This window comes from Streptomyces sp. NPDC034099 (genome assembly GCF_055575415.1).
In genome coordinates, this window is the sequence record NZ_JBVISR010000020.1 from 1 (window position 1) to 114,237 (window position 114,237).

General features: G+C 73.0%; 95 protein-coding genes and 3 pseudogenes (1 of these 98 only partly in view). 51 read left to right on the forward strand and 47 right to left on the reverse strand.

The genetic code is table 11. From position 1 onward, the window contains the following. The 5 genes and pseudogenes from ACZ56V_RS36055 to tkt form a co-directional block, all read right to left on the reverse strand. Window positions 1-386: pseudogene (locus ACZ56V_RS36055) on the reverse strand (glucose-6-phosphate isomerase); the annotation flags it as partial. Next, the gene (opcA, locus tag ACZ56V_RS36060; RefSeq protein WP_398918211.1) at window positions 379-1,314 is read right to left on the reverse strand and encodes a glucose-6-phosphate dehydrogenase assembly protein OpcA; all 936 of its coding nucleotides are present in this window, start codon (window positions 1,312-1,314) and stop codon (window positions 379-381) included. The pseudogene ACZ56V_RS36055 and the gene opcA, both read right to left, overlap by 8 nt. Beyond that, complete coding sequence (gene zwf / locus ACZ56V_RS36065; RefSeq protein ID WP_468947833.1) at window positions 1,311-3,089, reverse strand: glucose-6-phosphate dehydrogenase; 1,779 nt, start codon at window positions 3,087-3,089, stop codon at window positions 1,311-1,313. The genes opcA and zwf overlap by 4 nt, the downstream gene beginning before the upstream one ends. Continuing rightward, a complete protein-coding gene (tal, locus tag ACZ56V_RS36070; RefSeq protein ID WP_467384126.1) occupies window positions 3,086-4,231 on the reverse strand; it encodes a transaldolase in 1,146 nt (381 codons plus the stop codon). Before tal ends, zwf begins: the two co-directional genes overlap by 4 nt. 41 nt (window positions 4,232-4,272) lie before the next feature. Continuing rightward, window positions 4,273-6,369 carry a transketolase gene (tkt, locus tag ACZ56V_RS36075; RefSeq protein WP_467384128.1) on the reverse strand — a complete coding sequence of 699 codons (2,097 nt, stop codon included), beginning with the start codon at window positions 6,367-6,369 and terminating at the stop codon, window positions 4,273-4,275. A 157-nt stretch (window positions 6,370-6,526) separates the two neighbouring features. Between tkt and ACZ56V_RS36080 the strand changes: the two genes are divergently transcribed. Continuing rightward, window positions 6,527-7,432 carry a helix-turn-helix transcriptional regulator gene (locus ACZ56V_RS36080; protein WP_356371658.1) on the forward strand — a complete coding sequence of 302 codons (906 nt, stop codon included), beginning with the start codon at window positions 6,527-6,529 and terminating at the stop codon, window positions 7,430-7,432. A gap of 78 nt (window positions 7,433-7,510) precedes the next feature. Here ACZ56V_RS36080 and ACZ56V_RS36085 read toward each other — a convergent pair whose 3' ends face one another. Beyond that, entirely contained in the window at window positions 7,511-8,911 is a 1,401-nt protein-coding gene (locus ACZ56V_RS36085) for a glycoside hydrolase family 16 protein (RefSeq protein WP_398918217.1), read from the reverse strand. 247 nt (window positions 8,912-9,158) lie between these two features. Beyond that, window positions 9,159-9,950 carry an IclR family transcriptional regulator gene (locus tag ACZ56V_RS36090; RefSeq protein ID WP_468947836.1) on the reverse strand — a complete coding sequence of 264 codons (792 nt, stop codon included), beginning with the start codon at window positions 9,948-9,950 and terminating at the stop codon, window positions 9,159-9,161. Window positions 9,951-10,078: 128 nt separating this feature from the next. Here ACZ56V_RS36090 and ACZ56V_RS36095 point away from each other — a divergent pair, with 128 nt between their 5' ends. Then, the gene (locus tag ACZ56V_RS36095; protein WP_468947838.1) at window positions 10,079-11,416 is read left to right on the forward strand and encodes a 6-phospho-beta-glucosidase; all 1,338 of its coding nucleotides are present in this window, start codon (window positions 10,079-10,081) and stop codon (window positions 11,414-11,416) included. On the opposite strand, the gene ACZ56V_RS36100 is transcribed toward ACZ56V_RS36095, so the two are convergent. After that, window positions 11,409-12,560 carry an ATP-grasp domain-containing protein gene (locus ACZ56V_RS36100; RefSeq protein WP_398918222.1) on the reverse strand — a complete coding sequence of 384 codons (1,152 nt, stop codon included), beginning with the start codon at window positions 12,558-12,560 and terminating at the stop codon, window positions 11,409-11,411. The genes ACZ56V_RS36095 and ACZ56V_RS36100 overlap by 8 nt on opposite strands. A gap of 284 nt (window positions 12,561-12,844) precedes the next feature. Between ACZ56V_RS36100 and ACZ56V_RS36105 the strand changes: the two genes are divergently transcribed. Beyond that, on the forward strand, window positions 12,845-13,729 hold the full coding sequence (locus ACZ56V_RS36105; RefSeq protein ID WP_398918224.1) for a metallophosphoesterase family protein: 885 nt from the start codon (window positions 12,845-12,847) through the stop codon (window positions 13,727-13,729). Further along, window positions 13,726-14,406, forward strand: a complete 681-nt coding sequence (locus ACZ56V_RS36110) for a 4'-phosphopantetheinyl transferase (RefSeq protein ID WP_398918227.1) — start codon at window positions 13,726-13,728, stop codon at window positions 14,404-14,406. The genes ACZ56V_RS36105 and ACZ56V_RS36110 overlap by 4 nt, the downstream gene beginning before the upstream one ends. 25 nt (window positions 14,407-14,431) lie before the next feature. On the opposite strand, the gene ACZ56V_RS36115 is transcribed toward ACZ56V_RS36110, so the two are convergent. Together ACZ56V_RS36115 and ACZ56V_RS36120 are read right to left on the reverse strand one after the other, a co-directional pair. Next, window positions 14,432-14,668 carry a hypothetical protein gene (locus ACZ56V_RS36115; protein WP_468947841.1) on the reverse strand — a complete coding sequence of 79 codons (237 nt, stop codon included), beginning with the start codon at window positions 14,666-14,668 and terminating at the stop codon, window positions 14,432-14,434. Window positions 14,669-14,857: 189 nt separating this feature from the next. Beyond that, complete coding sequence (locus ACZ56V_RS36120) at window positions 14,858-15,514, reverse strand: helix-turn-helix domain-containing protein (protein WP_398918230.1); 657 nt, start codon at window positions 15,512-15,514, stop codon at window positions 14,858-14,860. Window positions 15,515-15,747: 233 nt separating this feature from the next. Between ACZ56V_RS36120 and ACZ56V_RS36125 the strand changes: the two genes are divergently transcribed. Continuing rightward, window positions 15,748-16,404 (forward strand): MmyB family transcriptional regulator, encoded by a 657-nt coding sequence (locus ACZ56V_RS36125; protein WP_467384136.1) that lies wholly within the window; start codon window positions 15,748-15,750, stop codon window positions 16,402-16,404. Between the two features lie 79 nt (window positions 16,405-16,483). Here the strand turns inward: ACZ56V_RS36125 and ACZ56V_RS36130 are convergent, their stop codons facing one another. The 3 genes from ACZ56V_RS36130 to ACZ56V_RS36140 are packed head-to-tail and all read right to left on the reverse strand — an operon-like array spanning window position 16,484 to window position 18,662. Beyond that, on the reverse strand, window positions 16,484-17,425 hold the full coding sequence (locus ACZ56V_RS36130) for a PDR/VanB family oxidoreductase (protein ID WP_398918234.1): 942 nt from the start codon (window positions 17,423-17,425) through the stop codon (window positions 16,484-16,486). Then, on the reverse strand, window positions 17,422-17,592 hold the full coding sequence (locus tag ACZ56V_RS36135) for a hypothetical protein (RefSeq protein WP_356371669.1): 171 nt from the start codon (window positions 17,590-17,592) through the stop codon (window positions 17,422-17,424). The genes ACZ56V_RS36130 and ACZ56V_RS36135 overlap by 4 nt, the downstream gene beginning before the upstream one ends. Continuing rightward, window positions 17,589-18,662, reverse strand: a complete 1,074-nt coding sequence (locus ACZ56V_RS36140; RefSeq protein WP_468947843.1) for a Rieske 2Fe-2S domain-containing protein — start codon at window positions 18,660-18,662, stop codon at window positions 17,589-17,591. Before ACZ56V_RS36140 ends, ACZ56V_RS36135 begins: the two co-directional genes overlap by 4 nt. 224 nt (window positions 18,663-18,886) lie before the next feature. Between ACZ56V_RS36140 and lanKC the strand changes: the two genes are divergently transcribed. The 4 genes from lanKC to ACZ56V_RS36160 all read left to right on the forward strand — a co-directional run bounded on the left by lanKC (window position 18,887) and on the right by ACZ56V_RS36160 (window position 25,415). Further along, on the forward strand, window positions 18,887-21,508 hold the full coding sequence (gene lanKC, locus ACZ56V_RS36145) for a class III lanthionine synthetase LanKC (protein ID WP_398918238.1): 2,622 nt from the start codon (window positions 18,887-18,889) through the stop codon (window positions 21,506-21,508). 58 nt (window positions 21,509-21,566) lie between these two features. Next, complete coding sequence (gene ramS / locus ACZ56V_RS36150; RefSeq protein ID WP_003972313.1) at window positions 21,567-21,695, forward strand: mycelium formation morphogenetic lantipeptide SapB; 129 nt, start codon at window positions 21,567-21,569, stop codon at window positions 21,693-21,695. 115 nt (window positions 21,696-21,810) lie between these two features. Beyond that, window positions 21,811-23,589, forward strand: a complete 1,779-nt coding sequence (locus ACZ56V_RS36155; RefSeq protein ID WP_468947846.1) for an ABC transporter ATP-binding protein — start codon at window positions 21,811-21,813, stop codon at window positions 23,587-23,589. Between the two features lie 44 nt (window positions 23,590-23,633). Beyond that, window positions 23,634-25,415, forward strand: a complete 1,782-nt coding sequence (locus ACZ56V_RS36160; protein ID WP_468947897.1) for an ATP-binding cassette domain-containing protein — start codon at window positions 23,634-23,636, stop codon at window positions 25,413-25,415. Between the two features lie 43 nt (window positions 25,416-25,458). Here the strand turns inward: ACZ56V_RS36160 and ACZ56V_RS36165 are convergent, their stop codons facing one another. Beyond that, window positions 25,459-26,061 (reverse strand): LuxR C-terminal-related transcriptional regulator, encoded by a 603-nt coding sequence (locus ACZ56V_RS36165; protein ID WP_398918243.1) that lies wholly within the window; start codon window positions 26,059-26,061, stop codon window positions 25,459-25,461. Between the two features lie 531 nt (window positions 26,062-26,592). Here ACZ56V_RS36165 and ACZ56V_RS36170 point away from each other — a divergent pair. Then, a complete protein-coding gene (locus ACZ56V_RS36170) occupies window positions 26,593-27,471 on the forward strand; it encodes a DUF4132 domain-containing protein (RefSeq protein ID WP_467384146.1) in 879 nt (292 codons plus the stop codon). A gap of 40 nt (window positions 27,472-27,511) precedes the next feature. Continuing rightward, window positions 27,512-32,554, forward strand: a complete 5,043-nt coding sequence (locus ACZ56V_RS36175) for a DNA-binding protein (protein WP_468947849.1) — start codon at window positions 27,512-27,514, stop codon at window positions 32,552-32,554. A 70-nt stretch (window positions 32,555-32,624) separates the two neighbouring features. Here the strand turns inward: ACZ56V_RS36175 and ACZ56V_RS36180 are convergent, their stop codons facing one another. After that, window positions 32,625-33,926 carry an MFS transporter gene (locus ACZ56V_RS36180; protein ID WP_468947850.1) on the reverse strand — a complete coding sequence of 434 codons (1,302 nt, stop codon included), beginning with the start codon at window positions 33,924-33,926 and terminating at the stop codon, window positions 32,625-32,627. A gap of 172 nt (window positions 33,927-34,098) precedes the next feature. Between ACZ56V_RS36180 and ACZ56V_RS36185 the strand changes: the two genes are divergently transcribed. Further along, entirely contained in the window at window positions 34,099-36,162 is a 2,064-nt protein-coding gene (locus tag ACZ56V_RS36185) for a phosphocholine-specific phospholipase C (protein WP_468947852.1), read from the forward strand. Window positions 36,163-36,181: 19 nt separating this feature from the next. Here the strand turns inward: ACZ56V_RS36185 and ACZ56V_RS36190 are convergent, their stop codons facing one another. Together ACZ56V_RS36190 and ACZ56V_RS36195 are read right to left on the reverse strand one after the other, a co-directional pair. Beyond that, on the reverse strand, window positions 36,182-37,135 hold the full coding sequence (locus tag ACZ56V_RS36190; protein ID WP_467384152.1) for a DMT family protein: 954 nt from the start codon (window positions 37,133-37,135) through the stop codon (window positions 36,182-36,184). Further along, a complete protein-coding gene (locus ACZ56V_RS36195; protein ID WP_467384153.1) occupies window positions 37,132-37,947 on the reverse strand; it encodes a phosphatase PAP2 family protein in 816 nt (271 codons plus the stop codon). Before ACZ56V_RS36195 ends, ACZ56V_RS36190 begins: the two co-directional genes overlap by 4 nt. Window positions 37,948-38,153: 206 nt before the next feature. Between ACZ56V_RS36195 and ACZ56V_RS36200 the strand changes: the two genes are divergently transcribed. Beyond that, window positions 38,154-38,768, forward strand: coding sequence for a TetR/AcrR family transcriptional regulator (locus ACZ56V_RS36200; RefSeq protein WP_398918256.1), 615 nt, complete (start codon window positions 38,154-38,156; stop codon window positions 38,766-38,768). A gap of 168 nt (window positions 38,769-38,936) precedes the next feature. Here the strand turns inward: ACZ56V_RS36200 and ACZ56V_RS36205 are convergent, their stop codons facing one another. Beyond that, window positions 38,937-39,974, reverse strand: a complete 1,038-nt coding sequence (locus ACZ56V_RS36205; protein WP_398918257.1) for a DUF2510 domain-containing protein — start codon at window positions 39,972-39,974, stop codon at window positions 38,937-38,939. 263 nt (window positions 39,975-40,237) lie between these two features. Here ACZ56V_RS36205 and ACZ56V_RS36210 point away from each other — a divergent pair, with 263 nt between their 5' ends. Beyond that, window positions 40,238-42,916: an ATP-binding protein gene (locus ACZ56V_RS36210; protein ID WP_467384157.1), complete on the forward strand. Its 2,679-nt coding sequence runs from the start codon at window positions 40,238-40,240 to the stop codon at window positions 42,914-42,916. A 26-nt stretch (window positions 42,917-42,942) separates the two neighbouring features. Here the strand turns inward: ACZ56V_RS36210 and pcaDC are convergent, their stop codons facing one another. From pcaDC to ACZ56V_RS36245, 7 genes are read right to left on the reverse strand one after another with little or no spacing between them, the layout of a single operon-like run. Then, entirely contained in the window at window positions 42,943-44,070 is a 1,128-nt protein-coding gene (pcaDC, locus tag ACZ56V_RS36215; protein ID WP_398917698.1) for a bifunctional 3-oxoadipate enol-lactonase/4-carboxymuconolactone decarboxylase PcaDC, read from the reverse strand. Next, on the reverse strand, window positions 44,067-45,425 hold the full coding sequence (gene pcaB / locus ACZ56V_RS36220; protein ID WP_468947854.1) for a 3-carboxy-cis,cis-muconate cycloisomerase: 1,359 nt from the start codon (window positions 45,423-45,425) through the stop codon (window positions 44,067-44,069). The genes pcaDC and pcaB overlap by 4 nt, the downstream gene beginning before the upstream one ends. Further along, the gene (pcaG, locus tag ACZ56V_RS36225) at window positions 45,422-46,027 is read right to left on the reverse strand and encodes a protocatechuate 3,4-dioxygenase subunit alpha (RefSeq protein ID WP_398917702.1); all 606 of its coding nucleotides are present in this window, start codon (window positions 46,025-46,027) and stop codon (window positions 45,422-45,424) included. The genes pcaB and pcaG overlap by 4 nt, the downstream gene beginning before the upstream one ends. Before the next feature lie 6 nt (window positions 46,028-46,033). After that, window positions 46,034-46,807 (reverse strand): protocatechuate 3,4-dioxygenase subunit beta, encoded by a 774-nt coding sequence (gene pcaH / locus ACZ56V_RS36230; RefSeq protein ID WP_467384160.1) that lies wholly within the window; start codon window positions 46,805-46,807, stop codon window positions 46,034-46,036. An 18-nt stretch (window positions 46,808-46,825) separates the two neighbouring features. Then, window positions 46,826-48,028: a thiolase family protein gene (locus tag ACZ56V_RS36235; RefSeq protein ID WP_467384162.1), complete on the reverse strand. Its 1,203-nt coding sequence runs from the start codon at window positions 48,026-48,028 to the stop codon at window positions 46,826-46,828. Continuing rightward, complete coding sequence (locus ACZ56V_RS36240) at window positions 48,025-48,669, reverse strand: CoA transferase subunit B (protein ID WP_468947857.1); 645 nt, start codon at window positions 48,667-48,669, stop codon at window positions 48,025-48,027. The genes ACZ56V_RS36235 and ACZ56V_RS36240 overlap by 4 nt, the downstream gene beginning before the upstream one ends. Then, the gene (locus ACZ56V_RS36245) at window positions 48,669-49,451 is read right to left on the reverse strand and encodes a CoA transferase subunit A (RefSeq protein ID WP_468947859.1); all 783 of its coding nucleotides are present in this window, start codon (window positions 49,449-49,451) and stop codon (window positions 48,669-48,671) included. The genes ACZ56V_RS36240 and ACZ56V_RS36245 overlap by 1 nt, the downstream gene beginning before the upstream one ends. A gap of 209 nt (window positions 49,452-49,660) precedes the next feature. On the opposite strand from ACZ56V_RS36245, the gene ACZ56V_RS36250 reads away from it, so the two are divergent. After that, window positions 49,661-50,125, forward strand: a complete 465-nt coding sequence (locus tag ACZ56V_RS36250) for a MarR family winged helix-turn-helix transcriptional regulator (protein ID WP_398917712.1) — start codon at window positions 49,661-49,663, stop codon at window positions 50,123-50,125. A 31-nt stretch (window positions 50,126-50,156) separates the two neighbouring features. Here ACZ56V_RS36250 and ACZ56V_RS36255 read toward each other — a convergent pair whose 3' ends face one another. Further along, entirely contained in the window at window positions 50,157-51,125 is a 969-nt protein-coding gene (locus tag ACZ56V_RS36255; protein WP_398917714.1) for a DUF3048 domain-containing protein, read from the reverse strand. A 211-nt stretch (window positions 51,126-51,336) separates the two neighbouring features. Between ACZ56V_RS36255 and ACZ56V_RS36260 the strand changes: the two genes are divergently transcribed. Then, entirely contained in the window at window positions 51,337-52,527 is a 1,191-nt protein-coding gene (locus ACZ56V_RS36260) for a zinc-dependent alcohol dehydrogenase (protein ID WP_398917716.1), read from the forward strand. Window positions 52,528-52,546: 19 nt separating this feature from the next. Here the strand turns inward: ACZ56V_RS36260 and ACZ56V_RS36265 are convergent, their stop codons facing one another. Continuing rightward, on the reverse strand, window positions 52,547-53,614 hold the full coding sequence (locus ACZ56V_RS36265) for an ATP-dependent DNA ligase (protein ID WP_356371692.1): 1,068 nt from the start codon (window positions 53,612-53,614) through the stop codon (window positions 52,547-52,549). Between the two features lie 74 nt (window positions 53,615-53,688). Between ACZ56V_RS36265 and ligD the strand changes: the two genes are divergently transcribed. Beyond that, window positions 53,689-54,714, forward strand: coding sequence for a non-homologous end-joining DNA ligase (gene ligD / locus ACZ56V_RS36270; RefSeq protein WP_398917720.1), 1,026 nt, complete (start codon window positions 53,689-53,691; stop codon window positions 54,712-54,714). 28 nt (window positions 54,715-54,742) lie between these two features. Here the strand turns inward: ligD and ACZ56V_RS36275 are convergent, their stop codons facing one another. Then, window positions 54,743-56,932 (reverse strand): OmpL47-type beta-barrel domain-containing protein, encoded by a 2,190-nt coding sequence (locus tag ACZ56V_RS36275; protein ID WP_468947862.1) that lies wholly within the window; start codon window positions 56,930-56,932, stop codon window positions 54,743-54,745. A 14-nt stretch (window positions 56,933-56,946) separates the two neighbouring features. Then, window positions 56,947-59,424, reverse strand: coding sequence for a ThuA domain-containing protein (locus ACZ56V_RS36280; RefSeq protein WP_468947864.1), 2,478 nt, complete (start codon window positions 59,422-59,424; stop codon window positions 56,947-56,949). A gap of 200 nt (window positions 59,425-59,624) precedes the next feature. Here ACZ56V_RS36280 and ACZ56V_RS36285 point away from each other — a divergent pair, with 200 nt between their 5' ends. After that, a complete protein-coding gene (locus ACZ56V_RS36285; RefSeq protein ID WP_398917724.1) occupies window positions 59,625-60,671 on the forward strand; it encodes a multicopper oxidase domain-containing protein in 1,047 nt (348 codons plus the stop codon). Between the two features lie 119 nt (window positions 60,672-60,790). Next, window positions 60,791-61,834 carry a LacI family DNA-binding transcriptional regulator gene (locus tag ACZ56V_RS36290; RefSeq protein WP_468947866.1) on the forward strand — a complete coding sequence of 348 codons (1,044 nt, stop codon included), beginning with the start codon at window positions 60,791-60,793 and terminating at the stop codon, window positions 61,832-61,834. Window positions 61,835-61,972: 138 nt separating this feature from the next. On the opposite strand, the gene ACZ56V_RS36295 is transcribed toward ACZ56V_RS36290, so the two are convergent. Next, window positions 61,973-62,758 (reverse strand): VOC family protein, encoded by a 786-nt coding sequence (locus ACZ56V_RS36295; RefSeq protein ID WP_467384173.1) that lies wholly within the window; start codon window positions 62,756-62,758, stop codon window positions 61,973-61,975. Window positions 62,759-62,949: 191 nt separating this feature from the next. On the opposite strand from ACZ56V_RS36295, the gene ACZ56V_RS36300 reads away from it, so the two are divergent. Further along, entirely contained in the window at window positions 62,950-63,195 is a 246-nt protein-coding gene (locus ACZ56V_RS36300; protein WP_356371707.1) for a WhiB family transcriptional regulator, read from the forward strand. 145 nt (window positions 63,196-63,340) lie between these two features. On the opposite strand, the gene ACZ56V_RS36305 is transcribed toward ACZ56V_RS36300, so the two are convergent. The 4 genes from ACZ56V_RS36305 to ACZ56V_RS36320 all read right to left on the reverse strand — a co-directional run bounded on the left by ACZ56V_RS36305 (window position 63,341) and on the right by ACZ56V_RS36320 (window position 69,317). Continuing rightward, window positions 63,341-64,315: an acyl-ACP desaturase gene (locus ACZ56V_RS36305; RefSeq protein ID WP_356371684.1), complete on the reverse strand. Its 975-nt coding sequence runs from the start codon at window positions 64,313-64,315 to the stop codon at window positions 63,341-63,343. Window positions 64,316-64,522: 207 nt separating this feature from the next. Continuing rightward, window positions 64,523-65,299 (reverse strand): dimethylargininase, encoded by a 777-nt coding sequence (gene ddaH / locus ACZ56V_RS36310; protein WP_398917730.1) that lies wholly within the window; start codon window positions 65,297-65,299, stop codon window positions 64,523-64,525. Window positions 65,300-65,413: 114 nt separating this feature from the next. Beyond that, entirely contained in the window at window positions 65,414-67,672 is a 2,259-nt protein-coding gene (locus ACZ56V_RS36315; RefSeq protein ID WP_468947867.1) for an ATP-binding cassette domain-containing protein, read from the reverse strand. 10 nt (window positions 67,673-67,682) lie between these two features. After that, on the reverse strand, window positions 67,683-69,317 hold the full coding sequence (locus ACZ56V_RS36320) for an ABC-F family ATP-binding cassette domain-containing protein (RefSeq protein WP_398917734.1): 1,635 nt from the start codon (window positions 69,315-69,317) through the stop codon (window positions 67,683-67,685). 300 nt (window positions 69,318-69,617) lie between these two features. Here ACZ56V_RS36320 and ACZ56V_RS36325 point away from each other — a divergent pair, with 300 nt between their 5' ends. Further along, window positions 69,618-70,289: a GOLPH3/VPS74 family protein gene (locus ACZ56V_RS36325; protein WP_468947870.1), complete on the forward strand. Its 672-nt coding sequence runs from the start codon at window positions 69,618-69,620 to the stop codon at window positions 70,287-70,289. A 33-nt stretch (window positions 70,290-70,322) separates the two neighbouring features. On the opposite strand, the gene ssgD is transcribed toward ACZ56V_RS36325, so the two are convergent. Beyond that, window positions 70,323-70,739, reverse strand: a complete 417-nt coding sequence (ssgD, locus tag ACZ56V_RS36330) for a spore wall synthesis regulator SsgD (protein ID WP_127895932.1) — start codon at window positions 70,737-70,739, stop codon at window positions 70,323-70,325. Between the two features lie 259 nt (window positions 70,740-70,998). Here ssgD and ACZ56V_RS36335 point away from each other — a divergent pair, with 259 nt between their 5' ends. Further along, window positions 70,999-72,111, forward strand: a complete 1,113-nt coding sequence (locus tag ACZ56V_RS36335) for a WD40/YVTN/BNR-like repeat-containing protein (RefSeq protein ID WP_468947872.1) — start codon at window positions 70,999-71,001, stop codon at window positions 72,109-72,111. A gap of 72 nt (window positions 72,112-72,183) precedes the next feature. Next, the gene (locus ACZ56V_RS36340) at window positions 72,184-72,513 is read left to right on the forward strand and encodes a plasmid stabilization protein (protein WP_398917740.1); all 330 of its coding nucleotides are present in this window, start codon (window positions 72,184-72,186) and stop codon (window positions 72,511-72,513) included. A 10-nt stretch (window positions 72,514-72,523) separates the two neighbouring features. Here the strand turns inward: ACZ56V_RS36340 and ACZ56V_RS36345 are convergent, their stop codons facing one another. Continuing rightward, window positions 72,524-72,820 carry a YciI family protein gene (locus ACZ56V_RS36345; protein WP_398917741.1) on the reverse strand — a complete coding sequence of 99 codons (297 nt, stop codon included), beginning with the start codon at window positions 72,818-72,820 and terminating at the stop codon, window positions 72,524-72,526. 43 nt (window positions 72,821-72,863) lie between these two features. Between ACZ56V_RS36345 and ACZ56V_RS36350 the strand changes: the two genes are divergently transcribed. Then, the gene (locus ACZ56V_RS36350; protein ID WP_398917743.1) at window positions 72,864-73,565 is read left to right on the forward strand and encodes an endonuclease V; all 702 of its coding nucleotides are present in this window, start codon (window positions 72,864-72,866) and stop codon (window positions 73,563-73,565) included. On the opposite strand, the gene ACZ56V_RS36355 is transcribed toward ACZ56V_RS36350, so the two are convergent. Next, window positions 73,553-73,747, reverse strand: a complete 195-nt coding sequence (locus ACZ56V_RS36355; protein ID WP_356371419.1) for a hypothetical protein — start codon at window positions 73,745-73,747, stop codon at window positions 73,553-73,555. The two genes, ACZ56V_RS36350 and ACZ56V_RS36355, sit on opposite strands and share 13 nt — an antisense overlap. Window positions 73,748-73,915: 168 nt before the next feature. On the opposite strand from ACZ56V_RS36355, the gene mmpA reads away from it, so the two are divergent. Further along, complete coding sequence (mmpA, locus tag ACZ56V_RS36360; RefSeq protein ID WP_467384181.1) at window positions 73,916-74,062, forward strand: morphogenic membrane protein MmpA; 147 nt, start codon at window positions 73,916-73,918, stop codon at window positions 74,060-74,062. 45 nt (window positions 74,063-74,107) lie between these two features. Here the strand turns inward: mmpA and ACZ56V_RS36365 are convergent, their stop codons facing one another. After that, the gene (locus ACZ56V_RS36365) at window positions 74,108-75,298 is read right to left on the reverse strand and encodes a saccharopine dehydrogenase family protein (protein ID WP_398917747.1); all 1,191 of its coding nucleotides are present in this window, start codon (window positions 75,296-75,298) and stop codon (window positions 74,108-74,110) included. A gap of 207 nt (window positions 75,299-75,505) precedes the next feature. Between ACZ56V_RS36365 and ACZ56V_RS36370 the strand changes: the two genes are divergently transcribed. Genes ACZ56V_RS36370 through ACZ56V_RS36380 form a run of 3 tightly spaced genes read left to right on the forward strand, consistent with a single transcriptional unit; the run spans window position 75,506 to window position 80,137 of the window. After that, complete coding sequence (locus ACZ56V_RS36370; RefSeq protein ID WP_467384184.1) at window positions 75,506-76,687, forward strand: CaiB/BaiF CoA transferase family protein; 1,182 nt, start codon at window positions 75,506-75,508, stop codon at window positions 76,685-76,687. Between the two features lie 11 nt (window positions 76,688-76,698). Continuing rightward, window positions 76,699-77,913: an acetyl-CoA C-acetyltransferase gene (locus ACZ56V_RS36375; RefSeq protein WP_356371423.1), complete on the forward strand. Its 1,215-nt coding sequence runs from the start codon at window positions 76,699-76,701 to the stop codon at window positions 77,911-77,913. Between the two features lie 43 nt (window positions 77,914-77,956). Then, on the forward strand, window positions 77,957-80,137 hold the full coding sequence (locus tag ACZ56V_RS36380) for a 3-hydroxyacyl-CoA dehydrogenase NAD-binding domain-containing protein (RefSeq protein ID WP_398917751.1): 2,181 nt from the start codon (window positions 77,957-77,959) through the stop codon (window positions 80,135-80,137). 6 nt (window positions 80,138-80,143) lie between these two features. Here the strand turns inward: ACZ56V_RS36380 and ACZ56V_RS36385 are convergent, their stop codons facing one another. Next, a complete protein-coding gene (locus ACZ56V_RS36385; RefSeq protein ID WP_467384186.1) occupies window positions 80,144-80,866 on the reverse strand; it encodes a MerR family transcriptional regulator in 723 nt (240 codons plus the stop codon). A gap of 231 nt (window positions 80,867-81,097) precedes the next feature. Here ACZ56V_RS36385 and ACZ56V_RS36390 point away from each other — a divergent pair, with 231 nt between their 5' ends. Continuing rightward, window positions 81,098-82,564, forward strand: a complete 1,467-nt coding sequence (locus tag ACZ56V_RS36390) for an amino acid permease (RefSeq protein ID WP_398917755.1) — start codon at window positions 81,098-81,100, stop codon at window positions 82,562-82,564. A 42-nt stretch (window positions 82,565-82,606) separates the two neighbouring features. Next, complete coding sequence (locus ACZ56V_RS36395) at window positions 82,607-83,092, forward strand: macro domain-containing protein (protein ID WP_468947878.1); 486 nt, start codon at window positions 82,607-82,609, stop codon at window positions 83,090-83,092. Window positions 83,093-83,105: 13 nt separating this feature from the next. Here the strand turns inward: ACZ56V_RS36395 and ACZ56V_RS36400 are convergent, their stop codons facing one another. Beyond that, on the reverse strand, window positions 83,106-84,599 hold the full coding sequence (locus tag ACZ56V_RS36400; protein ID WP_398917759.1) for a M1 family metallopeptidase: 1,494 nt from the start codon (window positions 84,597-84,599) through the stop codon (window positions 83,106-83,108). 173 nt (window positions 84,600-84,772) lie between these two features. Here ACZ56V_RS36400 and ACZ56V_RS36405 point away from each other — a divergent pair, with 173 nt between their 5' ends. From ACZ56V_RS36405 to ACZ56V_RS36415, 3 genes and pseudogenes are all read left to right on the forward strand, one after another. Then, window positions 84,773-85,036 carry a hypothetical protein gene (locus ACZ56V_RS36405; protein WP_468947880.1) on the forward strand — a complete coding sequence of 88 codons (264 nt, stop codon included), beginning with the start codon at window positions 84,773-84,775 and terminating at the stop codon, window positions 85,034-85,036. Next, window positions 85,033-86,331: pseudogene (locus ACZ56V_RS36410) on the forward strand (M14 family zinc carboxypeptidase). The gene ACZ56V_RS36405 and the pseudogene ACZ56V_RS36410 overlap by 4 nt, the downstream one beginning before the upstream one ends. A gap of 80 nt (window positions 86,332-86,411) precedes the next feature. Then, window positions 86,412-88,148 (forward strand): BCCT family transporter, encoded by a 1,737-nt coding sequence (locus tag ACZ56V_RS36415; protein WP_398917764.1) that lies wholly within the window; start codon window positions 86,412-86,414, stop codon window positions 88,146-88,148. A 31-nt stretch (window positions 88,149-88,179) separates the two neighbouring features. Here the strand turns inward: ACZ56V_RS36415 and ACZ56V_RS36420 are convergent, their stop codons facing one another. Beyond that, the gene (locus ACZ56V_RS36420) at window positions 88,180-89,130 is read right to left on the reverse strand and encodes an FAD-dependent oxidoreductase (protein WP_398917766.1); all 951 of its coding nucleotides are present in this window, start codon (window positions 89,128-89,130) and stop codon (window positions 88,180-88,182) included. 66 nt (window positions 89,131-89,196) lie between these two features. Between ACZ56V_RS36420 and ACZ56V_RS36425 the strand changes: the two are divergent. Continuing rightward, window positions 89,197-90,247, forward strand: a pseudogene (locus ACZ56V_RS36425) (oxidoreductase). 35 nt (window positions 90,248-90,282) lie between these two features. Continuing rightward, window positions 90,283-91,926, forward strand: coding sequence for an ABC-F family ATP-binding cassette domain-containing protein (locus tag ACZ56V_RS36430; protein ID WP_468947882.1), 1,644 nt, complete (start codon window positions 90,283-90,285; stop codon window positions 91,924-91,926). A 100-nt stretch (window positions 91,927-92,026) separates the two neighbouring features. Here ACZ56V_RS36430 and ACZ56V_RS36435 read toward each other — a convergent pair whose 3' ends face one another. The 3 genes from ACZ56V_RS36435 to ACZ56V_RS36445 all read right to left on the reverse strand — a co-directional run bounded on the left by ACZ56V_RS36435 (window position 92,027) and on the right by ACZ56V_RS36445 (window position 95,575). Next, window positions 92,027-94,363: a Tex family protein gene (locus ACZ56V_RS36435; RefSeq protein WP_468947884.1), complete on the reverse strand. Its 2,337-nt coding sequence runs from the start codon at window positions 94,361-94,363 to the stop codon at window positions 92,027-92,029. 112 nt (window positions 94,364-94,475) lie between these two features. Continuing rightward, window positions 94,476-94,607 carry an LPFR motif small protein gene (locus tag ACZ56V_RS36440; RefSeq protein ID WP_010042827.1) on the reverse strand — a complete coding sequence of 44 codons (132 nt, stop codon included), beginning with the start codon at window positions 94,605-94,607 and terminating at the stop codon, window positions 94,476-94,478. A 98-nt stretch (window positions 94,608-94,705) separates the two neighbouring features. Next, the gene (locus tag ACZ56V_RS36445; protein WP_467384196.1) at window positions 94,706-95,575 is read right to left on the reverse strand and encodes an SCO6745 family protein; all 870 of its coding nucleotides are present in this window, start codon (window positions 95,573-95,575) and stop codon (window positions 94,706-94,708) included. A gap of 114 nt (window positions 95,576-95,689) precedes the next feature. Between ACZ56V_RS36445 and ACZ56V_RS36450 the strand changes: the two genes are divergently transcribed. Together ACZ56V_RS36450 and ACZ56V_RS36455 are read left to right on the forward strand one after the other, a co-directional pair. Then, entirely contained in the window at window positions 95,690-96,658 is a 969-nt protein-coding gene (locus ACZ56V_RS36450; RefSeq protein WP_398917776.1) for a GlxA family transcriptional regulator, read from the forward strand. 52 nt (window positions 96,659-96,710) lie between these two features. Continuing rightward, on the forward strand, window positions 96,711-97,346 hold the full coding sequence (locus ACZ56V_RS36455) for a DJ-1/PfpI family protein (protein WP_398917778.1): 636 nt from the start codon (window positions 96,711-96,713) through the stop codon (window positions 97,344-97,346). Here ACZ56V_RS36455 and ACZ56V_RS36460 read toward each other — a convergent pair. Further along, window positions 97,339-98,088 (reverse strand): enoyl-CoA hydratase/isomerase family protein, encoded by a 750-nt coding sequence (locus ACZ56V_RS36460; RefSeq protein ID WP_468947886.1) that lies wholly within the window; start codon window positions 98,086-98,088, stop codon window positions 97,339-97,341. The genes ACZ56V_RS36455 and ACZ56V_RS36460 overlap by 8 nt on opposite strands. A gap of 195 nt (window positions 98,089-98,283) precedes the next feature. Here ACZ56V_RS36460 and ACZ56V_RS36465 point away from each other — a divergent pair, with 195 nt between their 5' ends. Next, on the forward strand, window positions 98,284-98,736 hold the full coding sequence (locus ACZ56V_RS36465; protein WP_398917782.1) for an ATP-binding protein: 453 nt from the start codon (window positions 98,284-98,286) through the stop codon (window positions 98,734-98,736). A gap of 1 nt (window position 98,737) precedes the next feature. On the opposite strand, the gene idi is transcribed toward ACZ56V_RS36465, so the two are convergent. Together idi and ACZ56V_RS36475 are read right to left on the reverse strand one after the other, a co-directional pair. Beyond that, entirely contained in the window at window positions 98,738-99,331 is a 594-nt protein-coding gene (idi, locus tag ACZ56V_RS36470; RefSeq protein WP_398917784.1) for an isopentenyl-diphosphate Delta-isomerase, read from the reverse strand. Between the two features lie 245 nt (window positions 99,332-99,576). After that, the gene (locus ACZ56V_RS36475) at window positions 99,577-100,515 is read right to left on the reverse strand and encodes a cation diffusion facilitator family transporter (RefSeq protein WP_398917785.1); all 939 of its coding nucleotides are present in this window, start codon (window positions 100,513-100,515) and stop codon (window positions 99,577-99,579) included. Window positions 100,516-100,992: 477 nt separating this feature from the next. On the opposite strand from ACZ56V_RS36475, the gene ACZ56V_RS36480 reads away from it, so the two are divergent. The 13 genes from ACZ56V_RS36480 to shc form a co-directional block, all read left to right on the forward strand. Continuing rightward, complete coding sequence (locus tag ACZ56V_RS36480; RefSeq protein ID WP_468947889.1) at window positions 100,993-102,813, forward strand: DUF5941 domain-containing protein; 1,821 nt, start codon at window positions 100,993-100,995, stop codon at window positions 102,811-102,813. Further along, entirely contained in the window at window positions 102,810-103,562 is a 753-nt protein-coding gene (locus ACZ56V_RS36485) for a phosphocholine cytidylyltransferase family protein (RefSeq protein WP_356371442.1), read from the forward strand. Before ACZ56V_RS36480 ends, ACZ56V_RS36485 begins: the two co-directional genes overlap by 4 nt. Next, window positions 103,550-104,611 (forward strand): iron-containing alcohol dehydrogenase family protein, encoded by a 1,062-nt coding sequence (locus ACZ56V_RS36490; protein ID WP_398917791.1) that lies wholly within the window; start codon window positions 103,550-103,552, stop codon window positions 104,609-104,611. The genes ACZ56V_RS36485 and ACZ56V_RS36490 overlap by 13 nt, the downstream gene beginning before the upstream one ends. Further along, entirely contained in the window at window positions 104,589-105,368 is a 780-nt protein-coding gene (locus tag ACZ56V_RS36495; protein WP_198601752.1) for a CDP-alcohol phosphatidyltransferase family protein, read from the forward strand. Before ACZ56V_RS36490 ends, ACZ56V_RS36495 begins: the two co-directional genes overlap by 23 nt. A gap of 8 nt (window positions 105,369-105,376) precedes the next feature. Next, entirely contained in the window at window positions 105,377-106,249 is an 873-nt protein-coding gene (locus ACZ56V_RS36500; RefSeq protein WP_356371453.1) for a glycosyltransferase family 2 protein, read from the forward strand. Between the two features lie 98 nt (window positions 106,250-106,347). Beyond that, window positions 106,348-107,277 (forward strand): ABC transporter permease, encoded by a 930-nt coding sequence (locus ACZ56V_RS36505; RefSeq protein WP_398917793.1) that lies wholly within the window; start codon window positions 106,348-106,350, stop codon window positions 107,275-107,277. Further along, complete coding sequence (locus tag ACZ56V_RS36510) at window positions 107,270-108,049, forward strand: ABC transporter ATP-binding protein (protein WP_174256579.1); 780 nt, start codon at window positions 107,270-107,272, stop codon at window positions 108,047-108,049. The genes ACZ56V_RS36505 and ACZ56V_RS36510 overlap by 8 nt, the downstream gene beginning before the upstream one ends. Window positions 108,050-108,408: 359 nt before the next feature. Then, window positions 108,409-109,338, forward strand: coding sequence for a squalene synthase HpnC (gene hpnC / locus ACZ56V_RS36515; RefSeq protein ID WP_467384205.1), 930 nt, complete (start codon window positions 108,409-108,411; stop codon window positions 109,336-109,338). Beyond that, a complete protein-coding gene (gene hpnD / locus ACZ56V_RS36520) occupies window positions 109,335-110,285 on the forward strand; it encodes a presqualene diphosphate synthase HpnD (RefSeq protein ID WP_468947893.1) in 951 nt (316 codons plus the stop codon). The genes hpnC and hpnD overlap by 4 nt, the downstream gene beginning before the upstream one ends. Continuing rightward, complete coding sequence (locus ACZ56V_RS36525) at window positions 110,285-110,443, forward strand: DUF6380 family protein (protein WP_398917799.1); 159 nt, start codon at window positions 110,285-110,287, stop codon at window positions 110,441-110,443. The genes hpnD and ACZ56V_RS36525 overlap by 1 nt, the downstream gene beginning before the upstream one ends. Beyond that, window positions 110,440-111,876 (forward strand): hydroxysqualene dehydroxylase HpnE, encoded by a 1,437-nt coding sequence (gene hpnE / locus ACZ56V_RS36530; RefSeq protein WP_398917801.1) that lies wholly within the window; start codon window positions 110,440-110,442, stop codon window positions 111,874-111,876. Before ACZ56V_RS36525 ends, hpnE begins: the two co-directional genes overlap by 4 nt. Window positions 111,877-111,944: 68 nt before the next feature. Next, window positions 111,945-113,009 (forward strand): polyprenyl synthetase family protein, encoded by a 1,065-nt coding sequence (locus tag ACZ56V_RS36535; protein WP_468947900.1) that lies wholly within the window; start codon window positions 111,945-111,947, stop codon window positions 113,007-113,009. Between the two features lie 114 nt (window positions 113,010-113,123). Beyond that, window positions 113,124-114,237 carry the 5' portion of a squalene--hopene cyclase gene (gene shc / locus ACZ56V_RS36540; RefSeq protein WP_398917803.1) on the forward strand. The gene runs 929 nt beyond the window's last position, so 1,114 of the gene's 2,043 nt are visible here — the first part of the coding sequence; its start codon is at window positions 113,124-113,126; the stop codon falls past the right edge of the window.

Below are 114,237 nucleotides of genomic sequence, written 5' to 3' on the forward strand. Positions count from 1 at the left end.
GCCATCCTGTCGAGCACGGCGTGCACCTTGGGGACGACGTTCTCGCCGTCGACCTCGATCACCGCGTCCCGCGGGGCCCGCAGCGCGGTGTGCAGTACCGCCCGGTCCTCGGTGATGTTGATGCGCTCACCGCGGAACATCGCGTCCCGCAGCCCGAACACGTCGGTGGCGGCGGCCAGTTCCTGGAGCAGGGCCAGCGTCTCGTCGGTGACGAGGTTCTTCGAGTAGTCGATGCGCAGGTCGCCGACGCGCACGACGTACCGCTCCGCCCGCCCGGGGTCCTGCGCGAACAGCTCACGCAGGTCCGGGTGGGGCAGCGCGCCCTTGCGGTGGTCCGCGAGCGCGGTCCACTCCGGACGCTGGTTGAGCTTGGTGGTGTCAGACATGGACAGGGGTCTCCTTGCCGGCCTCGCCGCGCAGGGCGACGGCGTACATCTCGTCGGCGTCGAGGCGCCTGAGCTCCTCGGCGATGAGTTCGGAGGTGGGGCGCACCTTCAGGGCGACGGAGCGCGGGGGCTGACCGGGCAGGGTCATCGTGGCGAGCGGCCCCTCCGGCCGGTCGACGACGATCTCGCCGCCCGCCGTGCCGAGCCGGACGGCGGTGACGACCGGCCCGTCGGTGACCACGCGCTCCACGCGGACGCCCAGGCGGGCCTCCAGCCAGCGGGCCAGCAGCTCGGCGGCCGGGTTGTCCGCCTCGGCCTCCACGACCGCGGAGGTCACCGGCACCCGGGCCTGGTCCAGGGCCGCGGCCAGCATGGAGCGCCACAGCGTCAGCCGGGTCCAGGCCAGGTCGGTGTCGCCGGGGGCGTAGGCGCGCACCCGGCGCTCCAGGACCTCCATCGGCCGCTCGACCGTGTAGAGGTCGGTGATCCGGCGCTGGGCCAGCGCGCCCAGCGGGTCCTTCGCGGGGTTGTCCGGCGCCTGGACCGGCCACCACACGACGACCGGGGCGTCCGGCAGCAGCAGCGGCAGCACCACCGAGTCGGCGTGCTCGGACACCTCCCCGTACATGCGCAGGACGACGGTCTCGCCGGTCCCGGCCTCGGAGCCGACCCGGACCTCGGCGTCGAGGTGCGAGCGGGTGCGGTCGCGCAGGTTGCGCGGGTGGCGCTTGATGACGACCAGGGTGCGCGAGGGGTGTTCGTGCGAGGCCTCCTCGGCGGCCTTGATCGCGTCGTAGGCGTTCTCCTCGTCCGTGACGATGACCAGGGTGAGCACCATGCCCACGGCCGGGGTGCCGATGGCCCGGCGGCCCTGCACCAGCGCCTTGTTGATCTTGCTTGCCGTGGTGTCGGTCAGGTCGATCCTCATGGCCTGCGCCAGCTCCGTCCGTCTCGTGCGAGCATCTCGTCGGCTTCCCGCGGTCCCCAGCCGCCCGACGCGTACTGCGCGGGCTTGTCGTGCGAGGCCCAGTACTCCTCGATCGGGTCGAGGATCCGCCAGGACTCTTCCACCTCCTGGTGGCGCGGGAACAGGTTGGCGTCCCCCAGAAGGACGTCCAGGATCAGCCGTTCGTACGCCTCCGGGCTGGACTCCGTGAACGACTCGCCGTAGGCGAAGTCCATGGACACGTCCCGGATTTCCATCGAGGTGCCCGGCACCTTCGAGCCGAAGCGCACCGTCATGCCCTCGTCCGGCTGGACGCGGATGACGATCGCGTTCTCGCCCAGCTCCTCCGTGGCGGTGGAGTCGAAGGGGGAGTGCGGGGCCCGCTGGAAGACCACCGCGATCTCCGTGACCCGGCGGCCGAGCCGCTTGCCGGTGCGCAGGTAGAAGGGCACCCCGGCCCAGCGGCGGTTGTCGATGCCCAGCTTGATCGCCGCGTAGGTGTCGGTGGTGGAGGCCGGGTCGATGCCCTCCTCCTCCAGGTAGCCGGGCACCTGCGCGCCGCCCTGCCAGCCGCCCGCGTACTGCCCGCGCACCGTGTGCGCGCCCAGGTCCTCCGGCAGCCGCACGGCCCGCAGCACCTTCAGCTTCTCGGTGAGCAGCGACCGCGCGTCGAAGGCGGCCGGCTCCTCCATGGCGGTGAGGGCCATCAGCTGGAGCAGGTGGTTCTGGATGACGTCGCGGGCGGCGCCGATGCCGTCGTAGTACCCGGCCCGGCCGCCGATGCCGATGTCCTCGGCCATGGTGATCTGGATGTGGTCGACATAGGACCGGTTCCAGATCGGCTCGTACATCTGGTTGGCGAAGCGCAGTGCCAGGATGTTCTGGACGGTCTCCTTGCCCAGGTAGTGGTCGATGCGGAAGACCTGCTCCGGGTCGAAGACCTCGTGCACCAGCGCGTTCAGCTCGCGGGCGCTGTCCAGGTCGTGGCCGAACGGCTTCTCGATCACCGCACGTCGCCAGGAGCCGTCCGGCCCGTCGGTCAGCCCGTGCTTCTTCAGCTGCTGGACGACCTTCGGGAAGAACTTCGGCGGCACGGAGAGGTAGAAGGCGTAGTTGCCGCTGGTGCCGCGGGAGGCGTCCAGTTCCTCGACGGCCTTGCGCAGCTGTTCGAACGCCTGGTCGTCGTCGAAGTCGCCGGGGATGAAGCGCATGCCCTCGGAGAGCTGCTGCCAGACCTCCTCGCGGAACGGCGTGCGCGCGTGCTCCTTGACCGCGTCGTGCACCACCTGGGCGAAGTCCTGGTCCTCCCAGTCCCGGCGGGCGAAGCCGACCAGCGAGAAGCCCGGCGGCAGCAGGCCGCGGTTGGCCAGGTCGTACACGGCGGGCATCAGCTTGCGGCGGGACAGGTCGCCGGTGACGCCGAAGATGACCAGCCCGGACGGGCCCGCGATACGGGGCAGACGGCGGTCCTGGGGATCGCGCAGCGGGTTGCTCCAGTCGAGCGGTGCCACCGGCTCGACGGCCCCCTTGTCCGCGCCCTTGCTCTTCGCCCCCTTGGCGGCGCGGGCCGTCCCGGTCCTCTTCGCGCTCCGGGAGGACCCGGAGGGTCCGGCCGCCTTCGCCGTCTCGGCGGCGTCGGCCTCCTCCGCCGCCTGGGCGTGCAGCGGTCCGGCCGCGTCCTGGGCCGTCCGGGCCTCCTTGGCCTCCTTCGTCGCCTTGGTCTCCCGGACCGTCGTAGCGGGAAGCTCCTCGCTCATTCCCCGTCAACTCCCTTGCTGTCGAGGGACTTCGTCACGGCGACGAGCAGGTCCTGCCAGGCCGCCTCGAACTTCGCCACGCCCTCCTGCTCCAACTGCTCCACCACCTCGTCGTACGACACGCCGAGCCGCTCCACCGCCGCGAGGTCGGCCCGGGACTGGGCGTACCCGCCGGTGACCGTGTCACCCCGTACGTCGCCGTGATCGGCGGCGGCGTCCAGGGTGGCCTCCGGCATCGTGTTCACGGTGCCGGGAGCGACCAGCTCCTCCACGTACAGGGTGTCCCGGAATGCCGGGTCCTTCACACCGGTGGACGCCCACAGGGGGCGCTGGGGGTTGGCGCGGGCCCCGGCGAGGGCGGTGAAGCGGTCGCCCGCGAAGACGTTCTCGTACGCCTCGTAGGCCAGCCGCGCGTTGGCCAGCGCCGCCTTTCCGCGCAGTGCGAGCGCCTCGTCGGTGCCCAGGAGCGACAGGCGCTTGTCGATCTCGCTGTCCACGCGGGAGACGAAGAACGAGGCGACCGAGTGGATGCCGGCCAGGTCGATCCCGGCCGCCCGCGCCCTCTCCAGGCCGGCGAGGTAGGCGTCCATGACCTCGCGGTAGCGCTCCAGGGAGAAGATCAGCGTGACGTTGACGCTGATGCCGGCGCCGATGACCTCGGTGATCGCCGGGAGACCGGCCTTCGTCGCCGGGATCTTGATCATCACGTTGGGGCGGTCGACCAGCCAGGCCAGCTGACGCGCCTCGGCGACGGTGGCCCGCGTGTCGTGGGCGAGCCGGGGGTCGACCTCGATGGAGACACGGCCGTCGCGCCCGCCGGAGGCGTCGTACACCTCGCGCAGCACGTCGGCGGCGGCGCGGACGTCGGCGGTGGTCATCATGCGGACCGCCTCGTCGACGGTGACGCCCCGGGTCGCCAGGTCGGCGAGCTGCTCCTCGTAGCCCTCGCCGGAGCCGATGGCGGCCTGGAAGATCGACGGGTTGGTGGTGACGCCGACGACGTTCTTCGTCCTGATCAGCTCGGCGAGGTTGCCGGACTCGATCCGCCGCCGCGACAGGTCGTCGAGCCAGACGGACACGCCCTGGTCGGCCAGGCGCTGCAGTGCTCCCGCGGTCGCGGTTGCTTCGGTCACAGTGATCATCATCTCTTTCTGCGATCGGATCGGGGTGGGATCCGGTGGGGTCAGCCGCGGGCGGCGGCCAGGGATTCCCGGGCGGCGGCGGCCACGTGCCCGGCGGTGAAGCCGAACTCGGTGAACAGGGTCTCGGCGTCGGCGGAGGCGCCGAAGTGCTCCAGGGAGACGATGCGGCCCGCGTCCCCGACGAAGCGGTGCCAGGTCAGGCCGATCCCGGCCTCCACGGCCACCCGGGCCCGCACGGACGGCGGCAGCACGCTCTCGCGGTAGGCGCGGGGCTGCTCCTCGAACCACTCCACGGACGGCATCGACACCACCCGCGTGGCGGTGCCCTCGGCCTCCAGCGCCTCCCGGGCGGCCATCGCGAGCTGCACCTCGGAGCCGGTGGCGATCAGGACGACCTCCGGGGTGCCGGAGGAGGCGTCGGCGAGGACGTACCCGCCGCGCGCCGCGTCCGGGTTGGGCGCGTAGGTCGGCACGCCCTGCCGGGTGAGGGCGAGGCCGTGCGGCGCCGGGTGGGTGGAGTGCCGCCTGAGGATCTCGGCCCACACGGTCGCGGTCTCGTTGGCGTCGGCCGGACGGACCACGTTCAGGCCGGGGATGGCGCGCAGCGAGGCCAGGTGCTCGACCGGCTGGTGGGTCGGGCCGTCCTCGCCCAGGCCGACGGAGTCGTGCGTCCACACGTACGTCACCGGCAGCTGCATCAGCGCGGACATGCGCACCGCGTTGCGCATGTAGTCGGAGAAGACCAGGAAGGTGCCGCCGTAGATCCGGGTGTTGCCGTGCAGCGCGATGCCGTTCATCTCCGCGGCCATGGAGAACTCGCGGATGCCGAAGTGCACGGTGCGGCCGTACGGGTCGGCCCCGGGAAGGGGGTTGCCCCCGGGCAGGAAGGAGCTGGCCTTGTCGATCGTGGTGTTGTTGGAGCCGGCCAGGTCGGCCGAGCCGCCCCACAGTTCGGGCAGCACCGGGCCGAGCGCCTGGAGGACCTTGCCGGAGGCGGCCCGGGTGGCGACCGACTTGCCGGTCTCGAACACCGGCAGGGTGTCCTCCCAGCCCTCGGGCAGCCGGCCGGCGACCACGCGGTCGAAGAGCGCCGCGCGCTCGGGGGCGGTGTCCCGCCAGGCGGCGATCCGCTTGTCCCAGGCGGCGTGCGCCTCGGCGCCGCGGTCCAGGGCCCGGCGAGTGTGGGCGAGGACCTCGTCGGCGACCTCGAAGGACTTCTCCGGGTCGAGGCCGAGGACGCGCTTGGTGGCCGCGACCTCCTCCGCGCCGAGGGCGGAACCGTGGCTGGCCTCGGTGTTCCGCGCGTTCGGGGCGGGCCAGGCGATGATCGTGCGCATCGCGATGATGGACGGGCGCCCGGTCTCGGCCTTCGCCGCCGTCAGCGCGGCGTGCAGGGCGTGCACGTCGACGTCGCCGTTCTCGGCGGGCTCGATGCGCTGCGTGTGCCAGCCGTACGCCTCGTAGCGCTTCAGCACGTCCTCGGAGAACGCGGTCACGGTGTCGCCCTCGATCGAGATGTGGTTGTCGTCGTAGAGGAAGACCAGACTGCCGAGCTTTTGGTGACCGGCGAGCGAGGACGCCTCGGCGGAGACGCCCTCCTGGAGGTCGCCGTCGCTGACGATCGCCCAGATCGTGTGGTCGAACGGCGACTCGCCCTCGGGGGCCTCGGGGTCGAACAGGCCGCGCTCGTAGCGGGCGGCCATCGCCATGCCCACCGCGTTGGCCACACCCTGGCCCAGCGGACCGGTCGTGGTCTCCACGCCCGCCGTGTGCCCGTACTCGGGGTGGCCCGGCGTCTTGGAGCCGTGCGTGCGGAACGCCTTGAGGTCGTCCAGCTCGACCTCGTACCCGGCGAGGAAGAGCTGGGTGTAGAGGGTCAGCGAGGTGTGGCCGGGGGAGAGGACGAAGCGGTCACGGCCGGTCCACTCGGGATCGGCGGGGTCGTGCCGCATCACCTTCTGAAAGATCGTGTACGCCGCCGGGGCCAGGGCCATCGCCGTGCCGGGGTGGCCGTTCCCCACCTTCTGCACGGCGTCGGCCGCCAGAACCCGGGCGGTGTCGACGGCACGCCGGTCGAGTTCGGTCCATTCGAAGCGGTCCGCGCTGTCCACTGTCTGCTTGCTCGGCTGCGTGCTCATCTTCAAGAAATCCTCGATCGGAGCGGAGTACCTGGTCTGACGCCTTCAAACTTAAAAGTCTGACTTTTCAGAGTGAAGGTCGTGGTGTGCCAGCCTGTGGTGAAACTGGGACACGCCCCGCTCGCGGGGCGCACGGGCGGGACGGCACGAGGCGGACATGGCGGACGAAAGACATCAAGGCGGCGGCGACGGGATCAGAACGTTCCCCTTCCCGGTCGATCTCAGCCTCCTCGGAGTCGGCATGCAGGTCGGTCCCATGGGCGCCGGCCGCACCTGGCACGCGCACGCCCCGCTGCACCGCGTGCACCGCATCGACTTCCACGTCGTCATGCTCTTCACCGGCGGACCGGTCCGTCACATGATCGACTTCGCCGAGTACGAGGCGTCGGCCGGCGATCTGCTGTGGATCCGTCCCGGCCAGGTCCACCGCTTCGCGCCCGAGACCGAGTACCGCGGAACGGTGCTCACCATGCAGCCCGGCTTCCTGCCCCGCGCCACCGTGGAGGCGACCGGCCTCTACCGCTACGACCTGCCGCCCCTGCTCCACCCCGACGAGGCGCGGCTCGCCGGACTGACGGCGTCGCTCGACCAGTTGCGGCGCGAGTACGAGGACGCGACCACGCTCCCGCTGAGCCTGCACACCGCCGTGCTGCGCCACACGCTGTCCGCGTTCCTGCTGCGCCTGGCACATCTCGCGGCCAGTTCCGCCCACGCGGCGCGGGAGGGGCGGGCGGACGCGCCGGGGGACAGCACCTTCACCCTCTTCCGGAACGCGGTCGAGCGGGGCTTCGCCACCAACCACAGCGTCAGCGCCTACGCCGACGCGCTCGGTTACTCCCGCCGCACCCTGGTCCGCGCGGTGCGTGCCGCCACCGGCGAGACACCCAAGGGGTTCATCGACAAACGCGTCGTCCTGGAGGCCAAACGGCTCCTGGCCCACACCGAGATGCCGATCGGCCGGGTCGGCGCGGCGGTCGGCTTCCCGGACGCGGCGAACTTCTCCAAGTTCTTCCAGCAGCACACCGACCAGACACCGGCGGCCTTCCGGGCGGAGCTGCGCTGAGGCACTCCGCGCGGCACGACGAAGGGGCTCCACGGTGCGTGGAGCCCCTTCGCCCTCCTGCGGGGGGCCGGTCGCCGCTCAGCGGCCGAAGCTGAACCAGTTCACGTTGACGAAGTCGGCGCTCTGCCCGCTGGTGAAGGTCAGGTACACGTCGTGGGTGCCCGTCACCGAGGCGATGTTCGCCGGGATCGTGCGCCACGACTGCCAGCCGCCCGTGTTGCCCACGGCGAAACTGCCGATCGGCGTGGCGGTACGGCTGTCCAGGCGCACCTCGACCAGACCGCTGACCCCGGCGGCCGCACCGCTCGCCACCCGGGCCTTGAACTGCGTCGCCGCGCTCGAACCGAACTTCACGCCCTTGTACTGCACCCAGTCGCCGTTCGCGAGGGCGCCGAGGTTGCTCCCGCCGCCCGAGTCCGAGCTGCCCTCGGTCATGGTGCCGGACTGGGCGTCGTACGACTCGGCCTCGATGGCGCTGTACGCGTCGCGGTCACCGCCGGTCGGGGGCGGTGTGGTACCGCTCCCACCGGCCGACAGCACCTGGACGTAGTCCACGAGCATGGAGTGGCCGGGCTGGGTGCCGCCGTCCGGGCCGCCGCCGAACGCGTCCGGGAAGCCGCCGCCCATCGCGACGTTGAGGATGATGAAGTAGCCGTGGTTCGTGGCGTTCGCCCACGTCGTCGCGTCGACCTGGTTGGCGCGGACGGTGTGGAAGGTGTTTCCGTCGACGGAGAAGCGGATCTCCTCGACGCTCGTCGAGCGGTCCCACTCCACCCGGTAGGTGTGGAAGCCCGCCTGGCAGGTGGCGCCGGGACACGGGGTGTTGCCGCCGATGCCGCTGGTCTCGTTGCAGGGGCCGCCGGGCGAGGTGCCGCAGTGCAGCGTGGACCACACCGTGTTGAGGCCCTGGGTGTTCTCCATGATGTCGATCTCACCGACACCGGGCCAGTTCCAGTAGTTGCCCCGGTAGGGCGAGCCGAGCATCCAGAACGCCGGCCAGTAGCCCTTGGCCGCCGCCCCGGTGACGTTCGGGACCTGGATGCGGGCCTCCACGCGCAGCTTGCCCCCGGCCGGGGGCTCGAAGTCGGCGCGCTTGGTCTCGATGCGGCCCGAGGTCCAGTTGCCGGCGCCGTCGCGCCGCGGGGTGATGCGCAGGTTTCCGCTGCCGTCCAACGAGACGTTGTCCGGGGACGACGTCATCGTCTCGATCTCGCCGGTGCCCCAGTTGGCGGGGCCGCCGGGGTACGAGGTGCCGGTGTCGTACTGCCAGTTGGCGGTGTTCACGCCGGAGCCGGCCGAGCCGTCGAAGTCGTCGGCGAAGACCTGTGTCCAGCCGGACGGGGGCGGCGGGACGGCCGCGCCCGCCGAAGGACCCGTGACGGTCGCGGCCGCCGCGGCGAGGCCGAGCGTGCCGACGACGGCCACCAGCGCCCGGCGCAGCGGCCGGCGTCTGGGCGGATTGCCGGATGTCTGACTCATGTGGGGGTCGCCTCTCGATGCGGGAGTGGGAAGCGGTACGCCCCGAGCGCGCTCCGCGGGGAGACGTCTGAGAGCGCTCTCAGAGTGCGGCCAATGTGCTCCGGGCCGCCGCCGCCGTCAAGAGGTGAAGCCGAGAAAGTCCTTGCGCAGCCAGGGAGTTCAGCCCCTGAACGTCGTGAACGTCACGAAAGTGGCGTCGATCGGCACCGCCGCCCTCCCCCGGTCCTTGCGTGAAGCCTCCGGTGTGTCAGTGGCTGTACGGGGGCCGGTCCTCACCGGTGAGAGGGACACCCGGGCGCCAGCCCAGGGCGCGGGAGATGCCGCGGGCCGCCAGCCGGACCGCCGGGACCAGCGTCGGCACCCGCGCGTCGGCGTGCGGCACGACGACCGACACGGCCGCCGTCACCGTGCCGTCCGGGCCGTGCACGGGGGCGGCCACCGACAGGGCGTCCTCGGTGACCTGACGGTCGCTCACCGCCGCCCCGGTGCGCCGCACCTCGGCCAGCACCCGGCGCAGCCGTGCCGGGTCGGTGATCGTGTACGGGGTGAAGGAGGCGAGCGGGCCGGCGCGGTACGCCTCCTGGAACTCCGGTTCGCCGTGCGCGAGCAGGGCGAGCCCGACCCCGGTGGCGTGCAGCGGCCAGCGGGCTCCGACGCGGATGTGCACGCCGACCGACGACCGCGCCGCCAGCCACTCGATGTAGACGACCTCGCCGCCGTCGCGCACCGCCAGCTGCACGTTCTCGTGGGTCGCCTCGTACAGATCCTCCAGGTGGGGCAGGGCGACCTGTCGCAGCCCGAGACCGCGCGGGGCGAGCGCGGCGATCTCCCACAGCCGCAGGCCGACGTGGTAGACGCCCGTCTCGTCCCGCTCCAGCGCACCCCACCGGGTCAGGGCGCCCACCAGCCGGTGCGCGGTGGTCAGGCTCAGCCCGGCGCGGCGGCTGATGTCCGTCAGGGACAGGGCCGGGTGCGCGTGGTCGAACGCGGCGAGCACGGAGAGCAGCCGGTCGGGGGCGGTGGTGGCGGGGGCGGTCACCGGGCCGAGGGTAGGTGTCCTTCCCCGCCCCTGGACAGAGGGGAGGCGGGTGCACGCGCGGGGGCACCCGGCCGTGCCATGATCGGCGCCGGACGAAGTGCGGCCGCGGGCGACGGAAGGGTGCGGACGTGAGGCTGACGATGCTGGGCGGCGGCGGATTCCGGGTGCCGCTCGTGTACGGGGCGCTCCTCGGGGACCGCGCCGAGGGGCGCGTGACCGACGTCGTCCTGCACGACCTGGACCCGGACCGGCTGACGGCGGTGACCCGGGTGCTGGCCGAACAGGCGGCCGGGGTGCCCGACGCGCCGGCGGTCACCGCCACGACCGACCTCGACGAGGCGCTGCGCGGCGCCGACTTCGTGTTCTCCGCGATCCGCGTCGGCGGCCTCCAGGGACGCGCCGACGACGAACGGGTGGCGCTCGCCGAGGGCGTCCTCGGCCAGGAGACGGTCGGCGCGGGCGGCATCGCGTACGGGTTGCGGACCGTCCCGGTCGCCGTCGACATCGCCCGCCGGGTGGCGCGGCTGGCGCCGGACGCCTGGGTCATCAACTTCACCAACCCGGCGGGACTCGTCACCGAGGCCATGTCCCGGCACCTCGGCGACCGGGTCATCGGCATCTGCGACTCGCCGGTCGGGCTCGGCCGCCGCGTCGCCCGCGTGCTGGGCGCCGACCCGGACCGGGCCTTCGTCGACTACGTCGGCCTCAACCACCTCGGCTGGCTGCGCGGACTGCGCGTCGCCGGACGCGACGAGCTGCCGCGGCTGCTCGCCGACCCGGCGCTGCTCGGCTCCTTCGAGGAGGGCCGCCTCTTCGGCCCCGAGTGGCTGCGCTCCCTCGGCGCGGTCCCCAACGAGTACCTGCACTACTACTACTTCAACCGGGAGACCGTCCGCGCCTACCAGGAGGCCGACCGCACCCGCGGCGCGTTCCTGCGCGACCAGCAGGCCCGCTTCTACGACGAGATGCGCCGCCCCGACGCCCCGGCCCTGGCCACCTGGGACCGCACCCGCGCCGAACGCGAGGCGACCTACATGGCCGAGAACCGCGAGACGGCGGGCGCGGGCGAACGCGAGGCCGAGGACCTGTCCGGCGGCTACGAGAAGGTGGCGCTGGCGCTGATGCGGGCCGTGGCCCGCGACGAACGCGCCACCCTGATCCTCAACGTCCGCAACCGCGGCACGCTGTCCGTCCTCGACCGCGACGCGGTGGTCGAGGTCCCCTGCCTGGTCGACGCGAACGGCGCCCACCCGATGGCGGCCGACCCGCTGCCGGACCACGCCACTGGCCTGGTCTGCGCGGTCAAGGCCGTCGAGCGCGACGTCCTGACCGCGGCCGAGACCGGCTCCCGAGCGACCGCGGTACGCGCCTTCGCCCTGCACCCTCTCATCGACTCGGTCGACGTCGCCCACCGCCTCGTCGACGGCTACCGGGCGGTGCACCCGGGGCTCGCGTACCTCAGGTGAGGCCCACCGGCGCGGACGTCGCGGGTGCCGGTGCGGCGGCCGCCGTCCGCGCCGGTCCCGGTTCCGGCGACGGTACGGGTGTCGCGACGGCGGGCAGGTCCGGGCGCTGCTGGGGCAGGGACACCGGGCGCAGGGGGCGAGGCCCGGAGACCACCGCGTAGTCCTGGCCCAGGAACGGCGGCTCCAGCTCACCCGGGTCGTCCCCGAGGGCCAGCCGGACCGCCGCCCACGGCACGTTGAGGCCGCACAGCGCCAGCTGGTGCAGCCCGCCGGCCGGGCGGGTGTTGACGTCCATCAGGACGGGCCGGTCGCCGTACATCCGGAACTGCACGTTGGACAGGTGGTGCAGCCCGAACGCCTCGGCGATCCGCCGTGCCGGTGCCAGCCACCGCTCGTGCAGGGTGAACCCCCGGCGGCGGCCGTTCTTGGTGCGGCCCACCGCCAGCCGGACCCGGTTGTCGGGCCCGGTGAGAAGGTCCACCGAGACCTCCGGCTGCTCCAGGCGCGGCATCACCAGCCAGTCCACGGGCTCCTCGGCCGCGCGCAGCGCCTCGACGACCAGCGGCAGCGGCACGGACGGGCTCGGGAAGCCGTTCAGGTGCGCGAGCGAGAAGGGGTCCCGGGTGACCATCCGGAAGCCCACACCGCCCGCGCCGGACGCCGGCTTGAAGCACGCCCGGTGGCCGCCCGCCTCCAGTTCCTCCACCGCGAGGACCAGTTCGTCGGCCGTGCGCACCCGCCACCACGGCGGCACCGGCACGCCGATCGCCCGGACCGCCTCGTAGGCGATCACCTTGTCACCGAACAGGGCCACCGCCTGCGGCGGCGGCGCCAGCAGCGCCGTACCGGCCGCCTCGAACTCGGCGCGGTGCGCCACGATCGCCGACTGGTGCAGCCGGGGCACGAACACGTCGATGCCGCGCCGCGCGCACTGCGCCAGGGCGTACTCGACGTAACCGGCGGGGGAGAGCCCCTCGGGTTCCAGGTCGGCGGTGTCCGCGGCGGCCAGCACGGGGGAGTCCGGGTCGCCGTGCGTGGCATGGATCTCGACGGCCCGGTCGGCGGGATTTCTCCGCAGCTGATCCATGAAGAACACGTTCTCCGCGTACGTGCGGTTGAGCCAGACGCGTACGGGAGAAGCCATGCAAGCCGCCTTCCGGGGTTCGCGGGCAGGGCGAAGCGGGCCGTGCCCGGCCAGGGGGTTGGAGGGACACCGAGCCGCTCTGCGCGAAAGGAGAGTCGTGGCGGTGGTGTTGGGGCGATCATAGGGGTACGCGCGGCCCCGGGCGCAACGAGCGTCACACGGATGCGCTGGACCGGCCGTCCGGGCGGCCCCCGGGCCCCGTCGCGGCGGGCCGGGGGCCGCCTTGTGACCGGGGCGGGGATGTGATCTCGTGACGTCGAACGGGCGTCTGGAAGGGGTGGGCGATGACGTCGAGGGCCGGTGCTCCGGGGCTGTGGGCCATCAGCGATCTGCACATCGGTTACGAGGAGAACCGGGCCCTGGTCGAGCGGATGCACCCCGAGACCGACGACGACTGGCTCCTGGTGGCCGGCGACGTGGCGGAGACCGTCGCCGACATCCGCTGGGCGCTCGGCACCCTGGCGGACCGCTTCCGCCGGGTCGTCTGGGTCCCGGGCAACCACGAACTGTGGACGCACCCCAGGGACGCGGTCGCCCTGCGCGGCGTCGCCCGCTACGAGCACCTCGTCGCGATGTGCCGGGAACTGGGCGTGACCACCCCCGAGGACCCCTACCCGGTGTGGGAGGGCGCGGGCGGCCCGGCGGTCGTCGCACCGCTCTTCCTGCTCTACGACTACTCGTTCCTGCCGGCGGGATGCGCGACCAAGGCCGAGGGACTGGAGTACGCGCAGGGCACCGGCGTCGTGTGCAGCGACGAGTACCTGCTGCACCCCGACCCCTATCCCAGCCGTGAGGCCTGGTGCCGGGCGCGGGTGGAGGAGACCGGGCGCAGGCTCGCCGAGATCCCCGCGGACCTGCCGACGATCCCCGTCAACCACTATCCGCTGCACCGGCACCCCACCGACGTCCTGTGGTACCCCGAGTTCGCCATGTGGTGCGGCACCTCGCTGACCGCCGACTGGCACCGCCGGTTCCGGGTCGGCACCATGGTCTACGGGCACCTGCACATCCCGCGCACCACCTGGCACGAGGGGGTCCGCTTCGAGGAGGTGTCGGTGGGCTATCCCCGCGAGTGGCGCAAGCGGCCCGGGCCGCCCGGGCAACTGCGCCGCATCCTGCCGTCGACGCAGGCCGCCACGGCGCCGTCGCGCCGGGAGGTGACCCGTTGATCGAGGAACTGCTGCCCGACACGGTCGTCACCGTGGAGGCCTTCGGTCACGACGACGCCGGTCATCTGCCCCTCCACCCGCAGGAGGAGGCGATCGTCGCGCGGGCGGTCGCCAAGCGGCGCCGGGAGTTCACCGTCGTGCGGTCCTGCGCCCGCCGGGCCATGGAGAAGCTCGGCGTGCCCCCGCAGCCCGTACTGACCGGTGAACGCGGCGCCCCGCGCTGGCCGGACGGCCTCACCGGCAGCATGACCCACTGCGACGGCTACTGCGCCGCCGCCCTGGTCCGCCTGACGGACCTGGCCTCCCTCGGCATCGACGCCGAACCCGACGGGCCGCTCCCGGACGGCGTCCTCACCGCCATCGCCCTGCCCGCCGAGGCGGCCCGCCTGCGGCGACTGGACGAGGCGCGGCCCGGCGTCCACTGGGACCGGTTGCTGTTCAGCGCCAAGGAGTCGGTCTACAAGGCGTGGTTCCCCCTCACCCGGCAGTGGCTGGACTTCGCGGAGGCGGACATCGAGCTGTGCGTGGACCCGGTCGACCCGCGCCGCGGCACCCTGCACGTCGACCTCCTGGTGCCGGGGCCGACCGTGGCGGGCAGGCGCCTGGACCGCTTCGACGGCCGCTGGACCGCCCGCGACGGCCTGGTCGCCACGGCGATCGCGGTCCCCCGTGCCTGAGGGGCGGCCGTGCCGCCCGCCCCGGTCAGGGACGCGGGCACCAGTCCCGCAACAGCCGGAAGAACGCCTCCTCGTTCCCCGTCAGTCCCGCGGCCCGCAGGGCCTGCTCCGCCTCGGCCAGCACGGAGGGCGGGACGGCGGGCGGCCGGGGAGAGCCGCCGGGACCGGCCGCGGTGTCGAAACCGGCCCGCACGGTGTGCAGGAGCCGCAGGTAGGCCTGGACGGCGGTGCGTTCGTGATCGGTCAGTACGGCGGTGGTCATCGGTCGGCTCTCCCCACAACGACGTCAGCGGTCACGCGCCCCCGCACGGCGGCGGCACCCTCCCAGCTTGCCGTCCACCACTGACAATCCCGTCCGGCCGCGCCCCGTACGCCGCCCAACCGCACCGATCGGACCAGCACTTGCCGTCGTGCCCGGCGGACGGGCCCCGACCGAGACTCCTGCCCGGGCTCAGGACTCGGGCCGCTTGACGCTCTCCAGGAGCATGTCCAGCCACTCGGCGACCTTGTCGCGGTGCTGGTCGGTGGGCAGTTGCGCGGCCCGCCAGGCGATGCCGCGCACTCCGTGGTCCTGGAGCAGCCGCTCCAGCGGGTCGCCGGCGTCGGCCGCCGCCTCCCGCTCCCGGTCGGCGAGCTGCTGGAGCAGTTCCTGCTCGGTGCGCTGGAGGGCGCCCGCGAGCGCCTCGGGGTCCTCGGCGGTGAGGAATCCGGCGTGCACCCGGAAGAAGCGCTGGATGGCGTCGCAGTGCTCCATGGTGGGGCGCCGGTCGCCGTTGATGAGGGCGCCGGCCTGCTGCCGGGACATCCCGGCGCCGTCGGCTATCTCCTGCTGGGTGTACTTGCGGCCGTTCGGCTTCAGCCGGGTGCGGCGCAGCAGGTCCAGGCGCTGCACGAACCTGATCCGGACGTCGGGCTCACCCGCCGGGCGGCCGCCGAGCAGGGCCCCGACGACGGGCTCGGGTACGCCGGAGGCGGCGGACAGCCGGCGGACGTCGAAGACCTCGGTGTGCGGCACGCCGAGGCGGTCCGCGAGTGCGCCGACCCGGGCGACGACGGCGGTCAGCGTGGTGGTCGGCATCGTGCCCGGACCTTCGAAGCCACCCGTCACCGACTGCTCTCCTACGTCTCTCACAGGCCTCACAGGCTTCTCACAAGCAGTTGCCGTGAACTTCCCGGAGAGTAGCCTGCCGCTCGAACTCACATCCAGGCATCGCCACAACTGTGGCCTATTTCAGCCGTCAACAGGCACGAAATGCCACGATAGTTGACACACCTCGCGTCGGGGCGCCAGGATGCGGGACGCCGCGAGAAGGCCGCATAGGCAAGAGGGGTGACCTCCCGATGGCATTTCAGGCAGGAGGGCAGCGGTCGGCGCCGCGGCCCGCCCCCGCGACGCCCGAGGCCCAGGCCTATCTCCAGGACTACACCACGCTTTTGGAGGCCGTCCCCTTCCCGTCCCTCGTCGTCGACCACCGCTGGGACGTGGTGCTGGCCAACGGCGCCTTCCGGACACTCTTCCAGGGCGCGGGCCCGCATCCGACGGCCATGCCGGACGACAACTTCCTCCGGTTCGTCCTCTTCCACCCCGACGCCGCCACGGTCCTCGGCGAGCACGAGGCGAGCTGGTGCCTGCCCATGCTGGCGCACTTCGCCGCCACGCTGGAGCGCTACGGCCACGACCCCGGCCTGCAGGCCGTCCGCCGGGACATCGCCCAGGACCCGCTCATGGAGGCCGCCTACCGCCAGGGCCTGCCGCACTGGATCCGGGCCGTGGGCGACCGGGCCGTCGAACACGACGGCGCCGTACGGCCGCTGCACCACCCCGACCCGCGCCGGGGCACCACCGAATGCCGGGTCGTGGTCGAGACGCCCGCAGCGCTCCAGGAGCTGGGCTACACCCGGCTGACGCTGGTCCTGCGGGAGCCGCGCCGCACCGCGCACCGGTCGCCGCGCGCCCGCCGCGCCCCCGCCCACCTGAGGGTCGTGCCCGCCGAGTGACCGGCGGTCGGTGGCCCTGGTCGATGCCCGTGCCGAGACGGTCCGTCGAGGTTCCCACCGAGCGTGCGTCCCCGCGGAGTCACAGGTCCAGCACGAGCCGCCGGCCGCGGCACCGCGACACACAGATGAGCATCGTCTCCCCGGCGGCCCGCTCCTCCTCGGTGAGCACCGAGTCCCGGTGGTCCGGTTCACCCTCGACCACCTCCGTCTCACAGGTCCCGCAGGTGCCCTCCGTGCAGGAGTAGAGCACCTCGACGCCCGCTTCGCGGACCGCGTCCAGGACCGAGACGCCGGGCGGGACGGCGACCGTACGGCCGCTGCGCGCGAGGACGACCTCGAACTCCGTCTCCGCCGGGGCCCGGGGGTCCGCCTCCTTGGGGCGGAACCGCTCCACGCGCAGGCTCCCGGCCGGGCAGCGCGCCTCGACGGCGTCCAGCAGCGGGCCCGGCCCGCAGCAGTAGACGAGGGTGCCCGGGGGCACGTCGTCGAGCACGGACGCGAGGTCGAGCAGCCCCGACTCGTCCTCCGGCACGAGCGTCACCCGGTCGCCGTACCGCGCCAACTCCTGCGTGAACGCCATCCCGGCCCGGGTCCGCCCGCCGTACAGCAGGGTCCAGTCGGCGCCCGCCTCCTCGGCGGCGGCCAGCATCGGCAGGACGGGGGTGATGCCGATGCCGCCGGCGACGAAACGGTAGCGGGGCGCGCGCTCCAGCCGGAAGGTGTTGCGCGGGCCGCGCACCCGGACCTTGTCCCCGGCCCGCAACTCCCCGTGGACGTAGGCCGAGCCGCCCCGCCCGTCCTTCTCGCGCAGCACCGCGATCCGCCACTCCGCCCGGTCGGCCGGGTCGCCGCACAGCGAGTACTGGCGCTCCAGGCCGGGACCGAGGGCGACGTCGACGTGGGCGCCGGGTTCCCAGGCCGGGAGCGGGTCGTCCAGCGGGTGGCGCAGGGTGAGGACGAGCACGCCGTCGGCGGCGGACTCCCGGCGGGCGACGACGAGTTCGGCTTCGTAGCGGGTCATGAACCGTCCCCGGGCAGCTCGTGTCCTCGCGGGTGGGCGAGCATCCAGTCCCACATCGTGACGGGGTCCTCGGCGGTGTGCTCGGCGCCGCAGTGGCAGGTGCCGCGCAGCACGTCGGTGCCGGGCAGCCAGTCGACGCGGTAGACCTCGCCGGTACGCCCGCTCACCGGGCCACCCGCGGCCCGGTCCCGGCGCCCTCCTCGACCAGCCGGGCCAGGATGCGGCGGGCGGCCAGGCCCCCGGTGTCGATGTTGATGCTCAGCTCCTGGTAGCCGGTGCGCTCGCCGCCGAGCGTGCGCTGGAGCAGGTTCAGCGCGTCGACGTCCTGCATCACGACCGTGCGGTTGTTCTTGTACAGGAACTCGGTGACCTCGGCGTCGTCCGTCGCCCAGTCCCGGGAGACCGCCCAGAAGTCGTACACCTTCCCGTCGCCGGACGGCGTGATGGCGTACGTGATCTCGGTGTGGAAACCGTCCGGATCGCCGCCGTCGGGCGCGGGCACCACACCGGTCGGGGCGACCCGGCTGTGCAGCACGTACAGACAGGGCGCGTGGTACTCGATGTCCTGCCAGCGGTCGATGCGCCCGCTGATGCCCGTCGACCTGGCGTAGAACGGCGGGCACTCGGCGTCGTCCATGTGCCGGCTCACCCGGACGATCCCGGCGCCCTCGTCGACCTCGGTGGTGATCGGCGTCTCGGCGACCTCGGGCGTGCCGATGTAACCGCCGTGCAGATACGTCTCGTGGGACAGGTCGAGGAGGTTGTCGACCAGCAGCCCGTAGTCCGCGTCGATCGGCTCCATGCCCCGTACCGTGACCCAGCCCGGCGCGTCCAGGTGCCGGGCCCGCGGCACCGCCTCCGGGTCGGCCAGCGCCGGGTCGCCGATCCACACCCACACCAGGGAGTCCCGCTCGGCCACCGGGTAGGAGGCGACGCGGGCGGTGCGCGGGACCCGTTTCTGGCCCGGCACGTACACACAGGTGCCGGTCGTGTCATACGTGAACCCGTGGTACCCGCACACGATCCGGTCGCCGTCCAGCCGCGTCGGCGCCTCGGACAGCGGATAGCGGCGGTGCACGCAGCGGTCGTGCAGGACGACCGGGTTCCCGTCCTCCTCGGCGCGGTAGAGCACGAGCGGTTCACCGAGGACCGTGCGGCCCAGCAACTCGCGCCCCACCTCGTGACTGTAGGCGGCGACGTACCACTGGTTCCTGGCGAAGGCGGTCATGTGCGGCATGCGCGGCTCCCGTCGTCGTTGACGTCGTGTGGTCACACCATCGCCACGCCGCCCGGCCCCGGCAACAGGACTTCCGCCCGGCGGAATTCCCCCGCTCCGGCGTCCTCGTCCCGCGAAGTTACCTGTGCGTTCCGCACGTCGGAGTGATGACAGCGGCAACTGTGCGGCGCCCTACGCCGCGTGACAGCGTCGTCCCCGTCAGCGACCGGTGGGAGGGAGAAGGCGTGAACAAGGGCTACGCCGTGTACTGCGACGCGGATCCGTACTTCTACGACGCCCCGCACCGCACGGCACCCCGGACCGGGACCTCGCGCTCCCGGTACGCCGCGGCGTCCTCGCCCGTACCCGAGGGATGGCAGCGCCACGAGAGCGGGGACTGGCTCGCGCTGCGCCCGGTCGACGCCGACCTGCCCGCACAGGGGTGGAAGATCCATGTCTCCGCCTGCCTCGACAACGCCGAGTCCGTGCTCGACCGCGTGTGGCGGCACTGCGTCGCCGGAGGCACGGCCTTCAAGTTCGTGCCCAGCCGCTATCTGCTGCACCAGCGCAACGCCAAGTACGCGGACCGGGCCGGCAGCGGCAAGTTCATCACCGTGTACCCGGCGGACGAGGCGGAGTGCGAACGACTCGCGGGGGAACTGTCCGCGCTGCTGGCCGGCGAGCCCGGACCGCACATCCTGAGCGACCTGCGCATCGGCGACGGCCCCGTGCACGTCCGCTACGGCGGCTTCACCCGCCGCGACTGCTACGACGCGGACGGACAGCTGAGACCCGCCGTGACCGGCCCCGACGGTGTGCTGGTGCCCGACCTGCGCGGCCCGGTCTTCCGCGTCCCGGACTGGGTCGACCCGCCCGCCTTCCTGCGCCCGCACCTCGACGCCCGCGCCGCGGTGACGATGACCGGCCTGCCCTGCACCGTCGAGTCGGCGCTGCACTTCTCCAACGGCGGGGGCGTCTACCTCGCCCGCGACACCCGCACCGGCGAGCGGGTCGTCCTCAAGGAGGCCCGTCCGCACGCCGGTCTCGCGGCCGACGGCGCCGACGCCGTGACCCGGCTGCACCGCGAACGCCGGGCGCTGGAGCGGCTGTCGGGCCTCGACTGCACGCCCGAGGTGCTGGACCACCTGACGGTCGGGGAGCACCACTTCCTCGTCCTGGAGTACATCGACGGCAAGCCGCTCAACACGTTCTTCGCCCGCCGCCACCCGCTCATCGAGGCGGACCCGGGGGAGCGGAGACTGGCCGAGTACACCGCCTGGGCCCTCGACGTCCACGCGCGGGTGGAGCGCGCCGTCGCGCAGGTCCACGCCCGGGGCGTGGTCTTCAACGACCTGCACCTGTTCAACATCATGATCCGGGACGACGGCAGCGTCGCCCTGCTGGACTTCGAGGCCGCCCACGACGTCGACGGACCCGGGCGCCAGACCGTGGCCAACCCGGGGTTCGTGGCGCCTTCCGACCGGCGCGGTGTGGCGGTGGACCGGTACGCGCTGGCGTGTCTGCGGCTCGCGCTGTTCCTCCCCCTCACCAGCCTGCTGGCCGTCGACCGGCGCAAGGCGGCGCACCTCGCGGACGTGGTGGCCGAGCAGTTCCCGGTGGACCGGGCCTTCCTGGACGAGGCCGTCGACGAGATCACGCGCGTCGACGGGGACCCGGAGACCCGGCGGTCCGCGGGCCCGCCGGCAGGGCGGCCCGCCGGGCCGGTGGCACCGGTCCGGCCGGACGACTGGCCGCGCAGCCGGGACTCCATGGCCGCGGCGATCCGCGCCTCCGCGACGCCGTCCCGCACGGACCGCCTCTTCCCCGGCGACATCGCCCAGTTCGCCACGGCGGGCGGCGGGCTGGCCTTCGCCCACGGCGCGGCGGGGGTCCTGTACGCCCTGGCCGAGAGCGGGGCCGGACGGGACGAGGAAGGCGAGCAGTGGCTGCTGGAGCGGACCAAGCAGCCGCCTTCGGGCATGCCGCTCGGTTTCCACGACGGGCTCGCCGGAATCGCCTGGACCCTGGAGCGTCTCGGCCATCGCGACCGCGCCCTCGACCTCACCGAACTGCTCCTCGACCAGCCCCTCGACCACCTGGGCCCGGACCTGCACGGCGGCACCGCGGGTCTCGGCCTGGCCCTGGACTCGCTGGCCGCCACCACCGGTCAGGACGGGCTCCACTCGGCGGCGCTGCGCTGCGCCGAGCTGACCGCCGACGGCGCGCCCGCCGACCGCGCACCGGCCGACCGCGTGAGCCGCGGCCGGGCCCGCGCCGGGCTGCTGTACGGCGGCGCCGGCCGGGCGCTGCTCTTCCTGCGTCTCTTCGAACGCACCCGGGACTCCGCCCTCCTCGACCTCGCCCGCGACGCGCTGCGCCAGGACCTCGCCCGCTGTGTCCGCGGCGCGGGCGGCGCGCTGCAGGTCGACGAGGGCTGGCGCACCATGCCCTACCTGGGCGCCGGCAGCGTGGGCATCGGCATGGTGCTGGACGACTACCTGGCGCACCGCGCGGACGAGGAGTTCGCGCGGGCCAGGAACGAGATCGTGGCCGCGGCCCAGGCGATGTTCTACGCCCAGCCGGGCCTGTACCGGGGCGTGGCCGGAATGGTCCTCCACCTGGGCCGGACCTCGGCCACGGCGCCCGGCGCGGGCCCGGAGGCCGTACGGCGCCAACTCGACGCCCTGTCCTGGCACGCCATGTCCTACCGGGACCGGCTCGCCTTCCCCGGCGAGCAGATGATGCGCCTGTCCATGGACCTCTCCACCGGAACGGCCGGATGCCTGCTGGCCGTCGCCTCCGTCCTCGGCGACACGCCCGCCGCACTGCCGTTCCTGCCGCCGCCGCGCCCGAGCGCGGCCCCCTGACCCGGCCCCACCAGGGGTCGTGAGAAAGCACACCCGTTGCCGTACGAAGGGAAGAGTCATGAACCTGTTCGACCTGCAGTCGATGGAGACCCCGAAGGAAGAGGCCATGGGGGACGTCGAGACCGGTAGCCGCGCGAGCCTCCTGCTCTGCGGCGACAGCAGCCTGAGCATCACCACCTGTAACTGACGCGGGAGTTCACGGCCGCGGCGGCACGGTGAGCCGTGTCGCCGGGCTCGGCGCCCCGGGTTCCGTCCCGGGGCGCCGACGCCTTCCCTCCCGGGACCTACGGAGGATTTCGCTGGTGCGAACGATCAGGCCCGCGGCGCGGCAGGCGCCGGGGAGGCGGATCGGGACCGACGGCGCGGCGCCCGGGCGCGCGCTGGAAGCGCTGGTGCTGCTGTGCTCGGTCGCGTCGGCCGCGGCGGCGGTGGCCCAGCCCCTGGTCCTCGGCCGCACACTGGATCTGCTGCTGCGCGACGGCGACGCGGGCCGGTGGCTCCCGCTGAGCGCCGGACTGCTCCTGGGGGAACTGCTGCTGGACAGCGCGACCTCCCTGTTCACCGGCCGCTGCAACGCCACCTGGACGGCGTCCGTCCGCACCCGTGCCCTGCGTGGACTGCTGCGCGCCGCACCCGAGAGCGCGCGACCGCATCCGCCGGGCGACGTCGGGACCCGCCTGACCCTCAACGCCGCGGACGCGGGCGGCGCCCCGGCGGCCCGGGCGGCACTGGCGGCCTCACTGATCACCCCGCTGGGCGCCCTCGTGGCGCTGGCCCTCGTCGACGTGTGGGTGGCGCTGTGCGTGCTGACCGGTCTGCCCGCCCTGGCCCTGCTGCTGCGTTCCTTCGCCCGCGACACGGGCGCCACGGTCGCCGCCTACCAGCGCACGCAGTCCCTGATCGCCTCCCGGCTGCTCGAAGCCCTGGAGGGCGCGGACACGATCGGCGCCGCGGGAACCGGCGACCGGGAACGCGCCCGCATCCTGGCACCGCTGACCGAACTGGCCGCCCAGGGACGGCACATGTGGGCCCTGCACGGACGGGCGCTCGGCAGGAGCGGCGTCCTGGTCCCGCTCCTCACGCTGGTCGCCACCGCCGTCGGCGGGCTGCGTCTGGCGGCGGGCGAACTGAGCGTGGGGGACCTGCTCGCCGTCGGCCGGTACGCGCAGCTCACCGCCGGTGTCGGCGCGGCGGCGTCGCTGCTCGGGGCGATCGTACGGGCCCGCGAGGCACGCCGCAGGACCCAGGAGCTGGAAGAGATGCCCGCGCTGGCGTACGGCACCCGGCGGCTGCCTCCGGACGGCCCGGGAGAGCTGCGGCTGCTCGGGGTGCGCGTACTGCGCGGCGGCAGGGAGGTGCTGCGCGTCGACCGCGTGCGGGTGCCGGGCGGCAGCACGGTCGCGGTGGTCGGCCGCAGCGGCGCGGGCAAGTCCGTCCTGGCGGCGGTGGCGGGACGGCTGATCGACCCGGACGAGGGACACGTACTGCTGGACGGCGTCCGGCTCGACCGCCTGACGCGCGAGGCGCTGCGCACCGAGGTGGCCCACGCCTTCGAACGCCCCGCACTGGGGGAGGGCACGGTCGCGCAGGCGATCGCCACCGGGTCCCGGCGGCCGTCGCGTGAGCAGGTACGGCAGGCGGCCCGCGCGGCCGGTGCCGACGGCTTCGTACGCCGGCTGCCGCACGGCTATGACACCCCGCTGCCCACGGCGCCCCTGTCGGGCGGGGAACACCAGCGGCTCGGACTGGCGCGGGCCTTCGCGCACGCCGGGCGGCTGCTGGTGATGGACGACGCCACGTCCAGCCTGGACACCGCCACGGAGCACGAGGTGAACCTGGCGCTGGGCCGCTCCGTACGGCCGGGGACCAGGCTGGTGGTCGCGCACCGGCCGTCGGTCGCGGACCGGGCCGACCTGGTGCTCTGGCTGGAGGAGGGGAAGGTGCGCGCCGTCGGGACCCACCGCGACCTGTGGCACACGGCGGGGTACCGGGCTGTCTTCGGCGCCGATGCCGGTGCGGATGCCGGCGGCAGGGGTGCGGGGGCCGTACGCGGCGCCGAGCCCGAAGAGGCGCGCCCGTGACGTCCGCCGGGCACCGCCCCGCGCAGGCACCGGACGACGTCCCGATCCGCGATGCCGGGGCCGGGGCGCTGCGCCGCCTCGCGCCCCCGGCACGTCGCTTCCTCGCCCACCGCAAAGGCGTGCTGGTACGGCTGGCGCTCTGGTCGCTGGCCGAGTCCGGGCAGGCCTTCCTGGTGGGGTACGGAGTCGCCCGCTCCGTCGACGAGGGGTTCCTCGCCGGTGACCCGGGCCGCGGGCTGCTGTGGCTCGGGGCGGCCCTGGCCGGCGTACTGTCCGGCGCCCCGGTGGTCCGGGGCGTATTCGCCCAGCTCGCCGGGGTGACCGAGCCGCTGCGCGACGGTCTGGTGCGGCGTGCGGTCGACCGGTCCATGGCGCGGGCGGCGCGGGGCGGGCCCGGCGGGACGGACCGGGCGGCGGTCTCGCGGCTGACGAACCAGGCCGAGATCGCCCGGGACAGCTTCGCCGGCCTCGTCCTCACCCTGCGGTCCTTCGTCTTCACGGCCGTCGGCGCGCTGCTCGGTCTGCTGTCCCTGCATCCGGCCCTCCTCGTGGTGGTCCTGCCCCCGCTGGCGGCCGGTCTCGCCCTGTTCCTGGTCACGCTGCGGCCCATGGCGGCCGCCCAGCGCCGCGCCCTGGCGGCCGACGAGGCGCTGGGCGACCACGCGGCGCACGCCCGGTCGGCCCTGCGGGACCTCACCGCCTGCGGGACCGGGCCCGGAGCGGAGCGGCGTGGCGCGGACCTGGTCGCCGAAGCCGCCGCGGCGGCCCGGACGCTGGCCGGATGGGCGGCGGTGCGCACGGCGTCGCTCGGCGTCGCGGGCCACCTGCCCGTGCTCGCACTGCTGCTGGCGGTGGAGTGGCTGCGCGGGCGCGGGGTGAGCGCGGGCGCGCTGCTCGGCGCGTTCACCTATCTCGTCCAGTCCCTGCTGCCCGCCCTGCACACCCTGATGACGGCGCTCGGCGCGGCCGGGTCCCGGCTGCTGGTCGTCCTCGACCGGATCCTCGGCCCGGAGCCGGAGCCGGAGCCGGAGCGGGGCCCGGTACCGAGCCCCGCGAGGCCACCGGGGGCGGCGGCCTTCGCAGCGCACACCACCGCGGTCCCGGCCGTGGAACTGCGCTCCGTCACCCTGTCCTACGGCGTCCGCGCCGAGCCCGTGCTCGACTCGCTCGACCTGCGCGTCGCCCCGGGCGAACACCTCGCCGTCGTCGGCCCGAGCGGCATCGGCAAGTCGACCCTGACCCGCCTCGTCGCGGGGACCCTCGGGCCGAGCCGCGGCGAGGTGCGCGTGGCGGGCCGCGTGGTGACGGGGCGCCCCGCCGCCGAGCTGGCCGCACTCCGGGTGCTGGTCCCGCAGGACGCCTACGTCTTCTCCGGCACCGTCGGCGACAACCTCGCGTATCTGAGGCCGGACGCGCGGCGGGCCGAACTCGACGCCGCGGTAGCGGTGTTCGGCCTGCGGCCCCTGATCGAGCGCCTGGGCGGCCTGGACGGCACCGTGCGGCCCGCCGAACTCTCGCCGGGGGAGCGGCAACTGGTCGCGCTGGTCCGCGCGTACCTGTCGCCCGCCCCCCTGCTGCTGCTCGACGAGGCCACCTGCCATCTCGACCCCGCGTCCGAGGCCCGCGCGGAGGAGAACCTCGCGAGGCGGCCCGGAACGCTGCTCGTGGTGGCGCACCGGCTGTCCTCCGCGGTGCGCGCCGACCGAACCCTGGTACTGGACGGCGTACGGGCGGAGTGCGGCACGCACGACGAACTGCTGAGCCGTTCGCCTCTCTACCGGGACCTGACGGGCCACTGGCACACGGGGCCGCCCCGAAGGCCGTGACCGCGGCCCGCCGTCCGGTGCCGCGGACCGGACCGGGGCGGGTTCACGTCCAGCCGGCGCTCTGCACGATGCGGATCGCGTCGATGCGGTTGCGGGCGCCCACCTTCCGGATCGCCGTGGCCATGTAGTTGCGGACCGTGCCCCGGGACAGGTGCAGGCGCGCCGCTATCTCCGCGACCGGCGCCCCCTGGGAAGCCAGGGCCAGTACCCCCAGTTCCCTGGTGGTCAGCGGCATCTCCGCGCCCTTCAGCAGGGCCACGGTGAGCGTCTCGTCCAGGAACCGCTCGCCCTTGGCGACCGTGTGCACCGCCGTGACCAGCCGATGGGCCGGGGCGTTCTTGTCGACCAGCCCGAGGGCGCCCCCGTCGAACGCCCTGCGCAGCACACCCGGCCGTTTGGCGGTCGTCAGGACGACGAGCCGGTCACCGTACCGAGCCCGCACCCCCGCGCCGCGTCCGTCCGGACCCGACAGGTACTCGCCGTCCACGACACAGACGTCGGCCGGCAACGCCGCACCCTCCGCACCGTCGGCGTCCGGGCACTGCGAGGCCGCCTCCAAGGTGTCCTCGGATCTCAGGAGTTGCACCAGCGCCGAACGCAACAGCGTCTCGTCGTGCACCACCACAACACGAACCATCTCCCCCACCTCATGTCGGCGGCGGTCCCGTTCGGACCGCCGACTCCGCGCGCCCCCGCGCCACCGGGCCATGTGCCCCTATTCGAGACGGTGGAACACGACGCGTACGCACGTGCGAACCGCAACGGAGGCAATTCGCCGCCCTCGGAGTCCCGTCGGGGGAGGGCCGGGACGGGTGGCCGGGCGAAGAAGGGCGGATAACACACCAATCCGCGGGCGGCTCCGGTCCGAGCGGCAACCGACGCGGGGCAGCCGTCTCCCGGCCTTGGTCCCTGGTGTCCTGGCCAGGGCGGGGTCCACCGGCCGGGACCGGCCGCCCGCCAAGTCCTGGCCCGGCCCGACCGCCGCCCGACGGACGGCGGGCCCGGCCGAAAACCGTCGCTGGCCAATCTGGCGCGAAAGCACCGCGCCGGTCGCCACCCCTCACTGTCAGTGGGTGTCCCTAGTCTTTGGCCAACACCACAGCAGAGCGTGTCGGTTCAGGGCCGACGCGTGTGCTGGGGGCCGTGTGTTCCTAGCAGCGGGAGAGGCGAAGACCTGATGGGTTGGCTGGCAGCGGGCGACACGTACGAAGTCGCTCTGGTGGGGGGCCGGGTGGTGGCGCGGTCCGCGTCGGCGACACCGGCGGCGGAGGGGAAGCGGGAGCGAACGCTGCCCGCGGAGATACAGGACCGCCCCGAGGTGGTCGAACTCCAGCGCTTCGCCGAGTGGCTGGACCGGCACGCCGCCGAGTGCGTGGCACAGGTCGACAACTGGATGGTGTCCTCGCTGCCCGTGCCGACCGGGCTGCTCGCGCGGGTGTGGCCCGACGAGGCGTGGCGGGCGGCGCTGCGCGACATCGTCGTGGTCGGCGAGGACCCCGACGAGGTCGGCTTCCTGCGCGACGCGGACGAGTCGGACGGGCTGCGGGTGGTGAACCTGGACGGCGAGACCGTCCGCCTGACCCCCCGTACGGTGACCATGCCCCACCCGGTCCTCCTTCCCGGTCTGGAGGAACTGCGCACCTTCGCCGCCGAGTCGGGCGTCGTCCAGGGTGTGGAGCAGATCCACCGGGCCACCTGGCCGGCGCCCGGGGAGACCGACGACGGCGGCACCGACGTGGTCACCGAGTTCGCGGGCGCCGAGTACCGCTCGTGGTTCCACCTGTCCGCCCGCGCCACCGCCCTCGGCTACCAGGTCTCCGGGAGCCGCATCGTCGGCCGGGTCCGGGACGCCGGACGCGTCTTCACCGCCTCCGTCGGCATGAGCGATCCCTACACCGAGGAGAAGGCCTGGACCGGCGGTCTGTCCTGGAGCCTCGGGGACGCCCACCGGCGCCTTCCGCTGCACGAGGTCGGCCCCGTCGCCTGGTCCGAGGGCATGCGCATGGCGGCGGCCCTGCACGCCGGCCGCACCGTGCCCACGGACGACGCCCAGTGAACGCCACAGCGGTACGCACACCCACGAAAGGCACGCGAGCATGAGCGACGGCACGACACGGGACGCGGCGGCAGAAGTGGAGGAGCTGCTGCGCGCCGGAGCGGTACTGCCGCCGGGCACCACCGGGGGAGGCGACCGGGCCGTGCCCGTGTTCACCCGGGCCTACCGGCACCCGGGCCTGGACGACCGGATCGTCGTGCGCCTGACGCCCGCCGCCCCGTCCGGCACGGAGCCCGCCGCGGGAGACCCGGCGGGCGGGGAAGACGGCGGGTTCCTCGGACTGCTGCCCGTGGGCGACCCGGTCGAGGTCGGCGTCGGACAGCACCGGGCCATGGGCTTCCCCGAGTGGGTGCTGGTCCGCCACCCCTCCGACGGCCATCTCGCGATGTCCCTGGTCGAGGAGATGAACAAGGTCGCGCGGACGGTGCGCTCCCGGGCGAAGAGGGCCCGCGCCACCTACGAGTCGATCGGCGCGCGCCTCGCGGGCTCCGTGCCGCACTTCCTGCCCACCTTCTACGAGGAGGCCGGCCGGGTGTTCCTGGCCGCCGGCGAGCAGGCGTACGCCTCCCAGATGTTCGTCAACGCGCGCAAGGCCGAGACGGCCCACGCCCTGCCGTTCGACGAGGCCCGCATGGACGCGGTGTTCCTGGAGTTCGCCCTCGCCGACGCCATGCCGACCAAGGTGCTGTCCAGTTACGCCAAGGGACTCTCGTCCCGGGTGCCGGCCGCCACCGCCTTCCGGCACCTGCGCGGGCTCTTCGTCCGGCTCGCCGCGCACGGCGTGGCCCCGTCGAGCCCCGGCGCGGGTGACCTGCGCAGGCTGGCGAAGGCCGTCGCGGGCAGGAACGCGCTCGCCGAGGAGATGGCCTACCTGCGCGAGATGCTGCCGCTGCCCGGCACCCTCAAGGCACCGCCCGGCTGGTGGAAGGCCCACCGGGCCGCCCTGGTGGAACTGACCCGGCGCGAACCCGCCGTCCGCGGCACCCTGCTCGGCCTGCTTCCCTCGGAGTGGGAGCACGAGGAGCTGGGACAGTGGCTCGACCTGCTGGACAAGACCGGCGCCACCGAGGGACTGTGCGACGCCGCGCTGCCCGCCGAGGCCCGGTCCCCCGACGGCACCGCCGGCTGGACGCGCAGGTTCCTCGCCCTGTGCCGCACCGACGAGCGGCGCATCGCACCGCCCGGGCTGTACCCGCTCGTCGACCGCATGGCCGACCCCCTCCGCGCCGAACTGCACGCCGAGAACGGTACGTTGCGGCCCCCCGTCGGCGACGTCAACCTCCTCGACCAGCTCCTCGCCCTGCGCGTCCCGGTCGGCGTCCCCGAGGACCGCGCGGGACTCAACCTCCAGGACTGGGCGGCCCTCCCGACGCGGCGCGACCTCGTCGCCCTGGCGGCCGACCTCCGCTTCCGCGCGGCCTTCCGCAGGGGCTGCCCCACCTACGAGCGCGACGGCATCGACAAGCGCACCGTGACCCGGCTGGCCGAGTCGCCCGGCGGCCGCCCGATGCTCGCCGAATGGGTGGCCGGGATCAGCCGGGGGTACCTCACCAGCGCACTGGGTGAGTTCTCCCTCTACAGCGGCCCGTTCCAGACGTTGAAGTGGCTGCCGGGCGAGATCCTGGCGACCGCCGAGAAGGAGGTGCGGGACGCCCTGAGCACCGGCATGGCGCCCGTGCTCGCCCGCGCGCTGCGGGACGGGCTGCTCGACGAACTGGGCTGGCCCGCCTGGGACGAGGCGATCGGCACGTCCACGCCACCGGAGCGGGCCCGCGAGACCCGCGTGGCCGAGGCCTGGCCGCACCTCGTCGTCCTCGACGGGCCGCACGCCCGGGTGATCGACGCGCAGGGCACGGTCCTCACGCACGAACTGCGCCTCCCGGACGACGCGGAGCGCCCCGACGTCCGGTACGTGGACGGCCGACTCCTGGTCTCCTGGTACACGCCCGCCACGTCCACCTCGTACGGCTACTGGTACCACCCCGACACGGGCATCTCGGACCCGACGGAACTCGACGGCGACGTGCGCTCCTCCTACGCCTGCCACGTGGACGGGAAGGGCGGGACGAACGGCATGCCGTCCGTCACCCTCCCGCTCCCCGGGGGCGGCAGGACCAGCGGCCGCGGAGTGCTGCGGCCGGGGGACACCCACGTCCCGTGGCGACGACAGGTGATCAGCGACGGCACGTCGTACTGGGTCTGGGTCGAGGACTGGTCCGCCGAGCGGAACAGCGCCTGGCATGCCTACGACCCGGCCGACGACACGGTGGGGGAGCGGGGCGGGCCGGTCTGGTTCGCCGAGGGGCTGCGCGCGGCGCCGGAGGGCAGCGCCCTCGACACCTCCTGGCTGCTGCCCGCCTTCTCCGCCGAGCCCGGGCCGGTGAGCGCCCCGGTGGACGGGGCGCTCGGCTGGCGGGTGATCACCCTGCCCGACGGCTCGCGGCGGGGAGAGGACCTGACCGGCCGCTCGGTCGTCGTACCGCGGCGCGTGGGCGGCAGCCCGGAGAACGCGCTGGTCTTCCCCGGCACCGACCGGACCGTCACCGTGATGCGCTGGTCGAGCGACATCCAGCTGCGGGACGCCGAGTGCGCGGTGCTCGCCCACGTCCACGGGGACCAGACAGCGGGTCCCTTCTCCGCGGGCACCCCCCTGCTGCCGCCCCTGCGCTACTGGCACCGGCTGCGGCCCCGCGACCCGCAGGGCTCCGCGGCGCTCCGCCGGGCCGGCGACGACGTCGCGGCGGCGCTGCTGGCGGCGGCCGTGGCCGAGCCGACCCGGGACGAGGCGGCGGAGGCCGGGGCGGCGGACCGGGAAGCGGTGCTCGCACCCGTCCGCACCCTGCTCCCGCAGGTCGGCCACGAGGCACTGCTCCGGGGCATCACCGGAGTGGCGCGCTACGCCGCCGAGCAGCAGCGCGTCCTGGACGAACTGCTCGCCCGGCTGGACTCGGCGGTCCAGGGCGAGACCCCGGAGGAACCGCGGCCCGCGCCCGGCGACCGCCTGCTCGCCTCGGCGCTGAACGGCGCCGGTCTGACGGAACGCGACGCGCGCGGATACTACGACTTCCGGCACGACCTCTTCGATCTGCCGCGACTCCTCGCCCGGTCGATGAGGGGCGAGGCCGAGCCGGCCCCCGCCGGCATCCTGCACCTGTCCCTCGACAAGCGGGAGCCGTTGGAGCACCTGAACGCGGTGGCCCTGCCCGAACTGCCCGCCGTACTGGCGCTCAGGGCGGCCTGCGAGGCCACCGTGGAGGAGCACCGGCAGGCCCAGGACGCCTTCCTCGGCGAACTGGACGCGCAGGGGCTGACGGAGCTGGACCCCGGCCACTGGCGCCGGGTCCACCTGGCCTTCGACCCCGACACGTTCGACGGGCCGGGCGCCACGCACGGGTACACCCGGGGGACCGTCCTCGACCTGGAGGGCGGGGAGTTCCTCGTCTTCCCCGACGACTGGTACCGGTTCGTCCGCGAGTGGGGGCCCTACGACATCAAGGGCAAGCACTACGGCGCCGTCCACCACGATCCGTCCGGCCGCTTCGAGACACCGGCCCCCTACACGCCGGTGTCCGAGGAGCCGTTCGTGCCGGAGCCGACGCGGGCACCCGGCTGGGTCGCCGCCTTCCGCGCCGAACTGGCCGAGCGCGGCCCCGCGCCCTGGCGCCCCGAGGCCGCCGACGAGTTCGCCCGGCTCACCGGCGTCACCCCGACCACGGCCCGGCTGGTGCTCGCCGGAATGCCGCAGATCGACGACAAACGCGTGGCGGTGCCCTCCGCGACCCTGAAGGTCATCGGCGTGAAGTCGGCCGACGCCGGCGTGGCCAAGGGCGAGCTGAGGTCCCTCGACAGCGGCGCCCTGCGGGCCGTCGTGGCGGCACTGCTGCCCACCGAACCGTCCCGGCTCTGGACGCACGGCCCCGACGTCGCCGCCGCGGCCGAGGTCTGGAACGAGCGGCTGGGCAGACGCACCCCGCTGCCCGAGGAGGTGCTCCACGACGCGGTCCGGACCGTCGAACCCGTGGGGTGGGCGCCCGCCGACGCCCTGCGGGGCTTCGTGGACCTGGCCACCGAGCCCCGGTTGACGAAGGACCTGACCTGGAGCTTCGGCCGCTATTACCTGGAGACCGCCGAGAAGACGCCCGGCTTCGACGGCTCGGTTCTCAAGGGAGCGGTGGCCCTGGCCGCCTGGCTCGCCCACCGGCTCCCGTCCGGGGACCCGCTGCGGGCCGTCCTGCCCGGCGTCCTGACCGCGCTGCGCGAGCGGCTGGCCCACCCCGGTCTGCTGCTCGCCCTCGACCGGCGGGGCGTCGACTGGGAGGCGTTCCGGCAGGCCGCCGGAGACCCGGCCGAGACCGGGGACGCCTTCGAGCGCCATGGCGCGGTCGTCCTGGGCACCGAGCGGACAGAACCGCTCCCCGCCATCCGGCCGGCGCTGCTGGACGCCGCCGGTCACGACCCCCACCTGGCGGCGCTGTCCACCGGTGCGCGGCCGAACGCCCAGGAGAGGGCACTGCGCCTGGTCCACGACCGGCCGTTCGCCGAGCTGCTCGCCGACCCGGGCAACCCGGTGGCGGGCGAGCGTGACGCGGACGGGCTGTGGTGGCCCCAGGACCCGGCCCGCTCGGTGCCCGACCTGGTCGGCGAGGCGGCCGAGCGGTACGGCATCGGTGAGGACGCCGCCGTCCTCTACCTGATGCTGCTCGCCATGCCGGACCCCACCGACCGCAACACCGCCCGCTGGACCGGCTGGGGCGGGCAGCGCGGCGGCACCGCCCGGCTGCGCGCCGCCCGGGCCGAACTCGCCGCCACCGACCTCGTGGTCGAGGGCAGCCGCCCCAAGGCCGGACGCGCGCTGTTCCTGCCCGGCGGCTGGACCCTGCCCGGCAACCCGCACCTGCCGCTGGAGCGGTGGAAGCTGCCGCTGTACGACCTGCGCGACGGCGAGTCGCCCGCCCTCGGCGTCCTCGTGCCCACCCGGCCCGTCGCCGCGCTGTACCGGGAGGCGTGGCGGCGCGTCCAGGACGGGGACGGGCCGCGACTGGAGGAACTGGAGGTGCCGCCACCGCGCAAGCGCCGCCGCTGACGACGGCCGGGGGGAGGGGGACGACCGCCGGACGGCCGTCCGGCGGTCGTCCCCCTCCCCCCGCCCTGCGTCAGCGCTCCAGTTGCTTGTGCGCCGTCTCCGGCAGCCTCAGGTACACCAGCGAGGACAGCAGGCACAGCACGGCGACGTACCAGGGGAAGAGCCCGGAGTGGCCCAGGTCCTTGAAGAGCGTGCCCACGTACGGTGCCGTGCCGCCGAACAGCGCCACCGTGAGCGAGTAGGGGAAGCCGATCCCGGCCGCCCGCACCCGGGGCGGGAAGACCTCGGCGTTGACGGCGGCGCTGATGGAGGTGAAGCCGGTCAGCAGGACCATCCCGGCGCACTGCACGAGCAGCAGGACGGCGAAGGAGTCGCGCAGGGAGTGCAGCAGCGGCACGCTCAGCAGCGCGAACCCCACGCCGAAGAAGAGCAGCGGGGGACGGCGCCCGAACCGGTCGGAGAGCATGCCGCCGAGCGGCTGGAGCAGCCCGAAGAAGGCCAGCGAGATGGTCCCCGCGAGCAGCGCGTCCGACTTGGCGACACCCGCGTTGAGTTCGGCGTACGTCGGCAGGTACGACGTCCAGGTGTAGTAGGCGATGGTGCCGCCCGCGGTGATGCCGCAGATCAGCAGGGACTCGCGCGGGTGGCGGCGCAGTGCCTCGAACAGGGCCGGGCGCGGCGCCCGTTGCTGCTCGCTGCTGCGGGTCTCCTGGGCGCCCTGCCGGATCCAGAAGCCGACCAGGCTGAGGACGGCGCCGAACACGAAGGGCACCCGCCATCCCCAGCCGTTCATCCGGTCCTCGCTCAGCGTGTCCACCAGCAGTGTCGCGATCCCGGAGGCCACCAACTGCCCCGCCGTGGTCGAGACGTACTGGAAACTGGAGAAGAGCCCGCGTCGGCCCGGCCCCGCGGACTCCACCAGGAAGGTCGTCGAGGCCGCGAACTCACCTCCCACCGACAGCCCCTGGAGCAGCCGTGCGACCACGAGGACCACCGGGGCCAGCACACCGGCCGCCGTGTAGGTCGGGGTAAGCCCGACCAGCAGACTGCTGCCGCCCATCAGCAGGATGGTGACGGTCAGCGCGGCGCGCCGCCCGCGCCGGTCCGCGATCGCGCCCATCAGCAGCCCGCCGACGGGCCGCATGAAGAAGCCCACCGCGAACACGGCGAACGTCGACAGCAGCGGCACCAGCGAGTTGTCCGCGCTCTCGGGAAAGACCTGGTCCGCGATGTAGGTGGCCAGGAAGGTGTACGCGTACCAGTCGTACCACTCCACGGCGTTGCCCACCGAGGCGGCGAGGAGCTGGCGTACGGGCCGTCGGGTCGGGGGTGCCGGTGCGTCCGTGTCCATGCCTGTCATGATCGCGACCATCCCCGGACGGCGGGCCCGGCACACCTCGCGTACCGGTGACTTTCACACCAGCGCCACCGGACCCTTCCCTGACGTTTGCTGCTCCTGGAACACTCCTTTCGCGCGCATTCCGTCATCACCCGGCACCGTCCGGCCGGTTGAACCACCCCCAAGGCGAGAGGTCCCTCACCCCATGGCCGAAGTGAACCGGCGCAGATTCCTCCAACTCGCGGGCGCCACCACGGCGTTCAGCGCCCTCTCCGCGAGTATCGACCGGGCCGCCGCGCTGCCGGCGAACCACCGCTCGGGGTCGATCGAGGACGTCGAGCACATCGTCGTGCTGATGCAGGAGAACCGTTCTTTCGACCACTACTTCGGAAGGCTGCGCGGGGTCCGCGGCTTCGGCGACCCGCACCCGGTGAGGCTGGACGACGGCAGGTCGGTGTGGCACCAGCGCAAGGGCGACGGCACCGAGGTGCTGCCGTTCCACCCGGAGGCCGACGACCTCGGCATGCAGTTCCTCGAAGGGCTGCCGCACGGCTGGTCCGACGGACAGGACGCCTACCACAACGCCAAGTACGACCGGTGGCTGCCCGCCAAGGGCACCACCACCATGGCGTACCTGACCCGCGAGGACATCCCCTTCCACTACGCGCTCGCCGACACCTTCACCGTCTGCGACGCCTACCACTGCTCCTTCATCGGCTCCACCGACCCCAACCGCTACTACCTGTGGTCGGGGCACACCGGCAACGACGGCGAGGGCGGCGGCCCGGTCCTCGGCAACGACGAACTCGGCTACGACTGGACGACGTACCCCGAGCGGCTGGAGGCGGCCGGGGTCTCCTGGAAGATCTACCAGGACGTCGGCGACGGCCTCGACGCGGCCGGCCACTGGGGCTGGATCGATGACGCCTACCGCGGCAACTACGGCGACAACTCCCTGCTGTACTTCAACAAGTACCGGAACGCCGAGCCCGGCGACCCCTTGTACGACAAGGCCCGCACCGGTACCGACGCCAAGAGCGGCGAGGGCTACTTCGACCGGCTGCGCGCCGACGTCAAGGCGGGCAAGCTGCCGGAGATCTCCTGGATAGCCGCCCCGGAGGCGTTCTCCGAGCACTCCAACTGGCCCTCGAACTACGGCGCCTGGTACATCTCCCAGGTCCTGGACGCGCTCACCTCCAACCCGAAGGTCTGGGCGAAGACCGCCCTGTTCATCACGTACGACGAGAACGACGGCTTCTTCGACCACGTGGTGCCGCCGCTGCCGCCGAAGTCCGCCGCACAGGGCCGGTCCACCGTCGACGTCTCCCTGGACGTCTTCCAGGGCAGCGCCAAGCACCGGGAAGGCTTCTACGGGCTCGGCCCGCGCGTGCCCATGCTGGTCGTCTCGCCGTGGAGCAAGGGCGGCTTCGTCTGCTCCGAGACCTTCGACCACACCTCGGTCATCCGCTTCATGGAGCGCCGCTTCGGCGTCCACGAGCCGAACATCTCACCCTGGCGGCGCGCCGTCTGCGGCGACCTGACCTCCGCCTTCGACTTCTCCCGCACGGACAGCCGCCCGGCCCGGCTGCCGGACACCGACGCCTACGAGCCGCCGGACCGCGAACGCCACCCCGACTACCGTCCGACACCGCCCGCGGACCCCGGCATGCCCCGGCAGGAACGCGGGTCGCGCCCCTCCCGCCCGCTGCGCTACGCCCCGCACGTGGACGGTGCCGTGGACACGGCGGCCGGGAAGTTCACCCTGGCCTTCGCCTCCGGTGCCCGGGCCGGCGCCGCCTTCCTCGTCACCTCCGGCAACCGCACCGACGGCCCCTGGACGTACACCACCGAGGCCGGCAAGACCCTCGCGGACACCTGGAACTCGGCCTACTCCGCCGGCTCCTACGACCTGACCGTGCACGGCCCGGCCGGCTTCCTGCGCGTCTTCCGGGGCGCCAACGGGGTCGCCGGACCCGCCGGGCCCGAGGTCACCGCGCGGCACGACGGCGACGACCTCCGGCTGACCCTCACCCACACCGGGACCGGCACGGTCCGGCTGCGGATCGCCAACGCCTACGACGGCCGCACCCGGACCCTCACCGTGCGCCCCGGCACCACCGTGCGCCACACCGTCGACCTCGCGCGCAGCCGCCGCTGGTACGACGTGACGGTCACCTCCGAGACCGACCCGGCCTTCCTGCGGCGCTTCGCCGGGCACGTGGAGAACGGCCGGCCGGGGACCAGCGACCCGGCGATCATCACGGACTGAGGCGGCGCCCGACCCGGAACTAGAGTCGCGTGAGGTGCCCCGGCCCCGGCTGCCGGGGCACCAGCCCGGGACCCATCTGCCCCGAGCCCTCCGGCACCGGCCCGGGCAGCGGACCGGGCGGACCCGCGGCCACCGGGCCCGCGGGCTCCGGCCGCACCGGGGTCGCCCGGCTCAGCTGGAGCACTCCCCAGGCGGCCAGCGCCGCACCGGTCAGCGCGAGGAGCACGCCGCCCGCGCCGCCCCTGAGCCGCTCTCCGAGCAGGGAGAGCCCGATCACCGCGGCGGCCACCGGATTGGCCAGGGTCACCACCGCCAGCGGGGCACCGAGGCCGCCCCGGTACGCCGTCTGGGACAGCAGCAGTCCGCCCGTCGCGAAGGCGGCCACCAGCACGGCCACGCCGATCACCTGGACGCTCAGCAGCGGGCCCGTGCGGTCGGTGACGGCGACCGTGACGGTCTGGGTGAGCGCCGAGGCGATGCCGGACGCGATGCCGGACGCCGCCGCGTGCCGCAGCCCCGGCCGGGCGCCGGGCCACGACAGCGCGCCGATCAGCGCGGCCGTCGCGCCGGACACGGCCAGCGCCTCGGGCACGCTCAGCACGTCCTCCGGCGCGGGCCCCGACGCGGTGAGCAGCAGTGCGCCGAGCCCCAGCAGCGTCAGCCCGGTGCCCCGCCACTCGATCGCGCTCACCCTGCGGCCCGCCAGCCGCGCCCCCAGGGGCACCGCCGCGACCAGGGTGAGCGCGCCGAGCGGCTGGACCACGGTGAGGGGACCGTACTTGAGCGCCACCACGTGCAGCAGTGCCGCCGAGGCGTTGAGCGCGACCGCCCACCACCAGGCACCTGAGGCCAGCATCCGCAGCGCACCGGCGCCGGAGGCGCGCGAGGCCAGCCGCTCCTGGGCGACGGCCGCGGCGGCGTAGGCGCAGGCCGAGACGAGCGACAGCAGTACGGCGACGAGGGCGGCGTTCACCGGCCCGCCCCGACCAGTTCGGGCCGCTCGGCCGACGGCCGGTGCCGGACCTCGGACCGCCGGTGGGGCAGGCCGCACCGCGGCCGCTGCGGCGCGCGAGGCAGTCGCAGCACCGCCAGCGCGAGGCCGAGCAGCGCCGTGGCCACGATCACGTCGAGCCAGTAGTGGTTCGCGGTGCCCACGACGACCAGCAGCGTCATCAGCGGATGCAGCAGCCACAGCCGGCGCCACCGGGTCCGCGTCGCGGCGATCAGACCGATCGCCAGCATCAGGGCCCAGCCGAAGTGCAGCGAGGGCATCGCCGCGAACTGGTTCGACAGCGCGTCGGTGCGCGGCGGACCGTACACCGAGGGGCCGAAGAGCCGGGCCGTGTCGATCAGCCCTGTGGCACCCAGCATGCGCGGCGGGGCGAGCGGAAAGAGCAGGTGCAGCACCAGGGCGGCGCCGGTCACGGCGGCCAGGACCCGACGGGCCCAGACGTAGTGCGCGGGCCGTCGCAGGTACAGCCAGACCAGGAAGGCCAGGGTGGCCGGGAAGTGGACGGCGGCGTAGTACGTGTTCGCCACGTGGACCAGCGTGTCGCCGTGCAGGAGCAGCGACTGGACCGCGCCCTCGTCGGGCAGCCGCAGCACGCGCTCCCAGTCCCACACGTGGTGGGCGTTGCGGAAGGCCTCGGCGGTGTGTCCCGTCGCCAGCCGGCGGCCGAACTTGTACACGAGGAAGAGCCCGGCCACGAGCAGGAGCTCACGGACGAGCGGTGGACGCGCGGGCGCGTCCGGCCCCGCTTCTGCGGGATCGCTGCGGGCATTCATCCCCCGGCCCCTTCGCTGACGGTGGTGCGTGTGGCTCGTATCGGGTACGGGGGCGTGTGACGGTTCTCATCGATACGACCTCGTTCCGATACGCCAGTGTACCGATACGGTGGTGTACCGGTACACTGGCGTATCGATAGACATGGGACACACTGGGTGCGGGACCGGAACGGGGTTCCGTGGACGAGCGAGAGGGAGCCGAGGCGATGACGTCGCAGGACGCGGAGCGACCGGAAACGGCCGGCACCTCGCGCCGCTCCAAGCTCACGCCGGAGCGTGAGCAGGAGTTCTTCGACGCCGTGCTCGACCAGCTCCGCTCCTGCGGCTACGACGCCGTCACCATGGAGGGCATCGCCGCCAGCACGCGGTGCAGCAAGTCCACGCTCTACCGGCAGTGGAAGACCAAGCCCCAGTTCGTGGCCGCCGCCCTGCGCTCCAACCGCCGGGTGCGCTTCACCGGCATCGACACCGGGTCGCTCGCCGGGGACCTGCGCCAGGCGGCAGCGGCCGCGGGCGAGGGGACGGGCAAGGACACCGGGCTGCTCCAGGCGCTCGGCCACGCGGTCATGGAGGACCCGGAACTCAAGTGCGCGCTGCGCGAGGCGCTCGTCGAGCCGGAGATCGCCGCGCTGCGGGCGATCCTCGCGCGCGGTGTGGCACGGGGCGAGGTGCCGGCCGGGCACCCGGCGCTGGAGTACGTGCCCGCACAGCTCTTCGGCATGCTGCGGATGCGGCCCGTCCTGGAGGGCGAGCAGGCGGACGCGGCGTACCTCGTGCGGTTCGTCGAGGCCGTCGTGCTGCCGGCGCTCGGCCTCCCCTGAGACTCAGGCCGCCGTCCACGGGATGACTGGACGGTGGCCTGCCCGCGCCGCACCGTGGGGACGGGGGCGGCGCGCACCCCCGGCCGGGTGGGGCACCCTTTGAGCGGAAGGGCGCCCCACCCGGCCGACAGTTTTCCGGCGGTGCCTCGTAAGGCACCGCCGGACTCGTCAGACGTCCTGGCCGTCGCCCCCGCCGCCGGCCGTGGTGTCCACCTTTATGCCCTTGGTTATCTCGTCGATGACCGTCTGCTTCTGGTCGGTGTCGACACCGAAGCGCACGACGACGATGCGCGAGGCGTCGGAGGGCGAGGGGAAGGCCAGCGACTCGACATAGCCGTCGGAGCCCTTGGCGGTGACCGCCTTCCAGCGGACCAGGTAGCCCTTCTGCCCGGCGACCGTGACCGCCTTGGAGGCCAGCTCGTCGTGCGAGGTGATCCCGCCGTAGGACTCGCCGCCGTAGGACTCCTCGGCGTTCGCCTCGATGTCGGCCTTCGCGACCTCCTCCGCGGTGCTGCCCTTGGTCTTCAGGAGCATGGCGGGGGCCGAGTAGGCGCCGCCCTTCGTGCAGGACTTGGAGGTGTCGCCGGGGCACTTGTAGGCGTCGTCCGCCGTCAACTGCGCTCCCACCTGCAGCTCCTGCCCCGACCAGCCGTCCGGGATGGGCAGGCTGATCCCGCTGAACGCGTCCGTCACCGAGCCGCTGTCGACCGTGGGCGGCTCCGACTCGCCGGGGGAGTCCGGTGCGGGCGACCGGCCGTCCTCGCCGCCGCCGTTGCCGCCGCCCGAGTCGCCGAACGGGTCGCCGCCGTCGCCGGGGCCGCGCCGGTCCTGCTGCGCGGCGCCCGCGTCGTGGCCGCCCGAGCCGTCGTCGGTCAGCGCGTACACGCCGACCCCGATGCCGGCCAGTACCGCCACGGCCGCCGCGACGGCCGTCACGGTTCGCAGCCGGCGCCGCCGTGCCGGCGGCGGCTGGACCGGAACGCCCGGGTACCCCGGGTGCACGGGGTACCCGGCCGTCGTGTCCTGCACCGGCGGCTGGAACGGGGGCCGGGCGGGCGGCTGCGCGGGCGGTGCCCCCGCGGCGTCCGCCCCCGCGGGGCGCACCTGGTCGGTCCACGCCGTGCCGTCCCACCAGCGCTCGGTGGCGGGACCGTCATTCTTCTGTCCGGGGTCCGGGTACCACCCGGGAGGAGTCGCCTGCGTCATGCGCCCACCGTATGAGGCGTCGGTGAAAGCCGGATGAGAGGCCCGTCCCGGTCGCCGCGCGGGCCGGTCCGGCTGCCCCGCGCCGCGCGAGGTTGACGGGTGTCCGACCGCACCGCCGCTGATGACGGGCCCGGCGCGTCGTCCGCGCTTTACCGCATGTCACCCGTCACGGCAACTGGTCGGTGGAGCACTCACCACTTGCGCGATCGGAGGGCTAGGCTCAGGCTCTGTACGTCATTCGGGCGACTCGGGGAGGTAGCGGGATGACGGAGGTACGGCGGGTGGGCGCCGTCCCGGCCTCCCTCTGGGAGCGCGACGAGGAAATCGCCACCATCACGCGTGCGGTGGACACCCTGTGCGCGGACCGCTCGTCCCCCGGCACCCTGCTGGAGGCCCGCGGCGAGGCCGGGGTGGGCAAGACGGCGCTGCTCGCCGAGACCCGCCGCATCGCCGAGGCCCGGGGCTGCACCGTCTGGTCGGCACGCGGCGGCGAGACCCTCAGGTCCGTCCCCTTCAACGTGGTGCGCCAACTGCTCCAGCCCGCCCTGGTGTCCATGCTCCCCGAGGAGGCCCGCGAGTACCTCGGCGACTGGTACGACATCGCGGGCCCCGCCCTCGGCATAGCGGACCCCGGCGAGCGGCAGGCCGACCCGCAGGGCGTGTGCGACGGCCTGGTCGCCGCCGTACGCCGGCTCTCCCGCCGGGAGTGGCCGCTGGTGCTGCTGATCGACGACGCGCACTGGGCCGACCAGGAGACCCTGCGCTGGCTCGCCGCGCTCACCGAACGGCTCGACGAGACCTCCGTCCTGGTCGTCCTCGCCCGCCGCCCCGGCGACGTCAGCGGGGACAGCGCCCGCCATCTGGAGGCGGCCACCGCCGTCGGCCGGCCCCTCGCCCCGCTGAACGCCCTCACCCCCGAAGCGACGGCCGGACTCACCCGCGCCACGCTGGGCGCCCACGCCGAGGCCGCCTTCTGCCGCGAGGTGTGGGCCGTCACCGGCGGCAACCCCTACGAGACCGTCGAACTCCTCGCCAAGGTCCAGGACAGCGAACTGCAGCCCGTCGAGGCGGAGGCCGCCGAACTGCGTGCCCTGAACCGCTCCGCCCGCGGCGGCGGTCTCGTCGCCCGACTGGAGCAACTCGGCGTCGACTCCACCCGGTTCGCCTGGGCCGCGGCCATCCTCGGCGGCGGCATCACCGTCGACATGGTGGCCCGGCTCGCCACTCTGGACCCCGCCGACGCCGCCCGCTGCGCCGAACTGCTCAGGGGCGCCCGGATCCTGTCCGTACCCGACGCCACCGCCGGACAACCGGGCGCGGGAGAGCTGGAGTTCGTCCACCCGCTGATCGCCACCGCCGTCTACAACTCCATCCCCGACGCGCTGCGCACGGCGATGCACGGCATAGCGGCCCAGCTGGTCGCCGACTCCGGGCTGGGCGCGGCCGCCGCCTCCCGGCATCTGCTCAAGGTGCACCCCGACGACGACCAGGAAGTCGTGGCCCAGCTGCGCGAGGCCGCCCGCGAACACCTCGCCGTCGGAGCCCCCGACGCGGCCCGGCGCTGCCTCGAACGGGCCCTGCAGGAACCGCCGTTGCCGGAATCCCACGCCCGCGTGCTGTTCGAGCTGGGCTGCGCCACGCTCCTCACCGCGCCCGCCACCACCATCGGCCACCTGCGCACCGCGCTCGCCATGCCCGGCCTTGAGGGCGAGCAGCGCGTGGACGCCGTCTTCCGGCTCTCCCAGGCCCTGCTCCACAACGACCAGCTGGAGGAGGCCGTCCGCACCGTCGAGGCGGAGGCCGCCCGCAACCCCGACCCCTCGGCGCGGCTGCGCCTCCAGGCCGCCCAGTACATGTGGGAGGGCATCCACGCCGGCGAGACCTCGTCGCCCCACCGCTCCGCACGCCTGGCCGAACTCGCCGCCACCTGCACCGGCCGCGACAACGCCGAGCGCGCCCTGCTCATCCTGCGCGGCTTCGACGCCATGACCCACGGCGAGAGCGCGGACGAGGTCGTCGAGCTGTGCGACCGCGCCCTCGTCAACGGCCGCCTCGCCCCCGGACTCGGCTGGACCGACACCGAGTGGGGCCTGGAACTGCCGATGATGCTGGCCAGCTCCTACGCCTACGCCGACCGGCTCGACCGCGCCGAGGCACTGTTCACCGAGGCCCTGCGCGCCTACGAGAGCGCCGGCTGGAGCGGCGGCCACCTCTCCCTCGCACACGCCTACGTCGGTCTCGGCCACCGCAGGAGGGGCCGCCTCAAGGAGGCCGAGCAGTCGCTGCGCGAGTCACTGCGCATCGCGGAGCGCGTCGGCCGGGGACTGCCGCTGTACTGGTCGGCGACCTGCAACCTGATCGACACCCTGCTCGCCCGCGGCCATGTCGAGGAGGCCCGGATTGTCGCCGACCAGTACGGCTTCGCACCGCCCTACCCGTCGACGATCGTGCTGCCCGACCCCCGCCCGGTGCGCGGGCGGCTGCTGCTCGCCACCGGCCGCACCGAGGAGGGCGTCAACGAACTGGAGGCCGCCGAGAAGGCGGCCGCCGCGCGTGGCCGGCACAACCCGGTGGTCGTCCCCTGGGCGACCGAACTGGCCCGGGCGCTGGCCACCGAGGATCCCGGCCGCGCCGCACAGCTGGCCACCGACGCCCGCCGCCAGGCCGAGCGCTTCGGCACGGACACGGCGATAGGAGAGGCCCTGCGCTGCGCCGCCGCGCTGGAGACCGGCCAGCGCGCGGTCCGGCTGGCCGCCCAGGCCGTCGCCTACCTGGAAGCATCGCCCTGCCAGTACGAACACGCCGCCGCCCGCGTGGAGTACGGCATCGTCTCCCGCTCGGCCGCCGAGCTGAACCGGGGCCTGGCGCTGGCCGAGTCCTGCGGCGCCGACGGCCTCGCGGCCCGCGCCCGTCAGGCCCTGGCGGCGGGACACACGGGCTGAGGCCCCGCCAGGACGCGCCGAGGGGTTCACTCCGCGGCGCCGTCCGCCTCCTCGGCCAGCACCCGCTGGGCCGTCGCGAACGCCGAGTTGGCGGCCGGCACCCCGCAGTACACCGCCGTCTGGAGCAGCACCGCGCCGATCTCGTCCGGCGTCAGCCCGTTGCGCCGCGCCGCCCGCACATGCATGGCCAGCTCCTCGTAGTGGCCGTGCGCGACCAGCGCCGTCAGCGTGACCATGCTGCGCTCGCGGCGCGAGAGCGTGTCGTCGGTCCAGATCTCGCCCCACGCGTAGCGCGAGATGAAGTCCTGGAAGCGGGCGGTGAACGGCGTCTGCCGCCCCTGCGCCCGGTCCACGTGCGCGTCGCCCAGCACCTCGCGCCGTACCGCCATGCCCCGCCGGGCCCCGCCGTCGAAGTGCGCCCGCAGCGCCGTCAGCACCGCCTCGGGCCGCTCGGCCGGCGCCAGGTGCGAGGCGCCCGGGATCTCCGTCAGCGTCGAGCCCGGCACCGCGTCGGCCAGCTCCCGCAGGTGCGCGGGCGGTGTGGCCGGGTCCTCGCGCCCCGCGATCAGCAGCGTCGGCGCGGAGATCTCCCCGACCCGGTCCCGCAGGTCGAAGGCGGCCAGCGCGTCGCAGCAGGCCGCGTACGCGTCCGGGTCGGCGTCCCGGTGGTCCCGGACCAGCCGCGGCACGGTGAACCCCGGGGTGAACCACCGGGCGTCCGCGCTCTCGGCGAGCCGCCCGAGCCCCTCTTCGCGCACCTGCGCCGCCCGCTCCTCCCACGGCCGCACGCCGCTGAAGTGCGCCGACGAACAGACCACCGCGAGGGACGACACCCGCTCCGGACGGTGCACGGCCAGATGCAGGCCCACCGCGCCGCCCAGGGACACCCCGGCGTAGGCGAACCGTTCCACGCCGAGCGAGTCGGCGAGCGCGAGCACCAGATCGGCCAGGTCCGCGACGGTGGCGCCGGGCCCGATCAGGTCGGCTCGCGATCCTCCGTGCCCCGGCAGGTCCCAGCGGATCACCCGGTGCCCGATGGACAGTTCGGGAGCCACCGCGTCCCACAGCGCGTACGAGGTGCCCAGCGAGGGCCCCAGCAGCAGCGGGGGAGCGGATTCGGGGCCTTCGGACAGGTGGTTGAGGGTGGTCGTCAACGTCGCTCCAGAGCACGGTCGGTGAGGGCGGCGGCGGCCCCCGTGTAGCGGGCGGGGTCGGTTGCGGCGGCCAGGTCGAGTTCCCGCAACTCCGGTACCTCGGCCAGCAGTTCGCCCAGGCTCCGGTCCTCGGCGTAGGCACGCGCCGCCAGTTCGGTGAGCAGTTCCTTGGCGCGGGCCCGCCCCAGCACCGGCGCCAGTTCGGCCGAGAGCCGCTCCGAGACGATCAGTCCGTGGGTGAGACCGAGGTGTGCCCGCATCACGTCCGGGCGCACCCGCAGTCCCTCGGTCAGCTCCGCGGCGTCACGGGCGGCGCCGCCGGTCAGGCGCAGCAGGTCCCGCAGTGGCTCCCACTCCGCGTGCCAGGCCCCGGCCGGCCGCTCGTCCTCGGCGGCCAGCGAGCCGTACAGTGTGGCCGCGAGCTGCGGGGCGCGCCGGGCGGCTGCCGCGATCAGCGTGGCCCGCACCGGATTGGCCTTGTGCGGCATCGCCGACGAACCGCCCCCGCTGCCCTCGGCGACCTCGCCGATCTCGGTGCGGGACAGCGTCAGCACGTCCACGGCGACCTTCCCGAGCGCCCCGGCGGTGAAGGCGAGGGCGCCGGCCAGGTCGGCGACCGGAGTGCGCAGGGTGTGCCAGGGCAACAGCGGTTCCCGCAGGCCCAGTTCACGCGCGTACGCCGCCGGGAGACGGACCGGGTCCGTCGCGCCGTACGCCTCGAAGGCGGCCAGGGTGCCTGCCGCGCCGCCGAGTTGGACGGGCAGCGTGTCCCGCACCGCCGTGATCCGGTCCCGTGCGTCCAGCACCAGCGAGCGCCATCCGGCCGCCTTCAGCCCGAAGGCCGTCGGCACGGCGTGCTGGGTGAGCGTCCGCCCCGGCATCGGCGTGTCCCGGTGCTCGGCGGCCAGCCGGGCCAGCGCCCGTTCCGTACGGGCGAGGTCGGGCAGCAGCAGGTCCAGGGTGCGGACGGCGACCAGCATCGTCGCCGTGTCCAGGATGTCCTGGCTGGTCGCGCCCCGGTGCACATACGGCCCGTACGGCTCGCCGACCGCCCGCGTGAGGTCGGCCACCAGGGGGATGACCGGGTTCCCGCCGCCCCGGGCCCGCTCGGCGAGGGAGCGCGCGTCGAAGGCGGCCGGGTCGGCCGCGGCCGCGCCCACCGCGTCCGCCGCCTCGGCCGGGGCGAGCCCCAGCGCGGCCTGGGCACGGGTCAGCGCCGCCTCCGCGTCGAGCAGGGCCCGCAGATACGCCAGGTCACCCGCCGCGGACGCGGCCGGCGAGCCCGCCCACCCGGGGGCGAGCAGACTCGTGTCGGCGGAGGCGTCGGTGTCGGCGGGGTCGGCAGGTGATGTCACTGGAACTCCAGGAAGACCGTCTCGCCCTCGCCCTGAAGGCGGATGTCGAAACGGTACGTGCCCCGGCCCTCGTCCGCCGCGATCAGCGTGTCGCGGCGCTCGGCGGGCACCCGGGACAGCAGCGGGTCGGCGGCGAGTACCGCCGCGTCGCCCGGCAGGTAGATCCGGGTGAACAGGTGCACCAGCAGCCCGCGCGCGAACACGCACACGCTCACGTACGGCGCGCTCCGCCCGCGCGCCCCGGGCCGCAGCGTCCGCGCGTACCAGTGGCCGTTCGCGTCGGTCTGGATGCGCCCGAAGCCGGTGAACTCGACGCCATTGCGGCCCAGGAAGCCGCCGGAGGCCGGGTCGCGCCGCATCGAGCCGTCGGCGGTCGGCACCCGGCCCTCGGTGTCCGGCCCCCACAGCTCCAGCAGGGCGTCGGGCAGCGGGTTGCCCTCGCCGTCGTACACGTACCCGTGCACGGTGACCGTGTCCGGGTGCCCGGCGGGCGCGATGTCCTCGCCGCCGCGGAAGGGCAGGGCGTACCCGTAGAAGGGGCCGACCGTGTGCGACGGCGTGGGCAGCACCTGTTCCGGGATGCTCGTGTCGATCTTCGTCATGGCGGGTCAGCGTCCTTCTTCGATCCAGGTGGCGTCCGGGCCGTCGAGCACGATGTCCCAGTGGTAGCCGAGCGAGAACTCCGGCACGGACAGACTGTGGTCGTACGTCGCGATCAGCCGCTGCCGCGCCGCGTCGTCCGTCACCGACTGCAGGATCGGGTCGTACGGGAACAGCGGGTCGTTCGGGAAGTACATCTGCGTGACCAGGCGCTGGGTGAAGGCCGAGCCGAACACGGAGAAGTGGATGTGCGCGGGGCGCCAGGCGTTGACGTGGTTGCGCCACGGGTAGGGGCCGGGCTGCACGGTGGTGAAGCGGTAGAAGCCGTCGCCGTCGGAGAGGGTGCGCCCCACACCGGTGAAGTTCGGGTCCAGCGGCGCGTCGTGCTGCTCGCGCCGGTGGGCGTAGCGCCCGGCCGAGTTGGCCTGCCAGATCTCCACGAGCTGTCCGCGCACGGGCTTGCCGTTCCGGTCGAGGAGACGGCCGGAGACGGTGATGCGCTCGCCGACCGGCTCGCCGGTGTGCTGCCGGGTCAGGTCGTTGTCGATCTCGGTGATGTCCCGCTCCCCGAATGCGGGCGAGGACAGCTCCACCAGCTCCGGGTCCTTGCTGACGTCGATGGCGATCGGCGGCTGCTTCGGGTGGCGCAGCACCGAGGAGCGGTACGGGGCGTAGGCGCGGCGCGGGTGGTGCTCGACGGGCGCGCCGTCGGCGACCCGCTTCTCGTAGGCGGCGTGCTCGGCCGCGATCTCCGCGTCGATGTCGTGCTGGGTGAGAGTCATAGGGGATCCCGTGGGTGACTAGCGGTCGAGGACCAGGGCCAGGCCCTGGCCGACGCCGATGCAGAGGGTGGCGATGCCGGTTCCGCCGCCCTTGCGGGCCAGCTGGTGGGCGACGGTGCCGGCGAGGCGGGCGCCCGAGGCGCCGAGCGGGTGGCCGAGGGCGATGGCACCGCCCTGCGGGTTGAGCACCGCGGGGTCGAACTCGGGCCACTCGGCGACGCAGCCCAGCACCTGGGCGGCGAAGGCCTCGTTGAGTTCGAGCACGTCCAGGTCGCCGAAGGTCCGCCCGGCCTTGGTGAGCGCCCGGTTCACCGCCTCGACGGGGGCGAGGCCGAAGTACTGCGGGTCGGTCGCCGAGACCCCGGTGGCCGAGACCCGGGCGAGTGGCTCCCGGCCGGTGGCGCGCAGTCCTTCCTCGTCGACCAGGAGCAGCGCCGCGGCGCCGTCGTTGAGCGGGGAGGCGTTCCCTGCGGTCACGGTCCCGTCGGTCTTCCGGAAGGACGGCCTGAGCCTCGCCATCGCCTCCAGGGACGCGTCCGCGCGTACGCACTCGTCGGCGGCGAAGTCCACCGGGCCGCCCTTGCGGCGGGGTACGGGCACGGGCGCCAGCTCGGCGTCGAACAGGCCGTCGGCCTGGGCCCGGGCCGCCTTCCCGTGCGAGGCGAGGGCGAACTCGTCCTGCTGCTCGCGGGTGATCCCGTGCTTGTCCGCGATCAGCTCCGCCGACTCGCCGAGCGGGATCGTCCACTGCGGGTCCATCGCCGGGTTGACCATGCGCCAGCCCAGGGTGGTCGAGTACATCTCGGTGTGCCCGGCGGGGAAGGGCCGGTCCGGCTTGGGCAGCACGTACGGCGCCCGGGTCATCGACTCCACGCCGCCCGCGAGCACGACCGACGCGTCGCCGACCGCGATGGCACGGGCGGCCTGGATCACCGCTTCGAGGCCGGACGCGCACAGCCGGTTCACCGTGACGCCGGGGACGGTGGTGGGCAGGCCGGCCAGGAGGGCGGCCATGCGGGCGACGTTGCGGTTCTCCTCGCCCGCTCCGTTGGCGTTGCCGAAGCAGACGTCGTCGATCCGGGACGGGTCCAGGCCGGGCGTACGGGCGAGGAGTTCACGGATCGCGTGCGCGGCGAGGTCGTCGGGGCGTACGCCCGCCAGGCCCCCGTTGTACTTGCCGAACGGGGTGCGCACCGCGTCGACGATGTAGACGTCCTTCACTTCACTCCCTCCGCTACGACGAGCTTGGCGTCGGTCCTGGCGACGACCTCGTCGACGCCCACACCCGGGGCGGTCTCCACCAGGACCAGGCCGTCGTCGGTGACGTCGAGGACGCCGAGGTCGGTGATGACGCGGTTGACGCAGGCCTTGCCGGTGAGCGGCAGGACACACTCCTCAAGGATCTTGGGGGAGCCGTCCTTGGCGGTGTGGGTCATGACCACGATGACGGTGCGGGCGCCGTGGACGAGGTCCATCGCGCCGCCGATCCCGGTGATCATCTTGCCGGGTACGGCCCAGTTCGCGAGGTCGCCGGAGGCGGAGATCTGCATCGCGCCGAGCACCGCCACGTCGATGTGCCCGCCCCGGATCATGCCGAAGGACAGCGCCGAGTCGAAGAAGGCGGCGCCCGGCCGGACCGTGACCGTCTCCTTGCCCGCGTTGATCAGGTCGGGGTCCACCTCGGCCTCGGTGGGGTACCGGCCGGTGCCGAGGATGCCGTTCTCCGACTCCAGGGTGACCTCGACGCCCTCGGGGAGGTAGTTCGGGATCAGGGTGGGCAGGCCGATGCCGAGGTTGACGTACTGGCCGTCCCGCAGCTCCCGCGCGGCCCGCGCGGCCATCTGTTCACGCGTCCACGCCATCAGGAACTCACCGTCCCTCGTGCCGGAGGCGCGGAAATCGTACGCCGCTCTGTCTTCTTGTCGGCGGCCTGTTCGGCCGTCAGTGCCACCACCCGCTGGACGAAGATCCCGGGCAGGTGCACCGCGTCCGGGTCGATCCCGCCCGGCTCGACCAGCTCCTCCACCTCGGCGACCGTCACCCGCCCGGCCATCGCCGCCAGCGGGTTGAAGTTCCGGGACGACTTCGCGAAGACCAGGTTCCCGTGCCGGTCGCCCTTCGCCGCGCGGACCAGCGCGAAGTCGGTGCGGATGCCGCGCTCCAGCACGTACTGCGTCCCGTCGAACTCGCGGACCTCCTTCGGCGGTGAGGCCAGCGCGACCCCGCCCGACCCGTCGTACCGCCACGGCAGTCCGCCGTCGGCGACCTGGGTGCCGACCCCGGCGGGGGTGTAGAAGGCGGGGATGCCCGCGCCGCCGGCCCGCAGCCGCTCGGCCAGGGTGCCCTGCGGGATCATCTCCACCTCCAGCTCACCGCCGAGGTACTGGCGGGCGAACTCCTTGTTCGCGCCGATGTAGGAGCCGGTCACGCGGGCGATGCGCCCGGCGGCCAGCAGGACGGCCAGCCCGGAGTCCATCGCCCCGCAGTTGTTGGAGACCACCGACAGCCCGCCGGTCCCGCGCTCGTGGAGCGCCTGGATCAGTACGTTCGGCACACCGCTCAGCCCGAAACCGCCCACCGCGAGCGACGCGCCGTCGGGCACGTCGGCCACCGCCTCACTGGCCGTGGCCACCACCTTGTCCATCCGAGAAGCCCCATCTCTTCCGCGCGCCCCGGGAGCAGATACTCAGGGCACTGAGTATTCAAGCGAGGTTGCCCACACGCTGCCACCGGGCGGCCGAGGCGTCAAGACCCACAAAATGCGAGGTAGATCGTATGGGGCGTTCTCGGATGTTCACACTCTGCGCCATGTATCGTCAGTGCACCGATGAAAGTGACCACGGGAGTGCGCGCATGGCAGCGGTCGATCTGACCACCCACCCCGGCCACCTGGCCAGGCGGCTGCAGCAGGCGCACTACCTGCTGTGGAACACGATGGTCTCGGAGGAGACCACCTCGCCGCAGTACGCCGTCCTCAACGCCCTCGTCGCCGAGCCGGGCCTGGACCAGCGCACCGTGGGGGAGAGGGTGGGCCTGGACCGGTCCACCATCGCAGAGGTGGTCAGCCGGCTCGGCCGCCGCGGGCTGCTCGACAAGGTCCGTGACCCGCACGACGGCCGCCGGTCCCTGCTCCGGCTCACCGACGAGGGGCTGCGCGTGCACCGCAGGCTGGGCGTGCGCATCGCCCGCATGAACCAGGTGTTCCTGGCCCCGCTCGCCGCCGAGGAGCAGGCGGTGTTCTTCGATCTCATCCGCCGGGTCGCGGACGCCGCGGAAGGGCTCCGCAACCCGGCGGAGCCGACGGCGGCACCGGGCTGACCCGGCGCCGCACCGGCCGGGCGCGGGCGGCTCAGGAATCGCCCGCGAAGACCACCCACACCTGGCCCTCGGCGAAGTTCAGCGGCTTGCCGTCCCCGGTGGTGAAGGTGGTGCCGTCCGCGGCCGCCCCCCGCTTCCAGGCCGCGTCGTACGCGCGCCCGTCGCGCAGCACCTCCGCCCGCCCGGAGCCCACCGACTCGACGTAGGGCGAGTTGCTGCCGCGGAAGTCGCGGAACTCCGACTCGCGTACCTTCACGTGCTGCACGACGACCGTGGCCGGGGCCAGCCGTCCGCCGTCCGCCGTGCGGGCCGGGTCGCCGTCCAGGGAGACCAGCCACCGGTCCCGGCTCCCGGACCAGGTGAACGTGAAGCTCGCCGAGGGGTAGCGCACCGTGTGCGAGGACTCCGCCCGGCCGCCCGCGGGAGCCTTGCCGTAGGTGAACCCGGTGGTGAGGGCCGCCTTCCCCGAGGGCTCCGGGAGCAGCTTGCCGGGTCGCAGGTAGAGGTTGTGCGGGGCCTGCCGGTCCGCGGCGCGGACGTAGGCGTCGGAGTCCTCGCCCGGTGGCTCCGCGCGCAGGGGGGCCTTGTCGATGAGCGGCAGCAGCTTGCTCTGCGCGCCGGAGAACGCCAGCACCGGCCGGTCGAACTGGCCGAGCAGCTCCAGGTCGGACTCGCGGGCGCTGCGCACCGGGCCCACCGAGGCGGGCAGCTCGGTGGCGTAGATCGCCATCAGCCGGCTCAGTCCGGCCTCCACCGGCTCGGCGTAGACGACGTCCGCGGCCTCCAGGCCCGTCTGCGGACGGGCCGCGCGCACATTGTCGACCTTCACGGCGAGCACGGGGCCCGAGGCGGGGGCCGCGCTGTGCGACCGCTCCGGTTCCGGTGCCCGCCCGTCCTGCCGCGCACCGGGCCCCGCCGTGCAGCCCGCCGCGGCCAGCGAGACCGCCACCGCCGCCGTCAGCAGAGCGGCATACCGCCCCCTGCGCGTCCCTCGTCGCATCCCGACCATCCGTCCACCCATCCTGTGTCATCGATTGTGCGCTTCTTGAAGCATTTCGTGCCATATCTGACTGAATCCGATACGGCACATGGAACGGGGCAGATAATCCGCTGTTCGGCTGAAAAGACCGCCGGGTTCGGCGACGGGAGCCCCGGGGTACCCGGCCGCCACGCAGAACCGACGCGCACGGCGACGGAGGGAGCGCGGGGCGATGAAGGCAGTGACATGGCAGGGCAAGCGGGACGTGCGGGTCGAGGAGGTGCCCGACCCGAGGATCGAGGAACCGACCGACGCGGTCATCCGCGTCACCTCGTCCGGACTGTGCGGCTCCGACCTGCACCTCTACGAAGTGCTCACGCCGTTCATGACGCCGGGCGACATCCTCGGCCACGAACCCATGGGCATCGTGGAGGAGGTCGGTCCCGAGGTGACCAACCTGAAGCCGGGCGACCGGGTCGTGGTCCCGTTCCAGATCGCGTGCGGACACTGCTACATGTGCGACACCGGGCTGCCGACCCAGTGCGAGACCACCCAGGTCACCGGCGAGGGCATGGGGGCCCCGCTCTTCGGCTACACCCGTCTGTACGGCGCGGTGCCCGGCGGCCAGGCCGAGTACCTGCGCGTGCCGCAGGCCCAGTACGGCCCGATCAAGGTGCCCGAGGGCCCGGCCGACGACCGCTTCGTCTACCTCTCCGACGTCCTTCCCACCGCCTGGCAGGCGGTCGCCTACGCCGGCGTCCCGCAGGGCGGCAGCCTCGCCGTGCTGGGCCTCGGTCCGATCGGCGACATGGCCTGCCGGATCGCCCGGCTCAAGGGGGTCGACAAGGTGTTCGGCGTGGACCTGGTGCCCGAGCGGCTGGAGCGGGCCCGCGCGCGGGGCGTGGAGACGTACGACCTGCGGTCCTTCGACAACGAGAAGGAACTCGTCGCCGCGATCCAGGACCGGACGGACGGCCGCGGACCCGACGCCGTGATCGACGCGGTCGGCACCGAGGCGCACGGCGGTGCCGTGGCCAAGCTGGTGCAGCAGACCGCCGCGGTGATGCCCCGGGCCATCGGCGGGCCCCTGGCGGAGCGGTTCAGCGTCGACCGGCTCGCCGCCCTCTACACCGCGATCGACCTGGTGCGCCGCGGCGGCACCATCTCGCTGTCCGGTGTGTACGGCGGCATGGCCGACCCGATGCCGATGCTCACCCTGTTCGACAAGCAGATCCAGCTGCGGATGGGCCAGGCCAACGTACGCCGCTGGAGCGACGAGATCGTCCCGTACCTGACCGACCAGGACCCCCTCGGCGTCGACGGCTTCGCCACCCACCGGGTGCCGCTGGCGGACGCGCCGCACGCGTACGAGATGTTCCAGAAGAAGCAGGACGGCGCGGTCAAGGTCCTGATGAAGCCGTAGGCGGCGCGGGGCGGGCGCGTCAGGGCCCGCCCAGGATCTCCGCCAGGTCGTACCGGACCGGCTCCTCCAGCTGTGCGTAGGTGCAGCTCTCGGGGGTCCGGTCCGGGCGCCAGCGGCGGAAGCGGGCCGTGTGCCGGAAGCGCGCCCCGTTCTCCATGTGGTCGTACGCCACCTCGACGACCCGCTCGGGGCGCAGCGGCACCCAGGACAGGTCCTTCTTGCCGGACCACCGGCTGGGGGCGCCGGGCAGCCGCGCCGACTCGTGGGCGGCCTCCTCGGCCCACTTGGCCCACGGGTGGCCGCCGGCGTCGTCCATGCGCAGCGGCTCCAGCTCCTCCACCAGCTCGGCCCGGCGCTTCATGGTGAAGGCCGCGCTCACCCCCACGTGCTGGAGGACGCCCCGGTCGTCGTACAGCCCGAGCAGCAGCGAGCCGACCACCGGCCCGCTCTTGTGGAAGCGGTACCCGGCCACGACCACGTCCGCCGTCCGTTCATGCTTGATCTTGAACATGGCCCGCTCGTCCTGCCGGTAACGCAGATCGAGCGGCTTGGCGACCACCCCGTCCAGACCGGCCCCCTCGTACTGCTCGAACCACTGCCGGGCCACCTCGATGTCGTCCGTCGCCGGTGCCACGTGCACCGGCGCCGTCACCCCGGACAGCGCCCGCACCAGCAGCGCCCGCCGGTCGGCCAGCCCCACGTCGAGCAGGGACGCGTCGTCCAGCGCCAGCAGGTCGAACACCACCAGCGAGGCCGGCGTGCGCTCCGCCAGCGTCCGCACCCGCGAGTCCGCCGGATGGATCCGCTCGGTCAGCGCGTCGAAGTCCAGGTGCCCGTCCCGCGCGATCACGATCTCCCCGTCCACCACGCACCGCTCGGGCAACCGCTCCCGCACCGCCCCCACCAGCTCCGGGAAGTACCTGGTCAACGGCTTGCCCGTCCGGCTGCCCAGCTCCACCTCGTCCCCGTCGCGAAACACGATCGCGCGAAAGCCGTCCCACTTCGCCTCGTAGTGCATCCCCGGCGGGATCTTCGCCACGGACTTGGCGAGCATCGGCTTCACGGGCGGCATGACGGGGAGCTCCATGGTCCGATTCTGTAGGTTCCCGCCCGCCGTCGCCTGATATGCGAAGCCGCCGTGCTGCGCCTACCGTGGCTCGCATGGCGGAAGCGGTGGAGCTGGAGGCGGGTGGGCGGAGCGTGCGGCTGTCCAGCCCGGGGAAGGTGTTCTTTCCGGAGCGCGGGTACACCAAGCTGGACGTGGCGCGCTACTACCAGGCCGTCGCCCCCGGCGTCCTGCGTGCGCTGCGCGAGAGGCCCACCACCCTGCAGCGCTACCCGGACGGCATCACCGGTGAGTGGTTCTACCAGAAGCGCGCGCCCAAGGGCATGCCCGACTGGATCCCGACCGCGCACATCACCTTCCCCAGCGGACGCAGCGCCGACGAGATGTGCCCCACCGAGGAGGCGGCCGTGCTGTGGGCCGCCCAGTACGGCACCCTCACCTTCCACCCCTGGCCGGTCCGCCGCGACGACGTCGACCACCCCGACGAACTGCGCATCGACCTCGATCCGCAGCCCGGCACCGACTACGACGACGCCGCCCGCGCCGCCCACGAACTGCGCGCGGTGCTGGAGGAGTTCGGCGGTCTGCGCGGCTGGCCCAAGACCTCCGGCGGGCGCGGCATCCACGTCTTCGTACCGATCGAGCCGCGCTGGACCTTCACCCAGGTGCGGCGCGCCGCCATCGCGGTCGGCCGGGAGATGGAACGGCGGATGCCCGAGCAGGTCACCATCAAGTGGTGGAAGGAGGAGCGCGGCGAGCGCATCTTCATCGACTACAACCAGACCGCCCGCGACCGCACCATCGCCTCTGCCTACTCCGTGCGGCCCCGCCCCCATGCCCCGGTCTCCGCGCCGCTGACCTGGGACGAGGTGGGCGTCGCGCACCCGCGGGACTTCGACATCACGACCATGCCCGCGCGCTTCGCCGAACTCGGCGACGTGCACGCGGGCATGGACGAGACGAGACACTCCCTCGACGCCCTGCTGGAGCTGGCGACGAAGGACGAGCACGATCACGGGCTGGGTGACCTGCCCTACCCGCCCGAGTATCCGAAGATGCCGGGCGAGCCGAGCCGGGTCCAGCCCAGCCGGGCCAGGAAGAAGGCTCCCGGCCCGGACTGAGCCCCAACGCTCCGATTCCCAAAGGCCCTTACAGGTCCTTGATCCGGACGTCGCGGTACGAGATCACGTCCGACGTGCTGTGCACCTGCAGCCCGACGTAGCCGGAGGAGTACCGCCGCCCGTCCGTGCCCGGGTCGTCCGAGCGCTCGGGGTAGAAGGTCTGCCCGCCGAAGTTGTCGAACTCGTTGATCAGCACACCGTTGCGGTAGACCGAGTAGTGCTGGTCCACCACCCGGATCTCGTAGTCGTTCCAGGTGCCCTTCTCGGTGACGCCCGCGCCGGCCAGGCCGACCCGGTCGAAGCCGTAGACGGAACCGGACTTGTACATGTCGCCGGTCGGGCTGTCGAACGCCTGGATCTCGTGCCCGTACTTGATGGCGACCCACTCCGGACGCGACTCCTCCGGGTGGTCGTGCACCTGCGGGAAGCGTACGAAGACGCCGCCGTTGGTGTTCGCCGTACCCGCCGCGTCGTCACGCCACTGGAGCTTCAGCGAGAAGTCGCCGTACTTGCGCTCGGGGAACCACAGCATGCCCATGCCGGGCGTGCTGGTGCTGGACGTGATCGACCCGTCCGGGTTCAGCCCGAACGAACCGCCGCCCACCTGCTCCCACTTGGCGAACGACTCCTGGCTGCCGTCCATGATCGTGCGGTAGCCCTCGGTCTGGCCGGGCAGCCCGATCTTCGACTGCTTGGCGGCCTTGTTGATCGCCCGGTACTCCCGCTTGTCGACGACGCCCTCGTCCAGGAGGCCGTCCATGACCTCACGGACGTGCTTGAGGAACAGCGCCTGGGACGTCCACTCCTTCTCGTCCTCGATCATCTCGTTGATCCGGCACCGGTTGTTGGTGACCCGGTTCGGCACACCCGAGTCGACCGTGCCGACGATCACCGTGAGGCGTTCGTCGTACTCCGGGCAGGGCGGCGCCGGCACCCCGCCGGCCACCACCGAGAAGCTCACGGTCAGCGGCGCGGAGGTGTTGCCCGCCTTGTCGCTCGCCCGGTATGCCACGGTGTGCCGGCCCACGCGGTCGACGACCACCGGGTCGGTGTACGCCAGGTAGGGCCCGGCGTCCAGCGAGTACTCCACACCGGCGACACCGCTACCGCCCTCGTCCGTGGCGTTCACGGTCACCTTCGCGCTGCCGACGTAGGCGCCGTCGGAGTTCTTGGTGCCGTCCACGGTCGCGCCGGTGACCGGCGGGGTGGTGTCCTGCGGGGGAGCGGCGGCCACGGTGAAGGCGACGCTCTTCTCCGCGGCGACGTTGCCCGCCTTGTCGGTGGCCCGGTAGCGCACGGTGTGCTCGCCCACCTCGTGCACCATGACCGGCGCCGTGTACGCCGTCCAGGCGCCGTCGCCCACCGCGTACTCGATGGTGTTGACGCCGGAACCGGTGTCGGAGGCGGTGACGGTCACCGTCGCCATGTCGATGTAGGCTCCGTCCGCGTTCTTCTCCCCGCTCACCGTCGCCGAGGTCTCCGGCGCGGTCGTGTCGTCGGTGTCCGGCGCGGCCACCGCGAAGGTGACGCTCTTCTCCTCGGCGGCGTTGCCCGCCTTGTCGAACGCCCGGTAGCGCACCACGTGTTCACCGACCTGGTCGACGACGACCGGCGTGGTGTACGGCTGCCAGGCACCGTCGGCACCGATCGCGTACTCGATCCGCTCCACGCCCGAGCCGCCCTCGTCGGTGGCGGCGATGCTCACGGTCGCGGAACCGACGTACGCGCCGTCGGCGTTCTGCGTGCCGCCCACCTCGGCCGAGGTCGCGGGCGCCGTGGTGTCCTCGCCGCCCCCGCCCTCGGTGACCACGAGCACGCCCGTCATCTGGCCGTGGCCCGGGATCGTGCAGTGGTACATGTACTTGCCGGGCGTGAGGGTGACCTCGGCGGTGTGCTTTCCGCCCTCGGCGTCGTTCGGGTTGGCCAGGATGTTCAGCTGGACGTCCTGGTTGTAGGCGGGATCGCTGGTCATGAACGTCAGCGTGTGCGGCATGCCGGTGGTGTTGCCGGTGGCCTCACTGTTCTCGAAGACGATCGTGGCCGGTCCGGCCACCGCCGTCTCCGGCGCCGACGTGTACTTGGTGATGTCGTCGCCCGCGGTCCAGGTCAGCACCTGGTCGGCGGCCGCCGCGGTGGGCGTCGCCGCCGGCTGCCCGGAGGCGGACGTCGCCTGCAGTCCGAGCACCATCAGCAGGCCGGCCAGCAGCGCGGCCCACATTCTTCGTTGGCGTATCACTCGGTCCCCCTCGCCAGCTGTCCGGCGGCCGGCGTCGGGCCGCCGCCCTCGTAGGTGACCCGCCACAGGGCCGACTTGGAGTCCGAGGTGAAGAAGCCGCGGCCGTAGTCCAGGACGTACAGCGCGCCGTCCGGGCCGAACTTCCAGCCCATCAGGTTCTTGATGCCGTCGTTGCCGATCGGCACGATCTTCTTCAGGGACTCCGAGTGCACCGGCAGACCGCCGTCGCCCTGCGTCTTCGGATCCATCAGCACCGCGTTGCGCGGCTGGTCGGCGTCGTAGAAGTCACCGACGAACCACTTGCCGTCCCAGTACGCGGGCCACTTGGTGTCACTGGTGCTGTCCGCGTCGTAGCGGTAGACCGGGCCGTTCATCGCGGCCTGGCCGCCGCCCTTGAGCCAGGGCAGCCGGTAGACGGCCTCGTCCTGCTTGTACGACGGGACACCGTTCTCGTCGCGCGGGAAGTCGGGACCGCCCCCCTGCGGCGAGTACCAGATGTTGTTGCCGGTCACCGGCGGCAGGTTGACCAGGCCGTCGTTGTTCGGCGACTCGTTCTTCGGGTGGTCGCAGTCGTACCAGCCCAGCGGCTTCGACGGGTCCGGCAGGTTCCGGTCCCGGTACGGCTGCTTGTTGCCCATGCAGTACGGCCAGCCGCGGTTGCTCGCCTTGGTGATGGTGGCGAACGTGTCGTACTTGGCCGGACCCCACGTCGTCGACGGGGCGCCGGCGTCCGGGCCCACCCAGCCCGCGTAGAGGGTGTCGGTCTTCTTGTCGACGGAGATGCGCGCCGGGTTGCGCACCCCCATCACGTAGATCTCGCCGCGCGTCTTGCCACCGCCCTCGGCGGTCTCCTTGCCGGTGAAGAGGTTGCCCTCCGGGAGCGTGTACGTCCCGTCCGGCTCCGGGTGGATGCGCAGGATCTTGCCGTTGAGGTTGTTGGTGTTGCCGGCGGTGCGGCGCGCGTCGGCGAAGGACACGCCCTTGAAGTTGGGCTGCGGGTTGTTGCCGGAGTAACCGTCGCTGAAGCCACTGGAGTTGTTGTCACCGGTGGCGATGTACAGGTTCCCCTTGGAGTCCCAGGCCATCCCGCCGCCCGCGTGGCAGCAGCTGTGGATCTGCACCGGCCACTTGAGCAGCACCTTCTCACTGCCCAGGTCCAGCTTGTTGGTCGCCCGGTCGAGGGTGAAGCGGGAGACCCGCCGCTCGGCCATGTGGGTGTCCCGGTTGATCTGCGAGTGCGGGGTGTAGTGCAGGTACACCCACCCGTTCTCCTCGAAGCGCGGGTCCAGCTCGATGCCGAGCAGGCCCTCCTCGACCTTGGTCAGCTCGTCGCCGCCGCCCTTGTTGCCGAAGACGGTCAGCGCACCGGCGAGGGTGACCTTGTCGGTCTTCGGGTCCCAGACGTGGATCTCGCCCGTGCCCTTGCCGACGTTCGGGTCGTTCCAGTCGGTCACCACGGGGTGGGAGGAGTCCGTGCCGCCGCGGCCGATGTAGAAGACGCGGCCGTCGGGGGCGGTGACCAGGCCGTGCGGTTCGCCGATCTGGTCGTTCTGGCCGGGCTGGTTGGGGTCGGTGAGCCGCTCGGCCTTGTAGTTGGCGTTGATGGTCGCCTTGCAGTCGGCCTGCGACAGGCGGGTCGTCCACAGGAGGGCGCCGCGCAGATGGGTGCGGAAGTCGGTCTCGTCGTACGACGACACCGTGCCGCCCATGCCGGTGTAGAACGACCGGCCCCCGTCGTAGTCCCGGCACCAGCTGACCGGGTGGTCCGGCCCGTTGGCGCTCGTCCCGGGCGCGTACGTCGACTCGCGCACCCGGGCCACGGTGTGGACCTCACCGGACGGGTTCTTCTGCCAGTTCAGCCACTCGTCGGGGCGCTTCCACTCCAGCGGCAGGTCCTTGGTGGCCGGATGCCGACGGTCGCCGACCTCGACCGTGGCCCGCTGGACCTTGGCCGGAGAGCCGGCGGCCGGGCGGGCGCCGACCAGACCGGTGAACCAGTCCGAATACGGCTCCGCGCGGGCCGCGTCGTGCACGCCGACGAACCCGCCGCCGGCCTCCATGTACGCCTCCAGGCCCGCCTCCTGAGCGGGCGTCAGGATGTCACCGCCGCCGGTCAGGAACACGACCGCGTTGAAGCGGCCGAGCTTCTTCTCGTTGGTGAAGACGTTGGCGTTGTCCGTGGCCTCGACCGCGAACTGCTCCTTGGCGGGCCCGGAAAGACCGATCCGCTCGATGGCCGCGATACCGGCGTTCACCACCGGTGACTCGTCCCCGGCCGCGGCGGAACCGTAGAAGATCAGCACCCGTACGTTGGCGCCGCCGGGCGGCGACTTGATCGACATCGTTGTCAGGGATGGGTCCGGCGCCGGACGTGCACTGGCGGCAGGGCCGGCCAGCAGTCCCGCGGCGACGAAAGCGGCGGTGGCGCACGCCGCCCAGCCTTTCCTTCTCGCGCTCAACCCTCTTAAGGGCATGGGCACCTCCTCGGTCACGGCAGCAGCGCCAAGGAAGCTAGACCTCTTTGCGCGGTACGCCAATAGGTATGACCGGGATCGAACGAACTTTGTCCTGAGTGTGGATAAACACGGCGGCAACCGGTACGGTCCCACAGGCTCATCACAGCCAATCAGGTCCTGGGTCTGCGCACATTCCGTATCGGCGTGGGGAGTTCGGCATGGACAGGCGAGGCTTCAACCGACGGGTACTGCTGGGCGGCGCTGCCGCCGCGACATCGTTGTCCGTCGCCCCCGAGGTCGCGGGCGCGGCACCCGCGGCCAGGGAGGTCACCGCGAGGACGGCACCGGCCGGGGGCGAGGTGAGACACCTCAGGATGTACGCCGAGAAGCTGCCCGACGGGCAGATGGGCTACGGCTTCGAGAAGGGCAAGGCCTCCGTCCCGGGCCCGCTGATCGAGCTGAACGAGGGCGACACGGTGCACATCGAGTTCACCAACACCATGGACGTGCGAGCCAGTCTGCACGTGCACGGCCTGGACTACGAGATCTCCAGCGACGGCACCGCGATGAACAAGAGCGACGTCGAGCCGGGCGGTACCCGCACCTACACCTGGCGCACCCACAAACCCGGACGCCGCGACGACGGCACCTGGCGGCCGGGCAGCGCGGGTTACTGGCACTACCACGACCACGTCGTCGGCACCGAGCACGGCACCGGGGGCATCCGCAACGGCCTGTACGGCCCCGTGATCGTGCGCCGCAAGGGCGACGTGCTGCCGGACGCCACGCACACGATCGTCTTCAACGACATGACCATCAACAACCGCAAGCCGCACACCGGGCCCGACTTCGAGGCCACCGTGGGCGACCGCGTCGAGATCGTCATGATCACGCACGGCGAGTACTACCACACCTTCCACATGCACGGTCACCGCTGGGCGGACAACCGCACCGGCCTGCTCACCGGCCCCGACGACCCGAGCCGGGTCATCGACAACAAGATCACCGGCCCGGCGGACTCCTTCGGCTTCCAGATCATCGCGGGGGAGGGGGTGGGCGCGGGGGCGTGGATGTACCACTGCCACGTGCAGAGCCACTCCGACATGGGGATGGTGGGCCTGTTCCTGGTGAAGAAGCCGGACGGCACCATCCCCGGGTACGAGCCGCACGACCACGGCGGGACGGCCGCGAAGAGCGGGGCGAGTGGGGAGAGCGGGGCGCCGGCCGCCGAGGCACCGGCGCAGGAACACGAGCACGAGCACTGAGCCGACACCGGGTGGGGGACCCGGCCCCCGCACCAGCACGTTCCCCGCCCCGAGAGCGCTCCCTCCCGCGCCGCGGCCTGCCGCTATCCTGTGCCGCAGCCGCCGAGGAGGAGTCGCCCGTGTCCGAGACCGCGCCGCGCCCCACGCTCGAGGCCGTGGCCGAGCGCGCCGGGGTCTCACGGGCCACCGTGTCCCGCGTGGTCAACGGTGCCCAAGGGGTGCGGGACGCGCTGGCCGAGCGGGTCCGGCGCGCGGTGGAGGAACTCGGCTACGTGCCCAACCAGGCCGCCCGCTCCCTGGTGACCAGGCGGCACCAGGCCGTCGCCGTCGTCGCCGCGGAACCGGAGACACGGGTCTTCGCCGACCCCTACTTCGCCCAGCAACTGCGCGGCATCAGCAAGGAACTGACGGCCCACGACAACCAGCTCGTGCTGCTCCTCACCGAAGGCCGCGAGGACCACGCCCGCGTCGGGCGCTACCTGGCCGGCGGACACGTCGACGGCGCCCTCGTCTTCTCCCTGCACCTGCACGACCCGCTGCCCGGCCTGGTCCGCAGCGCCGGGGTGCCGACCGTCTTCGGCGGGCGCCCCGACTGGGACGACGGGCGGGACGACGTGGTCTACGTGGACAGTGACAACCGCGGCGGCGCCCGTTCGGCCGTCCACCACCTGGCCGGGCTCGGCCGCACCCGCATCGCGCACATCACCGGCCCGCTCGACCAGACCTCCGCGGCCGACCGGCTCGAGGGCTTCCGCGACGTACGGGCCGACGCCGACCCGGGGCTGATCGCGCGGGGGGACTTCACCTCGGGCGGCGGTGAGCGGGCGATGCGCGAACTGCTCGACCGGTGCCCCGGCCTGGACGCCGTGTTCGCGGCCAACGACCTCACCGCGGCGGGCGCCCTGCGGGTGCTGCGCGAGCGGGGGCGGCGGGTGCCGGACGACGTGGCCGTGGTGGGCTTCGACGACATGCTGCCCGTCGCCGAGGAGACCGACCCGCCGCTGACCACCGTGCGCCAGGACATCGAGGGGATGGGCCGGCTGATGGCCCGCCTGCTGCTGCGGGGCCTGGACGGGGGGACGCCCGACGACGCGGAAGCACAGCCCCCCTCCCCGCCCGGCGTGATCCTGCCGACGACCCTGGTCCACCGCGCCACCGCGTGAGCGGTCGCGCCACGGCGTCCCCAGCCGCGTGGCCGGCCGGATCGCTGCGCTCGGCCGGGGTCCGGAGTGTCGGGCGGGCCGGGGCGGTCTCGGGGGCCGGGCGACGGGTGCGTGTGGGCGCCGGGCGGGCTCCGTGCCCTACCCCTGGCGCGGCGCCGGCCTCAGTACCGCGAACCGGGCGCCGTACGGGTCGGCGAGGTGGGCGATGCGGCCGACGCCCTCGATGTCCGCGGCGGGCATCCGCACCGTGCCGCCCAGCTCCGCGGTCCGGGCGACCGCGGTGTCCGCGTCGTCAACCGCGAAGTACGGCAGCCACCCGGCGTCCGTGCCCGCCGGGTCCTCGGCGAGCGGCACCATGCCGCCGAACATCGCCTCCTCGCCCTCACCGGCCGGATTGACGCAGGTGTAGGAGCCGCCGGGGAAGGAGACCGCGGAGGTCTCCAGGCCGAGCACCGCACGGTAGTACGCGGCGGCGGCCGCGATGTCCGCCGTGTGCAGCTCGACCCAGCACAGCGCGCCCGTCTCGCCGGCCACGTCCAGTCCGGCGCGCCGCCCCGGCTGCCAGAGGCCGAACGGCACCCCGGCCCGGTCGGCGAGGATCGCCATCGTGCCCTGGTCCATGACCTCCGTCGGCTGCACGAGGACACCGCCGTGCGCCTGCTCGGAGGCCTTGGCGGCGGCCCCGGCGTCCGGGACCTGGAAGTACACGGTCCAGGACGGCGGGCCCTGCTCGGGTGTCGTGCCCATGCCGCCGGCCACGATCCGGCCGTCCAGCTCGAAGAAGCCGTAGCCCCCGGCGTCCGGCCCCGCCGACCGGAACCGCCAGCCGAAGAGGCCACCGTAGAAGGAGGTCGCGCCGTCGAGGTCGGAGGTGCCGACGTCCAGCCAGTTCGGAGCGCCGGTGACGAAACGGGTGGTGAGCATGATCGCCCTCCTCGGAAGGGTCCCGTTGCCTGCTCTGACGAGTCTTCCACCGACCACTGACAACCGCTTCCGCGCGCCGCCGTGCGCCGCCGTGCGCGGCGGAGGACGATCTGATCGGCTGGGGGTGGCGGACGCACGGTGTTGATACCGCGTTGATCGAACGTTTTTCACCGCCCGGCACGCTGCTGCGCATGCACATCGAGACCACCGCGACGCCCGACCTCAGCTGGCAGGAGGAGGCGTTGTGCGCGCAGACCGGGGGCGACTTCTTCTTCCCCGAGCCCGGCAGCTCCGTACGGGACGCGAAGCGGATCTGTGCCCTGTGCCCGATCCGCTCGACCTGCCTGGAGTTCGCGCTGAGCAACGACGAGCGCTTCGGCGTCTGGGGCGGCCTGTCGGAGAAGGAGCGCCTGGCCCTGCGACGCACCACATCCTGAGCCGCCCGCCGGAGCCCTACCGCCTGAGCTGTACGCCAGAGCCCCACGCCCGAGCCGCATCTGAGCGCGACGGTTCACGAATGACGCCGCCCCCGCGCGGAAGGGGGCGCGGGGGCGGCGAGGGGTGCGTGGTGGCCGGGTGGGGTCAGCCCGCCGCGCGGGCCGCCATCCGGGCCTTGCGCGCCGCCAGCTTCTCGTCGAACTTGGCGGCCTCGGCGTCCAGCCCGCCCATGTACAGCCCCAGCTCCTCCTGGGCCGCCTGCCCGTCGGGACCGAGGCCGTCGATCTCCATGATCTTCAGGAAGCGCAGCACGGGCTGGATCACGTCGTCGTGGTGGATGCGCAGGTTGTAGACCTCGCCGATCGCCATCTGCGCGGCGGCCCGCTCGAAGCCCGGCATGCCGTGACCGGGCATCCGGAAGTTGACGACCACGTCCCGGACCGCCTGCATCGTCAGGTCGGGTGCCAGTTCGAAGGCCGCCTTGAGCAGGTTCCGGTAGAAGACCATGTGCAGGTTCTCGTCGGTCGCGATGCGGGCCAGCATGCGGTCGCAGACCGGGTCGCCGGACTGGTGGCCCGTGTTGCGGTGCGAGATGCGGGTGGCCAGCTCCTGGAAGGCCACGTACGCCACCGAGTGCAGCATCGAGTGCCGGTTGTCCGACTCGAAGCCCTCACTCATGTGGGCCATGCGGAACTGCTCCAGCTGGTCCGGGTCGACCGCGCGCGAGGCGAGCAGGTAGTCGCGCATCACGATGCCGTGCCGCCCCTCCTCGGCGGTCCAGCGGTGCACCCAGGTGCCCCAGGCGCCGTCGCGGCCGAAGAGGCTGGCGATCTCGTGGTGGTAGCTGGGGAGGTTGTCCTCGGTCAGGAGGTTCACCACGAGGGCGATCCGGCCGATGTCGGTGACCTTGGACTGGCCCTTCTCCCAGGCCTCGCCGTCCTCGAAGATCCCCGGGAAGTTCCGGCCGTCGCTCCACGGCACGTACTCGTGCGGCATCCAGTCCTTGGCGACCTGCAGATGCCGGTTGAGTTCCTTCTCGACCACTTCCTCCAGCGCGTACAGCAGCCGGGCGTCGGTCCATTCTGCGGAAGTGCCGAGGTGCGGGGAGACGATCGTCACGAATAACTCCAGGGGGACGTACGACAGTGCGGTGCGCCGGCGAGCGGTGCCGGGAACTTACGGGATCGTAGGCTACGAAACCGTAGGTTACGAGACCGTAGGTTAAAGACGCCGTAAAGGTCGCTGATCAGCTGCCGTCCGGCGGTACCCGGCAAGGCCCACGAGACGCGCAGGTCCGGGGCCGTACGGACGCCCGGTGGACCGTGTTCAGGCGTACAGCCCCCGCAGCCGGACCGAGAGGCACGTCACACAGCCCTCGAGTTTCTCGAACTCCCCGATGTCGACGAGCACCGGCTCGTGACCGAGGTCGGCGAGCAGCTCCGCCGTCTTCGGCGCGCTCGCCGCCATCAGCAGCCTGCTCCCGCCGAGCAGCACCACGTGCGCCCCCGACTCCTCCGGCACCGGCAGGAAGCGGGGGAACAGCGAGGGCACGTCCGTCATCGGGATGTGCCCGAGCACCGTCCCGTCCGGCAGCGCGGTGACCGCCGACTTCAGGTGCAGCACCTTGCTCACCGGCACCGCCACCACCCGGGCGCCCAGCGGCTCGAACGCCGCCCGCAGCTGCTGGACGCCGGCCGCGTTGGTGCGTCCGCCGCGCCCCACGTAGATCGTGTCGCCGATCTTCAGGACGTCGCCGCCGTCCAGGGTGCCCGGCTCCCAGATCCAGTTGACCGAGCAGCCGAGCCGGGCCACGGCCTCCTCGACGCCGGCCGTCTCCGCGCGCCGCGACTCGGCGCCGGGCCGCGTGATCAGCGCGACGTTGCGGTACATGACGACCGTGTCCTCGACGAAGACCGAGTCCGGGCAGTCGTCCGCCGGGTCCACCTCCAGCGTCTCCCAGCCGTGCGCTCCGAGTGCCTCCACGTAGGCGTCCCACTGCTCCAGGGCCAGGTCGTGGTCGACCCTCTCCCGCTCGATGTGCGTCACCAGCCCCTCGGCGAGCCGGGGGCCGGGGCGGCGGACGAGGGCCTTCTTGCTGGGCACGCGGGACCTTTCGCATCGGCGCGGACCGGCGTGCGGGGCGCCGGAGGGGCGGCGCCCGTGACGGGGCACCGGTTCGCCATCATGCAGCGGGGACCTGTGCGGACGGAACCCCCGTCAGCCCCTCGTAGCCCTCCTGAGATGCTCCGCGGTGCTGGAGCCGCGGGCCGCGAGCAGCTCGCGCGGAGTGCCCTCGAAGAGCACCCGGCCGCCGTCCCGCCCCCCGTCCGGGCCGAGGTCGATCACCCGGTCGGCGTGCGCCACCACGTCCAGGTTGTGCTCGACCACCACGACCGTGTTGCCGGTGTCCACCAGCCGGTCCAGCAGGGCGAGCAGCCCCGCCACGTCCGACATGTGCAGTCCGGTGGTCGGCTCGTCCAGTACGTAGACGGCGCCGGTGCGGTGCAGCCGGGTCGCCAGCTTGATGCGCTGCCGCTCGCCCCCGGAGAGCGTGGAGAGCGGCTGCCCGAGGGTGAGGTAGGTGAGGCCCACGTCGCGCAGGGCGCGCAGCCTGCGGCGTACGCCGGTGTCGGAGAAGAAGCCGAGGGCCTGGTCGGCGGTCATCGCGAGCACGTCGGCGACGGACCGGCCGTCGACCGTCAGCCGCAGCACCTCCTCCCGGAAGCGCCGCCCCTCGCAGTCGTGGCAGGTGGTCGTCACCGGGTCCATGAAGGCGAGGTCGGTGTGGATGATCCCGCGCCCCTCGCAGGTTCCGCAGGCCCCCGCCGAGTTGAAGCTGAAGAACCCCGGCTCGGCACCGGTCTCCCGCGCGAAGACCTTCCGCACCGTGTCCATGATCCCGAGGTACGTCGCCGGGGTGGAGCGGGCCGAGATGCCGATGGCCGACTGGTCGACGACCACGGCGTCCGGGTGGGCGGCGGTCAGCTCGGCGACCAGCGTGCTCTTGCCCGACCCGGCGACTCCGGTGACCGCGGTGAGCACCCCGGTCGCGAACGCCACCGTCACCTCCCGCAGGTTGTGCCGGTCGGCGCCCTTGACCCACAGCTCACCGGTCGCCGTCCGCACGGTCTCCTTCACCGCCGTACGCCGCCCCAGGCACCGCCCGGTGAGCGTGTCCGACGCGGCCAGCTCGTCCGGCGTCCCCTCGAACACCACCCGGCCGCCGTCGGCACCGGCCCGCGGCCCCATGTCGACGACGTGGTCGGCCAGCGCGATGACGTCCGGGTCGTGCTCGACCACCAGCACCGTGTTGCCCTTGTCGCGCAGCCGCAGCAGCAGGTCGCCCAGGCGTCCGACGTCCCGCGGGTGCAGTCCGACGCTGGGCTCGTCGAAGATGTACGTCATCCCGGTCAGACTGGACCCGAGGTGCCGCACGGTCTTCAGCCGCTGCCCCTCGCCGCCGGACAGGGTGGCGGTCTCCCGGTCGAGGCTGAGGTAGCCGAGGCCGATCGCCTCCACCCGCTCCAGCGCGGCCACCGCCGCGGCGGCGACGGGCAGGGCCACCGGGTCGTCGATCTCCCTCAGTACGGCGATCAGGTCGGTGATCTGCATGCGCGAGCAGTCGGCGATGGAGTGCCCGTCGATCCGGGAGGCGAGCGCGGCCGCGTTCAGCCGGGCCCCGCCGCAGTCGGGGCAGCGGGCCTCGACCAGGAAGCCGCGCACGAGATCCCGGGTCTTCTCGCTCATGCCGGACAGGTCCCGCTTGAGGTACAGCCGCTCGAACCGGTCGGCGAGCCCCTCGTAGTCGGAACTCCACGTCCCGCCCGAGCCGTTCACGGTGACCTTGCTGCCGGGCCGCCCGCGCATCAGGAAGGCACGCTCGGCCTCCGTGAAGTCGCCGACCGGCTTGCCGGTGTCCAGCTCCTCCGTGTTGGTGTAGGCCTGCCCCTGCCAGGTCCCGGCCGCGAACGGCGGGAAGCGGACCGCTCCGCCGGCCAGCGACCTGGCCGGGTCCAGGATCCGGTCCCAGTCGGGCTGCACCCTGCGGCCCAGGCCGTCGCAGCCGGGGCACATGCCCGACGGGTCGTTGAAGGAGTACGCCGTCGCCCCTCCGGCGCTCGGGGTGCCGTGCCGGGAGAACAGCACCCGCAGCACCGAGTGGATGTCGGTCATCGTGCCGACCGTGGAGCGGGAGTGGCCGCCGACCGGCCGCTGGTCGACGACGATCGCGGGGGTCAGGTCCTCCAGGGCGTCCGCGTGCGGCCGCTCGTACTTGGGCAGCCGGTTGCGCACGAACCAGGTGAACGTCTCGTTCAGCTGGCGCTGCGACTCCACCGCGATCGTGTCGAAGACGACCGACGACTTCCCCGAGCCCGACACGCCGGTGAACACGGTCAGCCGGCCCTTCGGGATGCGGAGGGTGACGTCCTGGAGGTTGTTCTCCCTGGCCCCGGTGATGCTGATGAACTCGCTCATGCGAGGGACGTTAGGCGGGATACCCGACAGCTTCTGGCGTGATTTCCCGCAGTTCTCCCTCCTCGAACAGCAGCCAGCGCGTGATGCCGAGCGACCCCAGGAACGGCAGGTCGTGACTGGCCACGATCAGCGCCCCCTCGTACGCCTCCAGCGCGCTGGTGAGCTGCCGCACGCTCGCCAGGTCCAGGTTGTTGGTCGGCTCGTCCAGCATCAGCAGCTGCGGCGCGGGCTCGGCCAGCATCAGGGCCGCCAGCGCCGCTCGGAAGCGCTCGCCGCCGGACAGCGTCGCCGCCTGCTGGTCGGCGCGGGCGCCCCGGAACAGGAAGCGTGCCAGCCGCGCCCGGATCCGGTTGTTGGTGGCGCCCGGCGCGAACCGGGCCACGTTCTCCGCGACGCTCAGCTCGCCGTCCAGGACGTCGAGCCGCTGCGGCAGGAACCGCAGCGGCACGTGCGCCGTCGCCTCGCCCGCCACCGGCGCCAGCTCCCCGGCGACGGTGCGAAGCAGCGTGGTCTTGCCCGCGCCGTTGCGCCCGACCAGCGCGATCCGCTCGGGACCGTGCAGATCGAGGCCGCCCCTCACGCGGGCGCCGTGGGCCAGTTCAAGCTCCCGCAGGGTGAGCACGGTCCGGCCCGGCGGCACGGCCGTGTACGGCAGGTCGACACGGATCTCGTCGTCGTCCCGCACCGCCTCCACCGCGTCGTCGAGCCGCTCCTTCGCCTCGGCGAGCTTCTCCTCGTGCATGACGCGGTACTTGCCGGCCGACTGCTGGGCCGTGCGGGCGCGCAGCTTCATCACCGCCCGGGGCTCGCGCTTGGTGTCGTACATCTTCTGCCCGTAGCGCCTGCGCCGGGCCAGGACGACCTGGGCGTCGGCCAGTTCGCGCTTCTGTCTGCGCAGGTCCGACTCGGCGACCCGCACCATGCGCTCGGCCGCCTCCTGCTCCACGGCCAGTGCCTCCTCGTACGCCGTGAGGTTGCCGCCGTACCAGGTGACCGAGCCGGAACGCAGGTCGGCGATCTGGTCGACCCGTTCCAGCAGCTCGCGGTCGTGGCTGACCACGACCATCACGCCCGGCCAGGACTCGACGGCCGCGTACAGCCGCCGGCGGGCGTAGACGTCGAGGTTGTTGGTGGGCTCGTCCAGGAGCAGGACGTCCGGCCGGCGCAGCAGCAGCGCGGCCAGCCGCAGCAGCACCGACTCGCCGCCCGAGACCTCGCCGACGGTGCGGTCGAGGCCGATGTGGCCCAGTCCCAGCTCGCCGAGCGTGGCGAGGGCGCGTTCCTCGACGTCCCAGTCGTCGCCGACGGTCTCGAAGTGCTCCTCGCTCACGTCACCCGCCTCGATGGCGTGCAGCGCGGCCCGGCGCGCCTCGATGCCGAGCGCCTCGTCGACCCGCAGCGCGGTGTCGAGCGTGACGTTCTGCGGCAGGTAGCCCACCTCGCCGGCCACCCGGACGGTGCCGTCGGCCGGGGTGAGCCGCCCGGCGATCAGCTTCAACAGCGTGGACTTCCCCGCTCCGTTGACGCCGACGAGCCCGGTCCTGCCGGGGCCGAAGGCGACGTCGAGCCCCTCGAAGACGGCGGTGCCGTCGGGCCAGGCGAAGGACAGGGACGTACACGTGAGGGAAGTGGGGGAATGTGACATACGGGTCTCCGCGGTTGCTCGAAGCGGTCAGGGGCAAACGCGTATCGAGACACCGGAAGCGGGCGGCCGCCGTCGGACGGGGGGAGGGCACGAAGGAAGCCCTGCTCCGTCAGGAGGCTGGGACGGCTCTGACGCCGAGGTCGCACGCGGCGGGCACACGTGAGATACGTGTGACGCGGTGTCTCAGGACCTCAGACGAGCAACGTCCTTCTCCAATCGGCGGCAACAGAAGCGATGTCGAACCTAGAAAAGACCCGGTTGGCCTGTCAACGCATTTACGCGGACCCCGAGGAGGCCCCCGTGCCCAACGGCTCGCTCTCACTGCCGGCCCGGCTCTGCCTGCTGGCCTGGGACCCCGCGGGGCCCACCGCCGCCGACACCGCCCGGGTCCACCACCTGGTGCGCGCCGGCGCGCTCACCGAACTGGCCCAGCGTGGTCTGCTCACCGACGACGAGGGCATCGCCACCCCCGCCGACCTGGACTCCCGCACCGGGGACGCCGTCCTCGACGGGCTGCTCGAACTCGTCCGCGAGTCGCTGCCGCACCGGTGGCGCACCTGGGTGCGGCTGCACGCCCGGGTCACCTTCGAAGCCGTGCGCGAGCAGTTGGTGGCCGAGGGGTACCTGCGGGCCGAGAAGAAGCGCGTGCTCGGCGTGTTCCCGTCCGTGGAGTACGTGCTCGCGCGGGCCGCCGTGGCGCGGGCGCTGCGGGAGGAGGCGCGCCTGGTCCTCCAGGGGCCGGCGCCGGCCGGGGAGGTCTCCGAGCGGGACGCGGCCCTGGCGGCGCTGGCGGCCGCCGCCGGACTGGGTGTCCCGGAGGGCACGGTGAGCGGGGTGCGCGGACGGGACCGGGTCACGGAGCTGGCCCGCCGGTGCGCGAGTGCGGCACCCGGCATGCGGAAGGTCGTGAGCGAGGTGTGGGACGCGGTGAGCGACGAGGGCGCGCGGGCACCCGCGTCGGCGCGCGGCTGAGCGCCGTCCGTCACCGCGCGAGCCGGGGGAGGGTCAGCAGCTCCCGCGCATCAGCTCCGCCAGCTCGTGGTCCAGGTCCAGCTGGAGGTGCTCCAGACCCACCGGCACCAGCTCGCCGGCGGCGTGCAGGAACCGGCGCAGCTCGCCCGAGCGGACGTGGATCACGGCGGTGCCCTCGGGCGCGTGGAACTCCAGGACCGTGCGGTCGTAACCGTACGGGCGCACCCGGACGTCGCCGTGGCCGTTCGGCTCCCGCATCCCGGCGATGAGCAGCTCGCGGGAGAAGGTCCAGCAGACCTCCACGCCCTCCAGGGTGGCCGGGGCCGGGAAGGTCATGCGCACGGCGAACGGGTCGGCGCGGTCGTAGTGCAGGGTGGCGGGGATGTTCGGCATACGCGGCGCGGCGGCGACGAGACGCGCCTCGACGGGCTGATCGATGACGGTGGACAACGCCTTGCTCCCTCGTGACGGCTGGACGGGCTTCGCGGGTGGTGCGGGCCGGGCACTGGAAGAGACGTCGGAATCAGCCCATCCGTGCACACGACGAGCGAGTGACCTCTGTCACCGCGTTCATGCCCGGGAACGATCAGGAGTGACACGCCTCTCCTCCCGTGCCCCGCGGGGCACTTGTGGGCACGCCTCGCACCACGCGCGCGAGCGGGCGCGGCCCTCTGGACGGCGCGCGGGCCGTGGGCTAGCTTCGCCCGCCATGAGGCGCTTGGGAAGCACGCGACGCACGGTACGGTCCGTTCGAGCCGGCGGCAGGCGTACGGGGAGGGCGGCGCTCGCGGGGGCGGTCTGCGCGGCGGCGCTGGCCGCGCTGACCGCCGTACCCGCCCAGGCGCACCAGCGGCCGCAGTGGGACGTGCAGGACACCGGGGTCTTTGACGTCCGGTTCCGGGGGCTCGCCGCCGTCAGCCGGCACACCGCCTGGGTGGCCGGTACCGGGGGCACGGTGCTGCGCACCACCGACGGCGGCACCTGGCGCGACGTCTCCCCTCCCGACGCCGGTGAACTGGAGTTCCGGGACATCGAGGCGTTCGACGCCCGCCGGGCCGTGGCCCTGTCCATCGGCGAGGGCGAGGCGTCCCGGGTCTACCGCACCGAGGACGGCGGGGCGACCTGGACCGAGTCTTTCCGCAACACCGACGCGCACGCCTTCTACGACTGCCTCACCTTCTTCGACCGCCGCCACGGCCTCGCCATGAGCGACCCGGTGGACGGGAGGTTCCGCATCCTGTCGACCAGCGACGGCGGCCGCACCTGGAAGGTGCTGCCCGCCGCCGGGATGCCGGCCGCGCAGGCGGGGGAGGCCGGGTTCGCGGCCAGTGGCCAGTGCCTGGTCTCCGCCGGGCCGAGGGACGTGTGGCTGGCCACCGGCGGGGCCGCACGCGCGCGCGTGCTGCACTCCGCCGACCGGGGGCTCACCTGGACGGCCGCGGACGCACCGGTCCCGGCCGGCGACCCCGCCCGCGGCGTCTTCGGCCTCGCCTTCCGCGACCGCGCCCACGGCCTCGCCGTCGGCGGCGACTACCGGCCCGACCAGGCCTCCCCGCGGGCCGCCGCCCGGACCGCCGACACCGGCCGCACCTGGCGTCCCGCCGACCGGCCGCCGCCCGACTACCGCTCCGGCGTCGCCTGGCTCCCGCACAGCCGCAGCGCCGCCCTCGCCGTCGGTCCCACCGGCACCGACCTCACCACGGACGGCGGCCACACCTGGCGGACGGTCGACACCGGGTCCTACGACACCGTGGACTGCACCCCGGACCTGGGCTGTTGGGCCGCGGGCGAGCAGGGCCGGGTCGCCCGGCTGGAGCGCTGACGCCGGGCGGGCAGGGGTGTTTGTCCGTAACGTGGGTAACCGTTCGCTGAACGTGAGAGGAAGTGAGCTGACATGCCGAGCGGTTCCAGCTCCAAGCGGGAGCGGCAGTACGAGCACATCAAGAAGAGCGCGAAGGACCGCGGCGAGAGCACCGGCCGCGCCGAGGAGATCGCGGCGCGGACGGTGAACAAGGAGCGCGCCCAGTCCGGCGAGTCGAAGACCGCCAGCCGCACCTCGACGCAGGACATGTCGCCGAGCAAGCGCGGCGGCCGGCGGTCCGGGAACCGGCAGGGACCCCAGGGGCCCACCTACGACCAGCTGTACGAAGAGGCCAAGCGCCGAGACGTCCACGGGCGTTCGAGCATGAACAAGGGCGAGCTGCGCCAGGCGCTCGGCAAGTGAGCCGCGGTCCTCAGCCGAGCGTCTCCCGGTAGCGCTCCAGCGCGGGCGCCGTCTTCGTGGCGATGAACTCGGTGACGCGGTACTCGCACACGCCGGCCCGGACGAACGGGTCGCCCGCGGTGATCTCCTCGATCCGCGCACGGTCCCCCGCGACGGCCAGGATCACCCCGCCGTCGCGGGGCTCCTTGCGTCCGGACGCCACGAACACGCCCTGCTCGTACAGCCCGTCGAGCCAGACCACGTGGTCCGGCAGCACGGCGTCGACGGCTTCGAGCGGGGCGGTGTAGGACAGCTCCAGTACGAACATGATCGCGAGCCTACTCCGCGCTCCGGTTAGGCTTGCGGCCACCATGACGACCGTGACCGCGCAGCTCCCCGCAGACTGGCCCACGACCGAGGAGCGGGCCCGCGCCGTCCAGGACGAACTGCGCGCCCGCGTGGTGCTCGACGAGTCCGGCCCGCCGCCCGGCACCGGCCGGGTCACCGGCGTGGACGTCGCCTACGACGACGAACGCGACGTCGTCGCCGCGGCGGCCGTCGTGCTGGACGCCGGGACCCTCGCCGTCGTCGCCGAGGCCACGGCCCTCGGGCGGATCTCCTTCCCGTACGTGCCCGGTCTGCTGGCGTTCCGGGAGATCCCGGCCGTGCTCGCCGCCCTGGAGGCGCTGCCCTGCCCGCCCGGCCTGGTCGTGTGCGACGGGTACGGGCTGGCCCACCCGCGCCGCTTCGGCCTCGCGAGCCACCTGGGCGTGCTCACCGGCCTGCCCACGATCGGCGTGGCCAAGAACCCGTTCACCTTCACGTACGACGCCCCGGACACCCGGCGCGGCAGTACGTCCCCGCTGCTCGCCGGAGCGGAGGAGGTCGGGCGAGCGGTGCGCACTCGCGACCGGGTGAAGCCGGTCTTCGTCTCCGTCGGGCACCGGGTGAGCCTCGGCAACGCCTGCTCCCACACCCTGGCCCTGACGCCCGCCCACCGGCTGCCGGAGACCACCCGCAGGGCCGACGCCCTGTGCCGCGCGGCCCTGCGGAACGCCGCCTACCCGGCCTGATCCGCGATGCTCCAGCGGCCCACCTCCCGGTACGCCGAGTCGTGGACCGCCGAACCGTCGCCGGGCCGCAGTGCGTAGTGCTTCAGGTTGCCGCCCCAGTACCGCAGGATCCGCTGCAGTTCGCCCGCGGGGTCCTCGGCGAGCGCGCCCTCGTCCATGGTGACTTCGAGAAGGAACTTCATGCCTTCAAGGGTTTCATTGAAGTCCTTTTTGGCACTTTGCCGCGCACGAGGTCCGCTCATGTCGAGCGCGGCGCCCTGAAAGTCTCAAATGGGCCGATCCGTGCGCTCAGAGGGATCTGAGTACCCGTACGGATGTGCCGCCGCCCGCGGCCCGGCAGGGTGGACGGCATGACGACACACCACGCACCCAAGTACTCGGCCCGGCCCGGCCGCCCCGTCGAGCGGGGCGTGGTCGCCGGGCTGGTGCTGGCGGTGGGCGCGGGGCTGGCCTGGCTCGGCGGGATGATCTACACGATCGCCGGATGGTCCGGTTGAGCCCCGCACCGCCGCACCGCCGCCGCACTCCTCCCGAACGGCCCGTCAGCGGGTCGCGGCCACCCGGAAGCCGATGCCCGCCGCCCGCAGCCGCTCGGTCAGCGCGTCGCCCATCGCCACGGCCGTCGTGACCTGCCCGGCCGTCGGCGGCAGGGTGTCGAGGGCGAGGCAGAGCGCCGCCTCGGCGAGCATCTTGGCCGTCTCGTCGTACCCGGGGTCGCCGCCCGAGACCTCGGTGAACACCGTCCGGCCGCCGCCCTCGCCCACGAAGCGGACCGAGAACCAGCTCTTCGCCCGCCGCTCGGCGCTCGGTCCGTCGCCCGGCGCGAGCCGCCCGGACAGCCAGCGCCGCGCGGGCGGCACCTGGGCGGCCGCCAGCAGCGCGCCCACGGCCGCCACCCCGCCCACCGCGACGGGCAGCCGCCGCACGGCCGCGTAGTGGCGGTAGCGGAAGTCCGGGCCGTAGCGGTCCAGGGCCTTGGCGGACCGGCGCACGATCTGCGCGTCCACGGTCGGCAGCGGCAGCGCCCACGCTCCCACCTCCGCGGCGAACCGCGGCGCCCCCGTCGGCGTCACCACACGGCGGCCGACCAGCCGGGGCTCGTGCCGCCGGCGTTCCAGCGCGGCGGCCCGCAGCGCGCGGCCCCGCGCGAACTGGCCCAGCGCGGAGGCGAACGTACCGCCCGAGAACGTGGCGCCGACCCGAACGAAGCCGTCCACGCTCAGCGGCACGCCCTCCGGCAGCTGCCGCACGGTGAAGTACACGCCGAGGTCGTGCGGGACGGAGTCGAAGCCGCAGGCGTGCACCAGGCGGGCGCCGGTCTCCCGCGCGCGGGCGTCGTGGCGGACGTACGTCAGGTCCACGAACTCGGGCTCCCCGGTGAGGTCCAGGTAGTCCGTGCCGGCCTCCGCGCAGGCGGCGACCAGCGCGTCGCCGTACCGGACGTAGGGGCCGACCGTCGTGGCCACCACGCGCGCCTGCCCGGCGAGTTCGCGCAGGGAGGCCGGATCGGACACGTCCGCGAGCAGCACGCCGACGTCGGCCGCGGCGCCCGCGGCTCCGGTCAGCCGGTCGCGCAGACGGCGCAGCTTCTCCTCGCCGCGGCCGGCGATCGCCCAGCGCAGCCCGGCCGGCGCGTGTGCCGCGAGGTAGCGCGCGGTCAGTTCGCCGACGAATCCCGTCGCCCCGAACAGCACGATGTCGTACGGCCGGTCGGCCGCCTTCAGCCTGCTCATGACATCCCTTCGTCACCCGTCGGCAACCCCTGGGTCCGCAGCACGCGCCGTTGCCGGTGGCTGAGGCTAGCGTGAGGATCGCGCGGACCGCAGAGGAGCTTGCACCATAATTGGCTAAGCGCTTGCTCGCCCGGGTCTTGTGCCCAGTGGAACACGTTCTTAGCATCACTGGTGTTACATCGGTTGTGTCACAGAGCTGGGGGCTGGATGTCGGAAGCGAAGACGCCGACGCGGACGCCGGGCACCGAGGGCCCGCTCGCCGGTGTGCGCGTGGTCGAGCTGGCCGGTATCGGTCCCGGACCCTTCGCCGCCATGCTCCTGGCCGACCTGGGCGCCGACGTCGTCCGCGTCGACCGTCCCGGCGGGCCCGGCCTCGGTATCGACCCCGCCCACGACGTCACCAACCGCAACAAGCGCTCCGTGCTCGTCGACCTCAAGGCAGCGGACGGCCCGGCCCGCGTCCTCGACCTCGCCGAACGCGCCGACGTCCTGATCGAGGGCTACCGACCCGGCGTCGCCGAACGGCTCGGCGTCGGCCCCGGGGACTGCCACGCCCGCAACCCGCGCCTCGTCTACGGCCGCATGACCGGCTGGGGCCAGGACGGCCCGCTCGCCCCCCGCGCCGGGCACGACATCGGGTACATCGCGCTCACCGGCACCCTCGGCATGATCGGCGACCCCGACGAGCCCCCGGCCGCCCCCGCCAACCTCCTCGGCGACTACGCGGGCGGCTCCCTCTACCTGGTCGTCGGCATCCTCGCCGCCCTGCACCACGCGCGCGAGAACGGCACCGGGCAGGTCGTGGACGCCGCCATCGTCGACGGCACCGCCCACCTCTCCGCGATGATCCACGGCATGCTGGCCGCCGGCGGCTGGCAGGACCGGCGCGGTGCCAACCTCCTCGACGGCGGCTGCCCCTTCTACGGCACCTACGAGACCGCCGACGGCCGGTACATGGCGGTCGGCGCCCTGGAGCCCCGGTTCTACGCCGAGTTCACGCGACTGCTCGGCCTCCCCGACCCGGCACCGGCCCGCGACGACATGGCCCGCTGGCCGGAGCTGCGCGCGGCCGTCGCCGCCCGGTTCAGAACCCGTACCCGCGACGAGTGGACGGCGGTCTTCGAGGACTCCGACGCCTGTACGGCCCCCGTCCTGTCGCTGCGCGAGGCCCCGCACCACCCGCACCTCGCCGCCCGCTCCACCTTCACCGACCACGACGGCATCACCCAGCCCGCCCCCGCACCCCGCTTCTCCGCGACCCCCACCGCCGTACGCACCGGGCCCGCCCTGCCCGGCGCCGACACCGAGGCCGTGGTCCGCGACTGGGGGCTGGCCCCCGGCTGGGCCCCGGCCCCCCTCCCGAATCCCGAAGTGCACCACCCTCAGTGAAAGGCCTGCCAGTGAGCACCGAAGCGTACGTGTACGACGCGATCCGCACCCCGCGCGGACGCGGCAAGGCGAACGGCGCCCTGCACGGCACGAAGCCCGTCGACCTGGTGGTCGGCCTCATCCACGAGATCCGCGCCCGTTTCCCCGGCCTCGACCCGGCCGCCGTCGACGACATCGTGCTCGGTGTCGTCGGTCCGGTCGGCGACCAGGGCTCCGACATCGCCCGCATCGCGGCCATCGCCGCCGGACTGCCGGACACCGTGGCGGGCGTCCAGGAGAACCGCTTCTGCGCCTCGGGCCTGGAAGCCGTCAACATGGCGGCCATGAAGGTGCGCTCCGGCTGGGAGGACCTGGTCCTCGCGGGCGGCGTCGAGTCCATGTCCCGCGTGCCGATGGCCTCGGACGGCGGCGCCTGGTTCAACGACCCGATGACCAACCTCGCCACCAACTTCGTCCCCCAGGGCATCGGCGCCGACCTGATCGCCACCATCGAGGGCTTCTCGCGCCGCGACGTCGACGAGTACGCGGCCCTCTCCCAGGAGCGCGCGGCCACCGCCTGGAAGGAGGGCCGCTTCGAGCGCTCCGTCGTGCCGGTGCGGGACCGCGCCGGTCTCACCGTCCTCGACCACGACGAGCACCCGCGCCCCGGCACCACCGCCGACTCCCTCGGCAAACTCAAGCCGTCCTTCGCCGACATCGGCGAGCTGGGCGGGTTCGACGCCGTGGCGCTGCAGAAGTACCACTGGGTGGAGAAGATCGACCACGTCCACCACGCGGGCAACTCCTCCGGCATCGTCGACGGCGCCTCCCTGGTCGCCATCGGCTCCAAGGAGGTCGGCGACCGCCACGGCCTCACCCCGCGCGCCCGGATCGTCTCCGCCGCCGTCTCCGGCTCCGAGCCCACCATCATGCTCACCGGCCCCGCCCCGGCCACCCGCAAGGCGCTCGCCAAGGCCGGGCTGACCATCGACGACATCGACCTGGTCGAGATCAACGAGGCCTTCGCGGCGGTCGTCCTGCGCTTCGTCAAGGACATGGGCCTGTCCCTGGACAAGGTCAACGTCAACGGCGGCGCGATCGCGCTCGGCCACCCGCTCGGCGCCACCGGCGCGATGATCCTCGGCACCCTCGTGGACGAACTGGAGCGCCAGGACAAGCGCTACGGCCTGGCCACCCTGTGCGTGGGCGGCGGCATGGGCATCGCCACCATCGTCGAGCGCATCTGACCCCCTCCCGACGGATACGACGGATCACCTGGAGCACACCCTCATGAGCACCGAGCCCACCACCATCCGCTGGGAACAGGACGACACCGGCGTCGTCACCCTCGTCCTCGACGACCCCGACCAGTCCGCGAACACCATGAACCAGGCGTTCCGCGACTCCCTGGCGGCGATCACCGACCGCCTGGAGGCCGAGAAGGACTCCCTCCGCGGCGTCATCGTCACCTCCGCCAAGAAGACCTTCTTCGCGGGCGGCGACCTGCGCGACCTCATCCGGGTCACCCCGGAGACCGCCCAGGACCTCTTCGACGGCGGCATGGCCATCAAGCGGAACCTGCGCCGCATCGAGACCCTCGGCAAGCCCGTCGTCGCCGCCCTGAACGGCGCGGCCCTCGGCGGCGGCTACGAGATCGCGCTGGCCTGCCACCACCGCGTCGCCCTCGACGCGCCCGGCTCCAAGATCGGCTGCCCCGAGGTCACCCTCGGCCTGCTCCCCGGAGGCGGCGGCGTCGTCCGCACCGTCCGGATGCTCGGCATCACCGACGCCCTGCTGAAGGTCCTCCTCCAGGGCACCCAGTACAACCCGCGTCGCGCCCGGGAGAACGGCCTGGTCGACGAGGTCGCCGACAGCCGCGAGGACATGCTCGCCAAGGCCCGCGCCTTCATCGACGCGCATCCGGAGTCCGCCCAGCCCTGGGACCGGCCCGGCTACCGCATCCCCGGCGGCACCCCGGCGCACCCGAAGTTCGCGGCCAACCTGCCCGCCTTCCCGGCCAACCTGCGCAAGCAGACGAACGGCGCCCCCTACCCGGCGCCGCGCAACATCATGGCCGCCGCCGTCGAGGGCTCCCAGGTCGACTTCGAGACCGCCCAGGTCATCGAGGCCCGCTACTTCGTCGAGCTGGCCGCCGGGCAGACCTCGAAGAACATGATCCAGGCGTTCTTCTTCGACCTCCAGGCCGTCAACTCGGGCGCGAACCGCCCGAAGGGCGTCGAGTCCCGGAAGGTCACCAAGGTCGCCGTGCTGGGCGCGGGGATGATGGGCGCGGGCATCGCCTACTCGTGTGCCCGCGCGGGCATCGACGTGGTGCTGAAGGACGTCTCGCTGGAGTCGGCGCTCAAGGGCAAGGCGTACTCGGAGAAGCTGTGCGCCAAGGCCGTCGCGAAGGGCCGTACGAGCCAGGAGAAGGCCGACGCGCTGCTCGCCCGGATCACGCCGACCGCCGAGGTGTCCGACCTGGCGGGCTGCGACGCGGTGATCGAGGCGGTGTTCGAGGACACCTCGCTCAAGCACAAGGTGTTCCAGGAGATCGAGCACGTCGTCGCCCCCGACGCCCTCCTGTGCTCCAACACCTCGACGCTGCCCATCACGGCGCTGGCCGAGGGTGTCGAGCGCCAGGCCGACTTCATCGGGCTGCACTTCTTCTCCCCCGTGGACAAGATGCCGCTGGTGGAGATCATCAAGGGGGAGCGGACCGGGGACGAGGCGCTGGCGCGGGCGTTCGACCTGGTCCGGCAGATCAGCAAGACGCCGATCGTGGTCAACGACTCGCGCGGCTTCTTCACCTCCCGGGTCATCGGCCACTTCATCAACGAGGGCGTCGCGATGGTCGGCGAGGGCATCGAGCCCGCCTCCGTCGAGCAGGCGGCGGCCCAGGCCGGCTACCCGGCCAAGGTGCTGTCCCTGATGGACGAGCTGACCCTGACCCTCCCGCGGAAGATCCGCAACGAGACGAAGCGGGCCGTGGAGGAGGCGGGCGGCACCTGGACCGCGCATCCCGCCGAGGCGGTCATCGACCGCATGGTCGACGAGTTCGAGCGCCCGGGGCGTTCCGGCGGCGCCGGGTTCTACGAGTACGGGGACGACGGGAAGCGCGCCGGGCTGTGGCCGGGGCTGCGCGAGCACTTCACCAACCCGGGGTACGAGATCCCGTTCGCCGACATGCAGGAGCGCATGCTCTTCTCGGAGGCGCTGGACACCGTCAAGCTCCTGGAGGAAGGCGTCCTGACCTCCGTCGCCGACGCCAACATCGGCTCGGTCTTCGGCATCGGCTTCCCCGGCTGGACCGGCGGCGTCCTCCAGTACATCAACGGCTACGACGGCGGCCTGCCGGGCTTCGTCGCCCGCGCGCGCGAGCTGGCCGACCGCTACGGCGAGCGCTTCACCCCGCCCGCGCTGCTGGTGGAGAAGGCGGAGAAGGGCGAGGTGTTCACGGACGGCCGCTGAGCCGGATCATTCGCCGGCCTCCCGGTCGAGCCACTCCCGCAGCTCCTCGCGCAGCGACCGCTGGAACGTGGTGAGCAGTGCCTGCACCACCAGCGGGTGCATGTGCGCCGACAGGGACCGCACGTCCCGCGCGTCGCGCTCGGCGACCGCGTCGCGCAGCAGCCGCGACAGGTCCCGCGCGGCGGCGCGGGAGTGCTCCAGGAGGGCGGTACGGGCGGCGAGGACCGTCTCGGGGGAGAAGGGCAGGTCGAGCAGCTCGACGCCGAGCCGGAGCAGCCCGGCGTCGACGCGGTGGCCGTCGCCGTCGGGCACCACGATGTCCATCGCCCCCAGCCGGTCCACCTCCTCGTCGGTGAGCGGCCGCCCCGCCCGCCTGCCCAGCTCGTCGCGGGTGAGCCGCTCCACCGTCCGGGGCGCCCAGGAGGCCACCACCGCGCGGTGCAGCGCCAGGTCGTGCGCGCTCACGTCCGACGGCAGCTGTCCGAGGTAGCGCTCGATCGCGGCCAGCGTCATGCCCTGGTGCTGCAGCTCCTCGATCAGCGCCAGCCGGGCCAGGTGCTCCCCGTCGTAGTGCCCCACCCGGCGCGGGCCGATCACCGGCGGCGGCAGCAGCCCCCTGGTGCCGTAGAAGCGGACCGTGCGCACGGTGACGCCGGCCCGCGCGGCCAGCTCGTCGATCGTGAGGGTCTGCCCCCCGGCCCCGGCTGCCTCGGTGTCGCTCGTCGTCATGTGCAGCAGTATCGCTGTCTCACCAGTGGTGTGACACCTCTTGTGCACCGGGTGGAGGCGATCGGTGGATCATGTGAGAAGTCACGCTGTGTGACATGAGACACCGCATGTCTACGCAGCGTCGTGGGAAGGTGCTGCCTTGGTCTGTGCCGCGAGGGTGGTGCGGGCCTTGTCACTGTACGGACGACCTGGGCACATCCCGCCCGGGCGCACCAGAGAGTGGAACCACCCGTGAGCAAGGACGCCGTCGCCACGGCACAGGCCGCCGCCCACCCACAGGCGGCCGAACGACCCGCGGACGCGGGCGACGCCGGCTACAGCAAGGACCTCAAGGCCCGCCACGTCAACATGATCGCCATCGGCGGCGCGATCGGCACCGGCCTCTTCCTCGGCGCCGGCGGGCGCCTGCGCGACGCCGGACCGGCGCTCGCGATCGCCTACCTCGTCGCCGGCGTCTTCGCCTTCTTCGTCGTCAAGGCACTCGGCGAGCTGGTGCTCTACCGGCCCTCCTCCGGATCCTTCGTGTCGTACGCGCGCGAGTTCCTCGGCGAGAAGGGCGCCTACGTCGCCGGCTGGATGTACTTCCTGAACTGGTCGACGACCGGTATCGCCGACATCACCGCGATCGCGCTGTACACGCACTACTGGAGCATGTTCACGAGCATCCCCCAATGGGTGCTCGCCCTGATCGCCCTCGCGGTGGTCCTGGCCGTGAACCTCATCTCGGTGAAGATCTTCGGCGAGATGGAGTTCTGGTTCGCGATCGTCAAGGTCGCCACCCTCGTCGGCTTCATGCTGATCGGCATCTTCCTGCTCGCCACCCAGCACGAGGTGGGCGGGCAGACCCCGGGCGTCGGCATGATCACCGACCACGGCGGCCTCGTCCCGCACGGGGTGATGCCAGTCGTCCTCGTCATGCAGGGCGTGATCTTCTCCTACGCGGCCCTGGAACTGGTCGGCGTCGCCGCCGGCGAGACCGCCGAGCCGCACAAGATCGTTCCCCGCGCGGTGAACTCGATCATGTGGCGGGTCGCGCTGTTCTACGTCGGCTCGGTCGTGCTCCTGGCCCTGCTGCTGCCCAGCTCGCTCTACTCGGGCGACGAGAGCCCCTTCGTCACGGTGCTGTCGGGGATCGGTGTGCCGGCCGCCGGCGACGTGATGAACCTCGTCGTCCTCACCGCCGCGATGTCGTCGCTGAACTCCGGCCTGTACTCCACCGGCCGCATCCTGCGCTCCATGGCGATGGCGGGCTCCGCGCCCAAATTCACCGGCGTGATGAGCCGCAGCCAGGTCCCCTACGGCGGCATCCTGCTGACCTGCGCGGTGTGCGTCCTCGGTGTCGGGCTGAACTACCTGGTGCCGAGCAAGGCCTTCGAGATCGTGCTGAACGTAGCCTCCCTCGGCATCATCAGCACGTGGGTGATCATCATGATCTGCCACCTGGTGTTCGTCCGCCGGGCGCGTGCGGGCCTGGTCGAACGGCCGAGCTTCCGGCTGCCCGGCAGCCCCGTCACGGAGATCGTCACGATCGCCTTCCTGCTGGCGGTCATCGGCCTGATGTGGAACGACGAGGAGGTCGGCCGCAAGACCGTGCTGCTGGTGCCCGTGATCGCGGTGATGCTGGTGGCCGGCTGGTTCGGCGTCCGGCGCCGGGTGGCGCGCGACGCCGGGCAGGAGCTGTCGACGCCGGCGAAGTAGCGGCCCGGGGCCACTGTCAGTGGCAGCCCCTACGGTGGCGTCATGGCGGAGATCAGGTATGTCCCGGGTGACGCCACCGCGCCGTCGGTCAAGGGCGTCAAGGTGATCGCCCACGTCTGCAACGACCTCGGCGGCTGGGGCAAGGGCTTCGTCCTGGCCGTCTCCCGCCGCTGGCCCGAGCCGGAGGCGGCGTACCGCGCCTGGCACCGCGACCGCGCGTCCAACGACTTCGGCCTCGGCGCGGTCCAGTTCGTCCAGGTCGAGCGGTACGTGTGGGTGGCCAACATGATCGGCCAGCGCGGGATGCGGACGGGCAGCAAGGGCGTCCCCGTGCGCTACGAGGCCATCGACACCGCGCTCGGCCGTCTCGCCGACAGGGCGGCCGAGCTGGACGCGTCCGTGCACATGCCCCGCATAGGCTGCGGCCTGGCAGGCGGCAAGTGGTCCCGCGTGGAGCCGCTCATATCCGACCGCCTCGTCCGGCGTGGCATCCCCGTGACCGTCTACGACCACGGGGACACCCCCTAGGACGCTCCGCGACTCAGTGCTCGTGCACGTCGTTCGTCGCGGCGATCTTCCGCCACGAGCGGGGCTGCGCGGGCGCCTCGGAGGTCGTCGCGAGCGACCGGGCTCGGGCCGCCGGGGCGTCCGGCTTCGACGGCTGGAACAGCCAGGTGTCGAACAGCGCGGCCAGCGGCTCGCCCGAGACCTCCTCGGCATACCGCTGGAAGTCCGCGACGGACGCGTTGCCGTGGGCGTACTTCGCGGGCCACCCCTTCAGGACCGCGAAGAAGTCCTCGTCCCCGATCTCGTTCCGCAGCGCCTGGAGGGCCAGCGCGCCCCGGTCGTAGACGGCCCCGTCGAACTGGTTCTCCGGACCCGGGTCACCGGGCTTCACCGTCCAGAACGCGTCGTCGGCCGGGTGCGAGGCGTACGTGTAGTCGGCCAGCTCCTGCGCCGTGCCCTCGCCCTCGTGCTCGGACCACAGCCACTGGGCGTACCGGGCGAAGCCCTCGTTGATCCAGATGTCCTTCCAGCCGCGCACCGAGACCAGGTCGCCGTACCACTGGTGGGCCAGCTCGTGCACGACGACGGACACGTTCGACCCGTTCGCGAACTGCCGCGGGCTGTAGAACGGCCGGGTCTGCGTCTCCAGCGCGTACCCGGTGTCGGTGTTCGGCACATAGCCGCCGAGCGCGTTGAACGGATACGGCCCGAAGTAGTCGCTCAGCCAGTCGGCGACCTCCCCGGTCCGCTCGACGCTGGCCCGCGCCGCGCCGTCGTTCGCGCCCAGGTCCCTGCTGTAGGCGTTGACGACCGGGATGCCGCCCTCGGTGGTGCCCGTGGTGAGGTCGAACCTCCCGACCGCCAGTGTGGCCAGGTACGTGGCCTGCGGCTGGTCCGAGCGCCAGTTCCAGCGCGTCCAGCCGAGGCGTGAACTCGTCGACTGGAGCGTGCCGTTGGAGATCGCCTGGGTGCCGTCCGGCACCTGCACCGACACGTCGTAGGTGGCCTTGTCGAGCGGATGGTCGTTGCTCGGGAACCACCACGCCGCGGCCTCGGGCTCGTTCGCGGCGACCCCGCCGTCCGGGGTGCGGTGCCAGCTGGTGAAGCCGTACGCCTGCTTCGAGGACGGCACACCGCTGTAGCGGACGACCACGGTGACGGGCGTGCCCTTGTCGAGCGGGCGCTTCGGAGTGATCTCCAGCTCGTGCTCGCCGGAGGTCGTGAACGACGCCTTCGCGCCGTTCACCCGCACCTCGCCGACGTCCAGCAGGAAGTCCAGGTTGAACCGCGACAGGTCCGCGGTGGTGCGGGCCAGGATCGTCGCCGTCCCCTCCAGCCGGTCCGTGGCCGGCTGGTACTTCAGGCGCAGGTCGTAGTGCGAGACGTCGTATCCGCCGTTGCCGTAGGCCGGGTAGTAGGGGTCGCCGATACCCGGAGCACCGGGGGAGTGGGCCGCCGCCGACGCCGGGATCGCCAGCATGAGGGAGGCGGCGCCCAGCGCGCCCGGCACGATGATTCTGCGGTGCACGAAAGCTCCAAGTCCTAGGGGCACGAGATCCGTTCGGAATCCGTTCGGAGCCTATTCAGCCCCTGCGCGCACGTCATGTCCACGGCCACTCCTGTCACACGATCGCCATCCGGCCGTCATGAGCCACCCCCGGCCCTCTTCTGCGCGGGAGTCGGCCGATGTACCGTCCGCGCATGCCGATACGCATGCGCCTCACGCTCCGGAGACCGCTCGCGACGGCGGCCCCGGCCCACCTGTCCGCCCCGCGCGGCGACAAGGGCCTCGACGGCCCTTGCACCGACACGCCGACATGCGCCTTGGACCTCCGCCGCACGTCGGCCCGCGTACCGTTCGGCGGCGGCACCGGCGCGTTCACCAGGGCCCCCGCCGGTACGAGCACCGCCGCTCAGGCACCCGCGCCGCACCCCACGCACCGCGCCATGAAGGGAGGCCGATGAACCGCCTGCGCACCCTCACCGCGACCACCGCGGCCCTCGCCGCGTCCCTCCTCGTCCCGTCCCTCCTCACCGCGCCCGCCCACGCCGACGGCGCCGTACACCACCCGCCCCGCACCGGGTTCGAGCGGACGAACGGCGCCCGCTGGACCAGCCAGCCGGAGGAACAGGCCCTCCTGGCCGCCGCCGACCGGGCGAGCGACCGGGTCGGCCTCGACCGCATCGGCACCACGAAGCAGAACCGTCCGCTCCAGCTCGTGACCATCGGCAGTCCCACCGCCGCACACAAGGTGCTCCTGGTGTGCAGCCAGCACGGCGACGAACCCTCCGGCCGCGAGGCCTGCCTGACCACCGTGCGGGACCTCGCCCACGCCACCGACCGCACGACCCGGCGCTTCCTGGACCGCACCGCCGTGCTGGTGGTGCCCACCGCCAACCCCGACGGCCGGGCCGCCGACACCCGCGGCAACAGCGACGGCGTCGACGTCAACCGCGACCACCTGGCCCTGGCGACGGCCGAGGCCCGCGCCCTGGCCGCCGTCGTCCGCGACGAGCGCCCCGACGTCATCTACGACCTGCACGAGTACGGCGCCACGCCCCCGTACTACGACAAGGACCTCTTCGACCTCTGGCCCCGCAACCTCAACACCGCCGCGCCGGTCCACGACGAGGCCCGCACCCTGTCCGGCGCGTACGTCCGCCCCGCCGCCGAGCGCGCCGGCCACTCGACCGGCACGTACGGCATCTGGACCGACCCCGAGACCGGCGATCCCGTCAAATAGACCGCCGGCGACGGCCAGGAACGCATCCTGCGCAACATGTCCGGCGTCAAACACGCGGTCGGCCTGCTCATCGAGAGCCGCGTCGACGCCCTCACGGACGCCGAGCGCGAGGACCCGGCCCTGAACCACCGGCGCCGGGTGGACTCCCAGCTCGCCGCCCTGGACGGCCTGTTCCGCTTCACGGACGTACGGCGCGGACGCGTCGAGGCGGCCACGGGCGCCGCCCGCCGGGCCGGACTGGCCGATTCCGGACCCGTGTACCTGGGCGGCGCGGACAACGACCCGGCCGAGGACTCCGAGGTGGTCCAGGACCCGCCCTGCGGCTACCGGCTGACCCCCGCCCAGTACCGGGATGTCGCGGACGAACTCGCCCTGCACGGTGTAAAGGTGCGTCCGACCGGGGAGAAGGGCGCCTACGTACCGCTGCGCCAGTCACAGCGAGCCCTGGTGCCGCTGCTCCTGGACGAGCGCGCGACGTACCACGTGACGGTGGGCGAACCGGACACCCGCTGTTGAGGAGGTGAGTTCCGCGTCTTACGTGGTAGGGGCGTAGCGGAGGAGTATTTTCGGCCTGACCGACGTGAAAGGTGCCGCCTGTGACGCAGGACCGACCAAGCGACAAGGAAGAGCACGAAAGAGGCACGCTTCCGGGTTCGGAAGCGGGCCTGCCGGGGCATCAGCACAAGCCCCGGACCGACCGCGTCGTCTTCGGCGTCACGGCTGTCCTGACCCTGGCGTTCGTCGTCTGGGGCGCCGCCGCCACCGACTCGCTGGAGGACGTCTCCAGCAGCATGCTCGGTGGCCTGCTGCACAACGGCGGCTGGGCGTTCACGCTGGCCGCGTCCGGCTTCGTGGTCTTCGCCCTCTGGCTGGCGGCCAGCCGCTACGGCCGCATCCACCTGGGGGCCGAGGGCGAGGAACCCGAGTTCAGGACCGTGTCCTGGGTCGCCATGATGTTCAGCGCGGGCATGGGCATCGGTCTGATGTTCTACGGCGTGAGCGAGCCGCTGGCGCACTACACCACGCCCCCGCCCGGCACCGACCCGGCCGACTCCGGCGACCGCATGGCCACGGCCATGGCCACCACCCTCTTCCACTGGACGCTCCACCCGTGGGCGATCTACGCGGTGGTCGGTCTCGGCATCGCCTACAGCACCTTCCGCAGGCGCCGCAGGCAGACCATAAGCGCGGTGTTCACCCCGCTCATCGGCGAGAGGCACGCCAACGGCGCCGGCGGCCGGGTCATCGACATCCTGGCCATCATCGCGACGATCTTCGGCTCCGCGGCCTCGCTCGGCCTCGGCGCGCTCCAGATCGGCTCCGGCATGGAGAAGCTCGACTGGATGGACAAGGTCAGCACCGGACTCCTCGTCGGCATCATCGCGGTGCTCACGGTGGCGTTCGTGGCCTCCGCGATCTCCGGCGTCGAGAAGGGCATCCAGTGGCTGTCCAACACCAACATGGTGCTGGCCCTGCTGCTCGCCGTCTTCGTGTTCATCGCGGGCCCCACCATCCTCATCCTCGATCTGCTGCCGACCTCGGTCTTCGCCTACCTCGGCGAACTGCCCCAGATGGCCGGCCGCACCGAGATCAGCGGCGGCAAGGGGGTCGCGGACTGGCTGGGCAGCTGGACCGTCTTCTACTGGGCGTGGTGGATCTCCTGGACGCCCTTCGTCGGCATGTTCATCGCCCGCATCAGCCGGGGCCGGACGATCCGTCAGTTCATCGGCGGCGTCATCCTGGTGCCCAGCACGGTCAGCCTGATCTGGTTCGCGATCTTCGGCGGCTCGGCGATGCGGCTGCAGGAGCAGAACCGGCTGGGCGACGACTCGACCCCGGAGGGCCAGCTCTTCGGCGTGCTCCAGCAGTACCCCATCGCCACCGCCACCAGCCTGCTGGTGATGATCCTCGTCGGCATCTTCTTCGTCTCGGGCGCCGACGCGGCCTCCATCGTGATGGGCACGCTCTCGCAGAAGGGCGCGCTCGAACCCAGCCGCTGGGTGGTGATCGTCTGGGGCGTGGTGACCGGCGCCGTCGCGGCCATCATGCTGCTGATCGGCAGCGGCGAGGCGGACGCGCTCACCGGTCTGCAGAACCTCACGATCCTCGCGGCGGCGCCCTTCGTCATCGTGATGATCTTCATGTGCATCGCGCTCATGCGCGACCTGCGCCGCGACCCGCTCATGGTGCGTGGCGAGATGGCCTCCGAGGCCGTCGAACTGGCCGTCATCGAGGGCCACAAGCAGTACGAGGGCGACTTCGAGATCCGGATCGGCCCCGGTCCCGGCACGGAAGTGGAGGGCGACCCGATCGGCAAGCACCACGACGACTGAGCCCCGCGGCCCGGCCGACCGAACACCGGCGTCAGGAGGCGAGCCGGGCCGCCTCCTCGGCGCAGCCCCAGGCCACGGTGACGCCCGCGCCGCCGTGGCCGTAGTTGTGCACCAGCCGCCGCCCGTCCGGCAGCGTCCCGCGCTCCAGCCGGACCGTGTCCCGGGCGGGCCGCAGCCCCACCAGGTGCGCGAGCACCCGCGCCCCGGCGATCTCGGGACGCAGGGCCGCGCACCGCCGCACGATGGCCTCCGCGACCGCCGGGTCCGGCTCGGTCGACCAGGCGTCCTCCTCGGCCGTCCCGCCCAGCAGGAGCCGACCCGGCTGCGGAAGGAAGTACGTCGTCTCCCCGGAGTCCGCGTCGGCCGAGACCAGCCAGGTGCGGATGCCGGGGTTCTCCACGACGACCAGTTGCCCGCGCACCGGCCGCACCGCGGGGTCCGGCACCAGGTCCCGGGCGCCCAGACCGGTGCAGTTGACCACGACCGGCGCGTCCGCCTCGGCCAGGTCGGCCACCGCGCGGTCCTCCACCGTGCCGCCCGCGGCCACCAGCCGCTCCCGCAGCCACGGCAGATGAGCCGACATGTCGATGAGCGGCAGCCGCGCCCACAACCCCGTACCGGCGTACTCGGCGGCACTGGCCGCACGCAGTCCGGGCAGCCGGGCCGCGGCCCACCCGTCCACCTCGTCCAGGCCGGTCTCGCCGAGCACCCCTTCGAGCAGGCGTACGCCGGTCTGACCGGGCCGGGCCGCCAGTTCCTCGTACACGTCCAGGGACCGCAGCGCCCAGGACTGCGCCAGCGCGACCGGCTCGATCCGGTACGGCCACCACAGACCGCCCGCGACCACCGAGGTGGTCCGCTCCACGGGCTCCCGGGTCCACAGCCGGACCCGCCTGCCCCGCTCGGCGAGGACGACGGCCGTGGTCAGCCCGATCACCCCGCCGCCGACCACGACGACCTCGTCCTCCAGTTCGGTTTCCACACCGCGACGTTAGCCGAACCCCGGGCGCCGTGCTCCAAGCGGCCCCGCCGCGGGAATACTCACCGCATGGCTGCCGAGTACGCGACCTTCGGTCTGGCCCCGCCGACGCGCGCCGGCGGGGTCCACGCCGACGGCGACTTCCAGGTCCACCGCGACTTCATGGACTTCGTCGTCGACGGACGCCCCCTCCTGTTCCGCCTCTCCGACCTGGACGCGGTCTCCCCGCTCGCCTCCGACGTACCGCCCGCCATCTTCACCGCACAGGTCCGCGGCCTCCTCCTGGAGACCGACGCACCCCTGCCCGGCGGCCTACGTCATCTACGGCTGCCCCGAGTGCGCGGACCTGGCCTGCGGCGCGGTGACCGCCGTGATCCTGCGGGACGGCGACGACTTCGTCTGGCGCGACTTCGCCTGGCAGACCGGAGAACACGCCGACCTGGAGCTGAACGGCTACCACGGCATCGGCCCCTACCGCTTCGCCGGCGCCGACTACCGCACGGCCCTCGCCACCCTGCTCGACGGCGCACCGCACCCCCGCCGCCGCGTCCTGCTCATCGGCGCCCGGGTCGCCCTGCTCGCCCGGCTCGCCGCCGCGCTGCGCACCATCGGCATCGGCGCCGACATCACCCAGGACGCCCGCGACGTGCCGGCCGACGAACTGCGGACCTACGGCGCCGTCGCCTTCGGCCGCACGGTCACCGAGGACCAGCGCGCGTCCGTACGCCGGGCCTTCGCGGACGCCGGCGTGGACGTCACCCACGTCGACGGCCTGGCCCCGGTCGTCCCGGTGCTCGTCGCCCAGATCGAACACGCCCTGGACCGCGGACCTGCCGGACGCCACCGTCTGACCCGCCTGACGGCGAACGCCGCCGCCGACGTCGAGGTGGCCTCGCCCTGCCGGGTACGCCTCACCGCGTACCGCCTCGACCGCCTGCACCGCACCCACGTCCACGAGGTCTTCGACGGCGTACTGGAACCGGGCGGCCACCGCGTCGCCCTGGCCGCGGGCGCGGTGAAGGGGGAGGCCTACGTGGTGGCGCGGACGCCGGGAAGCGTGCTGGTGACGGCGGTGACGCGGGACGGGCCGGGCGGTGGGGCACCGGGGAATCCGGGCTGAGCGGCCGCGGGAGCGCCGCTAGGATCGACGGTCTGATGACTGCCACCCTCGTCGCCAAGAACCTCGCCGCCGGCCACGGCGACCGCTCCCTGTTCACCGGGCTGGACCTCGTCGTCGCACCCGGCGACGTCATCGGTCTCGTCGGGGCCAACGGCGCGGGCAAGTCCACCCTCCTGCGGATGCTCGCCGGGCTGACCACGCCGGAGGAAGGGGAGCTGCGCCTGTCCCCGCCCACCGCCACCGTCGGCCACCTCCCGCAGGAGCCGGAGCGCCGCCCCGGCGAGAGCGTCCGGGCGTTCCTGGCCCGCCGCACCGGCGTCACCGAGGCCCAGCGCGCCATGGACGAGGCCACCCAGGCCCTGGTCGACGGCAGCCCCGGCGCCGACGACGCCTACGCGACCGCTCTGGAGCGCTGGCTGGCCCTGGGCGGCGCCGACCTCGACGACCGGGCGGAGGAGACGGCCGACGCGCTGGGCCTGACCGTCGACCTGGACCAGCCGATGACCTCGCTGTCCGGCGGCCAGGCCGCACGCGCCGGCCTCGCCTCCCTCCTCCTGTCCCGCTACGACGTCTTCCTCCTCGACGAGCCGACCAACGACCTCGACCTGGACGGCCTGGAACGCCTCGAACGCTTCGTGACCGGCCTGCGGGCCGGCACCGTCGTCGTCAGCCACGACCGCGAGTTCCTCACCCGCACCGTCACCAAGGTCCTCGAACTCGACCTCGCCCAGCGGCAGATCAACCTCTACGGCGGCGGCTACGAGGCCTACCTGGAGGAACGCGAGGTGGCCCGCCGGCACGCCCGCGACGAGTTCGAGGAGTACGCCGACAAGCGGGCCTCCCTCCAGGACCGGGCCCAGACGCAGCGCGCCTGGATGGACAAGGGCGTCAAGAACGCCCGGCGCAAGGCGGGCAACGACAACGACAAGATCGGCCGCAAGTTCCGCAGCGAGGCCAGCGAGAAGCAGGCCGCCAAGGCCCGCCAGACCCAGCGCATGATCGAACGCCTGGAGGTCGTCGAGGAGCCGCGCAAGGAATGGGACCTGCGCATGGAGATCGCCACGGCGCCCCGCTCGGGCGCGGTCGTCGCCACCCTGCGCGGCGCCGAGGTCCGGCGCGGCGATTTCGTGCTCGGCCCGGTCTCCCTCCAGATCGACTGGGCGGACCGGGTGGCGGTGACGGGAGCCAACGGCGCGGGCAAGTCCACGCTCCTCGGCGCCCTCCTCGGCCGCGTCCCCCTCGACGCCGGGCACGCGGCGCTCGGCTCCGGGGTCCTGCTCGGCGAGGTCGACCAGGCCCGCGAGCTGTTCCACGGCCCCGAGATCCTGCTCGACGCCTTCCGCGCGGCCGTCCCGGACATGGACCCGGCGGAGGTCCGCACCCTCCTGGCCAAGTTCGCCCTCAAGGCCGACCACGTCGTCCGCCCGGCGTCGACCCTCTCACCCGGCGAACGCACCCGGGCCGCCCTCGCCCTCCTCCAGGGCCGGGGCGTCAACCTCCTGGTCCTGGACGAGCCGACCAACCACCTCGACCTACCGGCCATCGAACAACTCGAGTCGGCCGTGGACGCCTACGAAGGCACCCTCCTCCTGATCACCCACGACCGCCGCATGCTCAACGCGGTACGGGTGACCCGCCGCCTGGAGGTAACAAACGGAAAGGTGCTGGAACGCACATAGCTGCGGGCAGTCGTGCTGCCGGGGCGGCACGGGTGGGCGCAGCGGCACCCGGCAAACGCCGGCCCGCGTAGCCCACCCCCTCCCGCCACAGCGGCCCGCGCTACGCCAACCCGGCCCGCCGCAACGCGTCCGCCATCGCCCCGTTGGACGCAGCAGCCGCCGACGACGGACGCCCCTTACCGCCGGCGGCCTTCCGCTGCCGAGGCGGCTTCCCGCCCCGCTCCCGCTTCGGCTCCCCTTGCGAACCCTGCGGAGCAGCCTCGTCGTCCAACCGCAGCGTCAACGAGATCCGCTTCCGCGGAATGTCGACGTCCATCACCTTCACCTTCACGATGTCCCCGGGCTTCACCACGTCCCGCGGGTCCTTCACGAACGTCCTCGACATCGCGGACACGTGCACGAGCCCGTCCTGGTGCACACCGACGTCCACGAACGCACCGAACGCGGCCACGTTCGTGACGACCCCCTCCAGCACCATCCCGGACGACAGGTCGGAGATCTTCTCCACGCCCTCCTTGAAGGTGGCGGTCTTGAAGGCGGGCCGCGGGTCGCGCCCCGGCTTCTCCAGCTCCCGCAGGATGTCCGTGACCGTCGGCAGACCGAACGTCTCGTCCACGAACTGGTCCGGCCTCAGCGACCGCAGCACCGACGTGTTGCCGATCAGCCCGGTCACCTCCTGCCCGGCGGTCTTCACCATCCGCCGCACCACGGGGTACGCCTCGGGGTGCACGCTGGACGCGTCCAGCGGGTCCTCGCCGCCCCGGATCCGCAGGAAGCCCGCGCACTGCTCGTACGCCTTGGGACCGAGCCGCGGCACCTTCTTCAGCGCGGTCCGCGACGTGAACGGCCCGTTCGCGTCGCGGTGCGCCACGATGTTCTCGGCGAGTCCGGAGGTGATGCCGGACACCCGGGCGAGCAGGGGTGCGGAGGCGGTGTTGACGTCCACCCCCACGCCGTTCACACAGTCCTCGACCACCGCGTCCAGCGAGCGGGACAGCTTCACCTCGGAGAGGTCGTGCTGGTACTGGCCGACGCCGATCGACTTCGGGTCGATCTTCACCAGCTCGGCCAGCGGGTCCTGCAGCCGCCGGGCGATCGACACCGCGCCGCGCAGCGAGACGTCCATGTCCGGCAGTTCCTGGGAGGCGAAGGCGGAGGCCGAGTACACGGAGGCGCCCGCCTCGGACACCATCACCTTGGTGAGCTTCAACTCCGGGTGCTTCGCGATGAGTTCCCCGGCGAGCTTGTCGGTCTCGCGGGAGGCCGTGCCGTTGCCGATGGCGATCAGGTCGACCGTGTGCTCCTTCGCGAGGCGCGCGAGCTGGGCGATCGCCTCGTCCCACCGGTTGGCGGGGACGTGCGGGTGGATCACGTCCGTGGCCACCACCTTGCCGGTCGCGTCGACCACGGCGACCTTCACGCCGGTACGGAAGCCGGGGTCGAGGCCGAGCGTCGCGCGGGTGCCCGCCGGGGCGGCCAGCAGCAGGTCACGCAGGTTGGCGGCGAACACGTCGACCGCCTCGTCCTCCGCGGCGGTGCGCAGGCGCAGCCTGAGGTCGATGCCGAGGTGCACCAGGATGCGGGTGCGCCAGGCCCAGCGGACGGTGTCGCCCAGCCACTTGTCGGCCGGGCGGCCGCGGTCGGCGATCCCGAACCGGCTCGCCACGATCGCCTCGTACGAGGACGGGCCCTCGGTGGGCTCCTCGGGCTCCAGGACGAGGTCGAGGACGTCCTCCTTCTCGCCGCGCAGCATGGCGAGGACCCGGTGCGAGGGCAGTTCGGTGAACGGCTCGGCGAAGTCGAAGTAGTCGGCGAACTTGGCGCCGGCCTCCTCCTTGCCCTCCTTGACCTTGGCGGCGAGCCGCCCGCGCGTCCACATCCGCTCGCGCAGCTCGCCGATCAGATCGGCGTCCTCCGAGAACTTCTCCGTGAGGATCGAGCGCGCCCCGTCCAGGGCGGCCTGCGGATCGGCCACGCCCTTGTCGGCGTCGACGAACGCGGCCGCCGCTGCCAGCGGGTCCACCGACGCGTCGGCGAGCAGGCCCTCGGCCAGCGGCTCCAGACCCGCCTCGCGCGCGATCTGCGCCTTCGTCCGCCGCTTCGGCTTGAACGGCAGGTAGATGTCCTCCAGGCGCGCCTTGGTCTCCGCCGCGCGGATGCGCGCCTCCAGTTCCTCCGTGAGCTTGCCCTGCTCGCGCACCGAGTCGAGGATCGCCAAGCGCCGCTCCTCCAGCTCCCGCAGGTAGCGCAGCCGTTCCTCGAGCGTGCGCAGCTGCGCGTCGTCGAGCATCTCGGTCGCTTCCTTGCGGTAGCGGGCGATGAAGGGCACCGTCGAGCCGCCGTCGAGCAGCTCCACCGCGGCCTTCACCTGCCGCTCCCGCACGCCGAGCTCGTCGGCGATCCTGCTTTCGATGGACCCTACGTCGGGTGTCGTCACGATCCCGTACCGCCTTCTCACTGAGGTTGCGCGGCAATTGTGGCAGGTGACACCGACAATCGGGGATCAGGGCGCCGTCCGGGCCGGTCGCGGCCGACGAGAGCGGCCCGGATCAGACCCTGCGGCTCCGGGTGGAGGACGAGGCCCCGCCGAAGAGCCGGGCCAGGGCCCGGAAGGGAAGCGTCACCACGGTGGCGATCGCTCCACCGATCTGGCGCAGAACGTCTGCGATGGCACGGAACACGTCTAGCCCCTTTCGTTTCCCGGCCGCCCCGGCCGGGAGACTTACGGGTACCTCGGTCGCGGCCTCGCATGCCTGTCCGTACACTTCCGGGCGTGTCGTCAGCGCTTGGCGAGCAGGTCCGCCGGGAAGGCACCCGCACCGAGCGCCGTACGCGCGAAGGCCGACCCGAGTTCCGTCAGGCGCGCCACACCCTCCGCGCCCAGGTGCGCGTACGGGGCCGTGTCCAGCCGGTCCGTCTCCCGCTCGATCCCCTCGCGCAGGGCCGTACCCTCCTCGGTCAGTTCGCCGTCCGCGTCGACCAGCCCGCGCTCGCGCAGCCGGCCCGCGGCCGCGTCCCACTCCTCCTGGGTCCAGCCCCGGGTGGTGAAGATCCACTTCGGTGCCATGCCCTTGCCGGTCGCCGTGTGCGTCACCAGCGCCTCCAGGCCGTCCAGACCCGCGGTCATCAGCGCGGCGAGGTGGCCGTCGCCGCGGTGCTCGCGCAGCAGCGTCGCTGCGTGCCAGAGCGCCAGGTGCGGGGCGTCGGGCACGGGCAGGTCCGCGTGGGCCGAGTAGAGCGGGCGGGCGCTGCGGGAACAACCCTCGGCGGCGCGCAGGGCCAGCTCGGCCGCCTCCGCCATCTCGGCCGACGCCACGGCCTCCTCGCCCAGCAGACGGCGCAGCGTCGCGTCGACGGCGCGTACGCGCGCCGCCAGTGCCTGTTCCGGCGTGACCTTCTCCCACACCGCGGGCACGTGCCGGGCGACGAGCTCGTGCTTGTAGTTGTAGAACGCCGCCGTCACGGCACCGGCGCCCACCGGACCCAGCGCGGCGGCGCGCACCGCGAAGTTGACGGCACGGGCGTCGGTGACCCCGAGAGCGCCCAGCTCCCGCCCCACGTCGGGCGAGAAGTAGTGCGTCGAGTGCAGGGAGTTGAGCGCGTTGTGGCAGCGGCGGCCCGCGCGTGCGTCGATGGCGGCAGTCGTCATGCCACGCACGTTACCAACCGCTCAGTACGTCGTCCGGGCCGATGCGGTGGGCGGCAGGAAAGGTGGGGTCCCCGTCATTGCAGACGTACGGCGGCGGGGCCAAGAATCGACGGCATGGCACAGCGAACCGGCCGAACCGTTCTGGTGCTCCTCTTCGACGACGTCCAGAGCCTCGATGTCACCGGCCCCGTGGAGGTCTTCGCGGGCGCGGAGACGCACACGCCGGGCACCTACCGCATCCGCACGGCCTCCCTGGACGGCGCTCCCGTGCGCACCTCCAGCGGTCTGACCGTCGTACCGGACCAGACACTCGGCGACGGGCCGGCACCGGACACCCTGGTGGTCCCCGGCGGCCAGGGCTCGCGGAACCCCGACCCGCGCCTGATCGGCTGGCTGCGCGAGCACGGACCCGGCGCCCGGCGTCTGGTCTCCGTCTGCACCGGGGCGATCCTGCTGGCCCGGGCGGGGCTGCTGGACGGCCGCCGTGTCACCACCCACTGGGCCTACAGCGGCCGGCTCGCCCGCGACCACCCGGCCGTGGACGTCGATCCCGACCCCATCTACATCCGGGACGGGAACGTGTCCACGTCCGCCGGCGTCACCTCCGGCATCGACCTCTCCCTCGCACTGGTGGAGGAGGACCTGGGCCGGGACGTCGCCCTGACCGTCGCCCGGCACCTGGTGGTGTTCCTGCGCAGGCCGGGGAACCAGGCCCAGTTCAGCGCCCAGCTCGCCGCCCAGACCGCGCGCCGGGAACCGCTGCGCGACGTGCAGCAGTGGATCACCGAGCATCCCGGCGCCGACCTGAGCGTCGAGTCCCTCGCCGCCCGCGCCAGCCTCTCGCCGCGCCACTTCGCCCGCGCCTTCCGGGCGGAGACCGGCACGACGCCGGGCCGGTACGTCGACCGGGTCCGCCTGGAGCACGCCCGCCGGCTCCTGGAGGACACCGGCGACGGCGTCGAGGAGGTCTCCCGCGCCAGCGGCTACGGCACCCCGGAGGCCATGCGCCGCGCCTTCCTCAAGGCCCTCGGCGCCTCACCCGCGGAGTACCGCCGCCGCTTCCGCCCCGCCCCGGCGCACTGAAGCCCCTACCCGCACCACCGTCCACCGACCGACCGACCCCGGGAGGAAACACGTGCAGATCGCCATCGTCCTCTTCGACCGCTTCACCGCCCTCGACGCCGTGGGCCCGTACGAGATCATGAGCCGCGTTCCGGACGCCGAGACCGTCTTCGTCGCCGAGCGGACCGGCCCGGTCCGCAACGACACGGGCAGCCTGGCGCTCACCGCCGACCGGACCCTGGCGGACCTGCCCGCCCCGGACGTCGTCGTCGTCCCGGGCGGCCCCGGCCAGGACGCGCAGATGGACAACGAGACCCTGCTGGACTGGCTCCGCGCCGCCGACGCCACCAGCACCTGGACCACCTCGGTCTGCTCGGGCTCGCTGCTGCTCGGCGCCGCGGGCCTGCTGAGCGGCCGCCGCGCCACCTCGCACTGGCTGGCCCTTGACCTCCTGAAGCGGTACGGCGTGGAGCCGACCGGGGAACGGGTCGTCACCGACGGCAAGTACGTCACCGCGGCCGGCGTCTCCGCCGGCATCGACATGGCACTCACCCTGGTCGGCCGGATCGCCGGCGACGAGCACGCCCAGGCGGTGCAACTGCTGACCGAGTACGACCCGCGGCCGCCCTACGACGCGGGTTCCCCCGAGAAGGCGCCCGCCTGGCTCGTCGAGGAGTTCCGCACCGGGAACCGCTTCACCCTCACGTAGGCCCGCTCCAGCCGAAACGCGGCTGCCTGCGCTCCAGGAAGGCGGCGACCCCCTCCGCGGTGTCGCCGCTGCCGCGCGCCTGCGCGGCCCAGTGTGCGTCCCGGTCCGTGCGCCCGTTCGCGAACTCCTTCGCCGCCGCCTGTGTCAGCAGCGAGCGGGACGCCAGCACCCGGGTGAACTCCGCCACCCGCTTGCCCAGTTCGCCCTCCGGCAGCACCTCGTCCACCAGACCGGTGCGCAGCGCCCGTGCGGCGTCGATCAACTCCCCGCTGAACAGCAGGTACTTCGCGGTGGCGGGCCCCGTCAACGCCACCAGCCGCCGGGTGGCGGACGCCGGATACACCACCCCCAGCTTGGCCGGGGTCACGCCGAACAGCGCCGTCTCCTCGGCGAACCGCAGGTCGCACGCCGCCGCCAGCTGCGCCCCGCCGCCCACGCAGTGCCCCCGGATCGCGGCGAGCGTCGGCTTGGGGAACGCGGCGAGGGCCTCCTCGGCCCGCACCGCCAAGCCCTGTGCCTCCTCGGCCGACTCGCGCAGGGCCGAGATGTCGGCACCGGCGCAGAAGGTCGCGCCCTCGCCGGTCAGCACCAGCGCCCGCACCCCGGGATCGGCGGCCAGGTCGTCGAGGACGCGGGGCAGCGCCCGCCACATCGCGGCCGTCATGGCGTTGCGCTTGGCCGGGTGGTGGACGACGACGGTGGCGACCGAGTCGGCGACCCGGTGCAGCAGCTGCGGCTCCATGGGCCGGATGCTATCCACCGGCCCTGTCGCGGCCGGCGGCCGGGCAGGCGGGTCAGGAACGGTCCCGTGTCATGCGCCAACGATCAGAAAACGCTCGATACCTGCTGACTTGTGTTCAGGCGTCCGGGGCGGCGTGGTGTGTTACCAACACTCGGGGGTGTGGTGACAATCGATCCCAGGGGTGGCGACCGGACGATGGACGAGACCGGGCCCACCGGGCCGCTGCCGTACGAAGGTGTCTGGCGGTTCACCGCCCCCGCCGTGGACGCCTCGGTGCCGCAGGCCCGGCATGCGGTGCGCGACCTGCTGACCCGCCAGGGCGTGCCGGTCTCCGACGACGTGACGCAGGCCCTGCTGCTGATCGTCTCGGAGCTGGTCACGAACGCGGTCCGGCACGCGGCGGTGCTCTCACCGGTGCTCGCCGTGGAGGTCGCCGTCGGACCCGAGTGGGTGCGGGTGGCCGTGGAGGACGACCACCCCTACCGTCCGACCGCGCTGGAGACCGACCACGGCCGCACCGGCGGCCGCGGCCTGCTCCTGGTCCGTGAGATCACCCGGGAGGCGGGCGGAGCCTGCGACGTGGCCCACACCGCGAGCGGCGGCAAGGTGATCTGGGCCGCCCTGCCGCTCAAGCACGCGGTGCGTTAGGTCACCAACCCGTGGAGGGTCCGGTCAGTTCGCGGACGGCCGGCCGGGCCGCGTCAAGCACCGTCATGAACCACGCCGAGAAGGTGTCCCGCGCGTGCCGCTCGGTCAGCTCCGCCGGGGACACGAAGACCGTGTCCGCCACTTCCTCGGGGTCCGGGCGCGGCTCGGCCTGCACCAGGCCGACGAAGAGGTGGTTGTACTCCTGCTCGACCAGCCCCGAGGCCGGGTCCGGGTGGTTGTAGCGCACCGTGCCCGCCTCGGCGAGCAGGGAGGGCGACACCCCCAGCTCCTCGTACGTCCGCCGGGCCGCCGCGGCGAACGGCGCCTCGCCCGGGTAGGGGTGGCCGCAGCAGGTGTTCGACCACACGCCGGGGGAGTGGTACTTGCCCAGGGCCCGCTGCTGGATCAGCAGCCGCCCCCGCTCGTCGAAGAGGAACACGGAAAAGGCGCGGTGCAGCCGGCCCGGCGGCTGGTGCGCGGAGAGCTTCTCCGCGGTGCCGATCGTCACGCCGTTCTCGTCGACCAGTTCCAGCAAAATCGCGTCTGCGGTGCCGTTCGACGAGCTGGGCGTCGCGGTGGCAGGAGTGATCGGCATACCCATCCTTCACATCGGTCCTCGCGCCCCAAGTGTGCCGTACGAATCCGGCACTCTCGGCACTTCCCGGCACACCCGCATGTCCCGCGTGCCCGCGTCGGCACCGGGGGCGGCCGGCCGGACACCGAGCAGGGGCCCGATGAGTGATCGTTCCCGGGGCCGCGCCCCCGGAACCCTTCCGTCGGAGCGACCGGCGGCGCGTGCCGGTGCGTGCGCGCCCCCGTCGTCCGCCGTGTCGCCCCTGCTCAGTGGCAGAGCCGGGCCTCGTGCTCCGCGTGACCGCTGGGCTCCAGCTGGAAGGTGCAGTGCTCCACGTCGAAGTGGTCGCCCAGGCAGCCCTGCAGCTCGTGGAGCATCTTCTCGTGGCCGATCGCGTTCAGCGCGTCGCCGTTCACCACCACGTGCGCCGAGAGCACGGGCATGCCCGAGGTGATGGTCCACGCGTGCAGGTCGTGCACGTCCTCGACCCCGTCCAGGGCCAGTATGTGGGCGCGCACCTCGGCGATGTCCACGCCCTTGGGGGCCGCCTCGAGGAGCACGTCCAGGGTCTCGCGCAGCAGGCGCCAGGTGCGCGGGACGATCATCAGACCGATGAGCAGCGACGCGATCGGGTCGGCCGGCTGCCAGCCCGTGGCCAGGATCACCAGCGCCGAGACGATCACCGCCAGGGAGCCCAGCGCGTCGGCGGCCACCTCCAGGAAGGCGCCGCGCACGTTCAGGCTCTCCTTCTGGCCGCGCATCAGCAGCGACAGCGACACCATGTTCGCCACCAGGCCGATCGCGCCGAAGACGACGGTCGGGCCGCCCGCGGTGTCGGCCGGCGTGACGAACCGGTCGATCGCCTCGTACAGGACGTAACCGCCGACCCCGAGCAGCAGCAGGCAGTTGGCCAGGGCGGCGAGGATCTCGGCGCGGGCGTAGCCGAAGGTGCGGCGGTCGCTGGGCGGGCGGCTCGCGAAGTGGACGGCCAGCAGGGCCATGCCGAGCCCCAGGGCGTCCGTCGCCATGTGCGCGGCGTCGGCGATCAGCGCGAGCGAGTCGGCGAGCAGCCCGCCGACGATCTCGACGACCATGACGGTGAGGGTGATCGCCAGCGCCGCCCGCAGCCTGCCCCGGTAGGCGGCCGTCGCCGTCCCACCGGTGTGGCCGCCGTGCGCGTGCCCGTGATCGTGCCCAGCCCCCATGGGAAAGCCGCCTCCCTGTGCGTACCGGCGTCCGGTGTCCCGGCGCCCGGATGACAGTCAACTACGGGTAGGGGGTATCGGGCAACGCGGCACTGAACACCGTTGTCATCTGCCCTGACCTGCGAAAACGTTCCGCAGGTCAGGACGCTGGAAGGTATCCGGAGGTGCTGCTTCCGCCCTGCGGCGCACACGGTCGCCGAGGGCCGCCCTGACCCTGTGCGCACGACCGCCGACACAGTGCGATGTCCGCGATGCCCGGTCTGGGAGCGCGGTTTGTGGGGCGGGCCCCGCATCCACGATGATGATCGCGGCAAAGGCGGGAGCAAGCGGCGTCGACCGACCGTGAAACGGGCGGTGAACACGGCGTTCCCCGCATCCGATAACCTCTGCCGACATGCCGCCCGGGTGCCCCAGGCACGGGCGCTCCACCATGCACAGGCCCGGCGCCCAGGCGCCGGCACCAGGGAGTGAGTTCGGTTGCCGACCGCCATCCTCACCGGTCAGCCGGTCCCCGGTTCGTCGATCGAGAGCGAGCTGCGGTCCCTGGGCTTCGACGTGCACCTCGCCTCGGGTGCCGCCGACACCGAGACCCTTCTGGCCCGGGCCCCGGGCGAGGAACGGGTCGCCGTGGTCGACGCCCGCTTCGTGGGCCACCCGCACGCCCTGCGCCTCGGTCTCACCGACCCCCGCTTCCCGCTCGCCGCGATCCCCGGCGCCGTGACCGCCCAGCCGGCCGCCCGCCAGGCACTGACCCGGGCGATGGCACGCGAGAACTCCGCGGGCGGCGGCACCGTGCTCGCCGTGGAGAGCCTCGCCGACCGGATCACCGCCGCCCTCGACGCCGACGGCGCCGACGTGCACCGCCCCGAGCTGGGCAGCCTCGTCGCCGCCGTCCCCGCCGACCCGCAGGCCCGCAACGAGGCACGGCAGGCCGTCGCCGCCGTCGACGACGAGGCCGTACGCCTGAAGTCGGCGGTCAAGGCCCGCGACGGCTTCGTCACCACCTTCCTCATCAGCCCGTACTCCCGCTACATCGCCCGCTGGTGCGCGCGGCGCGGGCTGACGCCCAACCAGGTCACCACGGCCTCGCTGATCACCGCGCTCATAGCGGCGGGCTGCGCCGCCACCGGCACCCGCGCCGGGTTCGTCGCCGCCGGTGTGCTGCTCATCGCCTCCTTCGTCCTCGACTGCACCGACGGACAGCTGGCCCGCTACTCCCTGCAGTACTCCACGCTCGGCGCCTGGCTCGACGCCACCTTCGACCGGGCCAAGGAGTACGCCTACTACGCGGGCCTCGCCCTCGGAGCCGCCCGCGGCGGCCATGACGACGTCTGGGCCCTCGCGCTCGGCGCGATGGTCCTCCAGACCTGTCGCCACGTCGTCGACTTCTCCTTCAACGAGGCCAATCACGACGCCTCGGCCAACACCAGCCCCACCGCCGCCCTCTCCGACAAGCTCGACAGCGTCGGCTGGACGGTCTGGGTGCGCCGCATGATCGTGCTGCCGATCGGTGAACGCTGGGCCATGATCGCGGTGCTGACCGCGCTCACCACGCCCCGGATCACCTTCTACGCGCTGCTGATCGGCTGCGCGTTCTCCGCGACCTACACCACCGCCGGCCGCGTGCTGCGCTCGCTGACCCGCAAGGCCGTGCGCACCGACCGGGCGGCGAAGGCGCTGGCCGACCTCGCCGACTCCGGACCGCTCGCCGAGGCCGCCGCCAGGGGCCTGCGCACCGCCGCCCGCCGACTGCCCGGCTTCACCGCCCCCGCCGTCGCCCTCCTCGGCGGTGCCGCCGTCGTCGCGACGGCCGCCCTCACCGACTTCGGCGGCCCCTGGCCGCTCGTCGCCGCGATCGTCTACGTGCTGACCTCGGCGCTCGCCGTCGCCCGCCCCCTCAAGGGCGCCCTGGACTGGCTGGTCCCGCCGTTCTTCCGGGCCGCCGAGTACCTCACCGTCCTGGTACTGGCCGCGAAGGCCGACGTGAACGGGGCCCTTCCGGCGGCTTTCGGGCTGGTGGCCGCGGTCGCCTACCATCACTACGACACGGTCTACCGCATCCGCGGCGACGCGGGCGCGCCGCCGCAGTGGCTGGTGCGGACGATCGGGGGGCACGAGGGCCGCACGCTGGTGATCTGCGTGCTGGCCGTGCTGCTCACCGCCACACAGTTCAAGGTCGCGCTCACGGTCCTCGCCGTGGCCGTGGCACTCGTGGTGCTCGTCGAGAGCATCCGCTTCTGGGTCGCCGCCCACAAGGTCGGCGCACCCGCCGTACACGACGAAGGAGAACCCGCATGATCGGCCTCGTGCTGGCGGCCGGCGCCGGCCGGCGTCTGCGTCCCTACACCGACACCCTGCCCAAGGCACTGGTGCCGGTCGGCCCCGAGGGGGCGGAGGACAGCATCACGGTGCTGGACCTGACCCTGGCGAACTTCGCCGAGGTCGGCCTGACCGAGGTCGGGATCATCGTCGGCTACCGCAAGGAGGCCGTGTACGACCGCAAGGAGGAGCTGGAGCGGAAGTACGGCGTCAAGCTCACCCTCATCGACAACGACAAGGCCGAGGAGTGGAACAACGCCTACTCCCTGTGGTGCGGCCGTGACGCCCTCAAGGACGGCGTGATCCTCGCCAACGGCGACACCGTGCACCCGGTCTCCGTCGAGAAGACCCTGCTCGCCGCCCGCGGCGACGGCAAGAAGATCATCCTCGCCCTCGACACGGTGAAGAACCTCGCCGAGGAGGAGATGAAGGTCGTCGTCGACCCCGACAAGGGCGTCCAGCGCATCACCAAGCTGATGGACCCCGCCGAGGCGACCGGCGAGTACATCGGCGTCACCCTCATCGAGGGCGAGGCCGCCGCGGAGCTGGCCGACGCGCTGAAGGCCACCTTCGAGCGCGACCCGCAGCTGTACTACGAGGACGGCTACCAGGAGCTGGTCAACCGCGGCTTCAAGGTCGACGTGGCGCCGATCGGCGACGTCAAGTGGGTCGAGATCGACAACCACGACGACCTCGCCAAGGGCAGGGAGATCGCGTGCCAGTACTGACGAGGCTCATCCCGTCGCCGGTCGTCGTCGACATCCGCGCGGGTGCCCTCGACGACCTGGGGGGTGTGCTCGCCGACGAGCGCATCTCCCACTCGGGCAAGCTCGCCGTCGCCGTCAGCGGCGGTTCCGGCGCCCGGCTGCGCGACCGCGTCGCCCCGTCCCTGCCCGGCGCCGACTGGTACGAGGTCGGCGGCGGCACCCTGGACGACGCCATCAAGCTCGCCGGCGCCATGAAGGGCGGCCACTACGACGCGGTCGTCGGCCTCGGCGGCGGCAAGATCATCGACTGCGCCAAGTTCGCGGCGGCGCGCATCGGCCTCCCGCTGGTCGCCGTGCCGACCAACCTCGCGCACGACGGCCTGTGCTCCCCGGTCGCCACCCTCGACAACGACGCGGGCCGCGGCTCCTACGGTGTGCCCAACCCGATCGCCGTCGTCATCGACCTGGACGTCATCCGCGCGGCTCCGGCCCGCTTCGTGCGCGCCGGCATCGGCGACGCCGTCTCCAACGTCTCCGCGATCGCGGACTGGGAGCTGGCCAACCGGGTCAAGGGAGAGAAGATCGACGGCCTGGCCGCCGCGATGGCCCGCCAGGCCGGTGAGGCCGTGCTCCGGCACCCCGGTGGCATCGGCGACAACGACTTCCTCCAGGTGCTGGCCGAGGCGCTGGTGCTCACCGGCATCGCCATGTCGGTCTCCGGCGACTCGCGGCCTGCCTCCGGCGCCTGCCACGAGATCAACCACGCCTTCGACCTGCTCTTCCCCACCCGCGCGGCCTCCCACGGCGAGCAGTGCGGCCTGGGCGCGGCCTTCGCGATGTACCTGCGCGGGGCCCACGAGGAGTCCGCCCACATGGCCGGGGTCCTGCGGCGGCACGGGCTGCCGGTGCTGCCCGAGGAGATCGGGTTCACGCCCGAGGAGTTCTTCCGGGCCGTGGAGTTCGCCCCCCAGACGCGGCCCGGCCGTTACACGATCCTCGAGCACCTCGACCTGAAAACCGACCAGATCAAGGACCTGTACGCCGACTATGTCAAGGCCATCGGTAGCTGAACTACGCCCGGTCGTCCATCCCGCGGGGGTCAAGGACCGGCGCAGCGGTGAGCACTGGGCGGGACGCCTCTACATGCGCGAGGTCTCGCTGCGGATCGACCGCTACCTGGTGAACACCAGGATCACGCCCAACCAGCTCACGTACCTGATGACCGTCTGCGGCGTGCTCGCGGCCCCGGCGCTGCTCGTGCCGGGCATCTGGGGCGCGGTGCTCGGCGTGGTCGCGGTCCAGCTGTACCTGCTGCTGGACTGCGTCGACGGCGAGATCGCCCGCTGGCGCAAGCAGTACTCGCTCGGCGGCGTCTACCTGGACCGGGTCGGCGCCTACCTGACCGACGCCGCCGTCCTGGTCGGCCTCGGCCTGCGCGCCGCCGACCTCTGGGGCACCGGACGCATCGACTGGCTGTGGGCCTTCCTCGGCACCCTGGCCGCCCTCGGCGCGATCCTGATCAAGGCCGAGACCGACCTGGTGGGTGTCGCCCGGCACCAGAACGGGATGCCCCCGGTCAAGGAGGCCGCCTCCGAGATCCGCTCCTCCGGCATGGCGCTGGCCCGCCGGGCCGCCGGGGCGCTCAAGTTCCACCGGCTGATCCTCGGCATCGAGGCGTCCCTGCTGATCCTGGTCCTCGCCATCGTCGACCAGGCGCGCGGCGACCTGTTCTTCACCCGCCTCGGCACCGCCGTACTCGCCGGCATCGCGCTGCTGCAGACCCTGCTGCACCTGGTGTCCATCCTCGCCTCCAGCAGGCTGAAGTGAGCGCGCCCATGAAGGTCGGCGCCGTCGTCATCACGATGGGCAACCGCCCCGAGGAGCTGCGCGCCCTGCTCGACTCGGTCGCGAAGCAGGACGGCGACCCGGTCGAGGTGGTCGTGGTCGGCAACGGCTCGCCCGTCCCGGAGGTGCCGGACGGCGTGCGCACCGTCGAACTGCCCGAGAACCTGGGCATCCCCGGCGGCCGCAACGTCGGCATCGAGGCCTTCGGACCGGGCGGCAGCGACGTCGACGTCCTGCTCTTCCTCGACGACGACGGCCTGCTCGCCCGCACCGACACCGCCGAGCTGTGCCGCCAGGCGTTCGCCGCCGACGACGAGCTGGGCATCATCAGCTTCCGCATCGCCGACCCGGAGACCGGCGAGACCCAGCGCCGGCACGTCCCGCGGCTGCGCGCCTCGGACCCGATGCGCTCCTCCCGCGTCACCACCTTCCTCGGCGGCGCCAACGCCGTGCGCACCCGCGTCCTCACCCAGGTCGGCGGGCTGCCGGACGCGTTCTTCTACGCCCACGAGGAGACCGACCTGGCCTGGCGGGCCCTCGACGCGGGCTGGATGATCGACTACCGGTCCGACATGGTGCTGAACCACCCCACGACCGCGCCGTCCCGGCACGCGGTCTACCACCGCATGGTCGCCCGCAACCGGGTCTGGCTCGCCCGCCGCAACCTCCCCGCGCTCCTGGTCCCGGTCTACCTCGGCGTCTGGATGCTGCTCACGCTGCTGCGCCGGCCGTCGCGACCTGCCCTGAAGGCGTGGTTCGGCGGCTTCCGCGAGGGCTGGGCCACCCCGTGCGGTCCCCGCCGGCCCATGCGGTGGCGTACGGTGTGGCGCCTGACCCGGCTGGGCCGCCCCCCGGTGATCTGACAAGCTCGTACCCGAGAGCGTTCCGGCCCCGACCGGGGCCACCAGGTCCATGCCAGGCCCGCGCGGCCGAGCGTTTCCGAAGACGAAAGTTTCCACCAGTGAGTGAGACAACGCACGACGGCACGGTCGCCATGACCAAGCCCGTGTCGCCCGACGAGGGCCTCACACCGGCCCGGCTCGCCGCCAAGTACGGGCTGTCCGTGAGCGGTGCCAGACCGTCCCTCATGGAGTACGTCCGTCAGCTCTGGGGCCGGCGGCACTTCATCCTCGCCTTCTCCCAGGCGAAGCTGACCGCCCAGTACAGCCAGGCCAAGCTCGGCCAGCTGTGGCAGGTGGCCACCCCGCTGCTGAACGCGTTCGTCTACTTCGCGATCTTCGGCCTGATCCTCAACGCGGGCAAGGGCATGCCCAAGGACGTGTACATCCCGTTCCTGGTGACGGGGGTGTTCGTCTTCACCTTCACCCAGTCCTCCGCGATGGCGGGCGTGCGCGCCATCTCCGGCAACCTCGGACTGGTGCGGGCGCTGCACTTCCCGCGCGCCTCGCTGCCCATCTCCTTCGCGCTCCAGCAGCTCCAGCAGCTGCTGGCCTCGATGATCGTCCTGTTCGCGGTGGTCATCGGCTTCGGCAGCTACCCCTCGCTGTCCTGGCTGCTGGTCGTGCCGGCGCTCGTGCTGCAGTTCCTGTTCAACATGGGCCTGGCGCTCATCGTGGCCCGCATGGGGGCCAAGACGCCGGACCTGGCCCAGCTGATGCCGTTCATCATGCGGACCTGGATGTACGCGTCGGGCGTCATGTTCTCCATCCCGATCATGCTGGAGGACAAGCCGGCCTGGCTCGCGGACGTGCTCCAGTGGAACCCGGCCGCCGTCTACATGGACCTGATCCGCTTCGCGCTGATCGACGGGTACGGCTCCGAGAACCTGCCGCCGCACGTGTGGGCGGTCGCGCTCGGCTGGGCCGTGGTCCTCGCCGTGGGCGGCTTCGTGTACTTCTGGAAGGCGGAGGAGAGGTACGGCCGTGGCTGAGCAGCAGCAGGACCAGCGGGTGCCGACGGTCATCGCGGACGAGCTGCACATCGTCTACCGCGTCAACGGCGCCAGGACCGGCAAGGGCAGCGCCACCGCCGCCCTGAGCCGCATCCTCAAGAGAGGTGAGGAGCGGGGCGTGCGCAAGGTGCACGCCGTGCGCGGGGTCTCCTTCACCGCGTACCGGGGCGAGGCCATCGGCCTGATCGGCTCCAACGGCTCCGGCAAGTCGACGCTGCTGCGGGCCATCGCCGGCCTGCTGCCCGCCGAGCGCGGCAAGGTCTACACCGACGGCCAGCCCTCCTTGCTCGGTGTGAACGCGGCCCTGATGAACGACCTGACCGGTGAGCGGAACGTCATCCTCGGCGGACTGGCCATGGGCATGACCCGCGAGCAGATCAAGGAGCGCTACCAGGACATCGTCGACTTCTCCGGCATCAACGAGAAGGGCGACTTCATCACCCTGCCGATGCGCACCTACTCCTCCGGCATGGCCGCCCGGCTGCGCTTCTCCATCGCCGCCGCCAAGGACCACGACGTCCTGATGATCGACGAGGCCCTGGCCACCGGCGACCGCAAGTTCCAGACCCGCTCCGAGGAGCGCATCCGGGAACTGAAGAAGGAGGCCGGCACCGTCTTCCTGGTCAGCCACAACAACAAGTCCATCCGCGACACCTGCAACCGGGTCCTGTGGCTGGAGCGCGGCGAGCTGCGCATGGACGGCCCGACCGACGAGGTGCTCAAGGAGTACGAGAAGTTCACGGGCAAGTAGCCCGACACACCGGGGCCCCGCCGGAACCGTTCCGGCGGGGCCCCGCGTGTGCAAAGGAAACGTCAACTCCTGGCGTTCTCAGGAATCTTGAAGTCGATGGGTGTGTTGTTGTGATGCGCCGTGCACCCCGACGGACGCCCGTGAGTTGTACAACGTAAGCTGTACCGGTCCCGAATCGCGGCACATGGGGCGATAATGCCCGACACCCTTGAGCGGGCCTGCCGCGCGGGTGGCGGGGCGGCGTGTCCGAAATAGTGTGTATTGGGTCGGCAGTGTAGAACGGGAGATGTGACGGCAATGGCTACGGAAACTCCCCAGCTCCGCGAAGCGTGCGCCGTCCCCGCCCAGGGCAGCCCGCGATGACGGCCACCGACACGGCGCACGCCGTCGATCCGGAGCGCGGCACCCTAGCCAAGGCCGCCGACGAGAACTTCCCCGTCGCCCCCTTCTTCCTGCCCCGCGCCTGGCGCACCGACCTGATGGCGGTGTACGGCTTCGCCCGCCTCGTCGACGACATCGGTGACGGCGACCTCGCCCCGGGCGGAGCGGACGCCCGCCTCCTTGGCGTCCCCGAGGACCGTGCCGACGACCGCCTGCTGATGCTGGACGCCTTCGAGGCGGACCTGCGCCGTGTCTTCGACGGCTCCGACGGATCGGACGGCTCCGAGGGCCCGCCCCGTCACCCGCTGCTGCGCCGTCTGGTGCCCACGGTGCGCCGCCGCGCGCTGACCCCCGAGCCCTTCCTCGGCCTGATCGCCGCCAACCGCCAGGACCAGCTGGTCGCCCGGTACGAGACGTACGACGACCTCCTCGCCTACTGCGAGCTGTCCGCCAACCCGGTCGGCCGTCTCGTCCTGGCCGTCACCGGCACCTCCACCCCCGAACGGATCCGCCGCTCCGACGAGATCTGCACCGCCCTGCAGATCGTCGAGCACCTCCAGGACGTCGCCGAGGACCTGGGCCGGGACCGCATCTACCTGCCTGCCGAGGACATGAAACGTTTCCACGTCCAGGAGACGGACCTCGCCGCGCCCACCGCCAACGCGTCCGTGCGCGCCCTGATCGCCTACGAGGCCGGGCGCGCCCGCGACCTGCTGAATGAAGGAGCCCCCCTGGTGGGTAGCGTCCACGGCAGGCTGCGGCTGCTCCTGGCGGGCTTCGTGGCGGGGGGAAGGGCGGCGCTCCGCGCGATCGCCGCGGCGGATCACGACGTACTTCCCGGCCCGCCCAAGTCAGGCAAGGTCCACTTGCTGCGCGAGGCGGGCGTGGTCCTGCGAGGAGAGGGGTGATCGGGTCCGTGGAGTCGTCAGCGAACACGTCGGCACCGGTGCTCGCCGCCTACAGCTACTGCGAGGCCGTCACCGGTCAGCAGGCACGTAACTTCGCCTACGGCATCCGGCTGCTGCCCACGCCCAAGCGGCGGGCGATGTCCGCGCTGTACGCGTTCTCGCGCCGGGTCGACGACATCGGCGACGGGGTGCTGGCGGACGACGTCAAGGTCGCCCGGCTGGACGAGACCCGGGCCGTGCTCGCCCGGATCCAGGACGGCGCGGTCGACGAGGACGACACCGATCCGGTCGCCGTCGCCCTCGCCCACGCGGCCCGGCGGTTCCCGATCCCGCTCGGCGGCCTGGACGAGCTGATCGACGGCGTCCAGATGGACCTGCGGGGCGAGACCTACGAGACCTGGGACGACCTGAAGGTCTACTGCCGCTGCGTGGCGGGCGCCATCGGACGCCTCTCGCTCGGCGTCTTCGGCACCGAACCGGGGCCGCGCGGCGCCGAGCGCGCGCCCGAATACGCCGACACGCTCGGTCTCGCGCTCCAGCTCACCAACATCCTGCGCGACGTCCGGGAGGACGCCGAGGGCGGGCGCACCTACCTGCCCGCCGACGACCTCGCCAAGTTCGGCTGCTCGGCCGGCTTCGACGGGCCCACTCCACCCGAGGGCTCCGACTTCGCGGGCCTCGTGCACTTCGAAGTGCGTCGGGCCCGCGCCCTTTTCGCCGAGGGCTACCGGCTGCTGCCCATGCTCGACCGGCGCAGCGGCGCCTGCGTGGCCGCCATGGCAGGCATCTACCGCCGCCTCCTGGACCGCATCGAGCGCGACCCCGAGGCCGTGCTGCGCGGCCGGGTCTCCCTGCCGGGACGCGAGAAGGCGTACGTCGCCGTGCGCGGTCTGTCCGGCCTCGACACCCGGCACGTCACCCGGCGGACCGTCAGGAGGCGCGCCTGATGGACACACCGGGCACACTGGACGCCCAGGACCCGCACGGAACCACCGGCGGACAACGGCGGGCAACCCTCCGGTGGCGGTCGGCGTCCCTGACTGAGACGGTCGGCCGTACGCCGTTCAAACACCACGGCGACCGGACAGGGAAGGGCGCACCATGACGCAGGGCAACGGCACGCGCGAGGGCGGCGTGCTCGCGGACGTCCCGGCCCTCGGCCCCGGCGGACACGCCGTCGTGGTCGGCGGCGGACTCGCGGGGGTCACCACCGCGCTCGCACTCGCCGACGCCGGCGTGCGCGTCACCCTGCTCGAAGGGCGCCCACGCCTCGGCGGGCTCGCCTTCTCCTTCCAGCGCGGCGACCTCACCGTCGACAACGGCCAGCACGTGTACCTGCGCTGCTGCACCGCCTACCGGTGGTTCCTCGACCGGATCGGCGGAGCGGCGCTCGCACCGGTGCAGAACCGTCTCGACGTGCCCGTGGTCGACCTGGCGCGGCCCGAGGGCAACCGGCTCGGCAGACTGCGGCGCGACGCGCTGCCCGTACCCCTGCATCTGGGGCGCAGCCTGGCGTCCTACCCGCACCTCTCCCTCGCCGAACGCGCCTCGGTGGGGCGTGCCGCGCTCGCGCTGAAGGGGCTCGACCTCGCCGATCCGGCCCTGGACACCCAGGACTTCGGCAGCTGGCTGACCGCGCACGGCCAGTCGGCGCGCGCCGTCGAGGCCCTGTGGGACCTGGTCGGGGTCGCCACCCTCAACGCGGTCGCGGGCGACGCCTCGCTGGGGCTCGCCGCGATGGTGTTCAAGACCGGTCTGCTGTCCGACCCGGGAGCGGCCGACATCGGGTGGGCCCGCGTCCCGCTGGGCGAACTGCACGACCGGCTGGCCCGCAAGGCGCTCGACTCCGCGGGCGTCCGTACCGAGGTCCGTACACGCGTCACCTCCGTCTCTGTAAACGAGAACGGCGGCTGGAGCGTTCAGGTTCCCGACGAGACGCTCGAAGCGGACGCGGTCGTCCTCGCCGTACCCCAGCGCGAGGCGTACGACCTGCTGCCGGACGGAGCGCTGGACGCTCCGGAGAATCTTCTGCGGATCGGCACCGCGCCGATCCTCAACATCCACGTGGTCTACGACCGCACGGTGCTCGCCGCACCGTTCCTCACGGCCCTCGGCACCCCGGTGCAGTGGGTGTTCGACCGTACCGAGGCCTCCGGCCTGAAGGAGGGTCAGTACCTGGCGCTCTCCCAGTCGACGGCGCAGAACGAGATCGACGAGCCCGTGGCCGCGCTGCGCGAGCGGTACCTGCCGGAACTGGAGCGGCTGCTGCCCCGCACCCGGGGTGCCGAGGTGAAGGACTTCTTCGTGACCAGGGAGCGCACCGCGACGTTCGCCCCCGCCCCCGGCGTCGGCCGCCTGCGGCCCGGCGCCCGCACCAAGGCACCCGGCCTCTACCTGGCCGGGGCGTGGACCGCCACCGGGTGGCCCGCGACCATGGAGAGTGCGGTTCGCAGCGGTGTCGGAGCGGCGGCCGCCGCGCTCGGCACCCCGGGCCGGTCCCGCGGCCTCCTGCCCGACTTCTTCGAGGAGGCGGCGTGAGAGCCGATCCACGCGGGACCGGCTCCCGCACTCCCGGCACCGCAACTGGAGGAAAGACTGTGCCCACTGTGCCCCCGGCCGCCAAGGCCGATCGACGGACCACGGTGGACGTGACCGCGCTTCTGGAGCGCGGCCGGACCCTGGCCACGCCGGTCCTGCGGGCGGCGGTCGACCGACTGGCCCCTCCCATGGACACCGTCGCCGCCTACCACTTCGGCTGGATCGACGCCCAGGGCAACCCCGCGCACGGTGACGGCGGCAAGGCCGTCCGCCCCGCGCTCGCCGTGCTCTCCGCCGAGGTGACCGGTGCCGCGCCCGAGGTCGGCGTGCCCGGCGCGGTGGCCGTGGAACTGGTGCACAACTTCTCCCTCCTGCACGACGACCTGATGGACGGCGACGAGCAGCGCCGCCACCGCGACACCGTCTGGAAGGTGCACGGCCCCGCCCAGGCCATCCTGGTCGGCGACGCCCTGTTCGCACTGGCCAACGAGGTGCTGCTGGAACTGGGCACCGTCGAGGCCGGCCGCGCCACCCGCCGGCTGACCAAGGCCAGCCGCGCCCTCATCGACGGTCAGGCCCAGGACATCTCCTACGAGCACCGCGACCGCGTCAGCGTCGAGGAGTGCCTGGAGATGGAGGGCAACAAGACCGGCGCCCTGCTCGCCTCCGCCAGTTCCATCGGCGCGGTGCTCGGCGGCGCCGACGAGCGCACCGCCGACACCCTGGAGACGTACGGCTACCACCTCGGCCTCGCCTTCCAGGCCGTCGACGACCTGCTGGGCATCTGGGGCGACCCGGACGCCACCGGCAAGCAGACCTGGAGCGACCTGCGCCAGCGCAAGAAGTCGCTGCCGGTCGTCGCCGCCCTCGCCGCCGGGGGGCCCGCCTCCGAACGGCTCGGCGAGATCCTCGCCGCCGACGCCAAGGCCAGTGACTTCGCGAACTTCTCGGAGGAGGAGTTCGCGGCCCGCGCCGCCCTCATCGAGGAAGCGGGCGGGCGGGAGTGGACCGCCGACGAGGCGCGTCGCCAGCACAGCATCGCCATCGAAGCCCTCGACGCCGTCGACATGCCCGACCGGGTGCGGGACCGGTTCACGGCACTCGCGGACTTCGTCGTCGTACGAAAGAGATGATCATTATCGGTCGAATAGCCCTCGCGTAGTCGCCGGCCGGGGTCGTGGAGACACGAGCACCGGCCGACGGCGGACCCAGCAGACGCACCACGCACACTGCACGAAGGGGAAGCCATGACAGCGACGACCGACGGAAGCACCGGGGCCTCCCTGAGGCCCCTGGCAGCCTCGGCCAGCGACACCGACATCACCATCCCCGCCGCGGCGGCCGGGGTACCAGAAGCCGCCGCACGCGCCACCCGGCGCGCCACCGACTTCCTGCTCTCCCGGCAGGACGACGAGGGCTGGTGGAAGGGCGACCTCGAGACGAACGTCACGATGGACGCCGAGGACCTGCTCCTGCGTCAGTTCCTGGGCATCCAGGACGAGGAGACCACCCGCGCCGCCGCCCTGTTCATCCGCGGCGAGCAGCGCGAGGACGGCACCTGGGCCACCTTCTACGGCGGCCCCGGCGAACTGTCCACCACCATCGAGGCCTACGTCGCCCTCCGCCTGGCCGGCGACGCGCCCGACGCGCCCCACATGGCGCGGGCCGCCGAGTGGATCAGGTCCCGCGGCGGCATCGCCTCCGCCCGGGTCTTCACCCGGATCTGGCTGGCCCTGTTCGGCTGGTGGAAGTGGGACGACCTGCCCGAACTCCCGCCGGAGCTCATCTACTTCCCCACCTGGGTCCCGCTCAACATCTACGACTTCGGCTGCTGGGCCCGGCAGACCATCGTGCCGCTCACCATTGTCTCCGCCAAGCGGCCGGTGCGTCCCGCGCCCTTCCCGCTGGACGAACTGCACACCGACCCGGCCCGCCCCAACCCCACGCGCCCGCTCGCACCGGTGGCCAGCTGGGACGGCGCCTTCCAGCGCATCGACAAGGCCCTGCACGCCTACCGCAGGGTCGCCCCGCGCCGTCTGCGCCGGGCCGCGATGAACAGCGCCGCCCGCTGGATCATCGAGCGGCAGGAGAACGACGGCTGCTGGGGCGGCATCCAGCCCCCGGCGGTCTACTCGGTGATCGCGCTCTACCTGCTCGGCTACGACCTCGAACACCCCGTGATGCGCGCGGGACTCGAGTCGCTGGACCGTTTCGCCGTGTGGCGCGAGGACGGGGCCCGGATGATCGAGGCCTGCCAGTCCCCGGTGTGGGACACCTGCCTGGCCACCATCGCGCTGGCCGACGCGGGCGTGCCCGAGGACCACCCGCAGCTGGTCAAGGCGTCCGACTGGATGCTGGGCG

What these genes read in the sequence shown, in the direction of transcription:
- opcA (WP_398918211.1), bottom strand. Translation starts at nt 1,314, where the DNA reads ATGAGGATCGACCTGACCGACACCACGGCAAGCAAGATCAACAAGGCG.
- zwf (WP_468947833.1), bottom strand. Translation starts at nt 3,089, where the DNA reads ATGAGCGAGGAGCTTCCCGCTACGACGGTCCGGGAGACCAAGGCGACG.
- tal (WP_467384126.1), bottom strand. Translation starts at nt 4,231, where the DNA reads ATGATCACTGTGACCGAAGCAACCGCGACCGCGGGAGCACTGCAGCGC.
- tkt (WP_467384128.1), bottom strand. Translation starts at nt 6,369, where the DNA reads ATGAGCACGCAGCCGAGCAAGCAGACAGTGGACAGCGCGGACCGCTTC.
- ACZ56V_RS36080 (WP_356371658.1), top strand. Translation starts at nt 6,527, where the DNA reads ATGGCGGACGAAAGACATCAAGGCGGCGGCGACGGGATCAGAACGTTC.
- ACZ56V_RS36085 (WP_398918217.1), bottom strand. Translation starts at nt 8,911, where the DNA reads ATGAGTCAGACATCCGGCAATCCGCCCAGACGCCGGCCGCTGCGCCGG.
- ACZ56V_RS36100 (WP_398918222.1), bottom strand. Translation starts at nt 12,560, where the DNA reads ATGGCTTCTCCCGTACGCGTCTGGCTCAACCGCACGTACGCGGAGAAC.
- ACZ56V_RS36105 (WP_398918224.1), top strand. Translation starts at nt 12,845, where the DNA reads ATGACGTCGAGGGCCGGTGCTCCGGGGCTGTGGGCCATCAGCGATCTG.
- ACZ56V_RS36115 (WP_468947841.1), bottom strand. Translation starts at nt 14,668, where the DNA reads ATGACCACCGCCGTACTGACCGATCACGAACGCACCGCCGTCCAGGCC.
- ACZ56V_RS36125 (WP_467384136.1), top strand. Translation starts at nt 15,748, where the DNA reads ATGGCATTTCAGGCAGGAGGGCAGCGGTCGGCGCCGCGGCCCGCCCCC.
- ACZ56V_RS36130 (WP_398918234.1), bottom strand. Translation starts at nt 17,425, where the DNA reads ATGACCCGCTACGAAGCCGAACTCGTCGTCGCCCGCCGGGAGTCCGCC.
- ACZ56V_RS36140 (WP_468947843.1), bottom strand. Translation starts at nt 18,662, where the DNA reads ATGCCGCACATGACCGCCTTCGCCAGGAACCAGTGGTACGTCGCCGCC.
- ramS (WP_003972313.1), top strand. Translation starts at nt 21,567, where the DNA reads ATGAACCTGTTCGACCTGCAGTCGATGGAGACCCCGAAGGAAGAGGCC.
- ACZ56V_RS36170 (WP_467384146.1), top strand. Translation starts at nt 26,593, where the DNA reads ATGGGTTGGCTGGCAGCGGGCGACACGTACGAAGTCGCTCTGGTGGGG.
- ACZ56V_RS36175 (WP_468947849.1), top strand. Translation starts at nt 27,512, where the DNA reads ATGAGCGACGGCACGACACGGGACGCGGCGGCAGAAGTGGAGGAGCTG.
- ACZ56V_RS36180 (WP_468947850.1), bottom strand. Translation starts at nt 33,926, where the DNA reads ATGGTCGCGATCATGACAGGCATGGACACGGACGCACCGGCACCCCCG.
- ACZ56V_RS36185 (WP_468947852.1), top strand. Translation starts at nt 34,099, where the DNA reads ATGGCCGAAGTGAACCGGCGCAGATTCCTCCAACTCGCGGGCGCCACC.
- ACZ56V_RS36195 (WP_467384153.1), bottom strand. Translation starts at nt 37,947, where the DNA reads ATGAATGCCCGCAGCGATCCCGCAGAAGCGGGGCCGGACGCGCCCGCG.
- ACZ56V_RS36200 (WP_398918256.1), top strand. Translation starts at nt 38,154, where the DNA reads ATGACGTCGCAGGACGCGGAGCGACCGGAAACGGCCGGCACCTCGCGC.
- ACZ56V_RS36205 (WP_398918257.1), bottom strand. Translation starts at nt 39,974, where the DNA reads ATGACGCAGGCGACTCCTCCCGGGTGGTACCCGGACCCCGGACAGAAG.
- ACZ56V_RS36210 (WP_467384157.1), top strand. Translation starts at nt 40,238, where the DNA reads ATGACGGAGGTACGGCGGGTGGGCGCCGTCCCGGCCTCCCTCTGGGAG.
- pcaG (WP_398917702.1), bottom strand. Translation starts at nt 46,027, where the DNA reads ATGACGAAGATCGACACGAGCATCCCGGAACAGGTGCTGCCCACGCCG.
- pcaH (WP_467384160.1), bottom strand. Translation starts at nt 46,807, where the DNA reads ATGACTCTCACCCAGCACGACATCGACGCGGAGATCGCGGCCGAGCAC.
- ACZ56V_RS36240 (WP_468947857.1), bottom strand. Translation starts at nt 48,669, where the DNA reads ATGGCGTGGACGCGTGAACAGATGGCCGCGCGGGCCGCGCGGGAGCTG.
- ACZ56V_RS36245 (WP_468947859.1), bottom strand. Translation starts at nt 49,451, where the DNA reads ATGGACAAGGTGGTGGCCACGGCCAGTGAGGCGGTGGCCGACGTGCCC.
- ACZ56V_RS36250 (WP_398917712.1), top strand. Translation starts at nt 49,661, where the DNA reads ATGGCAGCGGTCGATCTGACCACCCACCCCGGCCACCTGGCCAGGCGG.
- ACZ56V_RS36255 (WP_398917714.1), bottom strand. Translation starts at nt 51,125, where the DNA reads ATGCGACGAGGGACGCGCAGGGGGCGGTATGCCGCTCTGCTGACGGCG.
- ACZ56V_RS36260 (WP_398917716.1), top strand. Translation starts at nt 51,337, where the DNA reads ATGAAGGCAGTGACATGGCAGGGCAAGCGGGACGTGCGGGTCGAGGAG.
- ACZ56V_RS36265 (WP_356371692.1), bottom strand. Translation starts at nt 53,614, where the DNA reads ATGGAGCTCCCCGTCATGCCGCCCGTGAAGCCGATGCTCGCCAAGTCC.
- ligD (WP_398917720.1), top strand. Translation starts at nt 53,689, where the DNA reads ATGGCGGAAGCGGTGGAGCTGGAGGCGGGTGGGCGGAGCGTGCGGCTG.
- ACZ56V_RS36275 (WP_468947862.1), bottom strand. Translation starts at nt 56,932, where the DNA reads ATGTGGGCCGCGCTGCTGGCCGGCCTGCTGATGGTGCTCGGACTGCAG.
- ACZ56V_RS36280 (WP_468947864.1), bottom strand. Translation starts at nt 59,424, where the DNA reads ATGCCCTTAAGAGGGTTGAGCGCGAGAAGGAAAGGCTGGGCGGCGTGC.
- ACZ56V_RS36285 (WP_398917724.1), top strand. Translation starts at nt 59,625, where the DNA reads ATGGACAGGCGAGGCTTCAACCGACGGGTACTGCTGGGCGGCGCTGCC.
- ACZ56V_RS36295 (WP_467384173.1), bottom strand. Translation starts at nt 62,758, where the DNA reads ATGCTCACCACCCGTTTCGTCACCGGCGCTCCGAACTGGCTGGACGTC.
- ACZ56V_RS36300 (WP_356371707.1), top strand. Translation starts at nt 62,950, where the DNA reads ATGCACATCGAGACCACCGCGACGCCCGACCTCAGCTGGCAGGAGGAG.
- ACZ56V_RS36315 (WP_468947867.1), bottom strand. Translation starts at nt 67,672, where the DNA reads ATGAGCGAGTTCATCAGCATCACCGGGGCCAGGGAGAACAACCTCCAG.
- ACZ56V_RS36320 (WP_398917734.1), bottom strand. Translation starts at nt 69,317, where the DNA reads ATGTCACATTCCCCCACTTCCCTCACGTGTACGTCCCTGTCCTTCGCC.
- ACZ56V_RS36335 (WP_468947872.1), top strand. Translation starts at nt 70,999, where the DNA reads ATGAGGCGCTTGGGAAGCACGCGACGCACGGTACGGTCCGTTCGAGCC.
- ACZ56V_RS36340 (WP_398917740.1), top strand. Translation starts at nt 72,184, where the DNA reads ATGCCGAGCGGTTCCAGCTCCAAGCGGGAGCGGCAGTACGAGCACATC.
- ACZ56V_RS36345 (WP_398917741.1), bottom strand. Translation starts at nt 72,820, where the DNA reads ATGTTCGTACTGGAGCTGTCCTACACCGCCCCGCTCGAAGCCGTCGAC.
- ACZ56V_RS36350 (WP_398917743.1), top strand. Translation starts at nt 72,864, where the DNA reads ATGACGACCGTGACCGCGCAGCTCCCCGCAGACTGGCCCACGACCGAG.
- ACZ56V_RS36355 (WP_356371419.1), bottom strand. Translation starts at nt 73,747, where the DNA reads ATGAAGTTCCTTCTCGAAGTCACCATGGACGAGGGCGCGCTCGCCGAG.
- mmpA (WP_467384181.1), top strand. Translation starts at nt 73,916, where the DNA reads ATGACGACACACCACGCACCCAAGTACTCGGCCCGGCCCGGCCGCCCC.
- ACZ56V_RS36365 (WP_398917747.1), bottom strand. Translation starts at nt 75,298, where the DNA reads ATGAGCAGGCTGAAGGCGGCCGACCGGCCGTACGACATCGTGCTGTTC.
- ACZ56V_RS36370 (WP_467384184.1), top strand. Translation starts at nt 75,506, where the DNA reads ATGTCGGAAGCGAAGACGCCGACGCGGACGCCGGGCACCGAGGGCCCG.
- ACZ56V_RS36380 (WP_398917751.1), top strand. Translation starts at nt 77,957, where the DNA reads ATGAGCACCGAGCCCACCACCATCCGCTGGGAACAGGACGACACCGGC.
- ACZ56V_RS36385 (WP_467384186.1), bottom strand. Translation starts at nt 80,866, where the DNA reads ATGACGACGAGCGACACCGAGGCAGCCGGGGCCGGGGGGCAGACCCTC.
- ACZ56V_RS36395 (WP_468947878.1), top strand. Translation starts at nt 82,607, where the DNA reads ATGGCGGAGATCAGGTATGTCCCGGGTGACGCCACCGCGCCGTCGGTC.
- ACZ56V_RS36405 (WP_468947880.1), top strand. Translation starts at nt 84,773, where the DNA reads ATGCCGATACGCATGCGCCTCACGCTCCGGAGACCGCTCGCGACGGCG.
- ACZ56V_RS36430 (WP_468947882.1), top strand. Translation starts at nt 90,283, where the DNA reads ATGACTGCCACCCTCGTCGCCAAGAACCTCGCCGCCGGCCACGGCGAC.
- ACZ56V_RS36445 (WP_467384196.1), bottom strand. Translation starts at nt 95,575, where the DNA reads ATGACGACTGCCGCCATCGACGCACGCGCGGGCCGCCGCTGCCACAAC.
- ACZ56V_RS36450 (WP_398917776.1), top strand. Translation starts at nt 95,690, where the DNA reads ATGGCACAGCGAACCGGCCGAACCGTTCTGGTGCTCCTCTTCGACGAC.
- ACZ56V_RS36460 (WP_468947886.1), bottom strand. Translation starts at nt 98,088, where the DNA reads ATGGAGCCGCAGCTGCTGCACCGGGTCGCCGACTCGGTCGCCACCGTC.
- ACZ56V_RS36465 (WP_398917782.1), top strand. Translation starts at nt 98,284, where the DNA reads ATGGACGAGACCGGGCCCACCGGGCCGCTGCCGTACGAAGGTGTCTGG.
- idi (WP_398917784.1), bottom strand. Translation starts at nt 99,331, where the DNA reads ATGCCGATCACTCCTGCCACCGCGACGCCCAGCTCGTCGAACGGCACC.
- ACZ56V_RS36475 (WP_398917785.1), bottom strand. Translation starts at nt 100,515, where the DNA reads ATGGGGGCTGGGCACGATCACGGGCACGCGCACGGCGGCCACACCGGT.
- ACZ56V_RS36485 (WP_356371442.1), top strand. Translation starts at nt 102,810, where the DNA reads ATGATCGGCCTCGTGCTGGCGGCCGGCGCCGGCCGGCGTCTGCGTCCC.
- ACZ56V_RS36495 (WP_198601752.1), top strand. Translation starts at nt 104,589, where the DNA reads ATGTCAAGGCCATCGGTAGCTGAACTACGCCCGGTCGTCCATCCCGCG.
- ACZ56V_RS36500 (WP_356371453.1), top strand. Translation starts at nt 105,377, where the DNA reads ATGAAGGTCGGCGCCGTCGTCATCACGATGGGCAACCGCCCCGAGGAG.
- hpnC (WP_467384205.1), top strand. Translation starts at nt 108,409, where the DNA reads ATGACGGCCACCGACACGGCGCACGCCGTCGATCCGGAGCGCGGCACC.
- ACZ56V_RS36525 (WP_398917799.1), top strand. Translation starts at nt 110,285, where the DNA reads ATGGACACACCGGGCACACTGGACGCCCAGGACCCGCACGGAACCACC.
- hpnE (WP_398917801.1), top strand. Translation starts at nt 110,440, where the DNA reads ATGACGCAGGGCAACGGCACGCGCGAGGGCGGCGTGCTCGCGGACGTC.